At 69.7% G+C, this 115343-nt stretch carries 103 protein-coding genes and 1 tRNA gene (1 of these 104 running past the window's edge); 54 read left to right on the forward strand and 50 right to left on the reverse strand.

Annotated elements, in window-relative coordinates:
• The first annotated feature begins 63 nt into the window (after window positions 1–63).
• On the forward strand, window positions 64–588 hold the full coding sequence (locus tag ABN034_RS19780) for a tyrosine-type recombinase/integrase (protein WP_349692472.1): 525 nt from the start codon (window positions 64–66) through the stop codon (window positions 586–588).
• A gap of 151 nt (window positions 589–739) precedes the next feature.
• Here the strand turns inward: ABN034_RS19780 and ABN034_RS19785 are convergent.
• Window positions 740–813: transfer RNA gene (locus tag ABN034_RS19785), tRNA-Gly, on the reverse strand.
• Window positions 814–1114: 301 nt separating this feature from the next.
• Between ABN034_RS19785 and dcd the strand changes: the two genes are divergently transcribed.
• Window positions 1115–1690, forward strand: coding sequence for a dCTP deaminase (dcd, locus tag ABN034_RS19790; protein WP_349328252.1), 576 nt, complete (start codon window positions 1115–1117; stop codon window positions 1688–1690).
• Window positions 1691–1773: 83 nt separating this feature from the next.
• Here the strand turns inward: dcd and ABN034_RS19795 are convergent, their stop codons facing one another.
• Window positions 1774–2385 (reverse strand): DJ-1/PfpI family protein, encoded by a 612-nt coding sequence (locus tag ABN034_RS19795; RefSeq protein ID WP_349692473.1) that lies wholly within the window; start codon window positions 2383–2385, stop codon window positions 1774–1776.
• A 47-nt stretch (window positions 2386–2432) separates the two neighbouring features.
• Between ABN034_RS19795 and ABN034_RS19800 the strand changes: the two genes are divergently transcribed.
• The gene (locus ABN034_RS19800; protein ID WP_349692474.1) at window positions 2433–3107 is read left to right on the forward strand and encodes a class I SAM-dependent methyltransferase; all 675 of its coding nucleotides are present in this window, start codon (window positions 2433–2435) and stop codon (window positions 3105–3107) included.
• 44 nt (window positions 3108–3151) lie between these two features.
• Here ABN034_RS19800 and ABN034_RS19805 read toward each other — a convergent pair whose 3' ends face one another.
• Entirely contained in the window at window positions 3152–5098 is a 1947-nt protein-coding gene (locus tag ABN034_RS19805; RefSeq protein WP_349692475.1) for a heparinase II/III family protein, read from the reverse strand.
• 226 nt (window positions 5099–5324) lie between these two features.
• Between ABN034_RS19805 and ABN034_RS19810 the strand changes: the two genes are divergently transcribed.
• Window positions 5325–6212, forward strand: a complete 888-nt coding sequence (locus ABN034_RS19810; protein WP_349692476.1) for an endonuclease/exonuclease/phosphatase family protein — start codon at window positions 5325–5327, stop codon at window positions 6210–6212.
• Between the two features lie 135 nt (window positions 6213–6347).
• On the opposite strand, the gene ABN034_RS19815 is transcribed toward ABN034_RS19810, so the two are convergent.
• The 5 genes from ABN034_RS19815 to ABN034_RS19835 form a co-directional block, all read right to left on the reverse strand.
• Window positions 6348–6617, reverse strand: coding sequence for a hypothetical protein (locus ABN034_RS19815; RefSeq protein WP_349692477.1), 270 nt, complete (start codon window positions 6615–6617; stop codon window positions 6348–6350).
• 172 nt (window positions 6618–6789) lie between these two features.
• Window positions 6790–7629, reverse strand: a complete 840-nt coding sequence (locus tag ABN034_RS19820) for a DUF4097 family beta strand repeat-containing protein (protein WP_349692478.1) — start codon at window positions 7627–7629, stop codon at window positions 6790–6792.
• A gap of 163 nt (window positions 7630–7792) precedes the next feature.
• Window positions 7793–8344: a toxin-antitoxin system HicB family antitoxin gene (locus tag ABN034_RS19825; RefSeq protein ID WP_349692479.1), complete on the reverse strand. Its 552-nt coding sequence runs from the start codon at window positions 8342–8344 to the stop codon at window positions 7793–7795.
• 177 nt (window positions 8345–8521) lie between these two features.
• Window positions 8522–9082 carry a dihydrofolate reductase family protein gene (locus ABN034_RS19830; RefSeq protein ID WP_349692480.1) on the reverse strand — a complete coding sequence of 187 codons (561 nt, stop codon included), beginning with the start codon at window positions 9080–9082 and terminating at the stop codon, window positions 8522–8524.
• A gap of 60 nt (window positions 9083–9142) precedes the next feature.
• Window positions 9143–9826, reverse strand: a complete 684-nt coding sequence (locus ABN034_RS19835) for an alpha/beta fold hydrolase (protein ID WP_349692481.1) — start codon at window positions 9824–9826, stop codon at window positions 9143–9145.
• 120 nt (window positions 9827–9946) lie between these two features.
• On the opposite strand from ABN034_RS19835, the gene ABN034_RS19840 reads away from it, so the two are divergent.
• Window positions 9947–10498 (forward strand): winged helix-turn-helix transcriptional regulator, encoded by a 552-nt coding sequence (locus ABN034_RS19840; RefSeq protein ID WP_349692482.1) that lies wholly within the window; start codon window positions 9947–9949, stop codon window positions 10496–10498.
• Window positions 10499–10751: 253 nt separating this feature from the next.
• Here ABN034_RS19840 and ABN034_RS19845 read toward each other — a convergent pair whose 3' ends face one another.
• On the reverse strand, window positions 10752–12947 hold the full coding sequence (locus tag ABN034_RS19845) for a (Fe-S)-binding protein (RefSeq protein WP_349692483.1): 2196 nt from the start codon (window positions 12945–12947) through the stop codon (window positions 10752–10754).
• A 475-nt stretch (window positions 12948–13422) separates the two neighbouring features.
• On the opposite strand from ABN034_RS19845, the gene ABN034_RS19850 reads away from it, so the two are divergent.
• From ABN034_RS19850 to ABN034_RS19865, 4 genes are all read left to right on the forward strand, one after another.
• Window positions 13423–14616: an ABC transporter ATP-binding protein gene (locus tag ABN034_RS19850; protein WP_349692484.1), complete on the forward strand. Its 1194-nt coding sequence runs from the start codon at window positions 13423–13425 to the stop codon at window positions 14614–14616.
• Window positions 14613–15260 (forward strand): ABC transporter permease, encoded by a 648-nt coding sequence (locus ABN034_RS19855; protein ID WP_349328265.1) that lies wholly within the window; start codon window positions 14613–14615, stop codon window positions 15258–15260. The genes ABN034_RS19850 and ABN034_RS19855 overlap by 4 nt, the downstream gene beginning before the upstream one ends.
• Window positions 15257–16009, forward strand: coding sequence for an ABC transporter permease (locus ABN034_RS19860; RefSeq protein ID WP_349328266.1), 753 nt, complete (start codon window positions 15257–15259; stop codon window positions 16007–16009). Before ABN034_RS19855 ends, ABN034_RS19860 begins: the two co-directional genes overlap by 4 nt.
• Before the next feature lie 94 nt (window positions 16010–16103).
• On the forward strand, window positions 16104–17033 hold the full coding sequence (locus tag ABN034_RS19865) for an ABC transporter substrate-binding protein (protein WP_349692485.1): 930 nt from the start codon (window positions 16104–16106) through the stop codon (window positions 17031–17033).
• A 329-nt stretch (window positions 17034–17362) separates the two neighbouring features.
• Here ABN034_RS19865 and ABN034_RS19870 read toward each other — a convergent pair whose 3' ends face one another.
• From ABN034_RS19870 to ABN034_RS19880, 3 genes are all read right to left on the reverse strand, one after another.
• On the reverse strand, window positions 17363–18496 hold the full coding sequence (locus ABN034_RS19870; RefSeq protein ID WP_349692486.1) for a winged helix DNA-binding domain-containing protein: 1134 nt from the start codon (window positions 18494–18496) through the stop codon (window positions 17363–17365).
• A 7-nt stretch (window positions 18497–18503) separates the two neighbouring features.
• Complete coding sequence (locus ABN034_RS19875; RefSeq protein ID WP_349692487.1) at window positions 18504–19172, reverse strand: maleylpyruvate isomerase family mycothiol-dependent enzyme; 669 nt, start codon at window positions 19170–19172, stop codon at window positions 18504–18506.
• Window positions 19173–19277: 105 nt separating this feature from the next.
• Complete coding sequence (locus ABN034_RS19880; RefSeq protein ID WP_349328270.1) at window positions 19278–19700, reverse strand: DUF3224 domain-containing protein; 423 nt, start codon at window positions 19698–19700, stop codon at window positions 19278–19280.
• A 337-nt stretch (window positions 19701–20037) separates the two neighbouring features.
• Here ABN034_RS19880 and ABN034_RS19885 point away from each other — a divergent pair, with 337 nt between their 5' ends.
• Complete coding sequence (locus tag ABN034_RS19885; protein WP_349692488.1) at window positions 20038–21171, forward strand: helix-turn-helix transcriptional regulator; 1134 nt, start codon at window positions 20038–20040, stop codon at window positions 21169–21171.
• 167 nt (window positions 21172–21338) lie between these two features.
• Here the strand turns inward: ABN034_RS19885 and ABN034_RS19890 are convergent, their stop codons facing one another.
• Entirely contained in the window at window positions 21339–22508 is a 1170-nt protein-coding gene (locus tag ABN034_RS19890) for a pyridoxal phosphate-dependent aminotransferase (RefSeq protein ID WP_502879064.1), read from the reverse strand.
• 282 nt (window positions 22509–22790) lie between these two features.
• Here ABN034_RS19890 and ABN034_RS19895 point away from each other — a divergent pair, with 282 nt between their 5' ends.
• The 6 genes from ABN034_RS19895 to ABN034_RS19920 all read left to right on the forward strand — a co-directional run bounded on the left by ABN034_RS19895 (window position 22791) and on the right by ABN034_RS19920 (window position 28184).
• A complete protein-coding gene (locus ABN034_RS19895; RefSeq protein ID WP_349692489.1) occupies window positions 22791–23336 on the forward strand; it encodes a hypothetical protein in 546 nt (181 codons plus the stop codon).
• Window positions 23337–23421: 85 nt separating this feature from the next.
• Complete coding sequence (locus ABN034_RS19900; protein ID WP_349692490.1) at window positions 23422–24195, forward strand: SDR family NAD(P)-dependent oxidoreductase; 774 nt, start codon at window positions 23422–23424, stop codon at window positions 24193–24195.
• Window positions 24196–24482: 287 nt separating this feature from the next.
• Window positions 24483–25382 (forward strand): M23 family metallopeptidase, encoded by a 900-nt coding sequence (locus tag ABN034_RS19905; protein ID WP_349692491.1) that lies wholly within the window; start codon window positions 24483–24485, stop codon window positions 25380–25382.
• Between the two features lie 356 nt (window positions 25383–25738).
• Window positions 25739–26266, forward strand: coding sequence for an orotate phosphoribosyltransferase (pyrE, locus tag ABN034_RS19910; RefSeq protein WP_349692673.1), 528 nt, complete (start codon window positions 25739–25741; stop codon window positions 26264–26266).
• A gap of 158 nt (window positions 26267–26424) precedes the next feature.
• The gene (locus ABN034_RS19915; protein ID WP_349692492.1) at window positions 26425–27117 is read left to right on the forward strand and encodes a hypothetical protein; all 693 of its coding nucleotides are present in this window, start codon (window positions 26425–26427) and stop codon (window positions 27115–27117) included.
• A 281-nt stretch (window positions 27118–27398) separates the two neighbouring features.
• Window positions 27399–28184 carry a LemA family protein gene (locus tag ABN034_RS19920; protein ID WP_349692493.1) on the forward strand — a complete coding sequence of 262 codons (786 nt, stop codon included), beginning with the start codon at window positions 27399–27401 and terminating at the stop codon, window positions 28182–28184.
• Between the two features lie 150 nt (window positions 28185–28334).
• On the opposite strand, the gene ABN034_RS19925 is transcribed toward ABN034_RS19920, so the two are convergent.
• Complete coding sequence (locus tag ABN034_RS19925; protein WP_349328277.1) at window positions 28335–29033, reverse strand: DedA family protein; 699 nt, start codon at window positions 29031–29033, stop codon at window positions 28335–28337.
• Window positions 29034–29120: 87 nt separating this feature from the next.
• Between ABN034_RS19925 and ABN034_RS19930 the strand changes: the two genes are divergently transcribed.
• The gene (locus ABN034_RS19930; protein ID WP_349692494.1) at window positions 29121–29882 is read left to right on the forward strand and encodes a TrmH family RNA methyltransferase; all 762 of its coding nucleotides are present in this window, start codon (window positions 29121–29123) and stop codon (window positions 29880–29882) included.
• Between the two features lie 78 nt (window positions 29883–29960).
• On the opposite strand, the gene ABN034_RS19935 is transcribed toward ABN034_RS19930, so the two are convergent.
• From ABN034_RS19935 to ABN034_RS19945, 3 genes are all read right to left on the reverse strand, one after another.
• Window positions 29961–30701, reverse strand: a complete 741-nt coding sequence (locus ABN034_RS19935; RefSeq protein ID WP_349692674.1) for an HAD-IIA family hydrolase — start codon at window positions 30699–30701, stop codon at window positions 29961–29963.
• Window positions 30702–31415: 714 nt separating this feature from the next.
• Window positions 31416–32336 carry a ribosomal RNA small subunit methyltransferase A gene (locus ABN034_RS19940; protein WP_349692495.1) on the reverse strand — a complete coding sequence of 307 codons (921 nt, stop codon included), beginning with the start codon at window positions 32334–32336 and terminating at the stop codon, window positions 31416–31418.
• Window positions 32337–32649: 313 nt separating this feature from the next.
• Window positions 32650–33693 carry an SIS domain-containing protein gene (locus tag ABN034_RS19945; protein ID WP_349692496.1) on the reverse strand — a complete coding sequence of 348 codons (1044 nt, stop codon included), beginning with the start codon at window positions 33691–33693 and terminating at the stop codon, window positions 32650–32652.
• 245 nt (window positions 33694–33938) lie between these two features.
• Between ABN034_RS19945 and ABN034_RS19950 the strand changes: the two genes are divergently transcribed.
• The 3 genes from ABN034_RS19950 (at window position 33939) to ABN034_RS19960 (ending at window position 36880) form a co-directional block, all read left to right on the forward strand.
• A complete protein-coding gene (locus ABN034_RS19950; RefSeq protein WP_349692497.1) occupies window positions 33939–34706 on the forward strand; it encodes a GntR family transcriptional regulator in 768 nt (255 codons plus the stop codon).
• A 224-nt stretch (window positions 34707–34930) separates the two neighbouring features.
• The gene (gene fbaA, locus ABN034_RS19955) at window positions 34931–35959 is read left to right on the forward strand and encodes a class II fructose-bisphosphate aldolase (RefSeq protein ID WP_349692498.1); all 1029 of its coding nucleotides are present in this window, start codon (window positions 34931–34933) and stop codon (window positions 35957–35959) included.
• Window positions 35960–36460: 501 nt separating this feature from the next.
• Complete coding sequence (locus tag ABN034_RS19960; RefSeq protein WP_349692499.1) at window positions 36461–36880, forward strand: DUF5655 domain-containing protein; 420 nt, start codon at window positions 36461–36463, stop codon at window positions 36878–36880.
• A 19-nt stretch (window positions 36881–36899) separates the two neighbouring features.
• On the opposite strand, the gene ABN034_RS19965 is transcribed toward ABN034_RS19960, so the two are convergent.
• Window positions 36900–38717, reverse strand: coding sequence for a vWA domain-containing protein (locus ABN034_RS19965; RefSeq protein ID WP_349692500.1), 1818 nt, complete (start codon window positions 38715–38717; stop codon window positions 36900–36902).
• Between the two features lie 75 nt (window positions 38718–38792).
• Window positions 38793–40466, reverse strand: coding sequence for an ankyrin repeat domain-containing protein (locus tag ABN034_RS19970; RefSeq protein ID WP_349692501.1), 1674 nt, complete (start codon window positions 40464–40466; stop codon window positions 38793–38795).
• A gap of 229 nt (window positions 40467–40695) precedes the next feature.
• Between ABN034_RS19970 and ABN034_RS19975 the strand changes: the two genes are divergently transcribed.
• Entirely contained in the window at window positions 40696–41118 is a 423-nt protein-coding gene (locus tag ABN034_RS19975) for a DUF3151 domain-containing protein (RefSeq protein ID WP_349692502.1), read from the forward strand.
• Between the two features lie 138 nt (window positions 41119–41256).
• Here the strand turns inward: ABN034_RS19975 and ABN034_RS19980 are convergent, their stop codons facing one another.
• The 3 genes from ABN034_RS19980 to ABN034_RS19990 all read right to left on the reverse strand — a co-directional run bounded on the left by ABN034_RS19980 (window position 41257) and on the right by ABN034_RS19990 (window position 44959).
• A complete protein-coding gene (locus tag ABN034_RS19980) occupies window positions 41257–42117 on the reverse strand; it encodes an aldo/keto reductase (RefSeq protein WP_349692503.1) in 861 nt (286 codons plus the stop codon).
• 242 nt (window positions 42118–42359) lie between these two features.
• On the reverse strand, window positions 42360–43880 hold the full coding sequence (locus ABN034_RS19985; RefSeq protein WP_502879065.1) for an alpha-amylase family protein: 1521 nt from the start codon (window positions 43878–43880) through the stop codon (window positions 42360–42362).
• Window positions 43881–44023: 143 nt separating this feature from the next.
• Window positions 44024–44959 carry a diacylglycerol/lipid kinase family protein gene (locus ABN034_RS19990; protein WP_349692504.1) on the reverse strand — a complete coding sequence of 312 codons (936 nt, stop codon included), beginning with the start codon at window positions 44957–44959 and terminating at the stop codon, window positions 44024–44026.
• A 209-nt stretch (window positions 44960–45168) separates the two neighbouring features.
• Here ABN034_RS19990 and ABN034_RS19995 point away from each other — a divergent pair, with 209 nt between their 5' ends.
• The 3 genes from ABN034_RS19995 to purD all read left to right on the forward strand — a co-directional run bounded on the left by ABN034_RS19995 (window position 45169) and on the right by purD (window position 48477).
• On the forward strand, window positions 45169–46452 hold the full coding sequence (locus ABN034_RS19995) for an adenylosuccinate synthase (RefSeq protein ID WP_349692505.1): 1284 nt from the start codon (window positions 45169–45171) through the stop codon (window positions 46450–46452).
• Between the two features lie 262 nt (window positions 46453–46714).
• The gene (locus tag ABN034_RS20000; RefSeq protein WP_349328290.1) at window positions 46715–47116 is read left to right on the forward strand and encodes a PIN domain-containing protein; all 402 of its coding nucleotides are present in this window, start codon (window positions 46715–46717) and stop codon (window positions 47114–47116) included.
• Between the two features lie 92 nt (window positions 47117–47208).
• Window positions 47209–48477 carry a phosphoribosylamine--glycine ligase gene (gene purD, locus ABN034_RS20005; RefSeq protein WP_349692506.1) on the forward strand — a complete coding sequence of 423 codons (1269 nt, stop codon included), beginning with the start codon at window positions 47209–47211 and terminating at the stop codon, window positions 48475–48477.
• A gap of 110 nt (window positions 48478–48587) precedes the next feature.
• Here the strand turns inward: purD and ABN034_RS20010 are convergent, their stop codons facing one another.
• Complete coding sequence (locus ABN034_RS20010) at window positions 48588–48866, reverse strand: DUF1540 domain-containing protein (RefSeq protein ID WP_349692675.1); 279 nt, start codon at window positions 48864–48866, stop codon at window positions 48588–48590.
• Between the two features lie 281 nt (window positions 48867–49147).
• On the opposite strand from ABN034_RS20010, the gene ABN034_RS20015 reads away from it, so the two are divergent.
• Window positions 49148–49954: an SDR family NAD(P)-dependent oxidoreductase gene (locus tag ABN034_RS20015; protein ID WP_349692507.1), complete on the forward strand. Its 807-nt coding sequence runs from the start codon at window positions 49148–49150 to the stop codon at window positions 49952–49954.
• Between the two features lie 231 nt (window positions 49955–50185).
• Here ABN034_RS20015 and ABN034_RS20020 read toward each other — a convergent pair whose 3' ends face one another.
• Both ABN034_RS20020 and ABN034_RS20025 read right to left on the reverse strand, forming a co-directional pair.
• The gene (locus tag ABN034_RS20020; protein WP_349692508.1) at window positions 50186–50974 is read right to left on the reverse strand and encodes an LLM class F420-dependent oxidoreductase; all 789 of its coding nucleotides are present in this window, start codon (window positions 50972–50974) and stop codon (window positions 50186–50188) included.
• Window positions 50975–51023: 49 nt separating this feature from the next.
• Window positions 51024–52352: a sensor histidine kinase gene (locus tag ABN034_RS20025; protein WP_349692509.1), complete on the reverse strand. Its 1329-nt coding sequence runs from the start codon at window positions 52350–52352 to the stop codon at window positions 51024–51026.
• 69 nt (window positions 52353–52421) lie between these two features.
• Between ABN034_RS20025 and ABN034_RS20030 the strand changes: the two genes are divergently transcribed.
• Both ABN034_RS20030 and ABN034_RS20035 read left to right on the forward strand, forming a co-directional pair.
• A complete protein-coding gene (locus ABN034_RS20030) occupies window positions 52422–53348 on the forward strand; it encodes an ABC transporter ATP-binding protein (RefSeq protein WP_502879066.1) in 927 nt (308 codons plus the stop codon).
• Window positions 53345–54118, forward strand: a complete 774-nt coding sequence (locus ABN034_RS20035; RefSeq protein ID WP_349692510.1) for an ABC transporter permease — start codon at window positions 53345–53347, stop codon at window positions 54116–54118. Before ABN034_RS20030 ends, ABN034_RS20035 begins: the two co-directional genes overlap by 4 nt.
• 4 nt (window positions 54119–54122) lie before the next feature.
• On the opposite strand, the gene ABN034_RS20040 is transcribed toward ABN034_RS20035, so the two are convergent.
• Entirely contained in the window at window positions 54123–54788 is a 666-nt protein-coding gene (locus ABN034_RS20040; RefSeq protein ID WP_349692511.1) for a response regulator, read from the reverse strand.
• A gap of 288 nt (window positions 54789–55076) precedes the next feature.
• Between ABN034_RS20040 and purB the strand changes: the two genes are divergently transcribed.
• Window positions 55077–56516 (forward strand): adenylosuccinate lyase, encoded by a 1440-nt coding sequence (purB, locus tag ABN034_RS20045; protein WP_349692512.1) that lies wholly within the window; start codon window positions 55077–55079, stop codon window positions 56514–56516.
• 118 nt (window positions 56517–56634) lie between these two features.
• On the forward strand, window positions 56635–58065 hold the full coding sequence (locus ABN034_RS20050) for a sulfatase family protein (protein ID WP_349692513.1): 1431 nt from the start codon (window positions 56635–56637) through the stop codon (window positions 58063–58065).
• Between the two features lie 68 nt (window positions 58066–58133).
• Here the strand turns inward: ABN034_RS20050 and vanX are convergent, their stop codons facing one another.
• The 3 genes from vanX to vanH are packed head-to-tail and all read right to left on the reverse strand — an operon-like array spanning window position 58134 to window position 60803.
• Window positions 58134–58814: a D-Ala-D-Ala dipeptidase VanX gene (gene vanX / locus ABN034_RS20055; protein WP_349692514.1), complete on the reverse strand. Its 681-nt coding sequence runs from the start codon at window positions 58812–58814 to the stop codon at window positions 58134–58136.
• Window positions 58811–59851 carry a D-alanine--(R)-lactate ligase gene (vanA, locus tag ABN034_RS20060; RefSeq protein WP_349692515.1) on the reverse strand — a complete coding sequence of 347 codons (1041 nt, stop codon included), beginning with the start codon at window positions 59849–59851 and terminating at the stop codon, window positions 58811–58813. Before vanA ends, vanX begins: the two co-directional genes overlap by 4 nt.
• On the reverse strand, window positions 59844–60803 hold the full coding sequence (vanH, locus tag ABN034_RS20065) for a D-lactate dehydrogenase VanH (RefSeq protein WP_349692677.1): 960 nt from the start codon (window positions 60801–60803) through the stop codon (window positions 59844–59846). Before vanH ends, vanA begins: the two co-directional genes overlap by 8 nt.
• Before the next feature lie 285 nt (window positions 60804–61088).
• On the opposite strand from vanH, the gene ABN034_RS20070 reads away from it, so the two are divergent.
• Window positions 61089–62453, forward strand: a complete 1365-nt coding sequence (locus ABN034_RS20070; RefSeq protein WP_349692516.1) for a UDP-N-acetylmuramoyl-tripeptide--D-alanyl-D-alanine ligase — start codon at window positions 61089–61091, stop codon at window positions 62451–62453.
• A gap of 21 nt (window positions 62454–62474) precedes the next feature.
• Here the strand turns inward: ABN034_RS20070 and ABN034_RS20075 are convergent, their stop codons facing one another.
• From ABN034_RS20075 to ABN034_RS20085, 3 genes are all read right to left on the reverse strand, one after another.
• On the reverse strand, window positions 62475–63047 hold the full coding sequence (locus ABN034_RS20075) for a VanZ family protein (protein WP_349692517.1): 573 nt from the start codon (window positions 63045–63047) through the stop codon (window positions 62475–62477).
• A 72-nt stretch (window positions 63048–63119) separates the two neighbouring features.
• Window positions 63120–64265 (reverse strand): lipid II:glycine glycyltransferase FemX, encoded by a 1146-nt coding sequence (locus ABN034_RS20080; RefSeq protein ID WP_349692678.1) that lies wholly within the window; start codon window positions 64263–64265, stop codon window positions 63120–63122.
• A 32-nt stretch (window positions 64266–64297) separates the two neighbouring features.
• A complete protein-coding gene (locus tag ABN034_RS20085) occupies window positions 64298–64777 on the reverse strand; it encodes a M15 family metallopeptidase (protein WP_349692518.1) in 480 nt (159 codons plus the stop codon).
• Between the two features lie 289 nt (window positions 64778–65066).
• On the opposite strand from ABN034_RS20085, the gene ABN034_RS20090 reads away from it, so the two are divergent.
• Both ABN034_RS20090 and ABN034_RS20095 read left to right on the forward strand, forming a co-directional pair.
• A complete protein-coding gene (locus ABN034_RS20090; RefSeq protein WP_349692519.1) occupies window positions 65067–65948 on the forward strand; it encodes a phosphoribosylaminoimidazolesuccinocarboxamide synthase in 882 nt (293 codons plus the stop codon).
• A 142-nt stretch (window positions 65949–66090) separates the two neighbouring features.
• Entirely contained in the window at window positions 66091–66486 is a 396-nt protein-coding gene (locus ABN034_RS20095; RefSeq protein ID WP_349328306.1) for a RidA family protein, read from the forward strand.
• A gap of 48 nt (window positions 66487–66534) precedes the next feature.
• On the opposite strand, the gene ABN034_RS20100 is transcribed toward ABN034_RS20095, so the two are convergent.
• Window positions 66535–67011 (reverse strand): RrF2 family transcriptional regulator, encoded by a 477-nt coding sequence (locus ABN034_RS20100; RefSeq protein WP_349692520.1) that lies wholly within the window; start codon window positions 67009–67011, stop codon window positions 66535–66537.
• A 262-nt stretch (window positions 67012–67273) separates the two neighbouring features.
• Here ABN034_RS20100 and purS point away from each other — a divergent pair, with 262 nt between their 5' ends.
• The 4 genes from purS (at window position 67274) to ABN034_RS20120 (ending at window position 71312) form a co-directional block, all read left to right on the forward strand.
• Complete coding sequence (purS, locus tag ABN034_RS20105) at window positions 67274–67537, forward strand: phosphoribosylformylglycinamidine synthase subunit PurS (protein ID WP_349692679.1); 264 nt, start codon at window positions 67274–67276, stop codon at window positions 67535–67537.
• Window positions 67538–67801: 264 nt separating this feature from the next.
• Window positions 67802–68488 carry a phosphoribosylformylglycinamidine synthase subunit PurQ gene (gene purQ, locus ABN034_RS20110; RefSeq protein WP_349692521.1) on the forward strand — a complete coding sequence of 229 codons (687 nt, stop codon included), beginning with the start codon at window positions 67802–67804 and terminating at the stop codon, window positions 68486–68488.
• 316 nt (window positions 68489–68804) lie between these two features.
• A complete protein-coding gene (gene purL, locus ABN034_RS20115) occupies window positions 68805–71111 on the forward strand; it encodes a phosphoribosylformylglycinamidine synthase subunit PurL (protein WP_349692680.1) in 2307 nt (768 codons plus the stop codon).
• A 39-nt stretch (window positions 71112–71150) separates the two neighbouring features.
• On the forward strand, window positions 71151–71312 hold the full coding sequence (locus ABN034_RS20120) for a hypothetical protein (protein ID WP_349692522.1): 162 nt from the start codon (window positions 71151–71153) through the stop codon (window positions 71310–71312).
• 5 nt (window positions 71313–71317) lie between these two features.
• On the opposite strand, the gene ABN034_RS20125 is transcribed toward ABN034_RS20120, so the two are convergent.
• Window positions 71318–71716, reverse strand: a complete 399-nt coding sequence (locus ABN034_RS20125) for a hypothetical protein (RefSeq protein WP_349692523.1) — start codon at window positions 71714–71716, stop codon at window positions 71318–71320.
• Window positions 71717–71894: 178 nt separating this feature from the next.
• On the opposite strand from ABN034_RS20125, the gene ABN034_RS34480 reads away from it, so the two are divergent.
• Complete coding sequence (locus tag ABN034_RS34480; RefSeq protein WP_502879067.1) at window positions 71895–72101, forward strand: nucleotidyltransferase domain-containing protein; 207 nt, start codon at window positions 71895–71897, stop codon at window positions 72099–72101.
• A 7-nt stretch (window positions 72102–72108) separates the two neighbouring features.
• On the opposite strand, the gene ABN034_RS20130 is transcribed toward ABN034_RS34480, so the two are convergent.
• The 3 genes from ABN034_RS20130 to ABN034_RS20140 form a co-directional block, all read right to left on the reverse strand.
• Window positions 72109–72819 carry a class F sortase gene (locus ABN034_RS20130; RefSeq protein ID WP_349692524.1) on the reverse strand — a complete coding sequence of 237 codons (711 nt, stop codon included), beginning with the start codon at window positions 72817–72819 and terminating at the stop codon, window positions 72109–72111.
• Window positions 72820–72897: 78 nt separating this feature from the next.
• Window positions 72898–73710 (reverse strand): hypothetical protein, encoded by an 813-nt coding sequence (locus ABN034_RS20135; RefSeq protein WP_349692525.1) that lies wholly within the window; start codon window positions 73708–73710, stop codon window positions 72898–72900.
• Window positions 73711–74191: 481 nt separating this feature from the next.
• Window positions 74192–74644, reverse strand: coding sequence for a hypothetical protein (locus ABN034_RS20140; RefSeq protein ID WP_349692526.1), 453 nt, complete (start codon window positions 74642–74644; stop codon window positions 74192–74194).
• A 657-nt stretch (window positions 74645–75301) separates the two neighbouring features.
• Between ABN034_RS20140 and lon the strand changes: the two genes are divergently transcribed.
• Both lon and ABN034_RS20150 read left to right on the forward strand, forming a co-directional pair.
• Window positions 75302–77758, forward strand: coding sequence for an endopeptidase La (lon, locus tag ABN034_RS20145; RefSeq protein ID WP_349692527.1), 2457 nt, complete (start codon window positions 75302–75304; stop codon window positions 77756–77758).
• Between the two features lie 1134 nt (window positions 77759–78892).
• Entirely contained in the window at window positions 78893–80245 is a 1353-nt protein-coding gene (locus tag ABN034_RS20150) for a cytochrome P450 (protein ID WP_349692528.1), read from the forward strand.
• A gap of 118 nt (window positions 80246–80363) precedes the next feature.
• Here the strand turns inward: ABN034_RS20150 and ABN034_RS20155 are convergent, their stop codons facing one another.
• On the reverse strand, window positions 80364–81980 hold the full coding sequence (locus ABN034_RS20155) for an alkaline phosphatase D family protein (protein WP_349692529.1): 1617 nt from the start codon (window positions 81978–81980) through the stop codon (window positions 80364–80366).
• Between the two features lie 458 nt (window positions 81981–82438).
• Here ABN034_RS20155 and ABN034_RS20160 point away from each other — a divergent pair, with 458 nt between their 5' ends.
• Window positions 82439–82843, forward strand: coding sequence for a sterol carrier family protein (locus tag ABN034_RS20160; protein WP_349692530.1), 405 nt, complete (start codon window positions 82439–82441; stop codon window positions 82841–82843).
• Window positions 82844–83040: 197 nt separating this feature from the next.
• Window positions 83041–85305 carry a RecQ family ATP-dependent DNA helicase gene (locus tag ABN034_RS20165; protein WP_349692531.1) on the forward strand — a complete coding sequence of 755 codons (2265 nt, stop codon included), beginning with the start codon at window positions 83041–83043 and terminating at the stop codon, window positions 85303–85305.
• A gap of 33 nt (window positions 85306–85338) precedes the next feature.
• On the opposite strand, the gene ABN034_RS20170 is transcribed toward ABN034_RS20165, so the two are convergent.
• Window positions 85339–86232 carry a sulfite exporter TauE/SafE family protein gene (locus tag ABN034_RS20170; RefSeq protein ID WP_349692681.1) on the reverse strand — a complete coding sequence of 298 codons (894 nt, stop codon included), beginning with the start codon at window positions 86230–86232 and terminating at the stop codon, window positions 85339–85341.
• A gap of 252 nt (window positions 86233–86484) precedes the next feature.
• On the opposite strand from ABN034_RS20170, the gene ABN034_RS20175 reads away from it, so the two are divergent.
• From ABN034_RS20175 to ABN034_RS20190, 4 genes are all read left to right on the forward strand, one after another.
• Window positions 86485–87834 carry a dipeptidase gene (locus tag ABN034_RS20175; RefSeq protein ID WP_349692532.1) on the forward strand — a complete coding sequence of 450 codons (1350 nt, stop codon included), beginning with the start codon at window positions 86485–86487 and terminating at the stop codon, window positions 87832–87834.
• 282 nt (window positions 87835–88116) lie between these two features.
• Window positions 88117–89670, forward strand: coding sequence for a 3-hydroxyacyl-CoA dehydrogenase (locus tag ABN034_RS20180; RefSeq protein ID WP_349692533.1), 1554 nt, complete (start codon window positions 88117–88119; stop codon window positions 89668–89670).
• A gap of 247 nt (window positions 89671–89917) precedes the next feature.
• Window positions 89918–90589, forward strand: a complete 672-nt coding sequence (locus ABN034_RS20185) for an RNA polymerase sigma factor (protein ID WP_349328322.1) — start codon at window positions 89918–89920, stop codon at window positions 90587–90589.
• A complete protein-coding gene (locus ABN034_RS20190) occupies window positions 90586–91128 on the forward strand; it encodes a hypothetical protein (protein ID WP_349692534.1) in 543 nt (180 codons plus the stop codon). The genes ABN034_RS20185 and ABN034_RS20190 overlap by 4 nt, the downstream gene beginning before the upstream one ends.
• A 207-nt stretch (window positions 91129–91335) precedes the next feature.
• Here ABN034_RS20190 and ABN034_RS20195 read toward each other — a convergent pair whose 3' ends face one another.
• On the reverse strand, window positions 91336–91941 hold the full coding sequence (locus ABN034_RS20195) for a hypothetical protein (RefSeq protein ID WP_349692535.1): 606 nt from the start codon (window positions 91939–91941) through the stop codon (window positions 91336–91338).
• Between the two features lie 246 nt (window positions 91942–92187).
• Between ABN034_RS20195 and ABN034_RS20200 the strand changes: the two genes are divergently transcribed.
• The 3 genes from ABN034_RS20200 to ABN034_RS20210 all read left to right on the forward strand — a co-directional run bounded on the left by ABN034_RS20200 (window position 92188) and on the right by ABN034_RS20210 (window position 96251).
• Window positions 92188–93813 carry an alkaline phosphatase D family protein gene (locus ABN034_RS20200; RefSeq protein WP_349692536.1) on the forward strand — a complete coding sequence of 542 codons (1626 nt, stop codon included), beginning with the start codon at window positions 92188–92190 and terminating at the stop codon, window positions 93811–93813.
• A 301-nt stretch (window positions 93814–94114) separates the two neighbouring features.
• A complete protein-coding gene (locus tag ABN034_RS20205; protein WP_349692537.1) occupies window positions 94115–95092 on the forward strand; it encodes a hypothetical protein in 978 nt (325 codons plus the stop codon).
• Between the two features lie 610 nt (window positions 95093–95702).
• Window positions 95703–96251, forward strand: coding sequence for a dihydrofolate reductase family protein (locus ABN034_RS20210; RefSeq protein ID WP_349692538.1), 549 nt, complete (start codon window positions 95703–95705; stop codon window positions 96249–96251).
• A 175-nt stretch (window positions 96252–96426) separates the two neighbouring features.
• On the opposite strand, the gene ABN034_RS20215 is transcribed toward ABN034_RS20210, so the two are convergent.
• The 6 genes from ABN034_RS20215 to ABN034_RS20240 form a co-directional block, all read right to left on the reverse strand.
• Window positions 96427–97932, reverse strand: coding sequence for a dihydrolipoamide acetyltransferase family protein (locus ABN034_RS20215; protein WP_349692539.1), 1506 nt, complete (start codon window positions 97930–97932; stop codon window positions 96427–96429).
• 65 nt (window positions 97933–97997) lie between these two features.
• Window positions 97998–98978 (reverse strand): alpha-ketoacid dehydrogenase subunit beta, encoded by a 981-nt coding sequence (locus ABN034_RS20220; RefSeq protein WP_349692540.1) that lies wholly within the window; start codon window positions 98976–98978, stop codon window positions 97998–98000.
• Window positions 98978–100159, reverse strand: coding sequence for a pyruvate dehydrogenase (acetyl-transferring) E1 component subunit alpha (gene pdhA, locus ABN034_RS20225; RefSeq protein WP_349692541.1), 1182 nt, complete (start codon window positions 100157–100159; stop codon window positions 98978–98980). Before pdhA ends, ABN034_RS20220 begins: the two co-directional genes overlap by 1 nt.
• 597 nt (window positions 100160–100756) lie before the next feature.
• Window positions 100757–101935, reverse strand: a complete 1179-nt coding sequence (locus ABN034_RS20230) for a CaiB/BaiF CoA transferase family protein (RefSeq protein WP_349692542.1) — start codon at window positions 101933–101935, stop codon at window positions 100757–100759.
• Between the two features lie 163 nt (window positions 101936–102098).
• Entirely contained in the window at window positions 102099–103247 is a 1149-nt protein-coding gene (locus tag ABN034_RS20235; protein ID WP_349692543.1) for an acyl-CoA dehydrogenase family protein, read from the reverse strand.
• 124 nt (window positions 103248–103371) lie between these two features.
• Window positions 103372–104217 (reverse strand): alpha/beta fold hydrolase, encoded by an 846-nt coding sequence (locus tag ABN034_RS20240; protein ID WP_349692544.1) that lies wholly within the window; start codon window positions 104215–104217, stop codon window positions 103372–103374.
• 109 nt (window positions 104218–104326) lie between these two features.
• On the opposite strand from ABN034_RS20240, the gene ABN034_RS20245 reads away from it, so the two are divergent.
• The gene (locus ABN034_RS20245) at window positions 104327–105388 is read left to right on the forward strand and encodes a sigma-70 family RNA polymerase sigma factor (RefSeq protein WP_349692545.1); all 1062 of its coding nucleotides are present in this window, start codon (window positions 104327–104329) and stop codon (window positions 105386–105388) included.
• Window positions 105389–105489: 101 nt separating this feature from the next.
• Here ABN034_RS20245 and ABN034_RS20250 read toward each other — a convergent pair whose 3' ends face one another.
• The 3 genes from ABN034_RS20250 to ABN034_RS20260 form a co-directional block, all read right to left on the reverse strand.
• A complete protein-coding gene (locus tag ABN034_RS20250) occupies window positions 105490–106062 on the reverse strand; it encodes a hypothetical protein (protein ID WP_349692546.1) in 573 nt (190 codons plus the stop codon).
• Window positions 106059–106655: a SatD family protein gene (locus tag ABN034_RS20255; RefSeq protein ID WP_349692547.1), complete on the reverse strand. Its 597-nt coding sequence runs from the start codon at window positions 106653–106655 to the stop codon at window positions 106059–106061. Before ABN034_RS20255 ends, ABN034_RS20250 begins: the two co-directional genes overlap by 4 nt.
• A 359-nt stretch (window positions 106656–107014) precedes the next feature.
• Window positions 107015–109168, reverse strand: a complete 2154-nt coding sequence (locus tag ABN034_RS20260) for a 3-hydroxyacyl-CoA dehydrogenase NAD-binding domain-containing protein (protein WP_349692548.1) — start codon at window positions 109166–109168, stop codon at window positions 107015–107017.
• A 394-nt stretch (window positions 109169–109562) separates the two neighbouring features.
• On the opposite strand from ABN034_RS20260, the gene ABN034_RS20265 reads away from it, so the two are divergent.
• From ABN034_RS20265 to ABN034_RS20275, 3 genes are all read left to right on the forward strand, one after another.
• Window positions 109563–110444, forward strand: a complete 882-nt coding sequence (locus ABN034_RS20265; protein WP_349692549.1) for an EamA family transporter — start codon at window positions 109563–109565, stop codon at window positions 110442–110444.
• A 205-nt stretch (window positions 110445–110649) separates the two neighbouring features.
• Window positions 110650–112722, forward strand: coding sequence for an amylo-alpha-1,6-glucosidase (locus ABN034_RS20270; RefSeq protein ID WP_349692550.1), 2073 nt, complete (start codon window positions 110650–110652; stop codon window positions 112720–112722).
• Window positions 112723–112916: 194 nt separating this feature from the next.
• Window positions 112917–114335: a sulfatase family protein gene (locus ABN034_RS20275; protein WP_349692551.1), complete on the forward strand. Its 1419-nt coding sequence runs from the start codon at window positions 112917–112919 to the stop codon at window positions 114333–114335.
• 3 nt (window positions 114336–114338) lie between these two features.
• Here ABN034_RS20275 and ABN034_RS20280 read toward each other — a convergent pair whose 3' ends face one another.
• Window positions 114339–114698 (reverse strand): winged helix-turn-helix transcriptional regulator, encoded by a 360-nt coding sequence (locus ABN034_RS20280; protein ID WP_349692552.1) that lies wholly within the window; start codon window positions 114696–114698, stop codon window positions 114339–114341.
• A gap of 161 nt (window positions 114699–114859) precedes the next feature.
• Between ABN034_RS20280 and ABN034_RS20285 the strand changes: the two genes are divergently transcribed.
• Both ABN034_RS20285 and ABN034_RS20290 read left to right on the forward strand, forming a co-directional pair.
• Window positions 114860–115063: an NAD(P)-binding domain-containing protein gene (locus tag ABN034_RS20285; protein WP_349692553.1), complete on the forward strand. Its 204-nt coding sequence runs from the start codon at window positions 114860–114862 to the stop codon at window positions 115061–115063.
• On the forward strand, window positions 115060–115343 hold the 5' end (the start) of the coding sequence (locus tag ABN034_RS20290) for an NAD(P)-dependent oxidoreductase (protein ID WP_349692554.1). It continues 622 nt past the right edge of the window; only the first 284 of its 906 coding nucleotides appear in the window; the start codon lies at window positions 115060–115062; its stop codon lies beyond the right edge, outside the window. Before ABN034_RS20285 ends, ABN034_RS20290 begins: the two co-directional genes overlap by 4 nt.

Here is a 115343-nt window from a genome sequence, read left to right on the forward strand (position 1 = left end):
GTGCAAGGCTCGACATCGGAGACCCTTGCGGCTTGGCCTTGCACCCTTGTCCAGGTTCCGGGTATGCCTTCGGTGCTCGATCGACGAGAGAGAAACCCGACGACCCCTGACCCGAGCTTGATCGTGCGGGTACGCCAGGCGTACAACGAGGTGCGGGGGCAGGGGATGATCCTCGGTCCGCCAAAGTCCCGAGCCGGGATTCGCACTGTCACGATCCCGATGACAATCGTGCGCACCCTTCAGCATCACCTCGACTTGTACGTGAAGGCAGCGCCGGCTTCGTTCGTGTTCACGGGTCCCGCAGGCGCGGTGATCCGGCGAGGGAACTTCAACAAGATGGTGGAGTGGAAGAAGGTCGTTGAGAGCGTCGGCGCGCCGGGTCTGCACTTCCACGATCTTCGACACACCGGAAACACGCTGGCAGCTGCGACCAGGGTGAGCACCCGCGACCTGATGGCGCGGATGGGGCACGACTCGATGAGCGCCGCGATCATCTACCAACACGCCACGAGGGAAGCGGACCGAGCAGTGGCGGAGGCCCTGAATGCTCAGCTCGACGCCTGCCGACCCGAACGCCTCCGACCGTGACGGAGCCAACGATGGCCCGGACGATGACGGCACTGCGGGCATGCTGGCCCGCGTGGGCTAATGGCCCGCTAATGGCCCGCCGCTCGTTCTCAGGGCTTCACAACGACGACCCAGGCGAGCTGATCATGGCTCTGACCTAGGCCTTCAGGGTTGGAGCGGGTGAGGAGAATCGAACTCCCACTGTCAGCTTGGGAAGCTGATGTTCTGCCATTGAACTACACCCGCACGACGCCGCCCCACTCCGAGTCCGCATGGACCGGAACGGACGACGACCGGCTCAGGATACTACCCACCTCCGCCCGTTCGCGGACCGCCGACACCTTCGCTCCCAGCCGGCACCACCACCGCCTGCCGCCAGTCGCCACGCCCGCGCCGCGCACCTCCGCACCGCGCACCTCCGCGCCGCGCGCCCCCGCGGCGCGGACCCCCGCGGCGCGGACCCTGCGCTGCGGCCGCCACCCGCACCCGGCGCGCCGAGCGCCGCGCCGGGTCAACTCGGACGGTGTGCGTTCGGTAGGTTGCGAATGTGCTCCTCTCCGATCGTGATATCCGCCTCGAGCTCGACAAGGCCCGGGTGGTGCTCGACCCGTTCGACCCGACGCTGGTCCAGCCGTCCAGCGTGGACGTACGCATGGACCGGTTCTTCCGGGTCTTCGAGAACCACCGCTACCCCCACATCGACCCCGCCGAGGAGCAGCCCGACCTGACCAGGCTCGTCGAGTGCGAGAAGGGCGAGGCGTTCATCCTGCACCCGGGCGAGTTCGTCCTCGCCTCGACGTACGAGATCATCACGCTGCCCGACGACATCGCCGCCCGGCTGGAGGGCAAGTCGAGCCTCGGACGGCTGGGCCTGCTCACCCACTCGACGGCCGGCTGGATCGATCCCGGCTTCTCCGGCCACGTCACGCTCGAGCTGTCCAACGTTGCCACATTGCCGATCAAGCTCTGGCCGGGCATGAAGATCGGGCAGCTGTGCTTCTTCCGGCTTTCCTCACCGGCGGAGTACCCGTACGGATCAACCCAGCACGGGTCCCGCTACCAGGACCAGCGGGGGCCGACGCCGTCCAAGTCGTACCGCAATTTCTACCGCGCCGACATCTGACCCAGCCCGACATCTGACCCTCTGACCCGGCCCGACATCTGACCCTGGCCCGACATCTGACGCCCAGGGGCCGCGGCGGCACGTCAGACCGGAGGCGCCGGGTCGTACTGGATGCCGCGCCGGACCTGCCGGGCCCGCTCCACCCCGGCCAGCCGGGAGACCAGGTGGAGCGCCATGTCGATACCGGCGGAGACGCCCGCCGAGGTGATCATGTCGCCGTCGTCGACGAACCGTTCCTCAGCGCGAACCGTGACGCTCGGATCGAGCTCGGCGAGCTCGTCGACCGCGCCCCAGTGGGTGGTCGCCGGGCGCCCGGCGAGCAGTCCCGCGGCGGCGTAGACCAGCGAACCAGTACAGACACTCGTCATCAGCGCGACGTTCTCGCGCTGCCGCCGTACCCACGCCAGATGCGCCTCGTCCCGCACCAGCGGTCGGGTGCCGCGCCCGCCGGGGTGGAGCAGAACCTCGAATCCAGGAGCATCGGCGTACGAATGATGGGCGCGGACCGTCAGGCCCTTCGCACACTCGACTGGGCCGCCGTCGCGGGAGACGCAGGAGACGGCGAACCCGTCGTCGGGATATCGGCGGGCCCAGTGGGCGAGGACGTCCCACGGGCCGATGGCGTCGAGTTCCTCCACGCCGTCGAAGAGCACGATGCCGATCTGACGTGGTTCCACCGGGGCCATGGCGCCCATGACACCACACCTTTCGTCATCCGTACCCTGGCAGCCATGGAGTCAGCGTGACGACCCCGGATCCCGACGCCGAGGCGCGACGCCTGGCCAGGGAGTCCCTCGCGGCCGACGATCCGACGGGCTGGTTCGAACGCCTCTACGCGGCAGCCGAGGAGGGCGCAGCGGTGGTGCCGTGGGATCGCGGAACGCCGCACCCGATGCTCGTGGACTGGGCGCGGGCGCGTGGCCTCGACGGCAGGGGCGGGCGCGCGCTCGTCGTCGGCTTCGGCCCGGGCCACGACGCCGAGTTCGTCAGCAGCCTCGGCTTCACCACGACAGCTTTCGACATCGCGGAGTCCGCGGTGCGCGCCGCCCGGGAACGCTTCCCTGACTCAACCGTGCGCTACCTCACCGCCGACCTGCTGGCGCCGCCGCCGGAGTGGTACGGCGCGTACGACCTGGTGGTCGAGAGCCTGACCGTCCAGTCCCTGCCGGACGCGTTCCGCCCCGATGCGATCCGGCAGGTCGCGCGCCTCGTCGCTCCGGGCGGCACGCTGCTCGTGATCGCCGCCGCCCGCGAGGAGTCCGAACCCGCTGTCGGCCAGCCACCGTGGCCGCTGACGCGCGCCGAGGTGGAGGCGTTCGCCCACGACGGACTCGAGGTCGTACGCATCGACGACCTGTACGACGCTGATCGACAGGTTCGTCGCTGGCGGGCGGAGTTCAGCGGGACGGCGACCTGACGGCCCGGACCGTTCAGCGTCGGCGTCGGCGTCGGCGTGCGCTGCTACGCGGGATCGAGGACGAGACGCACTGCGCCTGACCTCTCGGGCGTTCGCACGACCAGGGCGAGCCGCCAGAGGTAAGGCCCGCCCCAGACCTGCTCGAGCCGCCGGTCGTCGAGCGCGATGCGTTCGGCCGAGACGTCAATGAGCGCAGGGTCGTAACCGATCGTCAGTCCACGCTTGACACCCGGTACGCGGACGACGCCGGATCCGGCCGTTGCGTCCGGTTCGCCCGAGGCGATGAAGTGAAGACGTACGTCGGACGGCGATCCGTCGAGCTCCCATGCGTCGGACAGGACGACCCGGCCGTCGCCGACCGACCGGTCCAGCGTGACCTCGCGTACCCATGCCCGGCAGCCCGCCTCGGCCGGATAGGCGCCGGCGAGATCCAACCGCAGGCCCACCCGGTCAACGCCGTCGCGAGTCAGTTCGACGTCCCGCGCGGCGAACTCCGCACCGGGCGGCTGGTCGTGGCCGTTGATGAGCGGCACGTTGTGGTGGGTGCTGCGCAGGCTCCAGATCTCGTAGCGGCGTGCGGAGAACGTCGTCGCGGTGTACTCCCCGACACCGGCGTCGACCAGCACCGGATGCCCGTCCACCGCGACGAGGACCGTGCCCACGTCGTTGTGGTTGTGGTCCTCGGCGTTGTGCCCGCCCTTGACCGAGAGCAGCAGGCCGTCGTCGCGTCGGGCGTACGTACGGGCGACGAGCAACTGGGTGTTCGGCCACCACGTCTCGGCTACCAGCGGCGCGGGACGCGCCGGCTCGGCCCGCCACTCGGCGTCGGCGAGGGCGAGCAGACAGCGGCCGAGCGGAGTTCCGGGTTCGACGACGGGGCCATCCGGCCCGCGCAGGGAACGCCCGTGCGCGACCACCTCGTCGTCGCCGATCCGTACGCCGTAGCGGTAGAGGACGTGCCCACACGCCGCCCGGCCATCGATGCTTGCCGGGCCGTCGGAGACGTTGACGTACCACCGGTCGGCGATGTGGACGCCGTGCGGATAGCGGCCGATCCTCTGGACGAGTGGTACGCCGAAACCATCGAGTGCACCGCCCGTCGCGGAGTACAGCGTCTCCAGGCACTCCGCGAGCGACGCACCCGCCCGCCACCAGTAACTGTGGCCCTCCGTGCACGCGCCGTCGGGGAGATAGCCGCCCACGAACACCTCGAGTCCTTCGACCGCGCGTTCCACGGTGAGCTGGATGTCGGCGGGATCGTCGTCGAGGAGCAGCGAACACGCGAGGACGTTGGAGTTGATCCACGGGTTCCAGTTGTTGACATGCGGGCGGACCCGGCCGAACCACACCCAGCTGTCAACCGTACGTTGCGGGACGAGGATGCGCGTGCGTACCTCGTCGACCAGGCGTTGCACCGCCGAGTGGGAACGTTCCCGCAACCGGTCGGCGAGCACGGCGTACGTCCATGCCAACAGCGAACCCGTCTCCGCCGCAAAGAGGTCCAACGTCGGGTTCCCCGGATCCGGCAGATCCTTGCCGCGATCGGCGCGCTCCGCATTGTCCCTACTGTGGGAGAGGTCGTGCGCCGGGATGCACCACGACGTCTCCTCGCAGAGCAGCCAGACACCGTCGAGGACCTCCTCGTGCCAGCGGTCCTCGTCGGTGAGGCAGGCGGCGATGACGGCGGCGGCGAGCCGCGAACGCCTCGCAAAGGCGGGGTCCTGGTAGCGGACCCGGTTCCCGGTACGCCGGAAGTCCAGCCACAGGGTCGCCGGCAGCTCGGGCCATGGACCCTGGCAGAGGTCCTCGGCAGCGGCGAGGTGTGCGCGCCGGGTCGTGTCATCGATGCCGGACCAGAAGGCGCGGTCGTCGACGTCGGGCACCGGACGCCATCCGCCCGGCTCCGGCAGGTGGGTCGCGAGCGCGTCACTCGTGAAGATCTCGGTGAGCATGTCGGTAAGGCCCTTCGGCCGGCGACGAGGCAGGTTCACTGTTGACCTTGCCCACATCCGCGGGTCGCCGTGGAGTGCGCTAACCGGTCTCGGCCAGCCTGCCCACAAACGCCCGACGGGTGTGCCGACCGCGAAGCCGGCTGGCGGGACACCGGCGGCCCGAAGGTGTCCAGTTCAGGCGTTCGACCGCGTCGAGTCCTCCTACGGTGTCCACTTGTCAGGCCTCGGCTGGCCGACAGTCGAACGACCTGGCTTGACTGGGATCGTGCCGAGACACCAGGAAACCACCCCGTCGACCGTCGACCCGGACCCCTCCACGGCGCCCGCCAACGGGCCAGGTCCCGAGCCCCTCATCGGGCCAAGCGAGGCACCCGCCGTGCACGTCATGTCGTTCAACGTGCGGGTGGGAAGCGACGGGCTCCACGATCCGTGGGCCGACCGCCGTGCCGCGACCGCCGCGGTGCTCCGGTCCCAAGCGCCGACCGTGATCGGTACGCAGGAAGGGCTCTATCACCAGCTGCGCGACATCAGCGCCGACCTGCCGACGCACTACGAGTGGATCGGCACCGGACGCGAAGGCGGCAGCCGTGGAGAGTTCATGGCCGTTTTCTTCGACGTCCGCCGGCTCGACCCACGGGAGTTCGACCACTTCTGGCTCTCCGACACTCCGGCGGAGATCGGGTCGTCGTCATGGGGCAACAAGGTGGTACGCATGGCGACCTGGATCCGGTTCCGCGACCGGGTGACCGGGCGGGACTTCGTGGTCCTCAACACCCATCTCGACCACGCGGTGGACAAGGCGCAGCGCCTGGGCGCGGAGCTGGTGGCCGAACGGCTCGCCGCCTTCGACCCCGCCCTGCCGGTCATCGTCACGGGCGACTTCAACGTCGCGGCCGAGGCGTCCACGCCGTATGACACGTTGACCACCGGCGCCGGGCTGGTCGACACCTGGTCGGCAGCGAACGACCGCCTGACACCCGCGTACGCGACCTACCACGGCTACGAGCCGGCGGTAGAAGGCGGCGACCGGATCGACTGGATCCTCGTCCGGCCGGATACGCGGGTGCAGGCGGCGGCGATCAACACCCGCACGGTCGACGGTCGGTGGGGGTCGGACCACTGGCCCGTGCAGGCGCTGCTCGCACTCGACTGACTGCGGCAGGTCGCACCCGCCGCGCGGGCCGATCACCCCCGACTGACTGCGGCAGGTCGCACCCGCCGCGTCGGCCGGCTGATCACGCCCCGGCTGAAGGCGGCAGGTCGCAACCCGCGAGACGGCGCCGGAGGCTCACGCCCGACTGACGACGGCCGGCCGGTCGCCACGCCGGCGCCGTTGTGCCGGCAAGGTGGCGCGCTGCGGCGGATGGGCGGGTTCGACCCGGTTGGCCAAGCGGCGGAGGGCCAGCGCGAACGTCCGTCTCAGGCCGCGCAGCACGCGTTCGTGGCGGGTGCGCCGGTGGAGGCGCGAGCGGCGTACGGACCGGCTCATGGTTGCTTCGGCGAGCAGGTCGGCCTGGCGGGACTTGGCGAGTTCGTAGATGGCGTGGTCGTTCATCATCGTGGGACAACTCCTTCTGGCGGAACGTGCGGTGGGAGGACAGGGCGCGGCTGTCCGGGTGGGCGGGCAGCGCCCGCCCACAGGACGGCGAAGGTCGATATGGGGTTCGGTGGGAAGGTCGGTGGCGTCGAGCCGGACGGGGCCCGGCGGTTGGGCAAGGAGCAGGCGCGGCTCAGCGGGCGCGCACGATCGAGATGTCTCCGCTGAGCGTACGAGCACGCACCGACACTGTGAGCTCGCTGTCATCGGGCTCGTCGGCCTGGTCGAGCGCCGAGCTCACGTCACCTGACAGGGAGGACAGGTCAAGCCAGGCGGCTGTACCCGCGGCGATGCCGACCTGGATGTCGCCCGAGGCCGCGTCGACGGACGCCTCGCCCTGGCGTACGGATCCGATGCGTACATCTCCTGAGGCGGTTTTCGCGTCGACCGACCCACCGATGGTGCCGACCTGGAGGTCGCCCGACGCGGCCTGTAGGCGGAGGTCTCCGCCTACGTCGTCGAGGCGTGCATCGCCAGATGCCGTGGACAGCTGCGCGCGTCCGGCCACCGTGGCGATCTGGAGGTCACCGGATGCCGTCTGGACCTTGGCGTCACCGTCGACCTGGCGGCAGAAGACGTCGCCACTCGCGGTCTGGATCGTCACGTCGCCGGCGTGATCGATGCGAAGGTCGCCGGACGCGGAGTGCAACTCCACAGCACCCAGCCGCCCGTCGGCGCCGACGTCGGCGGATGCCACCGACCCCCGTACCGCGGACCCGTCCGGGAGGGAGACCCGGACGGTGATCGAGCCGGTACGACCGAAGCTCCGGTCGTCAGGTGCCTCGACGACGACCACGCCGTCGCGGTGCTCGACCGCGGTGTGCTGGGCGGTTTCGACGTCGCGCGAGTCGCTCGGGTTGCTCGGGAGGACCTCGACCTCGGTCTCCGTACGGGGCCCCGCGCTGATGTGGGCCTCGCCGGAGTTCAGCTTGAGCCGCAGGGTGATGGGTTCAGGAGTGGGAAAAGTAGGCATGACGAACTCCGCTCTCGGCGTCGTGGTGTGGGGACGGGCGAACCTGCCGCGTGGTGCCGGCGGCTGTCGTGCGGGCGCTTGCGGTGCGGGGGTTGTGCTCGCCTGCTGCGCAGGCGCACACGGTGCGGGGCTGTGGTGCGGGCAGCTTGTGTGGCCGGTCCGGTCAGCGGGCCCAACCGGAGAAGTGTTGGCCGATCTGCGGGCCGCGACGTCCTCGCATGCGGTCGTCTCGGTCCCGTCGACCGCCCCGGCCGCCTCGGCTGTCGGCGGCCGACGCTTCCTCCAGTGCGACGCCCACCGCACGGACGAGCCAGGTGTTGACCGACACGCCCGCGCGGGCGGCGGCCTCCTCGGCCCGCGCCTTCAGTGACTCGGGGAGCCGGAGCGTCACGCGGGCGGTGCCCTGCTCGGCATCGGGGATGGGGGGTGGTCCGGGCGGCGGGCCGGGGGGACCCGGCGGTTCCGGAACGCTCGGGGGCATGGACACCACGAACTCCGGCTCGCGTCCGCGGAGCCTGACCTCCACCGAACCGGGGGCGAGTTCACGGGTGACCTCGTCTGCGGCAGTGGAGAGCGCATCCATGAGCGCGAGCCGTACGGCGGCGTCCAGCGCGGCGGTCAGTCGCTCCGCGGCGGCACGGGCATCCTGACCCGCCACCTCCGCGGCGACTGTCAGGTCGCGGCGAATGCTTTCGACGTACGGTGTAAGTTCCATGACGCCATGGTGGCGTCATAACGACGTCATGTCAAGCGTCGAGTGACGTCGGCGGGGCGGCGGGTCCGGATATGCGGCGTCGGCTTCCTGACCGCGCGGTGTCGGCGGATCCTCAGGAGGCCGGGCCTGATCCTCGGGAGGCGGGGCCGCGCCGATCCTCAGGGGGCCGGGCCGACCTCACGTCCCAGTGCGGTAGCGGAGGTACACCACGCCGTTGCCGAACCGGCGCTCGTCGAGCAGGTCGAGCTTCAGGCGTACGCCTTCGGGAAGAGACCGCTTCCCGCCTCCGACCATGATGGGCGAGACGAACAGATGACACTCGTCGACCAACCCGGCCTTGAACGCATGAGCGGCGAGTTCGGGGCCGGAGACGGCGAGATCCCGGGTGGCCGCCTGCTTCAACTGCCGGACCGCTTCGGGATCGAAGTCCCGCTCGATCCGCGTCCTGGCGGTGGAGACCTGCTCGAGCGTCCTGGAGTACACCACCTTGTCGGCGGCCTGCCAGAGGGTCGCGAAGTCCCGCATGAGCGGCGACTGTTCGGCGAGTGTGGCGTCGGTCTCCCAGCCGGCCATGGTCTCGTACATCCTGCGCCCGTAGAGATAGGTGCCGAGCGGCCCTTCATGCTCGTTGATGAAGGCGTGTACCTCCTCATCGGGCATGCTCCAGTCGAACGTGCCGTCCTCGTCCTCGATGTAGCCGTCGAGCGACATGATCGACGTGTAGATCAGCTTGGCCATGACGCGACCCCTCTCTCGGGTGCCGATTCTGTTCGTACGGGTGACTTGCTCGTACGGCGTCTATCGCGGCGCGACGTAGCTGGCCAGCATGTCGGCCAGTTCCTTCGGGCGGCTGAGCGCGACGCAGTGGCCGGCGGCGATCTCGTCGGGGGTGATGCCGAGTCGCTGGGCGGCGTGCCGGCGAAGGAACTCCGGCGGGAAGAAGCGATCCTCGGTGCACAGGACGAATCTCGTCGGTACGTCCGGCCACGCGTCCAAGGGCCACGGGGCGTCGCCAGGAGTCGTCGACTGCCGCCGCTCCCTGGACAACGCCTCCTCCGCCAGGCGACGCGGTACGTCGTGGTAGAAGCTGACGAACGGGTCCTCGTGACCAGTCCTGCCAGCGTCGCGCGCCGCCTGCTCCCGCACCGCCGGCCCGCACCCGGTGTTGTCCCACCAGTCGCGCGGTGGCTCGCCGGGAGCGGGGATCATCGCAGCCACCAGGACCAGCACCTCGACCGGAAGCCGATCGGCGACCAACGGCGCGGTGAACCCGCCGGCCGACTGCGCGACCACGACCAGATCCCTCCGGCCCTCGACGGCCGCGACCACTGCGTCGGCGTACTCCTCGAGACCTGCGGCGTCGTCGTCGATCGGCAGGTCGGGAGCAACGACATCGTGTCCCCGCGCGCGCAGCTCAGGCTCGAGCAGGTGCCAGTACCAGCCGGTGTCACCGGCGCCATGGATGAGTACGAACGTGGCCATGTCAGCGAACCTCCTGGTCGCTCGACCCCTTGGCGTCCAGAAACCGCTTGCACTTCGCAAGCAGTTGCGATCCTAGGTAAACTGCTCTCGAAATGCAACCAGTCGTGTGGAGGCCCTTGAATGACCGAGTCGCACCGGTCGGGATGCCCCATCAACCTGTCGCTCGAGATCCTCGGCGACAAGTGGAGCCTGCTCATCCTTCGCGACATGATCTTCGGCGGCCGCCGACACTTCCGCGAACTCCTGAACGGATCGCAGGAGAAGATCGCCTCCAACATCCTCGCCAACCGACTGAAGCGGCTGGTCGAGGTAGGCATGCTCACCAAGCGCGACGACCCCACCCACAAGCAGAAGGCGATCTACAGCCTCACCGAACCCGCGATCGAACTCGTACCGATCATGGCGGCGCTCGGCGCCTGGGGAAGCAAATGGCTGCCGGTCAGCGAGGAGCTGTCCGTGCGGGCACGCTTGTTGGACGAGGGCGGCTCCGAACTGTGGGACCGGTTCATGGCCGAGCTCCGCGAGGAACACCTGGACAGCCCGGTGGACAGCCCGGTGGACAGCCCGGTGGGCAGCCCGGAGCGTCCCGGCGGCACTCCGCCTGGCAAGACCGTTCGCCAGCACCTGCAGGAGGCCTACCTCGCGGTCGTCGCCAGCACTGAGGCGTCCTGATCCGTACCGGTTCGCCGTGCACCCTCGATCAGCTGAGCCGATCAGCCGACCGCTCCAGCCGAGCCGATCAGCCGACCGTTCCAGCCGAGCCAGTTGCCGAGCCGATGCCGATGAGCCGATGAGCCGATGAGCCGATGAGCCGATGAGCCGATGAGCCGACCGTTCCATGATCATGAAGGAAAAGCGACGTATACACCGGCAAAACATTCATGATCACGATCATGATCACGGGAGAGGGCGCGGGCGGCGCAGTTCAGTCGGTCGAGGCGGCGGCGTCCTGGTCTTCCCGGGGAGCAAGGGTTCCGCGGCGTACGGACTCCAGCAGCAGTTGCGCCACGTCGATCACCTCGACGTTGTCCCCCGCCGTACCGTCCGACTGCTTCTGTGTCAGCCCGTCACCCAGCATCACCGAACAGAAAGGGCAGCCGGTCGCGATGCGTTCGGCACCGGTGTCGACCGCTTCGGTCGTACGGGCGAGGTTGACCCGGGTGCCGATGTTCTCCTCCATCCACATCCGCGCACCGCCCGCACCACAGCAGAACGACCGACTCCCGCTGCGCGGCATCTCGCGGACCTCCACCCCGGGCAGGGCGCCGAGGAGTTCACGCGGTGGTTCGTACACCTGGTTGTGCCGGCCGAGGTAACACGGATCGTGATACGTGATCGGCTGGGACGCCGAGCCGTTGCCCGCGCCGGCCTCAGGCGCGACCGGCGTCAGCCGTCCCTCCCGGACAAGCCGGTTCAGCAGCTGCGTGTGGTGCACGACCTCGAGTTCCAGACCAAGCTGGCGATACTCGTTCTTGATCGCGTTGAAGCAGTGCGCACATGTCACGACCGCCTTCGTCGCGCCGGCCTCGCGGAGCGTCTCGACGTTCTGCTGCGCGAGCATCTGGTAGACGAACTCGTTGCCCGACCGGCGCGCCGGATCGCCCGTGCACGTCTCCGCCTCGCCCAGCACCGCGAACGACACGCCCGCCGTGTGCAACAGCTCGGCCACCGCGCGCGTGGTCCGCTTCGCGCGATCGTCGTACGCACCCGCGCACCCGACCCAGAACAGATACTCCACCTCGCCGAGCGACCCGACCTCACCACCCAGCACGGGCACCTCGAACGGCAGCCCTTTCGTCCAGTCAAGACGCGCCGACGGCGGCATGTTCCACGGATTCCCCTTGCTCTCCAGGCCGCGGAAGAGTTGGTTGAGCTCGCTCGGAAACTCCGACTCCACCAGTACCTGATGACGGCGCATGTCGGCGATGTGGTCGACGTGTTCGATGTCAACGGGGCATTGCTCCACGCAGGCACCGCACGTGGTGCACGACCACAACACGTCGGAGTCGATGACAAAACCCTCGTCGACCGAACCGACCAGGCCGCGGTCGGCCTCAGCCTTCACAGCATCGGGCAGCGCGGCCCGCGCCTCCTCCGAGGCCTGCAGGAAGGGCGCCTTCGCGTACGCGTGATTGCGCAGGTCCATCACGAAACCCTTGGGCGACAAGGGCTTTCCGGTGTTCCATGCCGGGCACACCGACTGGCAGCGCCCGCACTCGGTGCAGGTCGTGAAGTCGAGAAGCCCTTTCCAGGTGAAGTTTTCGACCGCGCCGGCGCCGAAGATGTCGTCCTCGCCGGGATCCTCGAAGTCGATCGGCTTCCCCGCCGAGTGCATCACCGGCAACGCACCAAGGGCATCCCGTCCGTCGGCGTTCCGTTTGAACCAGATGTTGAAGAACGCGGTGAACCGGTGCCACGCCACCCCCATCGTCGGGTTCACCGCGATCACGATGGCCCACGCCATCGACACCGCGATCTTGACGGTTGCGACGGCGATGATCGTGGTGGCCACTGCGTCCGGGCTCAGGCCCGCGAAAGCAATGGCCAGCGGATAGCTCACCACGTGATGTAGCGACCAGCCGCCACCTGCGAGCGCTCCCTCGAGGCCGCGCAACACCAGGATGCACGCGGCAATCGCGACGATCGTGTACTCGACGTAGTAGGCCTGCCAGAACGTCGATCCCGCGAACCTGCTGAGCCGCCCGAGCCGCCGCGGATGGACCAGCTGGCGGACCACGATGAGGAAGGCGATGCCGAGAAGTGTCAGGAGGGCAACGAGTTCGGCGACGATCTCGTACGGCCACCAGTGTCCGATCAGCGGCAACGCCCAGTCGGCTCCCGCATAGATCTGACCGTACGCCGTGACCAGGGTGAGGAACAGGAACCCGAACCCGACAAAGACGAACCAGTGGGCGGCCCCCACCAGCGACCACTTCCGCAGCCTCGTGTGGGCCAGCGTCTCGACCAGCATGGTCCGCCAGCGCTGTGCCGGTTCATTCGTACGACCGATCGCCGGCTGGCCGAGCCGGATCACGCCGACCATGGTGGCGACGGTTCGCGCGACGAGCGCGACCGCGACCAGGGTGAGCACCGTCGAGAACACGATCGCGGCGACTCGCATCGGGTCACTCCTCGCGGAAGACAGGCCAGGACAGCGCTGGTAACGCTGGTGTACCCGAGAGTAGGAGGTCCCGCCGTCTCCCGTCGTCGCCAGCCCGGCGTTTCGCGATCCTCGCGGGAAATGACCACAATGCCCATGCGGCCGGAGTCGTGACAGGGCGTCGGCACCCCGCCTGGCGTCAGTACGCATACCCAGCGTGGTCATTTCCTCGCCAACCGAAAGGTGAGAAGGGCGGGACCCGCTCCCTCGCCGACCTCGCGTGGTCCTTTCCCGTGCTGCCCGGTAGGTTCGACTGGCTGTTGCCGCTCCTGGGCGACCTTCGCGCAGACCGGTTTGTCCGTACGCACCGTTATGGTGGAGCGGGTGCACGTGATCCGGAGCCCATCCCGGCGCCGCGACCACGGTGGCTGTCAGGCACGGCGACCAGCGGCACAGTGCGGACCGCCAGTCCGCCCGTCGACCGAGGAGGGCCGACGTGATCGAGTTCGAGTCCGTCACCAAGCGCTACCCCGATGGGACCGTGGCGGTCGATGGCGTGGACCTGCGCGCCGAGTCAGGTGAGATCACCGTTCTGGTCGGACCGTCGGGCTGCGGCAAGACCACGTCACTTCGGATGATCAACCGCATGGTGGAGCCGACCGGCGGCCGGATCCTCGTCGACGGCGCCGACAACACCGCCACTGACGCGGCCAAGCTCCGGCGCGGCATGGGCTACGTGATCCAGCACGCGGGGCTCTTCCCGCACCGTACGGTGATCGACAACATCGCGACCGTTCCCTACCTGCTGGGCTGGAACCGCGCGAAGGCCCGCGCGCGGGCCATGGAACTCCTCGACCGGGTGGGCCTCGACGCCCAGCTCGCCAAGCGCTACCCCGCTCAGCTCTCCGGCGGCCAGCAGCAGCGGGTCGGAGTCGCCCGCGCACTCGCGGCCGACCCGCCGGTCATGCTGATGGACGAACCGTTCAGCGCGGTGGACCCGGTCGTACGCGAAGGCCTGCAGGACGAGTTCCTCCGCCTCCAGAACGAGCTCGACAAGACCATCGTGTTCGTCACCCACGACATCGACGAGGCGATCAAGCTCGGCGACAAGGTGGCCGTCCTCCGGACCGGCGGCACGCTGGCGCAGTTCGCCGCGCCCAAGGAGCTGCTCTCGCGACCGGTCGACGAGTTCGTCGCGGGCTTCGTCGGCAAGGATCGGGGCTATCGCGCGCTGTCGTTCACGCCCGCCGACGGCATCACCTACGACCCCGAACCCGCCGTCGCGCTGGGGGCGAGTGCCGAGCACGCCCGCGCCACGGCCCGCGACGGCTGGGTTCTCGTCGTCGACGACAGGCAACGCCCGCAAGGCTGGGTTGACGTCGGTCGGCTGACCAGTGAGGTGACGCCCGAACTCCTCCACCGCGGCGGCACAGTCGGCAGCGTCACCGGCTCGCTGCGCAGTGCCCTCGACGCCGCCCTGTCCTCACCGACAGGTCGCGGCGTGATGGCTGACGACGACGGGCGGTTGGTCGGCGCGGTCAGCACGGCGACCGTTCTGGCCCTCCTCGACCCGCCGACGTCCGATGCCGCGGGCGGCAACGGTGGTGGTACGACCGGCAACGGCAGGAGCAACGGAGGTTCCGGTCGCGGCGGGCACGACACCGGCTCCACGACAGGAGCCCCGCGGTGATCGAGTGGTTCACCAGCAACGCCGGTCAGGTGGGCGGCTACTTCGCCTGGCACGCCTGGCTGTCGGTGCTGCCTCTCCTTCTGGGGCTGGCGATCTCGATCCCGCTGGGCTGGCTGGCCCGGCGCCACCGCCACCTCTACCCGCCGATGATCGGCGTGACCGGCCTGCTCTACACCATCCCGTCGCTCGCGCTGTTCGTCGCGCTGCCCGTGATCCTGGGTACCAAGATCCTCGATCCGATCAACGTCGTCGCCGCGCTGACGGTCTACACCGTCGCTCTGCTCGTCCGCACGGTCGCCGACGGCCTCGCCACCGTCCCTGACGACGTACTCCAGGCGGCGACCGCGATGGGCTACCGCCGGCTGCGGCGGCTGGCGAGCGTCGAACTGCCGGTCGCGGTGCCGGTGATCGGCGCCGGGCTCCGGGTCGCCGCCGTGTCCAACGTCAGCCTGGTCGCCGTCTCCGCGATCATCGGCACCCCTGAACTCGGACTGCTGTTCACCGACGGCTTCTCGCGGAACTTCATGGCGCCGCTCATCGTCGGCATTCTCGGCTGCGTCGTGCTCGCGTTGGCTCTGGACGGCATCATTCTCGGGCTGATCAGGGCACTGACCCCGTGGCAACGGGCAGGGAGCGCAGCATGATCGCGGAACTCGCTGCCTGGCTCTCCGACCCCGCTCACTGGAGCGGCCCAGAAGGCATCACGCAGCGGCTGATCGAGCACACGGGCTACTCCCTGCTCGCCCTGACGCTCGCCGCCCTCATCGGCATTCCGCTCGGCATGTACATCGGGCACACCGGCCGCGGCACCTTCATGGTCGCCGGGCTCGCCAACGCGCTTCGCGCGCTTCCGACGTTCGGGCTGCTGATTCTCGTCACCCTGCCGCTGATCAGCCGGCTGCCCGGTGACCTCGGATTCCTGGTGCCGAGCATCGCCGTGCTCGTCGTCCTCGCCGTTCCACCGATCCTCACGAGCACGTACGCCGGTGTGCAGGGCGTCGACCTCGCCGCCCGGGACGCGGCGTACGGCATGGGCATGACCGGCCACGAGGTGCTCGCGAAGGTCGAGGCACCGTGCGCGCTGCCGCTGGTCTTCTCCGGCCTGCGCAGCGCGATGCTGCAGATCGTCGCCACGGCCACCATCGCGGCGTACGTCGGGCTGGGCGGGCTCGGCCAGTTCGTCATGGACGGGATCGCGATCCGCGACTATCCGCAGATGCTCGCGGGAGCGGTGCTGGTGGCGGCGCTCGCCGTCGTGGTCGAACTGGTGCTGGCGGCGGCGCAGTGGCTCGCGGTGCCGCGGGGGCTCCGCCGTCGCACGGCGCGCCGCCGAACGCAGGACGCAGGAAAGGTCGAGGCCGACCCGACCGAGCACGAACCCGTCGCGGCGTAGCGGCGGACGCGGGGGCAGCCGGAGTTCCGTACGACACCCATCCGAGTCCATCCATCCGATTGCGCAAGGTCCGTACCCGAACAGGAGACACCTGATGAAACCGACAAGGACGATCTTCGCGGCCCTCGCGGTCAGCGTCCTCGCACTCGCCGGGTGCGGTGGCGGCGGCGATCCGCTGGCGGAGGAGACGGCCGAGGCGCCCAACGGCTCCGATGCACCTGCCGACACGATCACCGTCGGCTCGGCCAACTTCCCCGAGGCGGTCCTGCTCGGCGAGATCTACGCCGGCGCCCTGGAAGCCAAGGACGTCAAGGTCGAGAAGAAGCTCAACATCGGCGCCCGCGAGGCCTACATCAAGGGCCTCGAGGACGGCTCGATCGACCTCGTGCCGGAATACACCGGCGTGCTGCTGCAGTACTTCGACGAGGAGGCGACGGCCGCCAAGCCGGACGAGGTCTACACCGCCCTGCAGTCTGCCGTGCCGAGCGATCTGACCGTCCTGGAGAAGTCGTCCGCGGAGGACAAGGACGCGGTGGTCGTCACACAGGAGACTGCCGACAAGTACAAGCTGAAGTCCATCGGCGACCTTGCGCCGCACTCCAAGGACCTGGTGCTCGGCGGGCCGCCGGAGTGGAAGACCAGGCCGACCGGCGTGTCCGGGTTGAAGGAGGTCTACGGCGTGGAGTTCAAGTCGTTCACGTCCCTCGACGTCGCGGGCCCGCTCACGATCGCGGCGCTCAAGGGCGGACGCGTCGACGCCGGCAACCTGTTCACCACCCAGTCGGCCATCGCGCAGAACGACTTCGTGGTCCTCGACGACCCGAAGCTGCTCTTCACCGCACAGAACGTCGTGCCGTTGATCGTCAAGGACAAGGCTTCCGACACGGTGACGGAGGCGCTGAACGGCGTCTCGGCCAACCTCGACACGCCGACGCTGCGCGACCTCGTGGCGAAGGTCGAGGTGGACAAGCAGAACCCCGCCGCCGTTGCCGAGGAGTGGCTCACCCAGAACGGCCTCTCGTAGGCGACACGCTCCGGGAGGTCTTCGCCTGGGCGGGGCCAGCGGTAAATGACCACGCTGCCCACCCGTGCCGGCGGCAAATGACCACGCTGCCCATGCCTTTGGTCGTTGGACAGGTACCGACACCTGTTCCGGCGGCTACAGGCATGGGCAGCGTGGTCATTTGCGGCTCAGCCCCGCACGGTTCCGTACCCGCACCGCTCGGTTCCCGCTTAGGGCCCGCTCACCGGCGCCCCGCTCACCCGCGCCCCGCTCACCCGCCGGCGCTCTCACCCGCCGGCGCTCTCACCCGCCGGCGCTCTCACCCGCCGGCGCGCTCGCCGGTGCCGCTCTCACCCAGAGCCGTACGACACCGCGACGTCGCTCGCTTCGCGGAGCTGAGCGATACGAGCCGCCTCGGCGTCGATGGCCGCCCGCACCTTCGCCGACAGCGTCCCGAACGCCTCGACCGTCACCGTCAACCTCTTCTTGCCCGTACCCCGGACCCGCCACGTCCCGGCAACCTCGCCGTCCACCAGCAGGGCCCCGGGGTTGCCGAGGATCTTCCACAACACCTTCTGCTGCCCAGGATCCGGCACGAGCAGATCCCGATCGCGCGACTGCAGGAACGGATCGAGCGCCGGCAACAGTCGGACGTAGGGGGCCCGCGAAGCCTTACGCAGCAAGAGCAGCTGCTCCTCCGGAAGCCAGCACCGACGCCCCTCGACGCTCACCTCGGCGAGGTCGTCGGGCCAGACCGTGCGGACCTTCGCCTGTGTCGTACCCAGGTAGCTCGCCGCCTCCGCCGCGGACGCCGGACCGTGCAGGCGCAGGTACGTACGTACGACATCCACCGTCCCAGCGGCCTTGGTCGGCACGCGCGAGCGCCCCTCCAGCGGTACCAACGTCAACGGAGCCCGGTCGGGTACGTGCCGCACCCCCGCCGGCAGCCCGACCAGCTGGAAGATCGACCCGTAGACATGCGTCGACGCGCATGACCGGCAGGCATAGGCGTACGCGTCCGACAGGGCCGCCGTCACCCCGGCGCTCACCTCGCCCTTCGGCAGGGCCTTGGTGACGACGGCACGCATCGCCTTGGCGGCGGCCGTGAACGCCTCCAGCCCGGAGATGCCCGCCTGCGCCATCGGCTTCCGGGCGGACGCGAGCCGGGTCATCGCGTCAGCGTCGTCGAGCGGCCAGAGGGCGGCGGTGAGCGCCGGCAGGTCCGTACGCCGATGCAGGTGCGGGGCGCCGCGGAACGACCACAGCAGGGCGTACGTCGTCTCGTCGCTCACCGGGTCGCCGGCGGCGGCCGTGGGTACGAACGGCAGCCGGGCGGCGAGCGCCAGCCGGGCCGTGCCGAACTGCGAGTCCTGGATGCCCAGGTCGAGCACCCCGAGGTCGCGCGGATCTTTGACGTCCCGGGCGAGTCCGTGCGCCGCGACGCGGTACGCCAGCACCTGCCGGCGGTCAACGGTCAGCACCATCGTGACCTCACTCCTCGAGCGGCGTGTCGCGGAACCCACCGAACATCGTCAGCGCATCAAGGTACGGCTCCGGATCGTCGCCGGACCAGTCGAGTTCCCGTGTCTGTGACCGGCTCCGCCGCCCGCCGACGATCCTCAGCAGGTCGAACGTCGACACCGTGAGGGTGGCACCGGGCTCGCCGACGCCGACCAGCCGGGGCTCACCGTCGACGACCAGCCGCACCGCCGGGCGGTTCGCCTCCCGAGCCTTACGCTCGATCTCCTGCAACGGGCGGACGAGAGCCTCCCGGAGAGCCTCGGCGTCGGGCACGCGGGACGCGCGGACCGCCTGCCGGACGTCCTGCTCGTGCGAGATGACCTCCGCGACGAGAACGCCACCCATCGGGCCGGCGAGGGCCTCGTCCGCGGTCGCCCGGTTCCGCTCCCATTCGGCGAGCGAGTCACCGATGGACTGGTGCCGGCGTTCGCGGACGGTGCGTTCGCCGAAGTCGTCTCCCTCGTCGACCGCGAACCTGCCGGCGAGGAAGTCGCCGAGGCACCCGGCGAGGTGCGCCACCAGGTCGCCGATCGTCCAACCCGGGCATGCGCCGACGGGGGTGGTGGGGTCAGCGTCTCGCACGAGGCCGGCGATCCGTGCGCGGCTGGCGTCGTAATGTGCGGCATTGTCCGTCGTCATCGCCTTCTCCTCGGCTCGGATCGACCCTCGCCGGCGGGGAGAGCCTCCCTCGACCGTGTCATCAGAGCGGATGTCATCCGTACCTGTGCTCATCCGTACCTGTGCTCATCCGGCGAAGGTGTACGCGAACGTGTAGGGCGTGCTCTGGTCGCCATGGGTGCTGGTGAAGCCGCCCACGCCGGAGATGCCGGCAAGCTCTCCGGTGCCGGAGTCGGTGACCACGGTCCACCGGCCGCCGACATTCGCGCCGTCGAACTCGCCGACGTGCCGAAGGACGAAGGTTCCCGTGCGGCCGGCGACGGTCCCGGTCACCTGCTCGTAGCCGGCGTAGGTCCCGGAACCCCAGCCCTCACCCTGGCCGGAGTAATACATCACGTAGTCGGACTCGCTGGTGCCCTCGATGACGCCCTCGAACGTGCTGGTCGTGTACGCATGGGCCAGGCGCGGCCCGGACCGGGCCTCGTCGGGCTGCTTCTCCTCCCAGCTGGTGGTGGTGAACCTGCCGGTACCGCTCGGCTGCGTCGTCATGGTGCGTACTCCGTTCCTCGTCATCTGTCTGCTGGTCCCGTCGGGACGCCGGCACGTGGGCGCTTCGGGCCCCGAGGGTTAGGCTCAGCCTCGCCGGTATACCTGTCAGTTCTTGTCAGATACCAGGGACGAAACTGTGGTTGATCCGGCGGTCAGGCACCCGGTCAGCGGGCCAGCCAGGCGGTGGGGGTTCAGCCAAGCCGTCAGGGTTCAGCCAGGCCCTCGGGGTTCAGGCGGCAAGGCTTCGGCCGGCGAGCCGGGCAGCGGTCAGACAGAGGGTCGCCCCGTCAGACAGAAGTCAACGTCACCGGCGATCTGATCCGGAGGGAGCAACGCGATGAGAGCGAGCCGGTTACTCTCCGTCCTGCTGCTGCTCCAGGGTCGCGGGCGGATGACAGCGCGTGAGCTGGCGAACGAGCTGGATGTGTCCGTCCGTACCGTCTACCGCGACGTCGAGTCCCTGTCCGCCGCGGGCGTCCCGGTGTACGCCGACCGCGGTCCGGCTGGCGGCTACCAACTGCTCGACGGCTACCGCACCCGGCTGACCGGACTCACCGGTGACGAGGCGGAGTCGCTGTTCGTGGCGGGGATCCCGGAGCCGGCCGCCGCGGAACTCGGCCTCGGCAGCGTCCTGGCGGCGGCCCAGCTCAAGATCATGGCCGCCCTGCCGCCGGAGCTGCGGACCCGCGCGGGTCGGATCCGCGAGCGGGTGCACCTCGACGCACCCGGATGGTTCCACGAGGTGGAGCGCCCCCGGCACCTCACCGGTGTGGCCGATGCGGTGTGGAACCAGCGGGTGATCGAGATCCGGTACGTACGCGCGGGATCGGCGCGCAGGGAGGTGTCCCGCACCCTCGAACCGCATGGTCTGGTCCTCAAGACCGGCGTGTGGTACCTCGCGGCCCGGCCCCACACCGCGCCGCTGGAGGAGGGGACCTCTCATCCACACGCACCGGCGCAGGGCACCCCCGCCCCGAACCCATCGGCGCAGGAGACCCCTCACGCGAACCCATTGGCGCAGGAGACCCCTCCCGCAGCTCGGCAGCCCAACCCGCCCGCTCGTGCCGCCGCGGCCATGCGTACGTACCGGATCTCGCGGATCGTCGCGCTCACCACCCGCGACGAGCACTTCGAGCGGGTGGACGACTTCGACCTCGCCGCGTACTGGCAGGACTGGTCGGACCAGTACCGCGAGCGGCTCTACCGGGGCGAGGCGGTCGTCCGGTTCTCGGAGCGTGGCCTGTTCCTGCTCGGCTACTACCTGGGCCCGGTGGCGGCACGGGCGGCGCGGGCGAATGCCGGACCGCCCGACGCCGAGGGATGGGTACGCACGGTGATCCCGATCGAGTCGCTCACCCACGCGCGACATGAGCTGCTGCAGTTCGGCATCGACGCCGAGGTCCTCGAGCCGGTCGAGCTGCGTACCCTCCTCGCCGAAACCGCCCAAGCAGTCGCCCGCCTCTACGCCTGATCCGATACCCGACCCGCCGGCAGCCGAGGGGTGGCGGGGAGCTGAAGGTTGTCCGTGAACTTGTCGGAGATATCTCGCCTTCCATGACGAGATACCTCCGACAAGGTCACGGACAACCTGCGCACGGGACTTTGCGCAACGGGGCAGTGCGCGGGATGCGGGAACCGCTAGCGCCGCAGACCGCGACCGAGGCGATCGACGGCCTCGACCAGTACCTCGTCCCGTTTGCAGAACGCCCACCGCACCAGGGGACGCCCGGCGGACTTGTCGTCGTAGAACACCTCGTGCGGGATCGCCACCACCCCGCACCGCTCGGGCAACATCCGGCAGAACTCGACCCCGTCGTCGTACCCGAACGACCGTACGTCGGTGGTCACGAAATATGTGCCCTGCGGTACGAACACCTCGAACCCCACCTCGGCCAGCCCAGCGCAAAGCAGGTTTCGCTTTGCCTGCAAGGAGTCTCGCAGTTCGACATAGTACGAATCGTCCAGCGCCAAGGCCGTCGCCACCGCCGGCTGGAACGGCCCACCCGACACGTAGGTGAGGAACTGCTTCGCCGTCTTGACCGCATCCACCAGCTCGGGCGTCGCGCACACCCAACCGATCTTCCATCCGGTGACGGCGAACGTCTTGCCCGCACTGGAGATCGTGACCGTCCGCTCGCGCATGCCAGGGTACGAAGCGAGCGGGACATGCGGAGCACCGTCGTACGCCAGATGTTCGTAGACCTCGTCGGTGATCACCAGCAGGTCGCGCTCACACGCCAGGGCCGCCACCGCCGAGAGCTCGTCCGGCGTGAGCACCGTGCCGGTCGGGTTGTGCGGCGTGTTGACGAGCAGCACCTTGGTCCGCGGGCCGACCGCCGCCCGCAGGGCGTCCAGGTCGAGCCGGAACTCCGGCGGCCGCAGCGTCACCGGCACCCGCTGCCCGCCGGCCATCGCGATGCAGGCGGCGTAGGAGTCGTAGTACGGCTCCATCGCGACGACCTCGTCACCCGGTTCGACGAGCGCCAGCAGCGCGGCCGCGATCGCCTCGGTCGCCCCAGCGGTGATGAGGACCTCGGTGTCCGGGTCGTACGACAGGTCGTAGAAACGATCCTGGTGATCGGTGACCGCCGTGCGGAGTGCGGGAATGCCGATGCCCGGCGGGTACTGGTTGTGCTGGCCCGACCGGATCGCCCCGACCGCCGCCTCCAGCATCGACGACGGCCCGTCGGTGTCGGGGAACCCCTGGCCGAGATTGATCGCGCCGGTACGTACGGCAAGAGCGGACATCTCAGCGAATATCGTCGTACCGAGGCCGTGCAGCCGGGCAGCCATGCGTGGATGGGTCACGTTCGCTCAGCCTAGGCTGTGTACGTAGCGGACGCGGTGCCGCGGCCGGGGCCGACCAGCGCCGGGCGGTCGGCGCGTCCGAGGTTGGCCGCCGCCGCACCTACCCGATGATGGCAAGGTTGCCCTGCACAGTGAGTGGATCAAGGGTGGATCGAGACCGGCGCGGACGTACGGCGGCGGAGCACATGCCCAGGAGGACATCATGAGCGAGTGGAGCGAGCGCCCCGGTGAGCGCGGCGCCCACCGGGCCTCATGCGGGTTCGCGGTGAAGCGAGGACGCGCATGAGTGAGTCGAAGCCACCGGAGGAGCAGCCGGAGCGCCGGGATCCGACGCCCCCGCCGCCGATGCCGTCCTGGCCGGTCAGCGAGAAGGATGCGGCGGCCAGTCCCGTCACCAAGCCGCGGGAGATCAGGATCGCCGTCATCCTGATGTACGTCGGTGCCGCGCTGTCCGTCGCCTCGCTCCTGTCGCTGTTCAGCTCAGGGACGCGACAGCAGATCCGCAGCGAGGCGGAGAAGGCGGTCGAACGGCAGAAGGGCACGCCCGAACAGGCCGAGGCGCTGGCCAACAACACGTTCACGTTCATCATCGTGCTCGGCATCATCATGATCGCGCTCTGGGTCTTCCTCGCGCTGATGAACGACCGGGGCAAGAACTGGGCGCGCCTGACCGCCAGCATCCTCGCCGTGGCCAACGTGTTCTTCAACCTGCAGGGGCTGTCCTTCGTCGGCTTGGCACTGGTCGTCGTCGGTATCGCGGCCGTCGTCCTGCTCTGGCTGCCGGCGTCCCGACCATGGTTCGACGGCTCCCGGAAGGTGTCGGCGTAGACGGTCAGGCGGTGCCGGTGAGTCGAGCGGACAACCCGCAGGGCAGGCGGCTCCTCCTGGAACTGGCCATCTAGGCTGCCTCGTCATGCCGACTGCCCTGATCACCGGACCCACCTCAGGTATCGGCCGAGCCTACGCAGAGGCCCTCGCCCGCCGCGGCTACGACCTCGTGCTGGTGGCTCGCGACGTCGCCCGGCTCGGCTCCGTCGCCGAGACGCTCAGCACCGCACACGGGATCAGCTGCGAGATCCTGCCCGCCGACCTCGCCGAGGCCACTGCTCTGCGTACCGTCGAGGAGCGCCTGTCCACTGGCGAGCCCGCCGTCGACCTGCTCGTCAACAATGCCGGCTTCACCCTCGCCAGCACCATCGTCGCCGGCCCGGTCGAAGACGAGGAGCGGCTGCTCGACGTCCACGTCCGGGCCGTGCTGCGGCTCACGATGGCGGCACTTCCGGGAATGGTCGAGCGGCGGACCGGCGCGGTGGTCAACATCTCCAGCATCGCCAGCTTCGTGCCGTACGGCACCTACGGCGCGGTGAAAGCGTGGGTGACGAGCTTCAGTGAAGGGCTCGCGGCTGAGCTCGTCGGCACCGGCGTCCGGGTGCTTGCGGTGTGTCCGGGCTACGTCCGTACGGAGTTCCATGACCGCTCCGGCGTGCGGGTGCACGGCCTGCCCAACTGGATGTGGCTCCAGCCGGAGGAGATCGTGGAGCCGACGCTGCGGCACCTGGAGGCTGGGCGTACGTCACCGGTGCTGATCCCGACGCTGCGCTACCGGGTGCTGGCGACGGCGAGCCGCCACAGCCCGCGGGTCCTGGTACGCCGGTTCGCTCGTGCACTGCGGATGCGCCGCCGGTAGAACCGCCCGGTGGGTGCGGCAGGCGGAGGCGGCGGGCGGAGGCGGCGGGCGGAGGCGGCGGGCGGAGGCGGCGGGCGGAGGCGGCGGGAACCCGCACGGGAACGCCGCCCGTACGAACCACAGAGGCGCGCGACACGTAGGAGCCTGTGAGAGGTGGGTGGCGAGAACCGTCCGGCAAGGTCGGGCGCGAAGACCGCCAGGGCGTGCTGCGGGAACGGGAAGCGCCACCTGGGTCGTTCCATCCATGATCATGGAAGGAAACTGGGCTATGGAGCCACGAATCCTTCATGATCACGAACATGATCATGGGCAGGCGCGAGTGGGAGCGGGGCTGGGGCGTGATGGGCGAACGCAGGCGGGACGCCCCGCACGATCGGCCGCCGGCTTTCAGACAAACCCATTACGCACCACCCAGGCAGAACCAGTACGACGCCGCAGGACCCAACGCCGTCACACAGCAACACCAGGTCGCACGGCAACGCCAGGTCGCACCGCAACGCCAGGTCGCGCGGGAATACCGGGGCGACGGCGTGCGCCAGTATGAGGGTCGAGCCATCTGGCAGGACCGGCGGAGCAGTGCGACCCGGCAGGGCCGGCGCGGGGCCGCGCTCGCGAGCGTTCTCGCAGTCCTCACCGGGATCGTCGCTTTCGCCTGGGCAGCTGATCGTTGGTTCGGTGTGAGTGGCGCCTTCGGGCCGATCCCCGGTCTGAGCGTCGACGAGCCGGGGCCCCGGCCGGGTTTCGCCCTCCCGTTCGCCTGCGGCCAGCGGTGGCGGCTCAGCACCTATCGCGGGCACAATCCCGACGACGCGAAGATCGACATGTTCCGCATGGACGGGACCACCCGGGGCGCCGTTGTCCGCGCCTCCGCCGCCGGCGAGGTGCGCCAGCTGGTCCGCCCGGGCGGAGTGAAGATCGACCATGGCGGCCGGTGGTACACGCTGTACCTGCACATGGACGACATCTCCGTCAGCCCCGGCGACGAGGTGAGCCGGGGGCAGCCGATCGGGCGAGTGGGTGCGGTGGGCACGCAGGCCGCACACCTGCACTACGAACAACTCTTCGACGAGAACGGCGACGGCAACGCGCGTCCGCCCGAGATCGTCCCGCCCGTCATCCAGGGCGCGGCTCGCCGACTCTCACCCGACGGACCGTTCCCGGTCGTACGCAGCACCAACGGCTGCTGACCACGCGGGCCATCACCCGTCTCGCACCGCACCGACGCGTCCCCCGGCACAGCTGCACTCGCACGACTCCCGGACGCCGCCGGGCCGCTCACCTGGCTCGCGCTGCGACGGCGGGCGACCATGATCATGCGCGGGAAGTCGGGGCGTTCTGCGGCAGAAAACACCCGAGACGCCGCGCATGATCATGGACGAGGCCCCGCGGCCCTCTAAGCTTCCTGGTCGTGTCCACTGCGCCCCGCCCCCACGCTTCCGAAGCCGTCCCTCACCACCCCGGCACCGGGTCCCCTCCTGGTACCGACCCCGACCAGCGCGCACCCGGCTCAGATCCCGACGGTGACCGCGACCGGCTCCTCGCACTGATCAAGGCACGCGCGATCGTCCACGAGCGGGTGGTCCTGTCCTCCGGTCGTACTGCCGACTACTACGTCGACCTCCGCCGGATCACCCTTGACGGCGCCGCCGCCCCGCTCGTCGGCCGGCAGATGCGCCACCTCACCGATGACCTCGACTATGACGCGGTAGGGGGCCTCACCCTGGGCGCGGACCCGGTGGCCACCGCCATGCTGCACGCCGCCGCAGCCGAGGATGGTCGGCTCGACGCATTCGTCGTACGCAAGTCCGAGAAGCAGCACGGCCTTCAGCGCCGGATCGAAGGCCCCGACGTCACCGGGCGGCGCGTCCTCGCGGTCGAGGACACGTCCACGACCGGCAACTCCGTCCTCACCGCCGTCGAGGCACTCCGAGAGGCCGGCGCCGAGGTGGTCGCGGTCGCCGTCATCGTCGACCGCGACACCGGCGCGCGCCAGCGGGTCGAGGAGGCCGGACTCGAGTACCGGTACCTCTATGGCCTCACCGACCTCGGCCTGGCCACCGACCGACGCTGACCACCCGCCTGCACGACCGGCCCACCAGCACCAACCGGCCCACCAGCACCGACCGGCCCACCAGCACCGACCGGCCCACCAGCACTGACCGGCCCACCAGCACTGACCGGCTCACCAGCGCGGATCGGCGATCGCCGGAACCGCAACGGGAGGCCCGCATGCAGATCGAGTCCGCCCTCATCGTCGTGCTGTTCGCCGCCGTTGCCGGCATCTTCTGGTACCTGTGCTGGAAGGCCGACCAGGAGCGCATGAGGGCCATGCAGAAGCTCGCCTCCGACCACGGCTGGACCTGGTACGAAGAGGACTCGCGGTTCGTCCGCGACGACAGCGGCACGCCGTTCGGGCAGGGCCGGTCGCGTCGGGCGGAGAACGTCCTCGTCGGCACCCATCGTGGCCGGCAGATCGTGGCGTACGACTACGAATACAAAACCGACTCAGGCAGCGGCAACAACCGGAGCACCAAGACCCACGAGTACGCCATCTGGCTGGTGACGCTGCCGCATCGGCTCCCCGACCTCGAGGTACGGCCGGAAGGCATCTTCGGCGGCCGCGTCGCCGGCGCGCTCGGGTTCGGCGACCTGGAGCTGGAGAGTGAGGCATTCAACCAGGCGTACCGGGTCGACTGCGACGACAACCGTTACGGCACGGCCATGCTCCATCCCAGGATGATGGAGCTCCTGCTCGCCGCTGCCGCGTCAGGCGGGGTCAGCTGGCGGATCGAGAGCGACGTCCTGGTCTGCTGGGAGCAGGATCGCGCCGATCCGGCGTCGATCGTGGCGCGCCTCGACCTGCTCGCCGACATCATCGAGCTGGTGCCCTCCTTCGTGTGGAAGGACTTCGGCTCCACCTGACCGGGCGCGGGTCCCTGGGGGCGTCGATCCCCTGCGACGCGGGTCCCTGGGGCGTCGATCCCTGGGGCGTCGATCCCTGGGGCGTCGATCCCTGGGGCGTCGATCCCTGGGGCGTCGATCCCTGGGGCGTCGATGCCTGGGGCGGGTCCCTGGGGCGTCGATCCCTGGGGCGGGTCCCTGGGGCGGGTCCCTGGGGCCGCGGGTCGGCAGGGGTGATGGCCTCGCGCGAGTGTGAGGGGCGGCGCTCGAAGCCGGACGCGCGAGGTCGACGCTCCATGGGAATGAACGGAACACAGCGTGACCGCACCACTGCCCGTACGCCACAGAACGTCCGCCAGCGGGCACTAGTATCCGCAGGTGCCAGCCAGTCGAGCAGCAGAGGATTCCTCGTGATCTGGATCATCGTCGCCGTCGCAGTGGTCGGGTTGCTCGTGATCAGCGGCATCGTTTCGTACAACCGCTTCATCAGCCAACGCAACCTCGTCCAGGAGTCGTGGCGACAGGTCGACGTCGAGCTGCACCGGCGCTACGACCTCGTTCCCAACCTCGTCGAGACCGTGAAGGCCTACGCCGCCCACGAGCGAGGGATCTTCGAGGAAGTGGCCCGGCTCCGCAATGCCGCCATCGCCGGGGATGCCGGTCTCGTCGACCGGGCCCAGCAGGAGTCGGCGCTGTCGGGCGCGTTGCGCCAACTGTTCGCCGTGGTCGAGAACTATCCGGTGCTCAAGGCCGACCAGAACTTCCTCGGCCTCCAGCAGCAGCTCGCCGAAACCGAGGACCGCATCGCGGCCGGCCGGCGGTTCTACAACGCCAACGTGCGGGGCTACAACACCCGGGTCGAGGCATTCCCGTCCAGCCTCGTCGCGGCGCAGTTCCGGTTCGCGAAGGCGGAGTACTTCGAGGTCGAGGAGGCACAGGTCCGAGCGGCACCCGCGATCGACTTCGGCGGCTCCGGGGGTGCGGCGGGGTCTGGCCAGACGGCCGTACCCGGAGCGCCGGGAACGACGCCGCCCCAGATGGGCCCGGGTCCCGGCTCCGGCGCCACACCAGGCGGCCAACCCACGTAGCCGGCGGCCAACCCACGTAGCCGGCGGCCAACCCTCGCAGCCCGGCGGGAATCCTCGCAGCCAGGCGGGAATCCTCGCAGCCAGGCGGCCAACCCTCGTCACGTACGGAGCGTACGGGGCGTACGGGAGCCAACCGCACCGACGAAGGCCTCAGCGGCGGTCGTGGAGCGAGGATGCCGGAGCCTCGCCGCTCTCCGATTTCGCGTTCTCTCGCCGGTTGTGGCTCCACGCCCGGAGGAACTCGACCCCGATCGGGATCACCGACACGAACACGATCAGGATCAGCATCGCCTCGATGTTGTCTCGTACGAACGCGATCTGGCCCAGGAAGTACCCGAGCACCGTCACCCCGGCCCCCCACAGGATCCCGCCCACCGTGGTGTAGATGGCGTACCTGCGGAAGTCCATCCGGCCCACGCCGGCAATGACAGTGATGAAGGTCCGCACGATGGGAACGAATCGCGCCAACACGATCGCCCGGGCGCCGTAGCGCTCGAAGAACGCGTGCGTCTTGTCGACGTACTCCCTCTTGAACAGTCGCGAGTCGGGCCGGTTGAAGATCGCCGGACCCGCGCGGTAGCCGATGCCGTAGCCGACCAGGTTGCCGGCGCAGGCGGAGATGACGATCAGGACGCACACCAGCCACAACGGTGCATCGATCGAGCCGGTGGCGACCAGCAGGCCCGCCGTGAACAGCAGGGAGTCACCGGGAAGGAAGAAGCCGATCAGCAGTCCGCACTCGGCGAACACGATGATCAGGACGCCGATCAGGGCGTAGGGCCCCAGCGAGTCGAGGATGTGTTGGGCATCGAGCCAGTCAGGGAGCAGGGCGAGATTCGTCGTCGACACCTGGCGAGCCTATCGGTGGCGCCTGTCCGGAGCCGCCCGCTCGGGGCATCTCGCCGCGTCGCGGCAGCCCTGGTCCAGGATGGGCAGGTGAGCTGTGAACACGACCCCGCTGCCGACGGCGGAGGACCGGCGGAGGCCCGTTCCATGATCATGAAGCCGTACGGGGCCATGGAGCCTCCCAGCCTTCATGATCACGATCATGATCACGGGGCTCAGCCGGGTGTGGAGGACGACCTCCGCCTCGAGGTGGGTGTGGGACCGTGGCAGGGGGAGCGGCCGAGTGACCCGCGCTACGACCCCGACCTGCTCACCCAGGGCGATCGGCGCAACGTCGTCGACCGGTACCGCTACTGGCGTCGGGAGGCCGTGGTCGCCGACCTCGACGCGCGCCGGCACGACTTCCACGTCGCGATCGAGAACTGGCAGCACGACCTCAACATCGGCTCGGTCGTACGTACGGCCAACGCATTCCTGGCGCGGGAAGTGCACATCGTGGGGCGGCGGCGGTGGAACCGCCGGGGAGCGATGGTGACCGATCGTTACCAGCATGTCCGCCACCACCCCGACCCGGCCACGCTGGCAGCCTGGGCGCACGCGCAGGACCTGAGCGTCCTGGGTGTCGACAACCTGCCGGGCGCTGTGCCGCTGGAGACGTACGACCTGCCGCGCGCCTCCGTCCTGCTCTTCGGCCAGGAAGGCCCAGGTCTCTCGCCCGATGCCCGGGCTGCCTGCGACGCCGTACTCTCCATCGCGCAGTACGGCTCGACCCGGTCCATCAACGCCGGTGCCGCAGCGGCGATCGCGATGCACGCATGGATCCGGCGTCATGCGTTCGACCAGAAACCGTGATCATGATCGTGATCGTGAAGGTTTCCGGCGTATGGGCGACTTCTCCTTCATGATCATGGAAGACGGAAGAGCCCGACGCTAGATCTCGTCGAGCAGGTCGGCGACGGAGTCGACCACCCGCGAGGGGCGGTACGGAAAGCGCTCGATCTCCTCGCGCCGCGTCACCCCGCTGAGGACGAGCACGGTACGCAGGCCCGCCTCGACCCCCGAGATGACGTCGGTGTCCATCCGGTCACCGATCATCGCCGTCGTCTCCGAGTGCGCCTCGAGCCGGTTGAGCGCGCTGCGCATCATCAGCGGGTTGGGCTTGCCGACGAAGTACGGATCGGCACCGGTGGCCTTCGTCATGAGTGCCGCCACCGCGCCGCAGGCCGGCAGCACGCCGGCCGGTGACGGTCCCACCGGGTCGGGGTTGGTGGCGATGAACCGCGCTCCATCCTTGATCAGCCGGATGGCCGTCGTGATGGTCGAGAAACTGTAGGTCCGGGTCTCGCCGAGCACGACGTAGTCGGGGTTGCGATCGGTCAGCACGTAGCCGATCCCGTGCAGGGCGGTGGTGAGTCCCGCCTCGCCGATGACGAACGCCGTACCTCCCGGCGACTGGTCCTCGAGAAACCTCGCTGTCGCCAGCGCGGAGGTCCAGATCGCCTCTTCGGGAACGTCCAAACCAGCCGTGCTCAGCCGGGCGCGCAGATCGCGCGGGGTGTAGATGGAGTTGTTGGTGAGGACCAGAAACTTCTTGTCCGACTCCCGTAGCCGCCGGACGAACTCGGCGGCGCCGGGGACCGGTTGACCCTCGTGGACGAGTACGCCGTCCATGTCGGCCAGCCAGCACTCGATCGCCCTGCGTTCCGACACCCGCCAACCTCCGTACCGTGGCCGCGCCGCGCAGTGTCAACTCGGCAACCACCGTGCCGCACAACGCCCAGGGCTGCCACCGTAGCCGTTCGCCTCGGCCGGCACCCTGGCGGCGCCGTACGCCAGCGGCGGCGGCGCCAACCTCAGCGGCTGGCACGAGCGGATCCGCCTCCGAATTCGCTCGTGCCAGCCCACCGGGCCGGCGGACGTCCCCCGAGTGTCGACCAGGCGGGCCGGAAAGCTGACGCGGCAACCAACCTCGCGATCAGCGGTCACCCCCCTCCTGCGACCGCTGACCCGTGAGGTCGTGCCGGGTGCATTCCGGCGCCGTGGACGCCTGGCGCACATGCCCGCCGCTCTACCCGGGTACTGCGACCGTCGGTGGAACGCCAAGGGCGCAAGGGTGTTTCGGGCCGAGGAAAGCCCGCCTTGACACCCACCTCTGGACGCAGCCGGGTGGCTGTGGTTCACCGGCCCGCCGGGACGGACCGTTGCAGGGATGAGACTAACGCGCACAGTAGTCATATCGAAACCCAGGGTGTCTGAATTCTTCGACAGCAGCCCGGCGGGCCCGCGAAGCCTCGATCGGCCAGAACGCACCAGCGGCGCGAATCCTCCATGGCGGCGGCGACTACCCGCAGGCCGCGGCCGCGCGGGCCTGCGGGTAGTCGGATGTCACCACCTCCGCCGGGCGTTCAAGGAAGGTCCCCGCTCGAGGGACCGTGGAAGCGGCGGGTTCGGCAGAGTCGGGTCGGCGGCGATACGGCGGGCGACGTCGGCCCACTGTGCAACGTCGATCTGCCCCGCCGCGGCCGTCGGCGGGAGCGAGGCGAGGGAGAGCAGACCGTTCACCCGCTTCTTCGGGACGACCGTGGCCAGGACCTCCCGGGTCGTACGACGAGGCTCCCTGTAGGCGGCCGCCAGCACACCGTGCAAGGCGCCGGCGACCGGTCGTCGCGCCATGCCCGGCCGCCTGCGTACCTCGAGATGCGCGCCGTCCACCGCCGGCGCGGGTGAGAAGGCCGCCGTCGGGACCTTGCGGACGATCCGGAGCTCGAACCGCCCACCCCACCAGGCCGTCTCGAGATCACGCGGAATCCGCCTGGTCATGCGCTTCGCGAACCCCCACTCCACCACCAGGTCCGCCGCGTCGATGGCGGTCTGAGCGGGATCGAGAAGTCGGCGGAACAAGCCGGTCGACAGTGCGTACGGGATCGAGGCCACCACCTGGAAGGCCTTCCTGGGAAGGGGGACCACCCGCAGGTCCGCTTCGACGACGCGGACGTTCGGGCAGTCGCCGAATCTCTTGTGGAGGCGGGCCACGAAGCCGGCCTCGCGTTCGATGGCGAGCACCCGGGCTCCCGTCTCGGCCAACGGAGCGGTGAGCGTGCCCGGGCCGGCGCCGAGGTCGAGCACCAGGTGGTCGGGACCCAACGCCGCCGATGACACCACGCCATCGATGATCGAGCCCGAACGCAGCAGATGGATACCGTGCCAGTTGCCGCCACGCGAACCCGCGTGTCGGCGGGCGCCGGTGGTGCGACTACTCGGCGGGACCCGGTGGGAGCGGCCGGTGTGGTAGGGGCGGGCAGGCATGAAGGCCTCCACGAGTGGCATGCGGACAGGGCATGAAAAGCCCCACCGAGATCACTCGGGAAGGTCGTACGGCTGCACTGCTCAATGGTTCAGGGGATGTGCGTCAGTCGCGGCGCTCAGCGCGGCGGAGGAATATCACGCACTCCGCGCGGCGTCCTGGACGGCAGCGCGGAAGCAGGGTCCGGTCAGACCCTCACCGGGCGTCGGTGAGGCGTTCTGACCGCAGACGAATGAAGAAAGCGCACATCACGCTTTATCGTAACCGGCCCGCGCGTCAGGATCCCCACACCCCAAGCCACCGCGAAGAGGAACGTCAGGTGGCGTCGGTCTGGGTGATCTTGGACAGGCCACGCGGCGAGTCAGGATCGAGCCCGAGCTGGCGGGCGAGCGCCTCGACGATGAGCTGCCCGGGTACGACGGTGGCGAGCGGGGCCACCGGCTCCGGCAGGTCCGGCCCGGGTACCCACAGCGCGCAGGACTCGGCGAAGGCCGCGTTCCCGCCGATCCCGATGGTGCGGGCCCCACGCTCCCGCAGGTCGACGGCGACCTCGGTGAGCCCGCCCACGACCGGACCGTCAGGTGCCGCCACCACGATCGCGGCCACATCCGCGTCGACGACCGCGATCGGGCCGTGCCGGAGGTCGGCGTACGACAGTCCACGCACCGGCCGCAGGCAGGTCTCCTCCAGTTTGAGCGCGACCTCGAGCGCGGTGCCGAAGAGCAGGCCGCGACCGGAGACCAACGTCTCCGCGGACGAGACCAGCGACTTGGCGGCCTCGTCGACGCCGGTACGCAGCTCGACCAGTCGGGCCATCTCGTCCGGCACTCGTGCCAGATGTGCGTCGAGCTCCGTGGGATCGGGCGCGAGCGCGGTCGCGAGCACCGCCATCGCGGCGAGCTGCGTCGTGTAGGTCTTGGTCGCCGGGACGGCGCGTTCCTCGCCGGCGTGTGTCTCGAGGGTCAGGTCTGCAGCTCGCCCGAGAGCACTTCCACCCTCGTTCGTCACCGCCACGGTCCGGGCGCCGCGGGAGGTCGCCCATTCCAGGGTCTCGACGATCTCCCGGGTCTCGCCCGACTGGGAGACGCACACGACGAGGGCGTCGGTGAGGTCGACCTCGGCGTGGTAGTGGGTGGCGACACTCGGCGCCGCGAGGCCGGCCATCCGGTGGGCGTGGATCTCGACGAGGTACCGCCCGTAGACACAGGCGTTGTCCGACGAACCACGCGCGACGAACAGGATGTGCCGCGTTCCCGCGGCGAGCCGGGCCAGGTCGTGCCGAAGCGGACGCAGGACGTCCAGGGTCCGCGCGACGGCGTCCGGCTGCTCGCCGATCTCCCGGGCCATCTGGGTGGTCATACAGCGCCTTTCGAGTGGGTCCGGCATCCCTCGCGTGACAAGATGCGTCCGTACATGCCTGGGCGGACCATAACCGGGCACACTTCTCGGAGCGAGGACGCCCCGGCGACAGCGGACTGCCGGCAGCTGCCGGCGACCAGTGCCGGCCGGCAGGGCCGGCTGGCAGCCTCGGGTGGCAGGGCCGGCTGGCGACGCCGGGTGGCGCCCTGATCGGCGAGCCGGGCAGCCGGCAGGAGGAGTCAACCGTGGGCGAACGGCCGCGGGTCGTCACCGACGGGCCCGTGCCCAAACATCTCCAGCTCCGGCACATCCTCGAAACGCTCATCACCGAAGACCTCACCTCCGACGCACCGATCCCGTCCGAGCGTGAGCTGATGGCCAGCTACCACGTCTCCCGGCTGACGGTGCGCGAAGCGATCGGGCAGCTGGTGGCGGAGGGTCGGCTCTATCGCGTACGCGGGAAGGGGACGTTCGTCGCGGCACCCCGGGTCGACTCCATGCTGGAGCTCACGTCGTTCACCGAGGACATGCGCCGACGCGGCCATGAACCCTCGACGGTGGTGCTCCGCTCGGTCGAGCTCGTCCCGCCGGTCGCGATCCGCCAGGCGCTCGGGCTGTCGGCGAGCCAGCAGGCGTACCGGATCGAGCGGCTGCGGATCGCCGACGGCATCCCGATGGCCCTGGAGAACGGGTGGTACGTCGCGGAACCGGCACCCGGGTTGCTCGACCGGGACCTGTCGGAGTCGCTGTACGGCATCCTGGCTCGTTCGTACGGCGTGGTGATCGACGCGGCCAAGCAGACCCTGCGGTCGGAGATCGCCGACGCCCAGACCGCACGGATCCTGGGGGTGGCGGCCGGGTCGCCGCTGCTGGTGCTGGATCGTACGTCGACCGCCGGCGGGCGACCGGTCGAGCGGATCACGTCGTGGTACCGCGGTGATCGCTACCAGGTCCACATCGACCTCGCCCGGGCGAGTGACGCCGGCCAGGTGCCCTGGCTGCGCCCGCGCTGACCGCACCCGGGTCTCCCGTGATCATGATCGTGATCACGAAGATTTCGCGGCCCACAGCCGACTTTGCCTCCATGATCATGGCCAGGTTGCCTGAGCTACACCACCTGCCCCCGGGCAGTCAGTCGGCAGTCATCTGTCAGGGCGCGGCCCGAGAAACAGCTGATTGGTGACGTCCGGGATACTGAGAACGACGCGAGGATCGATGAACCATCCGAGGAGCGCTCATGCCTATCGCCACTCCCGAGGTCTACGCCGAGATGCTCGACCGCGCCAAGGACGGCGCGTTCGCATATCCGGCTATCAACGTGACCTCCTCGCAGACTCTCAACGCCGCGCTCCGTGGGTTCGCCGAAGCCGAGAGCGACGGGATCGTCCAGGTCTCGACGGGCGGAGCGGAGTTCCTGTCCGGCGCCACGATCAAGGACATGGTGACGGGCTCCGCGGCCTTTGCCGCGTACGCCCGCGAAGTCGCCAAGAACTACCCCGTCAACATCGCCTTGCACACCGACCACTGCCCCAAGAACAAGCTCGACGGCTTCGTCCGGCCACTGCTCGAGATCTCGGCGGAGCGGGTCGCCCGTGGCGAGGACCCGCTGTTCCAGTCGCACATGTGGGACGGATCGGCCGTGCCCCTGGAGGAGAACCTCGAGATCGCGAAGGACCTGCTGGCGAAGGCGGCCGCAGCCAAGATCATCCTCGAGATCGAGGTCGGTGTCGTCGGCGGCGAGGAGGACGGCATCGTCGGCGCGATCGACGAGAAGCTCTACACCACGCCCGGCGACGGTCTGCGTACCGCCGAGGTGCTCGGTCTCGGTGAGCAGGGCCGCTACATCACGGCGCTGACATTCGGCAACGTGCACGGTGTCTACAAGCCGGGCAACGTCAAGCTGCGTCCGGAGATCCTGAAGGACATCCAGGACGAGGTGGGGGCGAAGTTCGGCAGGGAGAAGCCGTTCTCCCTGGTCTTCCACGGCGGGTCCGGGTCGCTGCTGTCGGAGATCCGGTCCGCGCTCGACTACGGCGTGGTCAAGATGAACATCGACACCGACACGCAGTACGCCTTCACCCGCGCCGTCGCCGACCACATGTTCAAGAACTACGACGGCGTGCTCAAGGTCGACGGCGAGGTCGGCGACAAGAAGGTGTACGACCCGCGCTCCTACGGCAAGGCCGCCGAAGCGTCGATGGCGAAGCGGGTCGCGGACGCCTGCGAGGCCCTGCGTTCGACGGGTACGACCCTGGCGAAGAACTAGGACTCCGCCCGAGCGCGGGGTTCGCCCGAGCGCGGGGTTCGCCCGAGCGCAGGTTCGCCCGAGCGCAGGTTCGCCCTGAGCGCGGGTTGGCCCCACGGGCTCGCCGCCCTGGCAGGCGGTTCGCTTGGGTGAATGACCACGCTGCCCATGCCTGTGATCTCCGGACAGGCGCCGATGCCTGTTCCAGGTGCCAGAAGCCTGCTCAGCGTGGTCATTCACCGACGAGACGGGCCCCGGATGCCCGATTCACGGAAAATCGTGACTGTTCGTACACGGCAAGCGCTTGCCGCTACCAAGGGTGGTGTCCGAATCTGGCCTCGATTACCTGGAACTCCCGCTGAGACACGTATTGCGAGGCCGTCCGGCCTGCCACAAAACTTGCTCCAGCGGCGGCGCTCCGGACGAACCGTTCCACGGGACTCGATGAGGGGCGCTGCCGCGACCACTTTCTGGATCTCCTTGCCCGTGCCCGATGCCGCGCAGCCGGGCCATGATGTGGCCATGGCTGCTGGTTGGACCTGCCCGGAGTGCGAGCGCCGCTTCGGACGCCGCAACCAGTCACACGAGTGCGCGCCGGCGATGTCACTGGAGGAGTACTTCTCCACCGGCCCTGACCGTGAACGTCCGATCTTCGAGGCCGTACGCCACCACGTCGAGTCCCTCGGACCGGTCCACGTCGAGCCCGTGTCGGTCGGGATCTTCCTCAAACGCACCCGGACCTTCGCCGAGCTGCGTCCGATGACACGGTGGATTGCACTGTCGTTCACGCTCTCGCACACCGTCGACCATCCCCGGATCTCGCGCACGATCCGCGGCACGGGCAGCCGTACGTTCCACGTCGTCAGGCTCCACCAACCTGAAGACGTCGACGATGACGTACGCGGCTGGCTCACCGAGGCCTACTTCGCCTCACCCACCTGATCGGCCGGCGCCTCCAGGGCTAGATCAGTTCGCCCGCGCGACGGATGAGGCCGGCGAGGGTCGCGGCGTCCGGATCCTCGGTCGCCGCCGCCAGAGCGTCGGCCTCAGCCGCGAGCTGCTGCCACGACACCAGTTCGGGTACGGACGGACCCGGCAGCGGGTGACCCGGCGGGACCTCGCCTCCCAACCCGCCATCGCCCAACCCGTCACCGCGACCGTCGAACCCGGCCCCGCCGCCATCCAGCGCGCCGTCCGGCTCCACGTCGCCACGGTCGTACACCACACCTCCACCGCAGCCGTAGACGTACTCCCTGCCCGACCCGACCACTCCGTAGCCGGCACCGCGCAGACACACCGCGAACGTCGCGGCTACGTAGTCGAGCCGGAGTCGGGGGGACGCGGCGGCGTACGGCAGGTCCAGGTCGGCGACGGACACCACCGACCGCGCCTCGTCGGCGGCACCGGTCCGCGGCGAAAGCCACCGCGCGGTGGCGGTCGCGACCTCCCCGTACGCACCGGGCCGGAGGTTCACGACGTAGAGCGCGGTCACGCTGTGCCCCGGACCCACCTCGCCCCCGTCAACGGCGTCGTTGCGGAAGTCCTGGTCGGCGACCGCGCGGTTCTCGAAGCCGATGAGCTGGTAGCCGGCAACGTTCTCCGGGTTGAACGCCACCTGCGCCTTCGCATCGCGGGCGCGCACCGAGAGGGTCCCGGGCAGCCGGTCGACGAAGAGCCGCCGGGCCTGCTCCACCTGCGAGACGTAGACCGCGAACCCCTCGCCGTTGTCGGCGAGCTGCTCCATCAGCTGGTCGCCGTACTCCCGGCCCACGCCGACGCAGAGCAGCGCGATGTCCTTGCCGGCGCTCTCGCGTACCTGCGCCAGGATCCCGTCGTGAGTGACGTTCCCGGTGTTGGCGAGGCCGTCGGACAGCAGGATCACCCGGTTGGCGACGCCCTCTCCGAACCCGTCGCGCGCCACCCGGTAGCCCGCGACGAGTCCGGCCTCGAGGTTCGTGCTGTCCTCCGGCGCGAGCTGGTCGACGGCCTGGTGCAGGTCGGCCCGCTCCCACACCGGCGTCATCTCCTGGATCACCCGGGCATGCGTCGAGTAGGCGACGATGGCTACGGCGTCCGACGGCCGGAGCTGGTCGATGAGCGTGTGCAGGGCGTCCTGGACGAGGTCGAGCCGCCCGGGTTCGCGCATCGATCCGGAGACGTCGACGACAAAGGTGAGGTGGGCGTTCGGCCGCGTTCCGTACCGTTCCGCGCGGGTCTGCAGCCCCACCCGCAGCAGCCGGGTGTCGGTCGCGACGATGCCGCCGTTGTCGACCTTCGGGCCACCCCACGCCGGCAGTCGGAACCCGTCGGTGTGGACGCCGATGCCGTCGCCCGTGGGCTGCGGATAGTCCTGGGCGAACGCGTTGATGAACTCCTCCGGCCGTACCTGCGCCGGATCGGGGAGCGACCCGTCCGAGAGCACCCGGCGGGCGTAGTCGTAGGACGCGGTGTCGACGTCGAGCCCGAACGTCGACAGGTTGTCGTCGTACGGACGGAGAGCGCGGGAGTCGACGCCGGCGTCGCCGTCGGCACGGAGCCCGCTCTCGGGTGCGGCGCCACCCTGCGGCGCCATGGGGGCGGCGCCGGAGTTTCCGTCGTACGCGGAACCACCGCCGGGCGCGCTCTTGCCCGCCTCGCCTGGTGCCGCCCGCTCCTGCCCCTCGCTTCCGGCGGCGCCAGGCGCGGCATCACCGGAGCAACCGGCGAGCAGCAGCAGGGCGGCACTGGCGATGACGGCGATCGCGGTACGTAGCTGGGTCACGGCGGGATGTCCCTTCACGCGGGAATGCGATGTGCCGAGGGACGCGCTACCCCTGCCGGACGTTGCCCGCAAGTCCGATTCGCTTCACCGTCGTCAGTCGGCGGCGGCCCCGCGCGCGACCAGAACCGCGCGTACGGCGTCCGAACCCAGGGCCTGTTCGGGCACCGGCGCGCCCGCGTCGAGCAACAGCTCCACGGTGCGCGGGTAGTCGCCGTGGCGTACCTCCTCCACCGTGCGCATCGAGGGTCCGCCGTGCGGGTCGTGGCAGTTCTCGGACCCGTGGCAGGCCATCTGCACGGAGTTGGAGTGGTACGTCGAATCCACCGCCGCAGGATCCGCGCCTGCCGCCAACAGCAGCTCGACCGCATCGGCCTGGCCACACCACGCGGCCCGTTGCAGCGCCGTCATGACGCCGTCCGGGGCGGCGTCGACGTGAGCTCCCGCAGCCAGTAGTTGCCGCAACAGCGAGACGTTGTTCGCCTGTGCGGCGTTCCGCAACACGTCTGGATGCGGTTGTACGCCGGCCTCCGGCGCTCTCTCACCCGACAGCAACGCCGCGACGGCGCGGTCGTCGTCGCTGACCAGGGTCTCGTCGGCACCGTGGGCGAGCAACAGGTCTACCTGGTCCATCCGCCCGTTGCGGAGTGCCTTGCGAAGGTGCGCGCCGGACCCGTGGTTCGGGTCGGCGCCGTGGGTGAGGAAGAGCTCCACCATGGCAAGGTTGTCGAAGTCCAGTGCCCTGCCCAGGCAGTACGACACCTTCTCCGGGTCCGGTCCGGCATCCAGGAGCAGCCTGGCGCAGGTGATGTCGGTGAACTCCGCCGCGTGGTAGACGGCCTCGTTGCCGCCGTTCTCGTCCGGGTCCGCTCCGGCATCGAGCAGCATCGCCGTGAGTTCGGCGTTGTTGGCGATCCCGGTGGCGGCGTAGAGCGGTACCTGCAGGTGCCCGTGGTCATCGGTGTAGCCGGCGTCCGGATCGGCACCGGCGTCGAGCAGGAGCCGGGCGACGGCGACGATCCGGGCCGCGCGGTCAGGATCTGCGTGGCCTGAGTCGGCGTGGCGTGAATCGGCGTGGCGTGAGTCGGCGTGGCGTGAGTCGGTGCGGCGTGAGTCGGTGCGGCGTGAGTCGGTGCGGAGGAAACGGGAGAAGCAGGCGTACGTCAGGGGCGGCCAGTCCGACGGCGCAGTCCTGCGGGTGGCGGCTCCAGGGTCGCGGTCAAGCCGCCGGCGTACCTCGTCGACCTCGCCTGTGACGCACGCGGCCGCGAGATCGTGGCGGGCGAGCTCGGGCTCGGCGTCGAGCAGGGTACGGGCCGTGCGGATGTCCGAGGAGCACGCTGACCGCACGAGCATCGCGGCACGCTGGTCGAGATCGAGCGCGCGGGTCTCCACGTAGGTCTTGAGGCGCGGCCAGGACGCGAACCCGTGCTCACGCGCAACGGCCAGCTGGGCCTCGGCGAGCTGGGCGAACTCGCCGTCTCGCCGGCGCTTCTTGGCCTCGTCACGCAGCCTGCGCAGGTCCGGCCGCGGAGGCAGCGTACGAAGAGGCCGCGGCGCGGCGGAGGCCGGCTGCGACGAGTGGTCGGAGCCGTGGTCAGGGCCCCGGCGGCCACGGCGATCGGGGCGAGGGCCATCAGGGCCAGGGTGATCGGAGTCAGGGTGATCGGAGTCAGGGTGAACGGAGTCAGGGTGAACGGAGTCAGGGTGAACGGAGTCAGGGTGAACGGAGTCAGGGTGAACGGAGTCAGGGTGAACGGGGTCAGACACGACGTGCTCCTTCACCGGCTCCGGGGTCCGCACACCGAAACCGAGAAGCGTCGTGGGTCGAGAACCGCTCGGTCACCGCTGCACCACTCAGGTGGGCTGTGAGCCCTGTCCGCGGACCGGTCGCGCCCTGCGCGCGGCCGCCAGGATAGGCCGCCGCAACCTCGCTCGTCCACGGCCGCCCCGGCAGGCGGGAAGCGGCACCCACCCGACTCCGGGCAGGATGGTGGGCATGAGCACACCGCACAACTTGCTGGGCGAACCGCCCGCGACCCGGCTGCCCGAAGACACCGAGGCGCGCGCAGCCCTCGACGGCGGCGCTGATCCCGCGGAGGTCGCCCGCGCCCACCCGACGTACTCCCTCGCCTGGGCGCTCCTCGCGGAGCGCGCACTCGCCGAAGGCCGGGACATCGAGGGCTATGCGTACGCCCGGGTCGGCTACCACCGCGCCCTTGACGCCCTACGACGGAACGGCTGGCGCGGCCATGGCCCGGTGCCGTGGGAACACGAACCCAACCGCGGCTTCCTGCGGGCGCTGGGCTCGCTGGCCAAGGCGGCGGACTCGATCGGCGAGGACGACGAGGCCGAGCGCTGCACGACGTTCCTCTTCGAGTCGAGCAGCACGGCCGCCAAGGAGCTCGGCCTGCACGCCTGAGTCGAAGCGGATCAACGGCGGCGGACCCGGACAGCCCGGCGGCGGATCCGGACAGCCCGGCTCCGGCTGTCCAGTTCGGCCGCCGTCGATCGTCTCTTCTCCGCGGCGACGCAGCGACGCGGCGACGCGCCTCCGCGGCTACGCGGCGTCGAGGGTGGCGAGCTCGTCGGCGGACAGGGAGAGCTCGGGCGCCTGGGCGGAGTCGCGAATCGACTCCGGCCGACTCGCGCCAGGAATCGGGATCACCACCGGCGACTTCGCCAGCATCCAGGCCAGGCAGACCCGCTGCGGGCTGACCCCGTGCGCCTTCGCGATCTCCGCGAACGCCGCATGCCGGGAGCCGAGTTCACCCGCCCGGGATATCCCGCCGAGCGGGCTCCACGGCAGGAACGCGATCCCCATCTCGTGGCACAGCTCGAGTTCTGGCTCGCTGCTCCGGAACGCCGGGGAGTACTGGTTCTGCACCGAGACCAGCCGCCCGCCGAGCACCTCGTTCGCCTCGCGGATCTGCGCGACCGTGGCGTTCGAGATTCCGGCGCGTAGGATCTTGCCCTCGTCGAGCAGGTCGCGGAGCGCGCCGACCGACTCGGCGTACGGAACATTGGGGTCCGGCCGGTGGAACTGGTAGAGCCCGATCGCCTCGACCCCGAGCCGCTTCCGCGAAGCCTCGCACGCGGACTTGAGATAGGCCGGCGAACCGTTGGCCGTCCACGAACCGTCGCCCGGTCGCAGGTGGCCGCCCTTGGTGGCGACGATGACGTGCGAGGTGTCACCGCCGTAGCTCGCCAGACACTTGGCGATGAGCGACTCGTTGTGGCCGACCTCTCCCGCGTACAGGTGGTAGGCGTCGGCGGTGTCGATGAGGGTGACGCCGGCGTCGAGCGCGGCGTGAATCGTGGCGAGGCTGCGCGCCTCGTCGGGGCGACCTTCGATGGACATGGGCATCGCGCCCAGCCCGATCGCGCCGACCTGCACATCGCCGAGCTGGCGGAGTTTCATGGACGGTCCCCTTCTACGGTGGTCAACGGCTCGCGGGAGTATGCACGTACCCGTTCCGGGCGTCGCCCGGCGGTTGAGCGCCGGCGTTGCCTCGCCAGGATCGGACCCTCGGTCGCCATCTGTCCAACAGCAGGACGTTCTGGGATTCAGCACGCGAGCTGATGGAAAGCGCAGGTCAGGAACACCTTGTCCGCCCGTGGCAGCCACCAGGGTCCCGGACGACGCCGATCAGGAGACGGGCCCTATGTCCCGGGAGGGGAGGTCGGATGGGTGGGGACGAAGACCCGCCATCCGTACGCGGGAACGTCGAGCGGATCGGCAATGTCCTCCGGTTCGCCCGGCTCCACCCCCGGACCCGAACTCGCGCCGATCACCATCCGGGCGAGCGAGTCAGCCAGCTCATCAGGGAAGCGGTACGCCTCGTCGGCGACGTTCATCAGCACCACCACCTCGCTGCGTGGTCCGCCCGGCACGCCCGGCCCAGCCGACGCGGCGCCACCCGGCACCCCCGGACCTCCCGGCACCCCCGGACCTCCCGGCACCCCCGGACCTCCCGGCACCCCCGGACCTCCCGGCACCCCCGGACCACCCCGAGCCCCCGGACCACCCGGCGCACGTGCGGCGTCCGGCGACGTCACCCGGTAGGCGAATGCCCGGTTGGTGAGGTGCTCGACCGTGGTACGCCCGTGGACCAGCCACGGATGGCGCCGGCGGAGGCCGATCAGCCGCTGATGCAGGCGGTACACCGGCCACCCGGACTCCGACAGCCCGGCAGGTGAGTCCGGGAACACCGGCCGGATCGCGTCGTCACCACCCTCGCGTTCCTCCTTGATCCCCCGGAACCCCTGCTCGTCCCCGGCGTACACACTCGGTATCCCGCCCACGGTGAACAGGACCACGAGCGCATGTCCGACCAACTCGGCACGGTCGAGCCTGCTCGCCAGCCGTGTCACGTCGTGATTGCCGACGAACGTCATCGGGCCGAACGCCTCGAGGAAGCCGTCGTGCCGCTCCAGCGACCAGGCCAGTTCGAAGAAGTTCCGGTCGCGGAGTGAGCTCCAGATCGCCTTCCACAGTTCGTACTGCGTCACCGAGTCCAACCCGCTCTCGGCGACGTACCCGGCATAGTCCCCGTGGATCATCTCCCCGACGAACCACGCCTCCGGATGCCGCCGCCGCACCTCCGGCAGGACGCGGCTCCAGAACGTCGGCGCCACCGCGTACGCGGCGTCCAGCCGCCACCCGTCGGCGCCCCGAGCGAGCCAGTGGTTCATGACGTCGGTGACGTACGCCGCGACCGCGGGCTGGTCGTGGTCGAGGGCGGCGAGACGGTCGTGCCCCTCGAAGGTGACGTGGCGGCCGTCCGGCCCGCGCCGGAGCCACGCGGCCCGGGTCGACTCCTCGTCCGGCGCCCGCCCACCGCTCGGGAACCCCCGCCCCACATGGTTGAACACGCCGTCCAGCAGGATCCGCAGCCCGCGCCGACGGGCCGCCGCCACCAGCCCGTCGAAGTCGGCGGCGTCGCCGAGTCGCGGGTCGATCCGGAGATGATCCACCGTGTCGTAGCCGTGGGTCTCGGACGCGAAGATCGGCCCGAGCACCAGCCCGGAGCAGCCGAGCTCCACGGCATGGTCGAACCAGGGTTCCAGCCGGCTCAGACGATGCCGGACCTCGGCCCCCGGCGGCAGCGCGACCGGCTCGGCACCGAGAAAGGGCAGCGGAAGGAGGTGCCACCAGATCGCGTGGTCCACCCAACCGCCCATCGACGCTCCTCGCCTCGGATCACTTCCGCCGCGCCGTCGGACACATACCCCGTCGCCGGAGACGCGCACCAGGGCGTACGGCGAAAACACCACCCCGGCCCAGGCCGGCATGAGCGCCCTGGCGGTGCGCTCCCGAGCCGGGTTCAGGCGGCCGGCACGACCATCCGCAGGCTCTGGGGTACGACCTTCCAGGTACACCGCTGCTCGGTGCCGCTGTCCTGGCCGTCACAGGTCATCCAGAACCGCTGGCCGCAGACCTTGATCTCCCGCGCCCGGACCGTCTGGATATCCGTACGAACGATCGGGTGCGGACGGCGGAGCCAGTGCCGTGCCGCGGACACAGGGTCGACGGCGAAGCCCACGACCAGCTCCGCGTGACCGTCCGCACTCGCCGCGCACGAGGCGACCGTGGACCCGGCACCCGGCCGCGGCGACGAGGCCGACGACATCGCGGACCTGCCGTTGGTGACCGCGACCGACCACACCGGCCGGTCGAAGTCGGTCACCACCTCGTCATCGGCCTCGATGCGTACGTGGAGGGCTCGCGGCCGCACCGACCCACGGCGACGGGCGGGACGACCGAACGCGGACAGGGGCCCGTGGTCGCCGAAGCCGTCCCGGCCACCGCCCAACCCCCACCATCCCGGCGTGTCACGCGCGGGGCAGCGGCCCAGGTGTACGGCATTGACGACTACCGAACCCCGGCAGTCGACGATCAGATCGAACCGGCGCTCGACGCCGGCGAGCACCGTCTTGGCGGCGACGTCCGGGTCGGGCGGAACCCCCGCCCCGCAGGCGAAGCCGCGGCCGGAACCGTCCGGCAGAACGGCGAGCAACGCGTCGTTCAGCTCGTTGCGCCGGTGCAGGGCGGCGACCACCGAATGGAGGTGCCGGTCACCGCCGGCCACCACCACCGTGCGCCCGCCGCGCCGGTGCAGGGCGCCGTCGAGCTCCCCAGGCAGCCGTACCCGAACCGCCTGGACGTCGGCCTCCGCGCGCAGGGTGTCGATGGCGGCCTGGACCTTGTGCTCGTCCACACCGTCGGCGTCGGGAGGGATCACCACGAGCAGGGACTCCACGCACGGCACCCTACCGCCTGCTCCACTGCCCATGGCGCGCCGAAAGTGGCCCGGACGGGGGTGGACTATCCTGGGCCCGCAAGAGCCGGCTGCCCCAGGTTCGCTGCGACGATCCGGGATCCGCGACCCGGCAGCGGAGCGAGCCACCTCACTCCTGGCGCTCGTTCCGCAGGTGGCGGCCGGACGTCCGCCATTCGGAAGGACCCCTGATGCCCGCGATAGTGCTCGTCGGTGCCCAGTGGGGCGATGAGGGCAAGGGCAAGGTCACCGACCTGCTCGGCAGCTCGGTCGACTACTGCGTCCGCTACCAGGGCGGCAACAACGCCGGCCACACGGTGGTCGTCGACGGCGAGTCCTACGCCGTGCACCTGCTGCCCTCCGGCGCCATCACGCCCGGCTGCGTACCCGTGATCGGCAACGGCGTCGTCGTCGACCCGGCCGTGCTGCTGGACGAGATCAGCATGCTCGAGGGCCGCGGCGTGAGCTGCGCGAGTTTGCTGATCTCGGCCAACGCGCACCTCATCGCGCCGTACAACACCGTCATCGACAAGGTGACCGAACGCTTCCTCGGCCACAACCGGATCGGCACCACCGGACGCGGCATCGGACCGACGTACGCCGACAAGGTCAACCGGCTCGGCGTCCGCGTCCAGGACCTCTTCGACCCCGGCATCCTGCGCCAGAAGGTCGAAGGCGCCCTGCTCCAGAAGAACAACCTGCTCGTCAAGGCGTACAACCGGCGCGCCATCGGTGTCGACGAGATCGTCGACGGGTTCCTGCGCTACGTCGACCCGCTGCGTGGCTACGTCACCGACACGTCCGCAGTGCTCAACACGGCCCTGGACGGCGGCAAGGTCGTCCTGCTCGAGGGTGCCCAGGCGACGATGCTCGACGTCGACCACGGGACGTATCCGTTCGTCACGTCCTCGAACCCGACCGCGGGCGGGGCGTGCATCGGCGCCGGAATCGGCCCGACCCGGATCGACAAGGTGATCGGGGTGCTCAAGGCCTACACCACGCGGGTCGGTGCGGGCCCCTTCCCCAGCGAGCTGTTCGACGCCGACGGCGAGCATCTTCGCAAGGTCGGTGGGGAGTACGGCGTGACGACGGGACGGGCGCGCCGGTGTGGCTGGTTCGACGCGGTGATCGCGCGCTACGCCACCCGGGTCAACGCGTTCACCGACTACTTCCTCACCAAGCTCGACGTGCTGTCCGGCTTCGAGCGGGTGCCCGTGTGTGTGGGCTACGACGTCGACGGCACAAGGTATGACGAGATGCCGATGACGCAGACCGACTTCCACCACGCCCGGCCGATCTACGAGTACCTCGACGGCTGGTGGGAGGACATCTCCGGCTGCCGGTCGTTCGAGGACCTGCCGAAGGCGGCACAGGCGTACGTCAAGGCACTCGAAGAGCTCATCGGCGCTCCTGTCGCCGGCATCGGCGTCGGACCCGGGCGGGACGAGGTCATCGCCCTGCGGCCACTGCTTTGACCGTACGAAGCGCGGCGCTGGCGGGTGCGGCGTCAACGGCACGGAGCAGCCGGACGGGTGCGGCGCCGACCGTACGGAGCTACCGGCCCGGGACCTTTCGCGTGCCGGCGCCGGTTGCCCTCGCCCGTGGCGGCGCGAATGACCACGCTGAGCATGCCTGTGCAACCTCACCAGGCGTCGACGCCTGTTCCGGGTGCCACAGGCATGCTCAGCGTGGTCATTCGCCGGGCCGGCTCGCGCGTGACGTGGAACGGTGGTCCCTGTGAACGGCACCGCCAAGACTCTGCTCATCGTCGATGCGGCGAACGTCGTCGGCTCCGTACCCGACGGCTGGTGGCGGGACCGGCTCGGCGCGACGATCCGGCTCCGCGACACCCTCGCCCCCCTCGCGTCCCGTGGAGTCGACGCGATCGCCGAGCCGCCGCTGGAGGTCGTCCTCGTGGTGGAGGGCGCCGCACGGAAGGTGCCGGCGACGCCGGAGGTACGCGTGATCCCCGCATCCGGCTCGGCGGACGACACGATCGTGGAGTTGGTCGCGGCCGAGGACGCCCAGGACTCCCGCCGGGTCGTGGTGGTGACCGCCGATCGCGGCCTGCGGGACCGGGTGCTGGCGTTCGGCGCCGAAGTCGCCGGCCCGCGGACCGTCTACCCCGCCCCCGACTGACTCCCAGACGTCACCGGCCGAAGGCCAACCGTCTGCGCGGCTGAGCGAGTCCGGCGGCCGCGGTCGGGAGGGGTCGTCTAGGGTCGCTTGCCATGGACGTACTCGTCGTGGGCGCCGGCGGCCGCGAACACGCCCTCGCCCTAGCCCTGCGCCGCGATCCCACCGTCGACACCGTGCACGCCGCCCCCACCAACCCCGGCATCGCCGAGGTGGCCGAGGCCCATCCACTGGACATCTCCGACAACGACGCCATCGCCGACCTGGCCGAGAAGCTGGGCGTGGACCTGGTCATCATCGGACCCGAGGCGCCGCTCGTGGCCGGGGCCGCTGATGCCGTACGCAGCAGAGGGATCGCCTGCTTCGGCCCTTCGCGACAGGCGGCGCGGATCGAGGGATCGAAGGCGTTCGCCAAGGAGGTCATGGCGGCTGCCGGTGTACCCACCGCGATGGCGCACGTGTGCGAAAAACCCGCCGAGGTGGCCACCGCCCTCGACGCCTTCGGTCCGCCGTACGTCGTCAAGGCCGACGGGCTCGCCGCCGGTAAGGGCGTCGTGGTCACCGTCGACCGTGACGCCGCCCTCGCCCATGCCGAAGGATGCGACCGGGTCGTCGTCGAGGAGTTTCTCGACGGCCCGGAGGTGACGCTGTTCGCGCTGACCGACGGCACCACCGTCATCCCGATGCTGCCCGCCCAGGACTTCAAGCGCGTCGGCGACAACGACGAGGGGCCCAACACAGGTGGGATGGGTGCGTACGCCCCGCTGCCCTGGGCGCCGCCCGGCCTCGTCGACGACATCGTCGCCCGGGTCGTGCAACCCACGGTTGACGAACTCCGCCGGCGCGGGACGCCGTTCGCGGGGCTCCTCTACGCGGGCCTCGCGCTCACCTCGCGCGGCCTCAGGGTAGTGGAGTTCAACGCCCGCTTCGGCGACCCCGAGACGCAGGTGCTGCTCCCCTTGCTGCGTACCCCCCTCGCCCCCGTCCTCCTCGCCGCGGCCACCGGCACACTGAGCGAGGTCGAGCCGCTGCGCTGGCACGCCGGCGCGGCCGTCACGGTCGTCATCTCGGTGGCTGGCTACCCGGACGCGCCACGGACGGGCGACGTGATCGGGGGGCTCGACGACGCCGCCGCGTTGGACGGCGTGGAGATCCTGCACGCGGGAACGACGCAGGACGCCGCCGGGTGCCTCAGCACGTCCGGTGGGCGGGTGCTGGCCGTCACCGCGCAGGGCAGCGACCTGGCGAGCGCCCGCGACCGGGCCTACGCTGCCGTCTCCCGGATCCGCATCGCCGGATCCCACCACCGGTGCGACATCGCGGCCAAGGCGGTTCAGGGCGACGTACAAACGCCCGGTATGTGACGTCTCCCCGAGCAGAGGGCTTCTCGTGTCAGCGGTCCCCGCACGCACGTCGGGATCGCAGGAAGGCACGCCCGTCGACGTCACGTTCGGGCGGCGGGACCCTTACGCAGTCAGGCCGGCTGGTAGGTCAGGCAGTCCACCTCGTTGTGCTGGTAACCGACGACGATGCCGGCGGCCTGGCACTCGAGGTTGACGTTGTGCTGGCACTCGGCCATCTTGCAGGCACCGACGTGGCCGACGGACGCGGGATCTCCTCCCTTGAACGCCACGTCGTAGAACGTGTCGCACTGGGCGCTACGGGCGTCGCCGACCGTGATGGCGAGAGCGTGGCAGGCCTGATCGCGGTTGTACGCACACGACTCCGCTGCACACCGGTTCACTACGGGCATATCCATACCGGCGCCCTTCCCAGATCTTGACGTTTTGTAACGCCCATCCGAGCGGGCGCAGCCACGGGCCCGAGGCGAGACCTGGCAGGACGACCTCACCATCGGTCAGGTCGTACGGACGTCGACGCACCGTCCCCGGGCTGGACGAGTCGCGAAGGCGTGGGTGAACAAACCGGCTTCGGGCGAACCGCCGGGTCCGAATCCCGCCGGCCCGCCACGCCTGCCCTGGTTAGCGTTCGAAGCCGACGATGTCAGCACAGTAGGGAAGGAACCCCGCCTCCATGGACCTGCACCTGTCAGATCGCGTGGCCGTTGTCACCGGCGCCTCGAAGGGCATCGGACTGGCGATTACCCGGACCCTGGTCATTGAGGGCGCGCGTGTGGTCGCCACGTCCCGCAAGAGCACACCGGACCTCGATGCCTTGCTCGGGCCGGCCGTCCTTCATGTCGCCGCTGACCTGATGGACCCGGATGCGCCGGCGATGGTCCTGGCGCGCGCTGAAGAGGCGTTCGGGGGTGTGGACATCCTGGTGAACAACGCGGGTGGGCCACCTCCGGGAGTCACCTTCCCCCGTGGCTCTTTCCTGGACGCGACCGATGACGACTGGCGGGCGACCGTCGAGTTCAACCTGTTCTCGGCGGTCCGCGCGGTGCGTGCCGCCATCCCGCTGATGCTGAAGCGGGGCGGCGGTTCGATCATCAACGTCTCCTCCATGATGGCCTGGCAGCCGTCACCGACCAACCTCGACTACTGCGCGGCCAAGGCGGCGATGACCAGTGCCGCGAAGGGTTTGTCGGAGGAGTTCGCACCCCGCGGTATCCGGGTGAACACGGTCTCCCCGGGGCCGGTGCGTACGCCTTGGTGGACCGACGCCGGTGGTGTCGCCGACATGTTCGCTGCTCAGGCCAGCGCTGATCGGGACACCGTGCTGGACACGATCGTCCCGGAGTCGATGCGGTTGTCGACCGGCCGCATGGTCGACCCACAGGAGGTCGCCGACGCGGTCGCCCTGCTCGCCTCGCCGCGTTCTGCCAGCACGACGGGTGCCGACTTCATCGTCGATGCGGGATGTCTCAAGTCCGTGTGACCGCATTCGTTCGCGCCGGGTGCCCGCGTTCGTTCGCGCCGGGTGCCCGCGTTCGTTCGCGCCGACATGCGCCACGTCGACACGTCGACGGCTACGAACCCCCACCTCCACAACCGACGATGGCGCCGCGATGAGCGTCATCTCCCGAAGGGGAGCCAAGAGCGGCGAACCCCTGACTTCCCCTTCGCCTGTGTCACCGCGGAAGCGTGGAGCTTGCGGGGCATGAACGCGTCAGGAACCGGAGGAGTTGTACTGATCCCGCCAAGCGATCCACTTCTCGACCGTGCTCAGGTCGTAGTCGGGTCCGTTGACGCCGAGGGTGAACTGCGTGATCCCGGCGTCGAGCAGCGGCTTGGCGACGTCCTCCGGCGTACCCTCCGGCGCGCCGGCGGACCGCTCGATCTCGGCCGGGTCGCGGCCGACGTCGGCGCACCAGTCGTCGAGGACCTTGCGCTTGCGTTCGAGGGTCGAGGCGTCGCCGAACCCGTGCCAGATGTGGGCGTACTGCGCGGTGTAGCGGAGGGTCTTGCGTTCGCCGCCACCGCCGATGAGCACCGGGATGTCCCGCGTCGGCGCCGGGTTCAGCTTGCCCCAGCGGGCGGTGATCCGCGGCAGGGCCTCGGACAGGTTGTCGAGCCGGCCGCCGGCGGTCCCGAAGTCGTAGCCGTACTCGGTGTAGTCGCGTTCGAACCAACCGGAACCGATACCGAAGATCAACCGGCCATCGCTCATGTGGTCGACCGTGCGGGCCATGTCGGCGAGGAGCTCGGGGTTGCGGTAGCTGTTGCAGGTCACCAACGCGCCGATCTCGACCCGGGACGTCTGCTCCGCCCAGGCACCCAGCATGGTCCAACACTCGAAGTGCTTGCCGTCGGGTTCGCCGTAGAGCGGGAAGAAGTGGTCCCAGTTGTAGATGATGTCGACACCGGCCTCCTCGGCGCGCGCGACGGCATCGCGGATCTGGGAGTAGTCGGCATGCTGGGGCTGGATCTGAACGCCAATCCGTACTGGTCTCGTCATGATGTGAACCTAACGGACCGCCGCAACCCCGCTCCCGACGATCACCGGGTCAGAGCCGATCAGCGTTCAGGACGTAGAAAAGGACGAGTACGACGGCCATGGCAGCGGGGGCGAGGAATGTCTCGATCATGCTGCGGTGCAGCCGGCGGCGCGCGGCGGACAGCGCGTGGCTCGATGTCGGTGCGGCGACTGGCGCGGCGGCCGATGTCATGGGCGTGAGCGGGAGCCACGCGGTGACTGTGAAGCCACCGTCGGTGGGGCGTGCGTCCAGGGTGCCGCCGACGAGCCGGACCCGCTCGTCCAGGCCGATGAGACCGTAGCCCTGGAGGCCGTCGGTCTGTGGTGGGGCCATCGGCGGAGCACCGTTGACGACGGTGACGACGATTCCCTGCTCGCCCTCGTCGTGTCCTCGCACGATCACCGCCACGGCCGCGCCGGGTGCGTGCTTGATCGCGTTGGTGAGGGCTTCCTGGACCACCCGGTAGGCGGCGCGTGCCGTGACGTCCGGCACGGGTGTGTCGAAGTCGGCAGTGGCGTCCTCGAGGGTCACGGCAACTCCCGACGCCGCCGCCTGCGTCACGAGCGACTGCACCGTGCCTCCCGCGGGAACGACGGGCGGGGTCTCGCCGTCGTCCCTCAGCATCCCGATGATCTCGCGCAGCCGATCGGTGGCCAAAGCCGCCGCCTGCCGCAGCTCCCCGGCCGCCTGCCGCCCTTGCGGACCGATCCCCGTGGTCACCTCGAAGCCCGCCGCCCGCACGGCGATCAGGCTCAGCTCGTGGCCGAGGGAGTCGTGCATGTCGCGGGCGATCCTGGCCCGCTCCCGCAACCGGACCTGGTTCGCCACCAGACCCTGCTCCCGCTCGAGCCGCTCGGCGAGTTCCCAGCCGGCGCGGAGCAGTTCGGCACGCTGCAGGACGTACTGGCCGGCGGTCCACGGGAGGGCGACCTGGAGGACTGTCGTGCTCGCGAGGGTGAACCAGTCCTGGGCCGTACCCTCCTGATTCACCACGGCGAAGGCCAGGACCACTGCGCACAGGGCGGCCAACAGCTGCACCACCGACCGTCCCCCGGCCGTCCGGCGGCCGAGCAGGAATGCCAACGTCACCTGGGCAAGGGTCAACTGCTCGCAGTAGATCTCCCCGGTCACTGCCACCGCGAAGACGGTGGGAAGCACCACCGCGACGAGCGGGACGCTTCGGGACAGGAGCACTGCGACGGCCAGCAACGCCACCGCAACGCCCTGGAACGTCGGCATGGACAAAACGGACCCCGGCGGCAGGCCGTCGTCGCCGAGGAACACCGGGGCCGTGATGGCGGCCCAGATCAGGAAGTCGACAGCGCGACGACTGCCCAACATCCTCCAGATCCGCTCCACGGCCGACAGGCTACGCGGCGCGACCCGGCCGAAAGACCTGACGAACGACAGTACGGCTCACTGACGATCGTGCGCAGTTGGCAGCGGCCGACGATCCGTAGGTTCACGATCGTGATAAGCCTGAGAGACCTCACCAAGCGCTACGGCCCCAAAACTGCCGTCGACGGACTGACGCTCGAGCTCACACCCGGGACGGTCACGGGGTTCCTCGGCCCCAACGGCGCCGGCAAGTCCACCACGATGCGCTTGATCCTCGGCCTCGACGCTCCGACGTCCGGGACGGCACTGATCTGTGGACGCCGGTACGCCGAACTCGACCAGCCCCTGCGTACCGTCGGCGCATTGCTGGACGCCAAGGCCGTCCATCCCGCCCGCTCCGGCCGCGACCATCTTCGGGCGATGGCCCGGAGCCAGCGCATCCCCGCGTCCCGGGTGGACGAGGTGCTGGCCCTGACCGGGATGACGGAAGCCGGCCGGCGGCGCGCCGGCACCTACTCGCTGGGGATGAGTCACCGGCTCGGTATCGCGGGCGCCCTCCTCGGCGATCCGCAGATCCTCATGCTCGACGAGCCCGTCAACGGCCTTGACCCCGACGGCGTGCGCTGGATCCGGACTCTGCTGAGGTCGCTGGCGGCCGAAGGGCGCACCGTCTTCATCTCCTCGCACCTGATGAGCGAGGTGGAGCAGACGGCCGACCGGCTTGTCGTGCTCGGCAAGGGCCGCCTCATCGCGGACGAGCCGATGGCGAACCTGCTCACGGGCACCGGAACGAAGGTGCGGGGACCGCAGCTGCATGCCCTCGCGGACGCGCTGGCCGACGCCCACTGGTCAGGACCCGACGAGCTCACCGTCACCGGTGTCCTTCCCGAGCAGGTCGGTGCGCTGGCTCACGAGCTCGGGCTCATGCTCTACGAGCTCAGCCCGCTCGAGCCGACGCTCGAGGAGTCCTACATGAACCTGACCGCCGACAGCATCGAGTACGGAGCCGAAGCATGACGACCACGTCCCTTCCGCCGGCCGCCACCACGTCCCGTCCACCGGCCGCCACCGTGGCCTCGACCGCGGCCGCCGAGTGGATCAAGCTGCGCTCACTGCGTTCCACGTGGTGGTACGTGGGCGGCTCCGCCGCCATCATGGCGCTCGTCGCCATGCTGGAATCCGACGACGGTGATCCCGAAACCGTCCTCGCGGTCTCCGTGGCCACGGCGGCCCTCTCCAACTTCCTGCAGTACACGCTCGCGGCGTTCGCGATGCTCGCCATCACCGGGGAGTTCGCCACGCGGAGCATCACCGTCACGTTCGCGTGTACGCCCTCGCGCACCAGGGTCATGCTGGCCAAGGCCCTCGTCGTGGGGTCCACGGTCCTGCTCGTCGGCACCGGTGTCGCGGTCCTGGGTGTCGGTGTCGCCGCCATTCGGTTCGGCGAGCTGGGCGCGCTCGACTCGACCCACGTCGCCGACATCCTGGCCATGGGTCTCTACCTGTCCCTGCTCGCCGTGCTCGCGCTCGGTATCGGCACCCTCGTCCGCCGGACGGCCGGCGGTCTGGCGATCCTCGTCCTCCTGCTCCTCGTCGTCCCCGAGATGCTGCGGCTCGTGTCCGAGCGGCTCGGCGCCCCGGTCATCAACACGATCGCGGACTACACGCCCGCGGCCGCGGGGTGGCGGCTCATGTCCGGGGACTGGGAGTACGGGCTGGTCCTCGCGGCCTGGGCGACGCTCACGATCGCGGCGGGTATCTGGGCCCTGCGAACCCGGGACGTCTGAGCCGCTACTCGCCCTCGGAGTCCCCTACGAGGCCACCCTCATGGGCCAGCACCGCCGCCTGGACCCGGTTCTTCAGCTCCAGGCGGGCCAGCAACGTGCTGACATAGGCCTTGACCGTCCCCTCGGTCAGGAACAGCCGCTGACCGATCTCGGCGTTCGACAGTCCTGCGCCCAGGAGGGCCAACACCTCGCGCTCACGTGGCGTCAGCCTGTCGAGGCGTTCCTTCGCCGCCGTACGCCGGGTCACCTGGCCGTCGTTGATCAGCTGGATGACCCGGTGCGCGACCTTCGGCGAGAGGTACGACGCACCGCCGTATGCCGCCCGCACCGCGGCCATGAGTTCGTACGGATCACCCGCCTTCAGCAGGAATCCGCTCACGCCGCTCTCGAGCGCCGCCCCGATGTACTCGTCCTCGGAGAAGGTGGTCAGCATGATCACCGCGGTGTCCGGGACGACCCTGCGCAACTCTGCCGCCGCACTGAGCCCGTCGAGCACGGGCATTCGGATGTCCAGCAGGGCGACGTCGGGCCGGTGCACCCGAGCGGCCTCGACGGCCTCGCGCCCGTTGCCGGCGTCGGCGACCACGTCGATGTCAGGTGCGGCGGCCAGGATGGCCCTGACGCCGGCCCGCATCATCGCCTCGTCGTCCGCCAGCAGCACCCGGATCACGCCCCGACCGTACTACCAGGCACACACGCTTGGCGGCGGCCAGCGAAGCGTCCGACCTCTGCGCGGCGGTTTCCCATCGACCAGCACTCCCGCGCGCCAGCGGCCAGCGGCCAGCGAAGCGGCCGAGCTCTGCGCGACGGTTTCCATGATCATGAAGGAAAGGGCGGCTTATACGCCCGCAAACCTTCATGATCACGATCATGATCACGGGGTCGACGCCATCGGGCCACCAAGGGCGCGGTGGGTCATCCGGGGCGGGACCGCGACCGACGGGCGGCCTGCGGGAGAATGGGGTACGTGCCGCCACCGGTGATCCCTGACGTCCTCGCCGCCCGCTACGCCTCCGCCCCCCTGGTGGAGCTGTGGTCGCCGGCCCACAAGGTGATTCTCGAACGCCGACTCTGGATCGCCGTGCTCCGGGCGCAACGCGACCTCGGTGTCCAGGTGGCCGACGGCGTGATCGAGTCGTACGAACGAGTAGCCAGCCAGGTCGATCTCGACTCGATCCGCGAGCGGGAGCGCCGCACCCGCCACGACGTCAAGGCACGCATCGAGGAGTTCTGCGCCCTCGCAGGTCACGAGCACATCCACAAGGGCATGACCAGTCGCGACCTCACCGAGAACGTCGAGCAGCTCCAGGTCCGCGCCTCCCTCGAGCTCGTCCGCGACCGCATTGTCGCCGCGCTGGCACGGCTCGCCGCGCGGGCCGCCGAACACGCCGAACTGGTGATCGCCGGCCGCAGCCACAACGTCGCCGCCCAGGCCACGACACTGGGCAAGAGGTTCGCCTCGATCGCCGACGAGCTGCTCGTCGCCCTCGAACGCATCGAGGACCTGCTGGCGCGCTATCCGCTGCGTGGCATCAAGGGCCCGGTCGGCACCGCCCAGGACCAGCTCGACCTGCTGGACGGGTCGCCGGAGAAGCTCGCCGATCTCGAAGACCGCGTCGCCGCACACCTGGGCTTCACCCGTGTTCTCACCAGCGTCGGCCAGGTCTACCCGCGCTCGCTCGACTTCGACGTCCTGTCCGCCCTTGTCCAGGCGACGGCCGCCCCCTCCAACCTGGCGACCACGGTGCGGTTGATGGCCGGCAACGAACTCGTCACCGAAGGATTCCAGCCCGGCCAGGTCGGTTCGTCCGCCATGCCGCACAAGATGAACACCCGTTCGGCCGAACGCATCAACGGCCTCGCGGTCGTCGTTCGCGGCTACCTGTCGATGGTCGGCGAGCTGGCCGGCGACCAGTGGAACGAAGGCGACGTCTCGTGTTCGGTGGTCCGCCGGGTCGCCCTGCCGGACGCGTTCTTCGCCACCGACGGGCTGTTCCAGACGTTCCTCACGGTGCTGGAGGAGTTCGGTGCGTTCCCCGCGGTGGCGCAACGCGAGCTTGACAGATACCTCCCGTTCCTCGCGACGACCAAGGTGCTGATGGCGGCGGTCCGGCGCGGCGTCGGGCGTGAGACCGCACACGAGGTCATCAAGGAACACGCTGTCGCCGTCGCGCTGGCGATGCGGGAGAAGGGCGCCGAACGCAACGACCTGCTCGACCGGCTCGCCGCCGACGAACGCCTGGGCCTCAGCCGGGACGAGCTGGGCGGCCTTGTCAACGATCCCCTGACGTTCACCGGGGCGGCTCTGGCGCAGGTGAGTGAGGTCGTGCGGCGGGTGCGGAGCGTGGTCGAGCGCTATCCGGAGGCCTCGTCGTACACCCCGGACTCCATCCTCTGAGAGCCCGTCGCCACCCCGTCCCACTCTCCTGCGGCGTGGCCGGATCATCGGCCAGGAGCGGTCACGTGCGCGGAGGTACCCCTGTCCTCGCGGTCGATCGGCGACCAGGATGGCTGGTATGGCAGCGACCCCACGGAAGCCGAACATCGTCCTGATCGTCTCCGACGACCACGGGTACGCCGACCGTGGCGCGCTCGGTATCGACCCCGACGTGCGTACGCCCTCCCTCGATCGGCTGGCCGCCGACGGTGTCTCGTGCACGCAGGCGTACGTCACGGCACCGATCTGCAGCCCGTCCCGCGCCGGCCTGATCGGCGGGCAGTACCAGCAGCGGTGGGGGGCCCAGTGGTTCGACTCCAGTGCGTTTCCCGACCACCTGCCCTCGCTCGCCGAGCGCCTCCGTGACGCCGGCTACGCGACCGGCTACCTCGGCAAGGTCCACTACGGGCGCGAGGACAAGGGCGACCGCGCATGTCCGCCACACCATGGGTTCGCCGAGAGCTACTACGGCCTTGCTGGCAAGCAGGTGGGCCGGCTCAACTACCTGCGCCATTCCCGCGCAGCCGTGGAGAGCTACGGCCCGGAAGCGTCCCGCACCATGGCGGTGCAACCCCTTCTTGACGGTGACGAGGAGTGCGAGCTGGAGGGCTTCCTCACCGCGGAGCTCGGCCGCCGGGCACGGGACTTCGTCACCAGGCACGAGGATGAGCCGTTCTTCCTGATGCTGGCGTTCAACGCCGTGCACAACTTCTGCTTCCAGCTGCCGGACGACGAGCTGGCCCGGCGCGGCCTGGCGAAGTTCCCGGACTGGGATCCGGCGATCTCGTCGTACGTGGACTGGTACGACGGTGCGATCTCGCCCTACCTCCCGGACGGTCGGGCGTACTACCTCGCCCAGCTCGACCTCATGGACGCCCAGATCGGGCTGCTGCTCGACGAGCTCAGCAAGCGCGGACTCGCCGACGACACCCTCGTCGTCTACACCACCGACAACGGCGGTTCGATGTGCAACTTCGGTGTCAACACGCCTTTGCGCGGTACGAAGTACACGTTGTGGGAAGGCGGTATCCGCGTTCCCTACCTCGTGCGGTGGCCCGAGGGCGGCATCACGGGCGGGCGTACGAACGACGCACTGACCAGCACCCTCGATCTCTATCCCACGTTGCTGTCCGCGGCCGGCGCAACCCCGGAAGGTTGGGCGCACACCGACGGACTCGACCAGCTGCCGGCGCTGCGCGGCGACACAACCAAGTCGTCAGGCGACACCGGGGCAGCTGGGCACGAGGCGCTGCACTGGGACTGCGGCTTCCAGTGGGCCGTACGCCTCGGCGACTGGAAGCTCCACCACGCCTCGGCCGGACCGCACGCCGACGCTCTGCGGCGCGGCGAGCACACCGACATCGGTGTCGGCCAGCGGCTCACCCACCTGGGCGACGACATCGGCGAGACCACCGACCTCTCCGCCGAGCATCCGGAGATCGTCGAACGCCTCCGTGCCCGCCACGCGGCCTGGCGTACCGAGGTCGGGCTGGCCTCACCACCCACGTGAGGACGACGACCGAGTGATCGCGAGATAGCTGACTCTGGTACTCAGGGGAACGGCAGCCACGCTCCTGCTCAGGCTTGGTCGGCCGTGGTTCTCATGGGTGTGCCAGCCGACTCTGCATGCCTTCCCTTGTCGACGAGATCAGGAGTGATGGGAAAGTCGAAATAGGTGTCCGGATATGGTTCATCCTTCAGTTCGTAGTGCCACCACTCGCGATCGTAGGAATCGAATCCGCAGGCGCACATGATCGATCGAAGGTATTGACGATTTCTCGCCTCGGCCGGTGTGATCCCCGCTGCCCCGTGATGCGAGATCGAATCCATCAGATCGTGATCACCACCCATGGGGACGAGGGTTCCGGTGGCGAGCCCAAAGAGCGTCAGGTCGACGGCGCCGCCGCGACTGTGACCCGACCTGGCGGCGACATATCCATGGTCGAACAGCTCGGATCTGTCGAGGTTCGGATGGTGCCTCGGTTTCGCCCGGCTGTCCTCCGGTTGCTTCGCCCACCGCAGAAAGCAGTCCACGGCACGCTGTGGACGGTAACCATCCCAGAGAAGCAGGCCGAATCCGAGAGAGGCAGCCTTGTCTCGCGCTGCCTCCAGGGCCGCACACAGGGCCCTTGTGCCGACGATTCGATTCGCCAGGTAACCGTCCACCGGCCTGCGGGTGAAGTTGTCCCAGGTAGCGTACTTGGCATCCCAGCGAATGCCGGATACGACCTCGTCGACGAAGACAAAGTCGTCCTTCATCGCCCGGTTCCCGCCAAGGCCAACGCCACCAGCCGGTCGATCACGTCGGAAAGCGGCAACCCCGCGGCGGCCATCATCCTCGGATAACGACTGTAGGAGGTCATGCCCGGCAGCGTGTTGACCTCGTTGAGGACGACCTTCCCATCCCCTGTGAGGAACATGTCCACCCGCGCCAGTCCCCGGCAACCCAACGCGCGATAGATGGCCTTGGCCGTCTCCCGAACGCGCTCGCGCACCTCGGCCGGAATATCCGCGGGAACGATGAAGGTCGCGTTCTCGGATCCGCTTTCGGGATCATCCTCCTGATGGATCTTGAAGAAGCCATGGGAGAGCGAGACTCGGTCCACCTCACCTGTCACCAGCTCCGAGTCGTTCCCCAGGACGGCACATCCGACCTCGCTGCCGACGACCGCCTCCTCGATCAACACCTTCGAGTCAAACTGTCGTGCGGTTTCCAGCGCACTCGGCAGTTCTTCCTTCCCCGCGACCTTGCTGACCCCGAAGGATGATCCCGAACGGGCCGGCTTCACGAAGACGGGATAGCTGAGCCGGTCGGCATCGAGGTCGTCGTTCGACGTGACGGTCCAGAACTTCGGCGTGGCGATTCCCGCGCTGCCGGCGACGATGTAGGCGAGGGACTTGTCCATGCAGACGGCAGAGCTCTGGACATCGCAGCCCACGTAGGGGATGCCGGAGAGCTCCAGCAAGCCTTGGATCGCACCGTCTTCGCCGAGCTTGCCGTGTAGGACGGGCAGCACGACGTCCAGGCTGATCGTGGCGTACCGCCCCTGCTCCAGCACGAGCAGTCCGGGGACGCTCCGGTCCGGTGACAGCACAACCGAACGACAGTTGCCGTCCTCCCAGCCGCCGTCGGGGCCGTCGCAGAGCATCCAGGCACCGCGCTTCGTGATCCCGATGTAGAACGGTTCATACTTTGCGAGATCGAGGTTCTTGGCGACTTCTCGCGCAGACTTGACGGAGATGGGATGCTCCTCGAAACCGCCCCCGAAGATGATTCCGAGCTTCAACCTATCCATGCTGATTCCTGCTTTCGAATGTGAGGCAGTTGGTGAGGGAGTTTTCCACGGTGTCCCTCAGAGCGTGGTCGGTGTAATAGGCGGTGTGCGGACTGATGAGCACGTTCGGCAACTCCTGGAGCCGCAACAACGCCTTGCTCTCGATGGGTTTGCCTCGGCAGTCTGCGTAGAAGATTCCTTCCTCTCCTTCGAGCACATCCAACCCCGCACCGCCAAGTCGACCGCTTTCCAAGGCTTGAACCAGGGCCTCGGTGTCAAGAAGTGCTCCGCGTCCGGTATTGATGATGAACGCGCCGTGCTTCATCTGCTCGATACGTCGACGATCCAGGAGGTGGTGTGTTTCCGCAGTGAGCGGCGTATGGAGCGTCACCAGGTCGCTCAGCCGCAGCAGTTCATCGAGCGGTACGTAGTCGGCAGCGGTCTCGGGATGAGTGTCATAGGCCAGTATCCGACAGCCAAAGCCCCGCAGCCTGTCCATGACCGCCGCGCCGATGCGTCCTGTTCCGATGACGCCGATCCTCAGATCGCGTAGTTCTCTCCCGCGTACACCGTTCAATCGGTAGTCATGCGTATCCGTGCGGCGGACCATGGACTTTGCATGTCGCACCGCCATCAGCATCAGCATCAGCGTGTAGTCGGCCACACTGTCGGGCGAGTAGGTGACGTTTTCCACGGAGATGCCGACGCTCGCCGCGTAGCCCACATCGATGTGGTTGTAGCCAATGCTTCGTGTCGAGATGTAGGTGACGCCGACTCGGCTGAGTGCGAGAAGGGTGGAGTCCGTGACGTGAGTCTTGTGATCCACGCTGACGCACCGGTTTCCCAATGCCAGATCAATATTGGCCTCGGATACCGCTGCCTCGGTGATCTTCGGCATGACGCCGAGACGATGTGCCAACTCTCGGAACAGTACGGCCTCGTCCTGACCACATGCATAGATGGTGATCCCCATCTTCTGGCCGGCTGAGGAGGACGTAGACGCCAGCGATCGGGTGCGGCGGGCCGCTGTTCGTACTGGTTCGCTGTAGGTCATGCCAGCCAGTCAAGGCAGCGCGGTGTTGCCAGCACGTATCGAGTTTTCGATATGCCGACGATATGCCGCACCGCCTTGACTGGAGGGCATGACCCACAGCGAACCAACCTCTTCCCACCGCTACCTCGTCAGACTGCTCCCGATCTGCGCGATCTCGATCGGCTGGCTGTCGCTGCGCATCGCCGGCCCCCGCGCCGTCCGGGCATGATCCCGCTCAGCCTCGGCGAGATCGCCGCGGTCGTCGGCGGGACGGTCGAGGGCGACGAGGCCGTGACGGTGACCGCGCCGGCCGTGCTCGACGGCAGGCAGGCCGAGCCCGGCAGCCTCTTCGTCGCCTTCGCCGGCGAGTACGTCGACGGCCACGACTACGCCGGTCAGGCCGGCCGGGCGGGCGCGGTGGCCGTGCTCGGCTCCCGGACAACGTCCCTGCCCACGGTCGTCGTCGCGGACACCCAGGCCGCGCTGCAGGCGCTCGCCGCCCACGTCGTGGCCCGGCTGCGCGACGGGCTGACCGTCGTCGGGGTGACCGGCTCCCAGGGCAAGACCAGCACGAAGGACCTCCTGGCGGCCGTACTGTCGAGCGCAGGGACGACGATCGCCACGATCGGCTCGCTCAACAACGAGCTCGGCATGCCACTCACCATGCTGCGCGCCGACGCGGCCACCCGGTTCCTCGTCCTCGAGATGGGAGCCCGCCACATCGGCCAGATCGCCGCGCTCACAGGGCTGGTCTCGCCTGACATCGCCGTCGTCCTCAACGTCGGTCGGGCCCACGTCGGCAAGTTCGGGTCGCGCGCGGCCATCGCCAGGGCCAAGGGCGAGCTTGTGCAGGGGCTGGCGCCCGGCGGCACCGCCGTCCTCAACGCCGACGATCCTCGGGTGGTCGCGATGTGCGCACTCACCGACGGCCCGGTGCTGACCTTCGGCCGGGCGGAGCACGCCGACGTGCGAGTGCTCGACCTGGCGATGGACCGGCTCGCCCGGCCGTCCTTCGTGCTGCGGACCGCCGACACCTCGGCTCCCGTCGCGCTGCCGCTCGTGGGCGCCCACCAGGCACTCAACGCGTCGGCTGCCGCTGCGGCGGGACAGGCGGCCGGCGTACCCCTCGGCATGGCCGCGGCGGCGCTGGCCACCGTCTCGCTGTCGAAATGGCGTCTGGAGCTACGCGACCTCCCGGGCGGCGCGACCCTGCTCAACGACTCCTTCAACGCCCACCCCGAATCGACCCTCGCTGGCCTGGACGCGCTGGCGGCGATCGAGGGCGGGCGCCGCATCGCCGTCCTCGGCGAGATGCTCGAGCTCGGCGACGACAGCGAGGCCGAGCACCGCGCCGTCGGGGAGTACGCCGCCTCCCGGGCGGACGTGGTGGTCGCGGTCGGCGAGGGCGCCCGGTCGATCGCCGACGGCGCGGGAGAGCGGGCGGTGGCGCTGGCCGGCAACGACGCGGCCGTCGACTGGCTGCGCGGCCACCTCGCCGCCGGCGATGTGGTGCTCGTCAAGGCGTCCCGCGGGGCGCGTCTCGACGAGGTCGCCGCCGCGCTCGCGGAGTTCGGCGGGGTGCGCAACTGACCCTGGGAGCGCGCCGACGGCTCAGGACCTCGGTACCGGAGCGGATCGAGGCCGGTCTGACGGCATTCGCGCTGAGGCGAGCCACCAGCGGCGCGATGCCAGTGCGGCCAGCCCGGCGCCGGCCGCGTTGAGCAGCACATCGTCCACCGAGGACACGCGGTCCAGCAGCAGGACGTACTGAGCGGTCTCGACCAGGACCGAGCAGCCCGCCGCGAACGCCAGGATCCGCGGCACCGACGTCAGTGCTGCGAACCGCAGGGGCGCGAAGAACCCCAGCGCGGCGAACACCAGCACGTTGCCGACGACCTGGCCGGTCGACATCGTGAGCAGGTCCCGCAGCGGTACCAGGCTCACCCGACCAGGGATGGCGCCGGCCCGGCTGCCCGGCAACATGGTCATCCATACCCACGGCACAGTCCCGTAGACGATGCCGACCTCGGCCAACGACGTGCGCCAGGCCGCCGCCGACGTAGCGCCGCTGGCACTCCGCCGGCGTGCCAGAGCCCACACCGCCAGCGCGGCCATCGGCAGTACGAGCACCGTCAGGAAGGCCACGCCGGTGAACGTACCGACCCAGCTGTTCCACCCATGCATGGTCACGTTTCCTCCGCTTGCCTGACCGCGAAATCTGTCCGGGCCGGAACGATGTGGGTGAGGAGATTCAGCTCATCGCCCGCGCCGCCTCAAGGACCCGCGCCGCCTCATGTAGAGGTCGAAGGCCCGGTAGACCATCGGCCGCAGCGGCAGGTCCCACTCGCCGACGTACCTCACCGCCTGACCGCCGGTGCCGACCTTGAACTGGATCAGCCCGACGTGCGGGTCGTCTGCGTCGAGGGTGGGCGTGATGCCGCGCAGGTCATAGACGTCGCAGCCAGCCGCCAACGAGTCGCGGATCATCGCCCACTGGCAGGCGTTGGAGCCGCGCACCTCGCGCTTCTCGGTGGAGGAGGCGCCGTAGGTGTACCACGCGTGGGCGCCGACGCGGACCAGGATGGCGGCGGCCACCAGGTCTCCCTGGTGGCGGGCCAGGTAGAGCGCGATCCGCTCGGGGTCCTCGGCGCTCATCGCCGCGAACATGGCCTCGAAGTAGCGCAGCGGCCGGGGCGTGAAGCGGTCGCGCTCGGCGGTGTGGACGTAGAGGTCGTGGAACGCCTTCAGGTCCTCGCCGACCGTCACCTCGACGCCCTCCTTGGCCGCCTTCTTGATGTTGCGGCGCCACAGCTGGTTCATGCCCGCGAGCAGGTCGTCCTCGGTCCTGCTCTGCCCGTCGGGATGGCGCAGTGGAAGCTCATACGTGAACTGCGGCTGCCCGGCCCCGAATCCGTCCTCCGGGTACTGCGGCAGCCAGCCGGCGTCCCTGAGCTGGCTGGTCACGCGAGCGCCGAGCGGGTCGGTCTGCTGACTGGGCAGGTCGGTGAGCCGCTCGATGCCCGGGTCGGCGATGCCCTCCTTGACCTGGGCCGCGCTCCAGGTGTTCGTACGCACCGGCGGGCCGAGCCGGATCGCGAACGCGCCGTCTGCCTCGAGATGTGCCGTCAGCGGGTCGAGCCACGCGTCGATCTCGCCGGGCGAGTCGATGGCCGGGCCCTGGGGCAGGTAGGCCAGCGTGAAGCGCTCGAGCCGTGGCACTGGGCGGTGCAGGACGAGCCCTGCGCCGACCAACGTCCGGCCGGCGTACCAGCCGAGGGACTCGCTGCGCCACTCGGTCTTGACGCGGCCCCAGGCGGGGGTCTGCAGGAAGCTGACCGACCGCTGTTTCCGCACGAACGCCACATGCTCGGCGGCGCTGATCGGCACGACGGTCAGTCCCACGCCCGACACCGGCTCGATGCCGTGCGTGCTGGTCACTGCTGCATCCTTGGATCGTGCGTGGGGTCGGCGTACATGGGCGGGCAGCCGTGATCGATCGCTTCAGGGCGCAGTTCGTAGTGCCAGGGCTCGTTGCGGTAGATCTGGCACAGTCCGTACCCGGCGCCGTGCTTGGACAGCCACACCGTGGCGTCGGGGGGCCCGATGTCGACCGCGTCCCCGGACACGTGAGCAGACGTCTCGGGGGTGGCCACCCATCGAGCGGCTTCCTCCTCGGAGCCGTACTTGAGGACCGCCTCACGAAACAGCTGCTTCTGGTACGCAGGGGAACGCCAGCCGCTGTTGACGTAGAACGTGACGCCGTCGTCCGCGGCATCCGTCGCGGCTTGGCGGAGGGCACCGAGAAGATCCGAAGCCAGGTTGGCTACGCAGGAATACTCGTCATCAAACACTGTCACGCCGTCGGGGACGGCACGGTCATCCTCTGGTGGCGTACCACGTGCGGCTCGAGTCATACGGCCAGTCAAGGCAGCGTGGTGTTGTCGGCACGTATGTGGTTTTCGATATGCCGGCGATATGGTCCGGCTCGTAGCATCGAGTGTTGCCAGGGGACGTGTCGCGCGTGATCGGCGTGGCACTGCCGGTTACCGGGGCGCGGCCGTTGACCGGGCCGCCGCATTCGCCGGCCCCGAGGGGATCGGCGTCGTCCTCGTAGGACCTGCCCCGGCCACCTGGCTGAGCTGGTCCTGGCGCAGTCGCGGACACAGGCGTCGGGTGGCCGGCGCGCTCTGCAAGGATCGGCGTATGAGCAAATCGGTGCCGGCCTTCGGCCTCCCGCACGTCTATTCGGGCAAGGTCCGCGACATCTACGAGGACCGCGGCGACCTGATCCTCGTCGCCTCCGACCGGATCTCGGTCTTCGACACCGTGCTGCCGACCCCGATCCCGGACAAGGGGCGGATCCTCACCGCTCTCTCGCTGTGGTGGTTCGAGCGTTTGGCAGACCTCGTACCCAACCACGTCATCTCCGCGACCGACGTCCCGTCCGCGTTCGCGGGCCGGGCGATCCGGTGCCGCCGCCTGGAGATGGTGCCGGTCGAGTGCGTCGCCCGCGGCTACCTCACCGGTTCAGGCCTGGCGGAGTACGAAAAGTCCGGCACGGTCTGCGGCGTCTCCCTCCCAGCCGGCCTCGTCAACGGATCCCAGCTGCCCGAGCCGATCTTCACTCCGACGACGAAGGCGCCCGTGGGTGAGCACGACACCGCCATGACGTACGACGAGGTGGTGGCCAAGGTCGGTGCCGACACCGCGGAGGATTTGCGCCGGCTCACGGTCGAGGTCTACCGGCGGGGCGCCGCCCTCGCCGCCGAGCGGGGCATCATCATCGCCGACACCAAGATCGAGCTCGGGTTCGCCGGCCCCGACCGCAACCTTGTCCTCGCCGACGAGGTGCTGACGCCGGACTCGTCGCGGTTCTGGCCGGCGGAGACGTGGCAGCCGGGGCGCGCGCAGTTCGCGTTCGACAAGCAGTACGTGCGGGACTGGGCGGCTTCAAGTGGTTGGAACAAGGAACCCCCCGCTCCGGAGATCCCTCCCCAGGTCGTCGAGGCGACCCGGGACCGCTACGTCGAGGCCTACGAACGACTTACCGGCGAAACCTGGAGCGGCGGCAGCCCTGCTGGATGAGGGGACCCGTCATCCGCTGCTGGCTGATCCGGTCCGCACGCCGATCTATTCTGGATATCTATACTCCAGAATAGGTCCGGCCCACCCCGCCGGAGGGCACCAGGCCACCGACACTCACACCTGAGAGAGGAACCCACAGCCGATGTCGCACACCCTGGTCAACCCTCCCGCCCTGCACGACCCGGTGCCGTTCGGCTACAGCCACGTGGCCAGCGTGTCCGGTCCCCTGGTCGTCGTCGCGGGGCAGTACGCATCGGACGCCGACGGGCACGTCGTGTCGGACGACTTCGGCACTCAGGTGGACCGGTCGCTCGCCAACCTGGGCACCGCTCTCGACGCGGTCGACCTCGACTTCCGCCACGTCGTCCAGTTGCGGACCTACGTCGTGGATCTCGACGCCGACAAGCTCGGGATCCTGGTCGAGCGGCTCGAACGGATCTGGGGTGGGAACCCGCCCACGCAGACCCTCCTCGGCGTGGCTGGCCTCGCCCTTCCCGGCATGGCTTTCGAGGTCGACGCCCTCGCAGCCGGGACGTGAGTGTGCGCCGCTGACGGGAGCGTGGCGGGCGCTCAGACCTTCAAGCGTTCAGGCGTTCAGCAACCGCCTGGTGCGATCACGGACCGCGGGCGCCTTCCGCTCCACGTCGGCCTGTACGTCGGCAAGGGTCTGCCGGGCAAGTTCGCGACGCCAGGCGAGCTCCGCGGTCCCCACCGCGTGGGCTATCACGCACGTGTCCGTGTAGTCGTCGGTGGGATCGCTTCCCGGCCCGCGACGACGGATCTCGGTACACCGGAAGGCCGGGTCGCGCCCCTCGATCGCGACCACCACATCGAGCAGGGTGATCGCGTCGAGGTCGCGGGCCAGCTGGAAACCACCTCGGGGCCCGGACGTCGAGACCACGATCCCTGCCCGGGCCAGGGCCTGCAGCTGCTTGTTGAGGTACGCCGTCGGCAGTTCGTAGAACTCGGCCAGCCTCGCGGCAGTCACCCGGTGCTCAGGCCCGACCCAGGCCAGGTTCAAGCAGCTGTGGAGCGCCCACTCGACGCCCTCGCTCATCCGCATATCTGGAGCTTACGTATCCAGGACATGTGGCTCGCCGACACCGGGCCGCCGGCGGGCGCCGGCGGGCGCCGGCGGGGCGCCGGACGGGTGGCGCGGCAGCGGCGGCGGCGCGGCCGGGCCACCTGTGACCGGCTACCGACTCTTCCGGCCGCGGGAACCCAGACGTTCGCCCGGGTGGCGCCGCACGGACCATCGGCCACCGCTCGATACGCTGGCGGCACGTCGTCTTGTCATGAGATCTGCAGGTGAGGAGCGTGCGACTGTGGCCAGGGTCGTCGTCGATGTGATGCCGAAACGGGCGATCCTCGACCCGCAGGGTCGGGCCGTCGTCGGAGCACTGGGCCGGCTGGGCTTCGCCGGCATCTCCGACGTACGCCAGGGCAAGCGGTTCGAACTCGAGGTGGAGGGCGATCTGACCGAGGAGCGCCTTGCGGAGCTTCGGCGGGCCGCCGAGACGCTGCTCGCCAACACCGTGATCGAGGACTTCACGGTCCGGGTCGAGACCGTCGGTGCGGAACCCGCATGAGCGCGAGGAGCCCCCACGGAGGTACGCCGAGGTACGAGGTGTGCCGGAGTGAGGCACCGCAGCGGCCATGCAAAGGGGGCACGGCATGAGCGCGAGGAGCCCCCACGCAGGTACGCCGAGGTACGAGGTGTGCCGGAGTGAGGCACCGCAGCGGTCATGCGAAAAGGGGAACGGCATGAGCGCGAGGAGCCCCCACGCAGGAACGCCGAGGTACGAGGTGTGCCGGAGTGAGGCACCGCAGCGGTCATGCAAAAGGGGAAGAGCATGAGCACTCGGATCGGCGTCGTCACGTTCCCCGGTTCGCTCGACGACCGGGATGCCCGGCGGGCGGTGGAGATCGCGGGCGGCGAGGCCGTCGCGCTCTGGCACGCCGACACCGACCTCGGCGGCGTCGACGCGGTGGTGCTGCCGGGCGGCTTCTCCTACGGCGACTACCTGCGGTGCGGTGCGATCGCCCGCTTCGCCCCGATCATGACGCCGGTCATCGAGGCCGCCCGGGACGGGCTGCCGGTGCTCGGCATCTGCAACGGCTTCCAGGTCCTGTGCGAGTCCCACCTGCTGCCGGGGGCGCTCGTCCGCAACGATCGCCGCAAGTTCGTCTGCCGCGACCAGCCGCTGCGGATCGAGAACGCCGGCACCGCGTGGACGTCGGCGTACTCCGCCGGCCAGGAGATCGTCATCCCGATCAAGAACGGCGAAGGTGGCTTCGTCGCCGACGAGGCGACGCTGGACCGAATCGAGGCCGGCGGCCAGGTCGTCGTCCGCTATGCCGGTGACAACCCGAACGGCTCCTACCGCGACATCGCCGGCATCTGCAACGAGGCGGGCAACGTCGTGGGCCTGATGCCGCATCCCGAGCACGCGGTCGAAGAGCTGTGTGGACCTACGACCGACGGCCTCGGGTTCTTCGCCTCGCTCCTGCGCCAGTTCGTCCCCGCGACGTCTCCGTGACGGCGATCGCGCGCCACAGCGCCGACAAGCGCTCGATCGGCAACCCCCTGCTCCAGCCCCCTCCCCGTGATCATGATCGTGATCGTGAAGCGTTTCGGGGCGTATGGACCCGTTTTCTTTCATGATCAGGAAGAACCCTCCTCGACACCATGCCAGCCAGAACCCGCGGGACACCGAGGCGGTCGAAACAGTCACTCTCCGCAGGAAGGCGAGCCGGTACGGGACGCCCCGAGGCGGGAGGAGCGGTTCTGGATAGCGTGGGGCCTGTCGTACGCGCCCCATCGCCCCTCGTCCGGACGGAGTGCCCCAGGTGACTGTGACCGTCGACACCGTGAAGTACGCCGCGGACAACCCGGACCTCGAACAGCCGTATCGCGAGCTCGGTCTGAAGGACGAGGAGTACGCACGGATCCGCGAGATCCTCGGCCGCCGCCCGACGAGCTGCGAGCTGGCGATGTACTCCGTCATGTGGAGCGAGCACTGCTCCTACAAGTCGAGCAAGGTGCACCTGCGCAAGTTCGGCGATCTGCCTACCGAGACGAGCCTCGGCAAGCTTCTCGCCGGCATCGGGGAGCAGGCCGGTGTCGTCGACGTCGGGCAAGGCTACGCGGTGACGTTCAAGATCGAGTCGCACAACCACCCGAGCTACGTCGAGCCCTACCAGGGTGCGGCCACCGGCGTCGGCGGGATCGTCCGCGACATTCTCGCGATGGGCGCGCGCCCGGTCGCGGTGATGGACAGCCTGCGCTTCGGCCCCGCGGAGGCGCCCGACACCCACCGCGTCCTGCCCGGCGTGGTCGCGGGCGTCGGTGGTTACGGCAACTGCCTTGGCCTGCCCAACGTGGGTGGCGAGGTGGTCTTCGATCCGTCGTACGCCGGAAATCCGCTCGTCAACGCGCTCTGCGTCGGGGTGCTGAGGCACGAGGACCTGCACCTCGCCAAGGCTTCCGGCGTCGGTAACCAGGTGATCCTCTACGGCGCCAAGACCGGCGGCGACGGCATCGGTGGGGTGTCGGTGCTCGCGAGCGAGACGTTCGACGCGGCCTCGGGCGACGGCACCAGCGGCCCGGCCAAGCGCCCGAGCGTCCAGGTCGGCGACCCGTTCATGGAGAAGCTGCTGATCGAGTGCACGCTCGAACTCTTCGCCGAGGACGTCGTCGTCGGCATCCAGGACCTCGGTGGTGCCGGCCTCTCCTGCGCGACGTCCGAGCTGGCGTCGGCCGGTGAGGGCGGGATGCGGGTCTGGCTCGACCGCGTACCCCTCCGCGACTCCTCGCTCGCGCCCGAGGAGATCCTCATGAGCGAGTCGCAGGAACGCATGATGGCCGTGGTGGCGCCCGGCGACGTCGAGAAGTTCCTCGCGATCTGCGCCAAGTGGGACGTGCCCGCCACGGTGATCGGCGAGGTCGAGGACACCGGCCGGCTGACCGTCGAATGGCAGGGCCACACGGTCGTCGACGTACCCCCACGGACGGTCGCGCACGAGGGTCCCGTCTACGAACGCCCGGTACTCCGCCCGCTCTGGCAGGACGACCTGCAGGCCGACGGCCCCGACGTCCTCGCCCGGCCGGTCCTCGAGGAGGACATCCGCGCGGTCCTGCTCCAACTGGTGGCCTCGGCCAACCTCAGTGACCGGTCGTGGGTCACCGACCAGTACGACCGCTACGTCCTCGGCAACACCGTCCTCGCCCAGCCCGAGGATGCCGGCATGATCCGGGTCAGCGAGGACACCTCCCTCGGGGTCGCGCTCGCCACCGACTGCAACGGGCGCTACGCCAAGCTCGACCCCTACGCAGGTACGCAGCTCGCGCTCGCGGAGGCCTACCGCAACGTCGCCGCCACTGGCGCCCGGCCCCTTGCGGTGACCGACTGCCTCAACTTCGGCTCGCCGGAGGACCCGGGCGTCATGTGGCAGTTCGGGCAGGCGACGGAGGGTCTCGCCGACGGCTGCCGCACGCTCGGGCTGCCCGTCACCGGCGGCAACGTGAGCTTCTACAACCAGACCGGCGAGCAGGCGATCCTGCCGACCCCGGTGGTCGGGGTGCTCGGCGTGATCGACGACGTGGCCACGCGCGTGCGGCACGGCTGGCGCACGCCCGGCGCCGAGATCTACCTGCTGGGCACGACGCGGGAGGAGTTCGGCGGGTCCGAATGGGCCCACGTCGTCCACGGGCATCTCGGCGGCACACCGCCGACGGTGGACCTCGACGCCGAACGCGCCCTCGCCGACGTCCTCATCGAGGCCGGCCGGGCCGGTGTCGTCGAGGCGGCGCACGACCTGTCCGACGGCGGGCTCGCCCAGGCGGTCGTGGAGTCCTGCCTGTCCTCGGGCCTCGGCGCGCGACTCACGCTTCCGGCGGAGCTGGGTCCGTTCGTGGCGTTGTTCAGCGAGTCCTCGGCCCGCGCGGTTGTCGCCGTACGTACGCAGGACAAGCAACGGTTCGCCGACCTGTGCGCGGCCCGGGGCGTGCCGTCGACCCTGATCGGGGTCGTGGAGGCGGGCGGTGACGATGCCGCGCTCGTGGTCGGCGACGGCGGGACCGGCGCGCGGTTCCATGTCTCGCTGGCCGAGCTGCGGGCGGCGTGGTCCGGGACGCTACCCGCGCTCTACGAGCAGAGCTGAACCGCCTGCCTTCTTCCCGTTCGGGCCGATGCCCGCCGAGTGGCGGCCGCCAAGCGGGCGGCGGCTGGCGGTTGGCCGCCAAGCGGGCGGATGTTGGTGGCTGGCGGGCGGATGCTGGCGGTGGGCGGGCGGATGCTGGCGGTGGGCGGGCGGATGCTGGCGAGCCGCCACCCCGGACCTGGGTCGATCCAGAAGGCGTAACGGGCTCAGCCGAGGTCAGGGCCGGAGAAGAGCCAGCGGACGAGGAGTAGCAGCAGGCCGACGACGATCACGACGGCCGGGAGCGCCTGGAGGAGACCCGGCCACCGCCGAGCACCACAGGCGCGCATGATGGCAACGACCCCGCAGCTCATGACGAACACGGTGACGGCGGCAGGAAAGATGATCATCAACGAGATCATGAAGTACCAGCTGCCGGCCCGCACGGGGTCGACACCGGGCACGCTGAAGAAGTCGAAACCGACGGCGCCGAGGGTGACGGCGAGGAGCGCACCGACGAGAATCATGGCCCACAGGTAGCCGCGCCCGCCCTTCGGAATGGGCGGCGGCAGCGGACTGAGAGTGCCGGCGCTGTGACTTGACGATGAGGTGGCATTGCCTGGCATGGAGTTCCTTCCCCGGTTCGGCACTTAGATGGTAATGCCGAACATGGACAGTGGACCGGATCAGTCGCCGGTGGATCACGGCGGCCGACCTTCTGGAGGCGTACGAGACGCCATGGCGGTCAGGCGGCAGCCCGAGACGCTGAGAAACCTGCGCAGACGCGATGCCCTGGCGTCGCGCATGTGCGCCTTGCTGCGGCGGGACCAGCGGGTCGTTGCTGTCGAAGCGTACGGAAGTCTGGCAGCTGGCCGCGCCGACCGCTACTCAGATATCGACCTCGTAGTCCCGGTCGACGGCGCCGGCGGCGCGGTTGGGGCAGATGCTGGACCTGTGTGTGGCGCGGGCAGCGTGGGGCGCCCTGCGAGGCGGTGTACGAGCGCTGCGTGAAGCACCGCTAGCTTGGCGGAGCGTAGTCACGCAGGAGGCGTTCCCACCCGGTGGCCGGTGTGCGGTGCCAGGAGATCATGTGGGCGTACACGATGATGTTGTCTGACCAGCCGGTCTTCTTGTCGAAGCTGCCACCGCAGGTGATCAGCCGGAGTTCGGATCGGCTACTGGGCGCGTATATCTGATCCGCCGGGAACTGGTCCTTGGGCTGGATCGACGCCCCGTCGACGCGGTAGACGACCGCGATGCCATCGCGGCGGGTGACCGTGACGGTCTCGCCGCGACGCAGGGCCCCGAGATCGTAGAAGACAGCGGCGCCGCTGTACCTGGAGTCCAGGTGGCCCACGATCACGGTGCGGCCAGGTTGACCGGGGGTCGCGCCAGGGGTGTACCAGCCGGCGAGATGCGGCTTGTTCGCTGGCGGTACGTCGATGGCACCGTTGCTCGCATTGCCGACCCCACCGAGCGGCGCCGAGACGCCGATCGAGGGAATGTCCAGGCGTGTCGGCGCTGATCGTGAGTCCAGCAGTGACGGCGACGGACTGGACGCAGGAGCCTGCGCCCGCGCCTGGGACGCGGCCGACGTCGGCCGGTCGCGCTTAGGTACTGCGGACGCCGCCTCCGGCTGCGGTGGCGGTGTGGTCGTGACCGGCATGGGCGGTGGCGCAGGTCGCCCGAGAGTGTCCGCCGCAACCATGCCGAAGCCACTGATCGCCATGAGCACGAGCAAAACCATGGCGGTCCCCCGCCCCCAATGCTGGGGGCGGAGGACCAGCCGCAGATTCGACCGCACTTGTTACGCCTCGGCCGTGCCGTGGCCACGCCGGCGAAGCAGCATGACGGTTCCGGCGGTCAACGCCAGACCGAGCATCCCAGCGCCGGCCATTGCCGTCGGACCCACACCGGCGGAAGCCGACGCTGACGCGCCGTCTCCGGTATTGGGCCCAGTGCTGGACAGCGACGGGCTCACCTCACGAGGCTCGTTAGCGGCCTCGTTGCTTTCCGGCAGCGGCGTGAGCTCATCGAACTCCTCGCAGCGTGGATCGCCGTTCGGCAGCTCGCCATTCGGGTCGAACGGGAACTCTTCGTTATCCGGGTTCACGGTGCAGACCGTCTGCCAAACCCTTTGTGCTGCGTTGTTCACGGCGTCCTTCACCGAGTGACCATCGGTGACGATCGTGACGTGGAGAGAGTTACCCTGAACCGCGACCGTCGCGCAGATCACGTTCTCGGGAATAGGTGTGGGCTCGGTGTCTGCCGTTTCGACAAACTGAATCCACGGGTCGACAGTCCCTGCTCCTCGGTTTTCCTTCCATATCCACAGCTGTCCCTTCTCAGGGACGTAGGCCAGGATTTTGTCGTTGCCTTGAAAGGTGGAGTCGATACAGAGAGCCTTCTTCTTGTGGTCCTTCCCGCCATTATGCGGTGTACCATCCGCGGCGTACGACTGAGTGGCGGTGCCCAGTCCGATGGCGGTCGCAGCGCTCGCCGATGCTGGCGACGACAGCGCCACCAACCCGCCGAGTACCAGAGCCGCGCCGATGCGAGCACCAGAGGTCCTGCGGTTGATCAGGCCGCGCAGCAACCTGCCCAACGGTAACGTCTTCACCCGACTTCCCCCCATGTGAGACTTGTTGTGCCTTCACCACAATGACGCAATCCGTTCGTTTGCCAGGTCGGAAGGTCTGGCAATTTGGATTTACATCGCAATGGTGTCCGCCTTGAAGTACCCAGCCCTTGCCGAACATCACTTGCGGGCAAAATCGGCAAAGAGCACAAAGAGCATTGGGCGACGAGCAAAGCGGCCACGAACCAGCTGGGCACAATGCCGCATTTCCAGGAGGTGCGACCAATTCGCCTTCTTGAATCCCTCGCATATCCGGCGGAGGTAAAGGCGCATTTTTGGCGCTCTTGAGGACCATTCAGGCGCCCACCAACCGGTCAGGCACACGGCATTGGGTATCACGGAACGACTGTCGCCGGAATCAAGCGGGCCTGGGGCCAGTCACCGATTCCTGACGGTTCCGAGGAATCCAGAGTCGCCGATCGTGACACCACGACAATCGGAACGATCCACCCCAAAAGCACTACTAGAGGCCGACCACGGCGATCGTGCCCGAAGCGGCCAGGACGGTGGCCGCCGCCAGCGCACCCTGAGCTGCGCCGGCCCAGCGCCTGGCCGGACTGAGCTGCAGGAGCAGGACGACCAGCCAGGCGACACCGGTCGCGAGCGCCGCGAACGGCGCCGACATGAACGCGAGCAGCACGGCCCCGTCGCGCTGGGTGAGCGTGCAGCCGAATCCGAGGCCTTCGCACTGGCCGCCCCCCACCTGATCTCTCGGCCAGGACCACGCGAGCAGGGCGAGGATCGCCAGAACATACGGACCGAGGGTGAAGACGGTGGACCACGCCAGACCGCCGCCGGCGGCCGCTCCGGCGTTCGACCCCTGAACGGACGGACGCTGAGCGGACGGGCGCTGCACGGTCGAGCCCCTGTCGCTCCCCTCGAGACCCGCCGGGACCGGCCGCTGTTCGATGTCCATCGGGCAAGAGTGGCGGAGGACCAGTCGAGGGACATCCGTACGGATACTCAGGTCGTACTCAGCACTACTGCGCAAAGAGGACCCCGGGCCGCGCGGGTCAGCACGGGGAGCGGCCGCGAGGCGCCGACGCTAGGAGCCCTCCGTCGCCACATTTCGGTCGGGTCCGACATGGGTCTCATCGGCCAGGGCCGGCGAACTGATCAGGAGGGTTGCCACAACGGCGATTGCGACAAGGCCGGAGCGCCACACCTGGCGGCAGGCGGCGAGTCGGGCCGGGTGGCCTTCACCCTTTCCCGGGGCAGCGATGTGCAGGTGGTTCATCGTGGACCTCCAGATCCCTTCGTTGGCACGTGGCAATGCACCAGGGGGAAGGGCCGAGGCCGGGGCCCTTCCCCCGTCGTGGCTGCACACGGGGCGCGAACGGGTGGGGGACCCGTGGCCACCGCGGCAGAACGTCAGTGGTCGCCGGAGGGACAGGAGGCGGCGACCACCCGACATCGGTCACCAGGCTTGTGCGGAGCGGGTGACCAGGAATGACGCTAGTGGTCGGAGGGGTTGCCCCGTGGAGACGCGGCCAGCATCTGTGGACAACGTTCGCATCTCATTTCTTCGAAGCATCCGGGAATGCATGTAAGCGTGTAATCGGTTGTGGTGGGCATGACCACGCTGACACTCCCACTGCTCTTCCTGGCCGACACCGTCGTCCTTCCCGGCATGGTCGTGCCCGTGGAGCTCGACGGTGACCGCCAGGCCGCCGTCGACGCGGCCCGGCTCGCCGCCCGTGGCACCACGCCGGCCGGTGCCTCACGTCCAGACTCTTCGTACGAATCCGGCAGGTCGTACGAATCCAACGGATCCGGCAAGCGCGACACGACCGATGAGACGCCCAGGGTCCTCGTCGTACCCCGCCTCGACGGGAAGTACGGCGCAGTCGGCGCCATCGCCGAGATCGCCCAGGTCGGCCGCCTTCCCACCGGCGAACCGGCCGTCGCCCTCCGCGCCACCGGGCGCGCGAAGGTCGGCGTCGGCGTCAACGGACCCGGCGCGGCCCTGTGGGTCGAGGCCGAGGTCCTCGACGTCCCCGCGCCAGATGACGCGACCCGCGAGCTGGCCCGGGAGTACAAGTCCGTCCTGGTCTCGATCCTCACCGCCCGCGACGCCTGGCAGGTCGTCGACGCCGTCCAGCGGATGAACGACCCGAGCGAGCTCGCCGACGCGGCCGGCTACGCCTCGTGGCTCGAGACCGACAAGAAGGTCCGGCTTCTCGAGACCCCCGACACCCGCGAGCGCCTCACGCTTCTCCTCGAATGGACCCGCGCCCATCTGGCCGAGCTGGAAGTCACGGAGAAGATCCGCGACGAGGTGCGGGACACGATGGACAAGACCCAGCGGGAGTACGTCCTGCGCCAGCAGCTCGCGGCCATCCGCAAAGAGCTCGGTGAGGACGACCCCGAGGGCGCCGACGACTACCGGTCCCGCGTCGAGGCCGCCGATCTGCCGGAGAAGGTCCGCGAGGCCGCTCTCCGCGAGGTCGACAAGCTCGAACGCACCTCCGAGCAGTCACCGGAGGTCGGCTGGATCCGTACCTGGCTCGACACGATCCTCGACCTTCCCTGGAACGTACGGACGGACGACACCACGGACATCACCGGCGCCCGTGAGGTCCTCGACGCCGACCACGCCGGGCTCGACGACGTGAAGGACCGGATCGTGGAGTACCTCGCGGTGCGTTCGCGGCGGGCGACCCGAGGCCTGCAGGCCGTCGGCGGCCGGGGCTCCGGTGCCGTCCTGGCGCTGGTCGGCCCACCCGGCGTCGGCAAGACCTCGCTGGGCGAGTCGGTGGCGCACGCGCTCGGCCGGAAGTTCGTCCGGGTGGCGCTCGGCGGTGTCCGCGACGAGGCCGAGATCCGCGGTCACCGGCGTACGTACGTCGGCGCGATGGCCGGACGTATCGTCCGCGCCATCAAGGAGGCCGGTTCGATGAACCCGGTCGTCCTGCTCGACGAGGTGGACAAGGTCGGCTCCGACTTCCGAGGCGACCCCGCGGCCGCCCTCCTCGAGGTGCTCGACCCGGCGCAGAACCACACGTTCCGTGACCACTACCTCGAGGTGGAGCTGGACCTGTCCGACGTCCTGTTCCTCGCCACCGCGAACGTTGCCGACACCATCCCGCCGGCGCTGCTGGACCGGATGGAGCTCGTCGCGCTCGACGGGTACACCGAGGACGAGAAGGTCGCCATCGCGCGGGACCACCTGCTGCCGCAGGCACTCGACCGGGCCGCGCTGTCTGCCGACGACGTGGCAGTGGAGGACTCCGCCCTTCGTACGGTAGCGGCCGACTACACCCGGGAGGCAGGGGTCCGCGGGCTCGAACGCGCGATCGCGAAGATCCTCCGCAAGGTCGCGACCGCGCTGGCCACCGACCGCGCGAGCGCTCCGGTCCGCGTGGCCGCCGACGACGTGAAGGTCTACCTCGGCAAGCCGAGGTTCCTGCCCGAGTCGGCCCGCGACGGCTCGACCCCGGGTGTCGCGACCGGGCTCGCGGTGACGGGTGCCGGCGGTGACGTGCTGTACGTCGAGGCCGCCACGATGGCGGGCGAGCCGGGTCTCACATTGACCGGCCAGCTCGGCGACGTGATGAAGGAGTCGGCCCAGATCGCCGTGTCGTACCTGCGGGCGCAGGGCGCCGGACTCGGCGTACCGACCGACGCGCTCGCCGACCACCGCGTCCACGTGCACGTGCCCGCGGGTGCTGTACCCAAGGACGGCCCGTCGGCCGGCGTGACGATGACGGCGGCGCTGGCGTCGATGTTGTCCGGACGGCCGGTACGCCCGGAGGTCGGTATGACCGGCGAGGTCTCGCTGACCGGACGGGTGCTACCGATCGGCGGCGTCAAGCAGAAGTTGCTGGCCGCGCACCGGGCGGGACTCACCGAGGTGATCCTGCCGCGGAAGAACGAGCCCGACCTCGACGATCTGCCTGCGGGAGTCCTCGCCGACCTCACCGTGCATCTCGTCGACGACGCCGCCGAAGTCGTCCGGCTCGCGCTCCGGGACAGCTCCGAGCTGGCGCCGGGGACGGACGAACAGGTCGGGACCGGCAAGGCGGCTTAGGCCCCTGCCCACCGGGCCGGAGGCCGCCCAGGCCCTGCCGCCGGGTCAACGAGAGCCGTCGCCACCTTGCCTGTGTGCCGGGGTGGCGACGGCTCTCCCGCACGCTGTCGTTCACCGCCGACGGCCCGGGGACCTTCGCACGAGGCGAAGCCGACCCCGGGCCGAAACGAGTACCCACATCCAGCCCCCCGGCCGTACGTCCGGACGCGGAACCCGGCCGAGGTGATGGAGGGACGCTTACCACCACGGCACGGCGGCCACCGGATTCCCTTTGGCCTGGGTGGCCGTCGGGCGACCAGGAACCGGTGGACCTGTGATGAGCGACGCGCCGCCCCCTCAGGTGACGGCAGCAGGCCGCCGGTGGGTGCCGGCGGCGGGCTGCTGCTTCGTCCGCCGCGTCGCTCATGTCAGCGAGTTTCGCGTCCATCGCGGTGCGCCCGAATCCGCTGGCGTACTCAACATCGACACCGCACGCGTACTCGGTTGGCCGCGAGCGCGACCGCCGACTCCGACAGGCCCTCTCGCCGTCGCCGAGGACACAGCCGCCCCGCCTTGGCCTACGCACTTGAGAGATTGGCGGCACCTGCCGCGTGGGACCGCCGTCGGCCCGGGCGAGCACGCGCGAGGCGAAGCCCGGCCCGGGCCGAACTCGGATCCGTACGCCCGCAAACCCCCGTCGTCTTCCAGCGCGGGCGGACCCGGCCGCGGTGGTGGAGGAAGAAGGAACCACCCCGGCTTGGCGGCCACCGGTTCCGTCGGCCTGTATGGCCGTAGGGCAACCTGGAACCGGCGGTCTTGGCGAGCGGTACCGAGCAGCACCACTCGAGAACCCGAGCCTCGCGGCTCGGCCGCCGACGATCACCCGTCGGCGTACTCAATCCGGACTGGGCCACTCCCACCAGCGTCGTGAGTGTTCCGGCTCATCGGCGCTCGACGCGTACGTAGCCCACCGGCGTGGCAGCTTCCTGCCTCCGGCCACGGCTCGGAGCACGGCGTGCGGCCCGATCGTTACCGGGATGGCGTGCGGTCCGGAGGTCGTCGACACCGGCCGGGCGACACCGGACGGGCGCAGCCGGCGGACGGATCGGTCCCATGCGCTGGCCGGACCGACCGTCAGCAGGAGGTGGGTAGCTCATGACAGTGGCCAACGGCGACACCGAGACGGCGGCGGCCCGTGCGAAGGCCGCGCTCGCACTGACCGGCCGGCTGTGGAGGCAGCGGTTCGGCGTGTGGTGGCTCGGCCGCGTCAGGGGCGACACGCTCAGCCGGGTCTGGCTTCCGGCCGGAATCCTCGATCCGTACCCCCTCTACGCGCGGCTACGTGCCGAGGGTCCGCTGCCGCGCAGCCGGACCGGGGCCTGGGTCGCTGCCCGACACCAGGTGGCCAACCAGGTCCTGCGTGACCGTAGGTTCGGCGTCCGGGAGAAGTGCGCCCCCTACCCGCCGGCGGACGACGCCAGGGGGCCGACCTCGGGCAACACAGCTCTCGACGAGTCAAGGCCCGAGTGGGACATGTCGTTCCTCGAGCTCGATCCGCCCCACCATTCCCGGCTACGGCGGCTCGTCGCGCCGGCGTTCGGTCCTCGCATGATCGCGGGCTACCGCGAACGCATCGAGCGTACGACCCACGAGCTCCTCGACAAGGCGCTCGCGAACGGTGAGTTCGACCTGATCAGGGACTTCGCTACTCCGCTGCCGATCGCGGTGATCAGCGACCTGCTGGGGATCCCGGACGTCGACGTGGACCGATTCTCGCGGTACGGCAACATCGTCGGGGCGTCCCTCGACGGCGTCCGCTCCGTTCGGCACGCCCGCGAGCTGCACGAGGCGAAAGCCGACCTCAACGCACTCTTCAGCCGCCTCGTCGAGCAACGCCGCACCGAACCCGGCGACGACGTGATCAGTCGCCTCACCGGGCCACTGGACGAGGAGACACTCAACGGCCGGGAGCTGCTCAACACAGCGCGGCTGCTCCTGGTCGCCGGGTTCGAGACGACCGTCAACCTGATCGGCAACGGCATGCTGGCCCTCCTCGCGCACCCCGACCAGTGGGAACGCCTCCGCGCTGACCCCTCGCTGGCGCCGGGCGTGGTCGAGGAGGTGCTGCGGTACGACCCGCCCGTCCAGGGCACCACCCGGATCGCCCACGAGGAGATCGAGCTGGCGGGGCGCACGGTCCGGCCCGGCCAGTGGGTCGTCGTCCTCCTCGGCGCGGCCGGCCGGGACGCCGAGGTCTACGACGGCCCGGACCGGTTCGACATCGCGCGCCAGACCGGCGTCGAGCATCTGGCGTTCTCGAGTGGGATCCACTACTGCGTGGGCGCGCCGCTGGCCAGGCTGGAGGGTGAGATCGCCTTCCGGGTCCTGGCCGAGCGCCTTCCCGAGCGGGTCCGTGCGGGTCCGGTTCACCGGCGTACGTCGTTCACGATCCGGGGCTTGTCCCGGTTTCCCCTTCAGCTCCGCCACCCCGCCTCGACCACCCCGTGATCATGATCGTGATCATGAAGGTCGTCGGCGTATCCGCCGCGCTTCCTTCACGATCATGGGGCACTCCATGACCACGGGGCACGTTCACCGCTACGGCAAGGGACGCGCCGATCCTGGCTCAAGAAAGCTCGACGCCCCGACGGCCAGCCTCGACCACGAAACGCTTGGCCGCCGACACCGACCCGTCCTCCACGGCCACCGCGGACGCGACTCGCAACGTCGCCACGATCGCCTCGCGGTCGACGTCGCACACCACGTAGCCACGCCGACCGTCGCCGTACTTCCAGTAGGGCGACTCCGCGATGATCTGGTCCCAGGTCCCGTGCCAGTCCGCGGGAGCCAGGTCCCCGCCGGACGAGATCGAGGTCCCCACGATCTCCGCGCCGACCACGCGCGCCTCGGGATCGTCGAAGTCGGTGGTCAGGTCGCAGGCCATCGTGAAGTGCCGGTCACCGGTCAGCACCACCGGGTTGGCGACTCGCGACGAGCCGAGGACCTCGAAGAGCCGCCTTCGCTGGGCGCGGTAGCCGTCCCACGGGTCCGTCCACAGCACCTGCTCCGGTCCGGCCTTCCGGTCGGTCTGTGCCATCGGCGCCTGGTTGGCGAGGAGGTTCCAGCGTTGCCGACCGCTGGTCAGCCCGCCGACGAGCCAGGCCTCCTGGTCCGAACCCGTCATGGTGCGCGCCGGGTCGTCGGCCTCGTCCGGCGTGGTGGGCTGGTCGCTTCGGTACTGCCGAGTGTCGAGCACGTGGATCCGCGCGAGGTCGCCCCAGCTGAACCGGCGGTACGCCTGGATGCTGGCGCCCTCCGGCGCGACGGACCTGCGTACCGGCATGTGTTCGTACCACGCCTGGAACGCCGCCGCCCGGCGCTCCCGGAACTCCTCGGGCGCCTGTTGGTCAGGGTCCTGCGGCACCGGTCCGGCCCAGTCGTTGTCGACCTCGTGGTCGTCGAACGTCACGATCCACGGGCAGGCGGCGTGCGCCGCGCGGAGGTCGGCGTCGGTCTTGTAGCGGGCGTAGCGGTTGCGGTACTCGACCAGCGAGAACGGCTCGCCTTCGCCCTCGTGCCGGCGTACGCCCGTGTCCGACGGCGGCGACTCGTAGATGTAGTCGCCGAGGAACGCCACCAGGTCGAGGTCCTGTTCGGCGAGGTCGCGATGGGCGACGTAGAAGCCCTGCTGGTAGTTCTGGCAGGAGGCGTACGCAAGCCGCAGCCGGCGGGGCGACGTTCCGGCGGCCGGCGCCGTACGGGTCCGCCCGACCGACGAGACCTCCGTGCCGGCACGGAAGCGGTAGAAGTACTCACTTCCCGCCCGCAGGCCGCCGGGCTCCACGTGAACGCTGTGGCCGAACTCCGGACGTGCGTGCGCTGTGCCCCGGCGCACGGACCGACGGAAGCGCTCGTCGGTGGCGATCTCCCACTCCACCGGTATCGCCCGGTCCGGCATGCCGCCGCCTTCCAGCGGGTCGGGCGCGAGGCGGGTCCAGAGCACGACGGAGTCCGGCCAGGGGTCTCCGGAGGCCACGCCGAGCCCGAAGAGGTCGGTGGGCAGGCTGCGGGTGACGGCGCCGGGTGCGGCGAAGCGCGAAGGTGTGGTGGCGGCGATGCGGCCGGCGGACTGCCGGACGGGAGCGGCGCTCGCCGTGCCGAACGCCGGCACGACGCCGGTGAGTGCGGCTCCGACGGACACGCCGCCCAGGGTCAGTAGACGTCGACGGGACAGCTCAGACATGGGTGTCTCCGCGGGAAGAAGGGGTGGTCAGGCGTCGCGTGCGGCGGTGCACGGCAGGACGAGCGGGACAAGCGAGACCAGACGGGACCAGCGAGACCAGACGGGACCAGCGAGACCAGACGGACCAGCGGGACCAGGCGGACCAGCGGGATCAGACACCTCAGAGGCTGACGAACAGGACCGAACGTCATCGGGACCGCAGATGGCGCCACAACGGGCACCTGGTGAACGCTTGGTCGCTCTCCGTCGCAGGCGTGACGCGCACGAGACCGGCGGCGAACGAGTGGTGAAATCCCGGGGTGTCCCCAGCCGCCGGAGACCTGTCCGAAGGTCGCGAGCGTGGGACGGGATCCGTTCGTACGGGACAACTCCCGATCGACGAGTACCCGGCCAGTCGGGAGACGGGGAGCCGCGAGCCAGGCGACTCCCCGTGGAGTTGGTCATCTAGGCTCCGGCAGGTGCCTTCCCGCCTCCGGCCGGCAGACCCGGACGAAGCCGCCGCCGCACTGAGCCGGGTCCTCGGGGCGCTCGACGCCCTCGACGCCCAGACCGAGCCGGACCGCGATGACCTACGTCTGCTGGTCCGCCACTTCCTCGCGCTGCTCGCCGGCAAGGCGCCGGGCAGGTCGGTGGAGGTGCGGGTTCCGCCGTACGCCGCGATCCAGTGCGTCCCCGGCCCGCGACACACCCGCGGTACGCCACCCGGCGTTGTGGAGATGGATCCGGTGACGTGGATCCTGCTCTGCGCCGGAAGGCGTACATGGCATGACGCCGTGCACGAGGGCGCCGTTCATGCCAGCGGCGAGCGCACCGACCTCTCCGGGTACCTCCCGCTGTCCGTCCCGCGGAGCGGGAACAGCTAAATCGGAGAAAATTCTTGCCGAACCACGGAACCGTTCGAGGATCGACGCCGTCTGATCGCCGGTGGTCCGAAGCCATCTGGAGAAGCCCCTCGCGACACCCCCCGACGTGAGGGGCTTTTCTATGCCCGGAGCCCCACGCCACCGATTCACCTCACGCCGCCGATGCCCTGTCGGACCGGGGGGCTAGCGTCGGCGGAGTGACCGACGAACTCACGGCCTCGCCCGACCAGCTCCGCCAGGACGCCGACGACCTGCTGCGGCGGCTCGTCGGTACGCCCGAGGCGACGTTCCGCGACGGGCAGTGGGAAGCGATCGAGGCACTGGTCGCGCAGCGCAGGAGGGTCCTCGTCGTCCAGCGCACCGGCTGGGGCAAGTCGGCGGTCTACTTCGTCGCCACCGCGCTCCGCAGGAGCCAGGGCGCCGGTCCGACGCTGATCGTGTCGCCGCTCCTCGCCCTGATGCGCGACCAGGTAGCAGCCGCCGAGCGTGCTGGCATCCGTGCGTTGACCATCAACTCCGCCAATGCCGAGGAGTGGACCGACATCGCCAAGGCGCTGGCCGTCGACGAGGTCGACGTCCTGCTGGTGTCGCCCGAACGCCTCAACAATCCCCGGTTCCGCGAGGAGCAGCTGCCCGACCTCGCCGCCCGCGCCGGACTCCTCGTCGTCGACGAGGCCCACTGCGTCTCCGACTGGGGACACGACTTCCGCCCCGACTACCGCCGCATCCGCGACCTGCTCGGCGACCTGCCGGACGACACCCCTGTCCTCGGCACGACCGCCACCGCCAACGCACGGGTCGTCGCCGACGTCGCCGAGCAGCTCGGCGGTGGCGAGGTCCTCACCCTGCGCGGCCCGCTCGCCCGTGACAGCCTGCGGCTCGGCGTACTCCGGCTCCCCACCGCACAGATGCGACTCGCGTGGCTGGTCTCGCACCTCGACGAGCTGACGGGCAGCGGCATCATCTACACCCTCACGGTGAGCGCCGCCGACGACATCGCCGCGCTGCTGCGCGACGCCGGTCATGTCGTCCGCGCCTATACCGGACGTACGGATGACGCCGAACGCCGAGCGGCCGAGGAAGCGCTGCGCGACAACCAGGTGAAGGCACTCGTCGCGACGTCCGCACTCGGGATGGGGTTCGACAAGCCCGACCTCGGGTTCGTCGTCCACGTGGGGGCGCCCGCGTCCCCGATCGCCTACTACCAGCAGGTGGGCCGCGCGGGCCGGGCGACCGAACGGGCCGACGTGCTGCTCCTGCCCGGCATCGAGGACGTCGACATCTGGCGCTACTTCGCCACCGCGTCCATGCCGCGACAGGTCCAGGCCGACGCCGTCCTCACCGCCCTCGCCGAGGCGGGGCGACCAATGTCCGCGGCAGCGCTCGAGGCGGTCGTCGACATCCGGCGTACCCGGTTGGAGCTCCTGCTCAAGGTCCTCGACGTCGACGGCGCGGTGCGGCGGGTCTCCGGTGGCTGGACGGCGACCGGCGAGCCGTGGACCTACGACGCGGAGCGCTACGCACGAGTGACGGCGGCCCGCGAGGCCGAAGCCCAGTCGATGCTGGACTACATCGCCAGCGAGGACTGCCGGATGGCCTATCTCCAGCGGGTCCTCGACGACCCCACCCTGGATGGCTACGCTCCCGGTAGCTCCCCTCTCGACGACCGCGACCGCTCCGTCGGCGGTGCGTCGTACGTCGTCGGCGACCACGCAGCCGCGGATCCCGGTCATGCCGAGCAGAGGACCGGCCGGTGTGGACGCTGCGACCGGTGCGCCGAACCCTGGTACCCCAGTGACGTCTCGACCGAGGCCCAGCAGGCGGCGACCGGCCAGCTGGCGCGGGTCGGCGTGGCGATCGAGCCGCGCGCGATGTGGCCGGGCGGCATGGACCGGCTCGGTGTCGACGTCCGCGGCAAGATCCCGGTCGACGAGCGGGCCACGTCGGGCCGTGCCGTCGCTCGACTCACCGACCTCGGTTGGGGTCAGCGGCTCCGCGAGATCCTGGCGCCCCATGCGGCCGACGAGCCGGTGCCGGACGCCGTCCTCACCGCGTGCGTCGACGTCCTGCGTACCTGGGGATGGGAGCGCCGGCCCACCGGCATCGTCGCGGTCGGGTCGCGGCGGCGGCCAGCGCTCGTGGGTTCGCTCGCAGCGGGTCTCGCCCGGATCGGCCGGCTGCCCCTGCTCGGAACGCTCACCCCCGTCGACGGCGGCCCGACCGGGGAACCCGGCGGCAACAGCGCGTTCCGGTTGGCGGGTGTGTGGGACCGGCTCGCCGTCCCGCCGGATGTCCGCGATGGTCTGGCATCGGTGGCGGGGGACACCGCGGGTTCCGGGCCGACCATCCTGTTGGTCGACGATCTCGTCGACTCACGATGGACGTTGACCGTGGCCGCGAGGGCCCTCCGCCACGCCGGGGCGGGCGAAGTCCTCCCCTTCGCCCTCGCCGTCGTCGCCTGACCAGAGGGACCGACCGGGTCCGGGTCGTCCGCGCTAGGCGGGGACGACTTCCTCCGCCTCGCCGGCGAGCGTGGCGCGCTCGGCCCGGTGGCTGCGCACCGACCACAGGACCGCCGCGACCCACAGCGCCGCGATGAGGATGTACGCCGTCGCCTGCGTCGGAGTCGGAGCGGCTACCCAGTCCGACTGCAGGATGGTGCGTACGTTGGTCAGGACGATCACGCCACCCACGAGCGAACCGAGGATCCGGCCCGGGATGTGGCGAACCAGCCAGGCCGCGATCGGCGCGGCGATGAGACCGCCGATCAGCAGGGCGGCGACAGCGCTCAGTGGAATGCCCTCGGCACCGAGCCCGATCAGGAAACCGATGCTGGCGGCCACCGAGACGACGAACTCACTGGTGTCGACCGACCCGACGACCTTCCGTGGCTCCATGCGTCCGCTGGCGAGCAGGGCCGGCGTCGCGACCGGGCCCCAGCCGCCACCACCGGTGGAGTCGACGAATCCCGCGAAGATGCCGAGCGGGGCCAGGAACCGCTTGCGTACGGGCTTGCCCAGTTGACCACGCGGGGTGCCCCACGCGGTGAACCGGATCAGGATGTAGACGCCGAGCGCGAGGAGGATGCCCGACATGATCGGCGCGGCGGTCTCGGTCGAGAGCGCGCTCAGGAACGTGGCTCCGGCGAACGCCCCGACACCGCCGGGGATCGCGATGCGCAGCACGACGCGCCAGTCGACGTTGCCGAACCGCCAGTGCGAAGCACCCGACGCCAGCGTGGTGCCGATCTCAGCGAGGTGGACGGTGGCCGAGGCGGCGGCGGGCGCGGCGCCAGTGGCGAGGAGGAGCGTCGTCGACGTGACGCCGTACGCCATGCCGAGACTGCCGTCGACCAGTTGCGCGGCGAGCCCGACGAGGCTCAAGAGCACGAGTTTGCGCACGAGTGCGACCCCACTTCTCCGACAGTTCCTATACGAATGGTAGGCATTAGATTAGGGGACGGTTCGGCGAACACCTATCGGGCGTCCAGATGCAAAGACGAAACCCCACAAGGGGTGGCGTTTCATGCGTTCGGCGTAACGGGACAGCGACATCGAAAAGGGACGGAGGACTCCCCGGACGGTGCCAGCTCCGGGCCGCTGGGGCAGGTTCCTGCCGATCGAGGCGTACGCTGCGTGATCGTGATCGAAACCGACTCCCAGCGTGCCGTCAGCCGGGTCCTCCCGGGCGTCCGCGAGGTGCTCGAGCACCTGGTCAGGATCCCGTCGGTGAGTGCCAACCCCGCCGCGGCCGACGACGTACGACGCACCGCCGACGCGACCGCGCAACTCTTCCGTGACGAGGGCGCGGAGGTCGACATCCTCGAGGTCGAGGGCGGCCAGCCGGCCGTGCTCGCCCGCTTCCCCGCGCCGCCGGGCAAACCGACCGTCCTGCTGTACGCCCACCATGACGTCCAGCCGACGGGCGACCCTGCACTGTGGACGAGCCCGCCGTTCGAACCGACCGAACGCGACGGCCGGCTCTACGGCCGCGGCGCCTCCGACGACAAGGCCGGGATCGCGATGCATCTTGCCGCCATCCGGGCGTACGACGGAGCACCACCGGTCGGCGTCACCGTCTTCGTCGAGGGTGAGGAGGAGATCGGCTCGCCCACGTTGTCGGCGTTCCTCGAGACCTACCACGACCAACTCGCGGCCGACGTCATCGTCCTCGCCGACTCGGCCAACTTCGACATCGGCGTACCCGCTCTCACCACCACGCTGCGAGGCCTCGCGGACTGTGTCGTGGAGGTGCGCGCGCTCGACCACGGGGTGCACTCGGGGCAGTACGGCGGCGCCGCACCTGATGCTCTCACCGCTCTCTGCCGGCTCCTCGCGACCCTGCACGACGACGCGGGCAACGTCGCGATCAAGGGGCTGGCCACCGCGGAGCCGCCAGACGTCGACTATCCGGAGGACCGGTTCCGCGCCGAGGCGAGCGTCCTGCCCGGCGTCGAACTGCTCGGCACCGGCAGCATCGCCGAACGGATCTGGGCCAAGCCGTCCGCGACTGTCCTCGCGATCGACGCGCCCCGGGTCGCCGACGCGTCCAACACGCTGCACCCTGTCGCCCGGGCGAAGGTGAGCATCCGGCTGGCGCCGGGCGACGACGCCGTACGCGCCCGTACCGCGCTGGTTGACCACCTGCGCGCCAACGCGCCGTGGGGGTGTGAGGTCGAGGTCAGCGTCGGCGACGTCGGTGAGCCGTACTCCGCCAACGCAGAAGGCCCGGCCTATGACGCCGCGCGGGAGGCGTTCCGCGAGTCCTGGGGACGCGAGCCGGTCGACATCGGTATCGGCGGCACCATTCCGTTCATCGCGGAGTTCGCCCAGGCCTTCCCGGCGGCGGCGATTCTCGTCACCGGCGCGGCCGATCCGCACTCCCGGGCGCACGGCGCCGACGAGAGCCTGCACCTGGGCGAGTTCGGGCGGGCGTGCCTCGCGGAGGTCCTGTTGCTGTCCAAGCTCGCGAAGGCCACCAGCTCTCCCTGACGTGTCGTCGGCGCTCGCGACGTTGCGACGTAGCGGCGTTCCGACCGCACGGGCGCTCGCCCCCGCTCATGGCCATGGCGTTCCGACGTAGGAGTTCGCCCGCCCATGGCGTTCTGACTGACTCGACTCTCGCCGTGCCGGCCCGGCAAATGACCACGCTGAGCAGGACTGCGGTCTCCGGACAGGCGTCGACACCTGTCCAAGGTTCCACAGGCATGCTCAGCGTGGTCATTTCGGCCGGGTCAGGTGGCGATCATCACGACGTCCGACAGGATGGGCGGCATGGCGGAACTCCCTCGTTCAACCCCGGTCGGTGTCGTCGGTGCGGGCACGATGGGCGCCGGCATCGCACAGGTCGCGGTCGTCGCCGGCCACCGCGTCCGGTTGTACGACGCCCTCGACGGCGCGGCGGCCCGTGGCGTCGCACAGATCCACGCCCGCCTGGACCGGCTGGTCGAGAAGGAACGCATGACCGCCGCCGCGGCGGCCGACGCCAAGGCCCGGCTGGAGGCGGTCGACGCCCTCGACGCGCTGGCCACGTGCGGACTCGTCGTCGAAGCGATCGTCGAGCAACTTCCCGCGAAACGCGAACTCTTCGCCGCCTTGGAGAAGGTCTGCGCCGACACCGCCATTCTCGCCACCAACACGTCCACCCTGTCGGTGACCGCGATCGCCTCCGGCCTCCAGCATCCCGGACGTGTCACCGGCATGCACTTCTTCAACCCGGCTCCGCTGATGGCACTGGTCGAGGTCCCAGCGGGCGCCACCACCGACCCGGAGGTCGCGGCGACCGTTGCGGCGACCGCCACCGCCTGGGGCAAGACCCCGGTGCGCTGCGCGTCGACTCCGGGGTTCGTCGCCAACCGGGTCGCACGACCCTTCTACGGCGAGGCCATGGAGGTACTCGAGCAGGGCGGCGCCGACTGCGCCACGATCGACGTCGTACTCAGGGAGGCGGGCGGGTTCCCGATGGGTGCGTTCGAACTCGCCGACCTGGTGGGCAACGACGTCAACCTCGCCGTCGGCCGTTCGGTCTGGGAGCAAACGTTCGGCGACCCACGTTATGCGCCGTTCGTCGCACAGCAGCAGGTGGTCGACGCAGGCTGGTTGGGCCGCAAGACCGGCCGCGGCTGGTACGCCTACGACGGCTCCGAACGACCGCGGCCCCAGACCGCCGAGGCCCGGCCGGCACCCGAGCGGGTCACCTATCACGGCGGGTTCGCCGCCTGCTACGGACTGCTCGACCGGATCGCGGACTCCGGCGTGAGCGTGGAGCGGTACGACACAGGTCCGGCCGGAACACGCGCGGGATCAGGGGAGTTCGAACCCGGAGAGTCGGCGTACGGCATCGAACTCCCCAGCGGCGGCCTGGTCCTCGAAACGCTCGGCGAGCCGGCCACCGTCGACGGCGACGCGGTGGCCCTTGACTGGGTGGAGGACGCCGCCACGGCCAGCCGGGTCTGCCTCGCGCCCAGCGACACCTGCGAGGCAGCGACGCTCGACGAGGCCGTCGGGATGTTCCAGGCCGCGGGCCTCACCGTCAGCGTGATCGACGACGTACCCGCCCTCATCGTCGCCCGCACGATCAGCATGCTGGTCAACGAGGCCGTCGACCTGGTTGCCCGGCGCGAGGCGGCGGCCGAGGACGTCGATACCGCGATGCGCCTCGGCACCGGCTACCCCCAGGGTCCACTGGCGTGGGGTGACCGGATCGGCCCCGGCGTCGTCGCCGAGGTCCTCACCACGCTGGCGCGGGCGTGCCCTGGCGGGCGCTACCGACCGAGCCCGCTTCTGGTCCGAGCCGCCCACACCGGGCGTCCCCTCCGCGCCCTCTGAGCCGCGCGCCCCCTGAGCCGCGCGCCCGCTGCGGCGGCCCGCAGCCCCCGAGCTCGCCGCACCGCCGCAGCGCCGCACCGCCATGATCACCGGCGTTTCGGGGCGGTCGGGTGGCGCGAACATGACGAGTGACGACAAGAGCGGCGTGACGGACACTGGGGGCCGACCACCACGAAGGTTTCCCATGCCGAGAAGACGCTCAGCAAAAAGTTCGGAACCGCCCCCGACGTGTGGACATAGACCGGGTGTGGATCAGCTCGAGACCGGCGATGTCGCCGACGGAGAGCTCTGGCGCAGTGCCGCCAAGGGCGACCCGTCGGCGTTCGGTGCCCTTTTCGAGCGGCACGCCGACGCGGTCTACAACCACTGCTTTCGTCGTACCGGATCGTGGGAGGCGGCCGAGGATCTCGCCTCGGTGGTCTTCCTCGAAGCCTGGCGGCGGCGCCGTGACGTGTCCCTCAGCGGCGAGTCGATCCTCCCTTGGCTGCTCGCGGTTGCCAACAACGTCGTACGCAACCGCGACCGTAGCCTGCGGCGGCACCGTCGCCTCCTCGCGAAGCTTCCTCCCGCCGTGGTGGCGCCCGACCCGGCGGAAGAGGCCGCCTCGCGAGTGGACGACGAGCGTGCCATGCGGCGGGTGCTCCAGGTGTTCACCCGCCTACTGCCCGATGAGCAGGATGTGCTCGCGTTGTGCGTATGGGCGGGACTCAGCTACTCCGATGCCGCGGTGGCCCTCGGGATACCGGTCGGCACGGTGCGCTCCCGCCTCTCCCGCGCTCGCGAACACCTCCGGCGGCTCGCCGGGCTCGAGGTGGACGCGGGACATACGGGGGGTCCCGCGCCCACCCCGCGCCCGGCGGGTGCTCTCCCGACCCATCCGTCGTCGGCCAAATGTGGTGAACGGGGACTAATGACATGACCGACATCGACCGGATCCCGCCGCCACGCGCGATGCCGCGCGGGCGCCGTGACGCCATCAGGGAGGCGCTCGAAGCGGAGGTGAGCGGGACCCGCCGCCCATGGTGGCGGCGCTCCTGGCAGGGCGTGGCCGTGGGTGGCGGCGCACTCGCTCTGGTAGTCGCCGGCGGAGCCGCCACGGCCTACGTCGCGTTCAAGCCCGCCGAGGACAGGGCCAGCGTCCTCTGCTACGCCCAACCAGACCTGGATTCCGACAACGTCGCCGGAGCGCGGGTCGCGGTCGGCCGCAACATGCCGGCCGGCGCGAAGGAATCCGACAGCGGCACCGTCGCCATCGCCGATCCGGTGGAGGCGTGTGCACAAGCCTGGCAGGACGGCCAGATCAGTACCGACGGCGCCAGTGAGGTGCCGGAGGACTCGACGGCCAGGTACCAGGTCCCCAACCTCGTGGCCTGCACCCTCGAAGAGGGTGTTGCCGGGGTGTTCCCAGGTTCCCCCTCCACCTGTGAACGCCTCGGTCTCCCCCAGACCACGAGGTAAACCAGCGCAGGGATGGCCGCGCTGCCCCCGGGCGGCAGCGCGGCCATGGGGACCAACCACACTCAGCGGGTACGCCAGGCTCCTCAGCGAGAGCGGGTAGCCGGATCAGCGAGCGGAAGCTCGACCGGGCGAATTCCTCCGGACGGCACTCGTCCGTACGACCTACGCCGGGTGTCCACCGCTCTCGTTGTGAACGGGTGGTCGTCGTCAGATGAACTTGATCGACGACGTACGGTCGTTCATCGAACCCAGGGACGGGCAGTTCGCGTCACAGTAGGTGTAACTGCCGGTGTAACTCGTGCCGTCGTGATGCTTTCCGAGGCAGTTGGAGTACATCTTCGCCGAGGAGATCCGGTTGTTGAATCCCAGGTCAGCCATGCTGGGGAAGCCGTACCAGTCACCCGAGTAGCATCCGGTCCCGCTGGATCCGTAGAGCACGAGCGAACTGCCGCCGTAGCTACCGTTCTGGTACTCGACGCCGAGCAGCGGTCGTGCCACCTGACTCACTTCCGAAGAGACGGCGCCCGCGGACATGAGTTGCTTCTCACTGACACTGGTCGCGTCCGCGTCGAGCGCGACGCGTCCGCCGGTCGCGAAGTCGATCGCGGCGGCGAAGGTGTCGAAGCACGTCGGGGCGCTCGCCGACTCGGGTGCTGCCGTGGTGTCGTCGACCGAGGTGGCGTCAAGCGCGACGACGCAGTGGTCACCCGCTGCGTCGGCCGGACCGGTCGCCGCATGTGCGACCTGGCCCTGCCAGAAAACGAGAACCAGTGCTCCAAGCGCTGCCCACCACACACTTCGTTGGCGTCGCACGGCGGCCACCTCCTGCAGGGTCGGAAACGTACGCCAAGGACGCATGATGACATGTCGGGAGAAAAATTGTCGTGACGTGTGTCCTCAATCACCGTACGTATGGGACCTGTATCGGCCAGCATTCCCGCCATAGGGGACATGTCGCCTGATCACTGGAAACGTCCGACACCACCCGGTCAAGCATTGGCCACTCGCGCGCCGAACGTCGTTGGTGGGACGCTCATGGGTCTGCCCTAGACAGGGGCCATGTCCCGACACTCCTCTGCCCGCCCGAGCCGCCGTGCCCTTCTCGGAACCGGTCTCGCGGCCGGAATCACCGTGCTCAGCAATGCTCCGGCGCTCGCCGCCGATCGTTCGTACGCTTCGGTCGGCACCCACGAGCGGTCGCTCGCCCGGCGTACGGCTCCGGCGTTCCTGAGGAGTGGCCGGCCCTCCCTCAGCCATGGCATCGCCAGCGGTGACCCGACCGGTGACGGGGCGGTCGTCTGGGCGCGATCGGACCAGGTGGCGCGGATGACCGTCGACCTCAGCCGTACGCCGGACTTCGCTCGGGTCACGACCGTCGCTGGCCCGGTGCTCACGGAGGCGACGAACTTCACCGGCAAAGTCGACCTGCGCGGGCTTCCGGCGGGGCGGGAACTCTTCTATCGCGTGACTCTCGAGGATCCGGACCGCCACGGGGTGGGCGGCGAACCGCTCGCCGGGCGCCTGGTCACCGCACCTCGATCCAGGCGTACGGGCGTGTCGTTCCTCTGGTCCGGCGACATGGTGGGACAGGGGTGGGGCATCAACCCGGACCTCGGCGGCATCACCATCTTCGACCGCATGCGCGCGCTGCGACCGGACTTCTACCTCAACTCCGGCGACACGGTCTACGCCGACGGCATCCTCTCCGAGACCGTCACGCTGCCCGACGGCCGGATCTGGCGCAACGTCACCACCGAGGAGAAGAGCAAGGTCGCGGAGACACTGGCCGAGTATCGCGGACAGTGGGCGTACAACCTGCTCGACGAGCACGTACGGGCCTTCGCAGCCGACGTACCACAGATCGCCCAGTGGGACGACCACGAGGTCACCAACAACTGGTATCCGGGCGAGGTTCTCGACGACGCCCGGTACGCCGAGAAGCGTGTGGACGTGCTCGCGGCACGGGCGCGACAGGCGTTCTTCGAGTGGATGCCGATCCGGCCGGTACGCAGGGACCCGGACGGCCGCGTCTACCGGAAGATCGCGTACGGCCCGCTGCTCGACCTGTTCGTCCTCGACATGCGTACGTACAAGGACGCCAACACCGACGGGCTCGAGACCGTGCCGGACGGTGGTGTGCTCGGCCGGCGGCAGCAGTCCTGGCTGACCAGGGAACTGCTCGCCTCCCGCGCCACGTGGAAGGTGATCGCGAACGACCTGCCGCTCGGCCTGGTCGTGCCGGACGGCGACACGGCGATCGAAGGTGTGGCGCAGGGCGATCCGGGGCGCCCACGCGGCCGCGAGTTGGAGTTCGCCGGCCTGTTGTCGACACTGCGCCGCCACCGCGTGCGCAACGTCGTCTGGCTCACGGCGGATGTGCACTACGCGGCGGCACATGCGTACTCGCCGGAGCGGGCGAGCTTCACCGACTTCGATCCGTTCTGGGAGTTTGTGTCGGGGCCGGTGAACGCGGGTGGGTTCGGACCCAACGTGCTCGATCCGACGTTCGGGCCGGAAGCCGTCTTCGTTCATGCGCCGCCGGTGGCGAACGCCTCGCCGCTGGACGGGTACCAGCACTTCGGCGAGGTGTCGATCGCGGGCGACAGCGGTGAGCTGACGGTCCGGATGCGCGACCAGGACGCGAACGTGTTGTACGCCAAGACCCTGCAGCCCGCGAAGGCCTAGCGCCCTAGACCCCGGGCGACTCGAACTCGACAGGTTGGTCGAGTGGTCACACACCCCCGGCCAGCCCTCGAGCGACCTCGCCATCGACTTCGTCGGCGTCGCCATGGCTCCTCCTGGCGACCGCAGCGATGCGTGTGTGGCTGGTCACCCCTCTCGGCCGCGCAGGCCGGCCACGACCTGAATCTGCCATTCGGCGGATACACGGCCGGACCCTCGCCGGCCATCCTCGGTCGGGGAGGTCGTCCGTGGCCGGACTCCCACCCAACCCTGAGAGGGCTCGAACGACAGGAAGTGAGATCCGATGACTGCCAGTCCATCCTCGGACGGCCCCGGGTCTGGAGAGCGCGACGCACGATGGTGGCCGGCCGTCGGTGTGTCGACCGCCGCGCTTCTTGACGCCGCCGCGCACCTCGTCGGTTACCACGAGGTCTCCGGCATGCCGACGTTTCCATGGTGGACCAGCCTCGGCGCTGCGGCACTCGCCCTGGTTGCGGCGGGTCTTCCGGCGCCCGCGGTGCGCGCCGCTGTGCTGTGGCTCGGGTCCGGCAGCATCCTGGCACTTTCCAGCCTGCCCGTCTTACCGCACGACCTGCTGGTCGTTGTGTCTCATCTGATCGTGCAAGTGAGCGGAGGCAAGGACCTCTTCGCGGTGGATACGCCCTGGCTGGCAGTGATACGCCACCTGGTGGTGTTGACCGCCGCGGGCGCGGCGTGGCGTGCCGGTGTCCGGGCCCGGCGCAGGGCGCGCGGCGTATGCCCTGGCTGCGGGCGGATCGAATCGCGCGAGGCGGCGGTTGGTCGCCGCCTCGCTCGGGTGGGTGGCCTGCTAGCCATCGTGGCACCTCTGCCCTACGTCTGGCTCAAGCTGGAATGGGCCACCGGATCCACTGTCGGTTTGGCTGATCCTGACTACTTCGACGGTGTGACCTTCTTCACGCCGGGCTTCGGTGACACTGCGCTGTTGGGTGGACTCGGAGTGGTGGTCGCGTTGGCCATGATGACCGTGCCGCGTCAGCGGTTGGTCCGAGCCACGCTGGTCGGCATCGGGGCGATCGGTTCGGTGATGCTTGTCCCGGTCGGCGTACTTGGCGCACTGCTCCTGGGAGCAACCCTCCTCACGGTGATGCCGATGGACGAGGACCTCGCCATCCGGCCCTGGGTATTCACCATGGTGTATCCCAGCTTCCTGCTCTGGGGGGTGGGCCTCGCCCTGGCGACATGGCAGTACTGGAAGGGCACCAAACCCGCCTGCGCCTATCACCGCGGTCCTGTGCCATGAGCTCCCGGACCGCCGGGGCCATCAGAAACCGAGCGGTCAGGTTGCCGGGAAGGACCAGCGTCAAGAACGTGCAAACTGCCCAGCCCCAAGCCAGCAACAGAGGGCGCCAGCGACCGGCGGCCTCGAGTTGCATGGCGGCTATGGCTGCGAGCGTTAGCACTTCCATCCCGAGCGCCGACCAGTTCGTTTGCGCCACGGTGAGGTCGGCCAGCCAGTGCTCGCGAAACATGCTGTCGGGATCGACACCGCGATCGAAGGAAGTGATTCCCTCTTTCAAACCAACGACCGCCAACAACACGTGAGTGGCAACTACTGCCGTGGCGAAAACGACCGCAACGCGCCAGATGCTCTGGTTCGTCCACCAGTTCGTACGTTCTGTTGACTTCACACCAAAGGATGCTGCTCTGAGCCTCCGAGGTCCGCACTCTGCCATATGGCAGATGTGCCGAGTGGCTCAGCTGCGTCAACATGTGTACGTGCATGAGGAGGCAGCCTCTGCACACCGTGCGGCAAGCAGCATCACAGGGCGATATCCAGACGAGGATGAATCATGACAGGTACAGTCCAGCAGAGCGACACCTCGAATCGACAGGACTTCCGCAAGGTCGTCGTGTACTCGCTCATCTCCCTCGATGGCGTAGCAGAGGAGCCCGGCGATTGGATGTTCGCGGTCGACGAGGATGTCTTCTCGTTCCTCGGAAACGTGATCAACCGACAGGACGACGTGCTCCTTGGCCGGGGTACGTACGAATACTGGGTCGACTACTGGCCCACGTCGGACGTCGAGCCGTTCGCAAGCTTCATCAACAACACAACCAAGCATGTCTTCAGCTCCTCTCCTTTGAACGGGAGCTGGGCGAACGCACGCTGGGTACAGTCACCGTTGGAGGACTACGTCCGGCAGTTGAAGAACGGTCGTGGTCGAGACATCGGCGTGCACGGCAGTATCTCTGTTGCGCAAGCTCTCCTTGCGGCAGACCTCGTGGACGAGGTTCACCTGGTCGTCGCACCAACCTTGGCGGGTGATGGCTCCCGGCTCTTCCCGACGTTGGCTGGTGGACCGCGGCGGCTTGAATGCGTCAGCCAGGTTCGAACCCCCAGCGGGGCCATACTTCTGTCGTACCGCCTCGGCGAGCAAGCTGACCTCGCCGGTTCATGAGTGCGGCGGCACGAGGGTCGAACTGAGCGAGGCGCTTTGCCTGTAAAGAAGAATCGGTGCTGCGGTCACGCCGATCTTCTGACCGGAAGGCGCGGGCGTGGCGCGATGAGACGCCCCCGAGCTGACCTCTCACCGCCATTGCCGGGCTCTCGCGGAGCCGGACCGCTTGGTTGAGTCAGGCGAGGAGGAGAGCATTCGCCGGGTCCTCGACGATGCGGGCGACGTCGGTGAGGAACCGCGAGCCCTGTTCGCCGTCCACGACCCGGTGGTCGAACGACAACGACAACGTCGTCACCCAGCGCGGCACCACCTGGTCGTCGACGACCCACGGCTGTTTGCGGATCGCACCGAACGCGAGGATGCCGGACTCGCCCGGGTTCATGATCGGAGTTCCGCCGTCCACGCCGAAGACCCCGACGTTGGTGATGGTGAACGTCGTTCCCAGCATGTCCTCGGGTGCTGTCCTGCCCTCGCGCGCGGTCTGGGTCAACGCGTTGAGGGACCGCGCGAGATCGGGTAACGGCAACTGCTCGGCGTCCTTGATGTGCGGCACGGTCAGCCCTCGCGGCGTGGCGGCCGCGATGCCCAGGTTGACGTAGTCCTTGAGCACGATCTCGCTGGCGGCATCGTCCCAGGTGGAGTTGAGTTCGGGGGTACGCCGGAGGGCCAGCAGGCACGCCTTCGCGACCACGACGAGCGGGGTGAGCTTGACGTCGGCGAGCTCCCGGCGTCCCTTGAGGCGTGCCAACAGGTCCATGGTGTTGGTCGCGTCGACCCTCATCCACTCCGTGACATGAGGTGCGGTGAACGCGCTCTGCGTGACGGCCTGGGCCATGGCCCGGCGTACTCCACGGACCGGCACCCGCGTCTCCCGGACGCCCGGAGCCCGCGTTGCCGGCGCCAGGCCTTCTGCCGGAGCAGCCGGGGCGGCCGGGGCGGCCGCCTGGGTCGCGAAGGACTCCACGTCCGACCGGCTGATCGTGCCGTCCGGGCCGGTCGGTGGGACGGTACGCAGGTCGACCCCGAGATCCTTGGCCAGCTTGCGTACAGGCGGCTTCGCGCGGGCGGGTGCGGTCGAGACGACGGATGGCGCAGGCGCGGGTTCAGGTGCCGGTGCGGGCGTCGCCGCAGGTTGCGCTGGCGCGGTGGCGGCGGGTGCCCCTCCCGCCGGCGCGGGCGGAGCAGCGACCTCTGTGGGCGCTCCCTGCACGGGAACGGTTGCACCCTTGCGGGGACGGCGTCGTGCTGCTCCGGCCCGAGGACCGTAGCCGACAAGGTTGCTGGTTCGTCCTTCGCCGTTCGCCTCCCCGCCGGCAGCGGCAGGCGCTCCGGCCGCGGCGGGAGGCGCTTCCCCAGGTCCAGCAGCAGGCGCTTCCCCAGGTCCGGCGGCAGGCACGGACCCTCCACCGGGCCGAGCAGCCTCGTCAGGCGTGACACCCTCACCAGCGACCCGGATGAGCGGCGTACCGACCGGCACCACCTGCCCCTCAGGCACCAGCAGCTCCGCGATCGTTCCTGCGTACGGGCAGGGGAGTTCGACCAGCGACTTCGCGGTCTCGATCTCGACAACGATGTCGTTGACCTTCACCGTGTCGCCCGGCTTCACCTTCCAGGTGACGACCTCGGCCTCCACCAGGCCCTCGCCGACGTCCGGCAGCTTGAACTCGCGTACGTTCGCCATCCGCGCCCCATCCCCTCAGTAAGTCAGGCCCTCAGTACGCCATTCCGCTCAGTACGCCATTCCGCTCAGTACTCCAGGACCCGGTCGACGGCATCGAGCACCCGGTCGAGGTCGGGCAGATAGTCCTCCTCGGCACGTGCCACCGGATAGGGGGTGTCGAAACCCGCGACCCGCTGTACCGGTGCCTCGAGGGAGTAGAAGCACTCCTGCGCGATCCGGGTGGCGAGCTCCGCACCCAGCCCACCCGTCACGGGCGCCTCGTGGACGGTGACGACCCGCCCGGTCCGGCGTACCAGCTCATAGACCGGTGAGAGGTCGAGCGGCGAGAGGGTCCGCAGGTCCACGACCGCGAGGCTCCGGCCCTCCTCGGCGGCCGCCGTCGCGGCGTCGAGGCAGGTCTTCACCATCGGCCCGTAGCAGAGCAGGACCGCATCGGTGCCGTCCTGGACGACTCGCGACCGGTGCAGCGGGTACGGCGGCACGGCGAGGTCGGTGTCGACCTCCGCGCGCTCGTAGTAGCGCCGCTTCGGCTCCAGGAAGATGATCGGGTCGTCGCTGGCGATGCACTGCTGGATCATCCAGTACGCATCACCGGGGTTGGCGCAGGCGACCACCTTGAGCCCGGCGGTGTGGGCGAAGTACGCCTCGGGCGACTCCGAGTGGTGCTCCACCGCCCCGATCCCGCCACCGAACGGGATCCGGATCACGACGGGCAGGGTGAGCTTGCCCTGCGACCGCAGGTGCATCTTCGCGACCTGGCTGACGATCTGGTCGTACGCCGGGTAGACGAAGCCGTCGAACTGGATCTCGCACACCGGCCGGTAGCCCCGCAGCGCAAGACCGATCGCCGTCCCGACGATCCCGGACTCCGCGAGCGGCGTGTCGATGACGCGGTCCTCGCCGAAGTCCTTCTGCAGGCCGTCGGTCACCCGGAAGACGCCGCCGAGCTTCCCGACGTCCTCGCCCATGACGATGACCTTGGGGTTGTCCTCCATGGCGCGGCGAAGGCCGGAGTTGAGCCCTTTGGCGAGAGTGAGCTGGGTCATCAGATCACCCCCTCCGCGAACTCGGCATCCGCACCTGATGTGGCATCGGCATCAGCGAACGACGCTTGATAGTCGCGGAGCCACTGTTGCTGCGCTGCCAGCTCCTCGGTCTGCTCGGCGTAGACGAGATCGAAGCTGTGGGCGTAGTCCGGTTCGGGCATCGCGTGGGTCCCTTCGCGCACATGCTGGGCGAGGGCGTCGGCCTCGGCTTCGATGCGGACGAAGAAGTCGTCATCGGTGACACCGTTGCGGGTGAGATAGGCCTTGACCCGGGCGAGCGGGTCCTTGAGCTTCCAGTGTTCGAGCTCGTCCTTGAGGCGGTAGCGCGTCGGGTCATCGGTGGTCGTGTGCGCGCCCATCCGGTACGTGAACGCCTCGACGAGTGTCGGACCGCCCCCGTCACGGGCCTGCTGCAGCGCGGCCTTCGCCACGGCGTAGCAGGCGAGGACGTCGTTGCCGTCGACGCGTACGCCCGGAAAGCCGAAGCCGGCCGCCCGCCGGTAGAGCGGGATCCGGGACTGCTTCTCCATCGGCGCCGAGATCGCCCACTGGTTGTTCTGCAGGAAGAACACGATCGGCGCGTTGAACACCGACGCCCAGATGAACGCCTCGTTGACGTCTCCTTGGGCGCTCGCGCCATCGCCGAAGTAGCCGAGGACCGCCATGTCGCGCTCGGGGTCCCCGGTGCCGACGAGGCCGTCGCGCTGGACCCCCATGGCGTAGCCGGTCGCGTGCAGCGTCTGGGCGCCGATCACGATCGTGTAGAGGTGGAAGTTGGTGGTCCTGGGATCCCAGCCGCCGTGGTCCACCCCGCGGAACAGGCTGATGATCGCCAGCGGATCGATGTCACGGCACCATGCGACGCCGTGCTCGCGGTAGGTCGGGAAGATGAAGTCCTGCGCGCGGACCGCCCGGCCGGAGCCGATCTGCGCGGCCTCCTGACCCAGGAGCGAGGCCCAGATCCCGAGCTCACCCTGCCGCTGGAGGGCGATCGCCTCCGCGTCGATCCGCCTGGTCAGCGCCATGTCGCGGTAGAAACCCTTGATCGCCTCGTCGTCGAGGTCGAACGCATAGTCGGGGTGCTCGCAGCGTTCACCTTCGGGGGTGAGCAGCTGTACGAACTCGGGGCCACCTTCCGCCGGGTCCTCGTTCGGGGACCACAACGCGCCATCCGTCGTCACCGTGCACTCCTTCTCCTCCATCGGTCGGCGGGATCACCGCCTCACCGGGCCGGAGCTCGGCGCGTCGGCACTCACCGTCACCTGTGGGCGCAGATGAGTCCTACGACGCGCACGACTGTGGCACCTTGCCCAGCCGTGGCACCAACGTACCCATCGTGCCCCGTCAGTGCATCCGTTCCGCGGCGTGCGTTCGTCCAGTCCGGCTCCGGCGTACTGCAGTGGTGTCCGCGGCCATCGAGGTGCGCTCGTCGCTCCCCGCGGATCTGCCCGACCTCTGCCGTGCCCCCGGCCCCCGCGATCGGTACCGCGAGGCCACGTGATTCAGGATCGTTCGGGCAGGTGGGGTGACACCATGTCGGAACCCACCGTTCGGTGGTGCGGTTTGGTGTACGCCTTCCACAGTTAGTCGTACGCCCGATTTCTTGGTCGTACGCCCGACTTTTCTTGCCCGTCGTACGCCCGACTCTTCTTGCCGGTCGTCCGCCCGACATTCCTTGCCGTCGTACGCCCGGATTCCGATCCCTCCGGCAGCCGTATCCATGATCATGAAAGTTTGCGGCGAACACGCCCCGCTCTTCCTCATGATCACGATCATGATCACGGAGAGGTGGCGACGGCGCCGGAGTGGAGGAGGGCGGTCACGTCGGCATCGGTGAAGCCCCAGTCGCGTAGGGCTTCGCGGGTGTGTTCGCCAGGGTGCGGGGCGGGGCCCTGGACGGCACCCGGCGTGCGTGACAGTTTCGGCGCCGGGCCGGGCTGCAGAAGCGCTCCCACCTCGACGAACGTCCGCCGGCTGGCGAGGTGTGGATGCTCGGGCGCCTCGCGCTGGTCGAGCACCGGGGCGACGCAGGCGTCGGTGTCGGCGAACTGCCGGGCCCACTCGTCACGGGTCCTGGTCGCGAACACCTCGGCGAAGCGCTGGTGCAGGACCGGCCAACCGCCGCGTTCGTACTGGTCAGGCAGGTCGTCGCCGTCGGGGCCGGCATCGGTCAGACCGAGGCCCTTCAGCAGTTCGGCGTAGAACCGCGGCTCCAGCGCCCCGACGGCGACGAAGCGACCGTCGGCGCAGGCGTACGTCCGGTAGAACGGCGCGCCACCGTCGAGCAGGTTCCCACCGCGCGGAGCGGGCCACCCGCCGGCCGCGCGCAGACCGTGCAGGTGCGTCGACAAGAGCGCCGCGCCCTCGACCATCGCCGCGTCGACGACCTGGCCGCGGCCGGAGCGGTCGCGTTCCCAGAGCGCTGCGAGGATCCCGATCACCGCGAGCATGCCGCCGCCGGCGAAGTCGCCGACATAGTTGAGCGGTGGTACCGGCGGCGCGTCGCCCGGTCCGATCGGGTCAAGGGCACCCGACACCGCCAGATAGTCGATGTCATGTCCCGCCGTGTGCGCGAGCGGGCCGTCCTGTCCCCAGCCGGTGACCCGGGCGTAGACGAGACCGTCGTTGCGGGCGAGGCAGGCTGCCGGGCCGATACCGAGACGTTCGCAGACACCCGGCCGGAACCCCTCGAGGACGACGTCGGCAACGGCCGCCAGGTGCAGGAAGGTGGCGGCCCCGTCGGAGTGCTTGAGGTCGATCGCGACCGAACGCCGACCGCGCGCGAGCGGATCGTCCGGGAGCCCGGCGGCCGGGAGCGCGGACACCGGCTCGGCCGCCACCACCCGGTCGACCCGGAGCACCTCCGCGCCCAGGTCGGACAGCATCATCGCGGCGAACGGCCCCGGTGCCAGGCTCGCCAGCTCCACCACCCGTAGGCCAGTCAGCGGACCAGTCATCACCCCATCATCGAGCCTCGCCTGCGCGGACGCGAACACGCCGCACAGCCGAGGTCGTCCACCAGTCACCGCGGCACCCCGACCCTGCCAGACCGGCCAGACCTCAGCGAGGACGTCCAGGCCCAGCCAGACCCGCTTGGGACTCGGCGGGGCCCGGTCTGGTTCAGCTGGAGTCGCCGAGCATGGCGCGGCTGATGATGTCCTTCATGATCTCCGACGTACCCGCGTAGATCCGCTGCACCCGCGCATCGGCGTACGCACGGCAGATCGGGTACTCCCACATGTATCCGTACCCACCATGCATCTGCACGCAGTCGTCCACGACCCGGCCGAGCATCTCGGTGGCGAAGAGCTTCGCGGACGCGGCTGAGGCGGCGTCCAGCTCGCCCGCTCCCGCCGCGAGGACGCAGCGGTCGACGTAGGCCTGCGCCACCTCGATCTCCGTCCGCATCTGCGCCAGCCGGAACCGGGTGTCCTGGAATCCCGCCAGAGCGCGCCCGAACGCCTGCCGCTCCTGCACGTACGTCAGCGTGTCCCGCAACGCCACCTCCGCACCGGCGACCGCGCTCATCGCGACGACCAGACGTTCCTGGGCGAAGAGCCGGATGATCTGTGCGAACCCCTCTGCCGGGTTGCCCAGCACGTTGTCCTTGGGGATCCGGCAGTTGTCGAAGAACAGCTCGGCGGTGTCCTGGGTACGCAGGCCGAGCTTGTCGAGCTTGCGGCCGCGGCTGAACCCGGGCGTGCCCGTCTCGACGAGGAAGAGCCCGATCCCGTGCCGGCGGTCGGGTTGGGTCCGCGCCGCGACCAGGACGACGTCGGCGCAGATGCCGTTGGAGACGAACGTCTTGGCACCGTCGAGGACCCAGTGATCCCCGTCGTCGGCGGCCTTCGTCCGCATCGCCGCCGCGTCGGAACCCGCCTCCGGCTCGGTGATCGCGATCGCGAGAACCGCCTCGCCGGTCACGGCCCGGGTGAGGAAGCGGCGCTTCTGCTGACGGGTACCGGCGTGGATGAGATAAGGAGCGACGATCGCGTTGTGCAGCGCCAGCCCGAACCCCGACTCGTGGACCCGGGCCAGCTCCTCCATCATGATCTGCTCGTACCGGAGGTCGGAGATGCCGAGTCCGCCGTACGCCGGATCGGCCGCCGGTACGACGAAACCCTGCTGGCCGGCGACTCGCCAGATCTCCTTGTCGACCAGCCCGGCCTTGTCCCACCCCGGCTGCCGAGGAACGACCTCACGTTCGCAGAACGTCCGAAACGACTCGCGGAACGACTCGTGGTCGGCGTCGTAGTATCCAGCCCGCATGGGCCCGATCCTGCCAGGAACGGCCGGCGGGCGGCCGTGCCGCAGGGAATGATCACATATGCGTGATCATTCCCCACGATGCAGGACGAATTCCGCGCGCATCGTGGGGAATCGACGCGCATCGTCACCGCCCCGGTCCTCCCTCGCTCAGGACCGTACGCAGCCGAACCGAGAACGCGTCGGGGTCCTCGGCGAATCCGATGTGGCCACCGGGGAACATCGTCGGTTCGATCCCGAGCGCAGCGGACAGCGCCCTCGACGAACGGTCGCAGAGCTGGCCTGACGAGTCCTCGCCGATCCCGATCAGCACGCGGGTCGCCGTCGAACGCAGGTGAGCGATGTCAGGCACCCAACGGACCGTCGAACGGATCATGTGCGCGTACTGGAAGTCGTCGTCCGCGGCCTCCTGCTTTGTGCGATCTCCGGCGAACATCAGCTGGAACACCTCCTCAGGCATCTCGATGTTGGCGATGGCCAGGAACTTCCGCCAGGCGCCCACGACGTCACCGGAGAGGTGGGTGGCGATCAGGTCCTCGGTCCGCTCGCGAAGCTCCTCGTTGTCGTCGAGCCCGTGGTGCAGCGGGGGTTCGTGGGCGATGGCCGTGTGAACCAGCCCGGGGTGGGCCTGGGCAAGGGCCAGGACGCTGACGGCTCCGCCGCTGGACCCGAGGACCGCTGCCGGGCCGGCGTCGAGGTGGGTGATGAGCCGGGCGAGGTCGTCCGCGCGCAGCTCCGGGGTCGAGTCCCGGTCGCGGTCGTCGACCGTGCTGCGGTTGATGCCCCGTGGGTCGGTGGTGAGGACCGTGTGGTCGGCGGCCAGCAGGTCAGCCAGCGGTTCGAAGGACCTCGCGTCCATCGGGGCCCCGACGAGCACGACGAGCGGGCCGGCCCCCCGTACCTCGTAGTGCAGTGTGGCATCGGGGACCCGGAGAGTCTCGACGGTGACGGGAACGGTCGACGTGTGGTTCATCGGATCCTCCTGATATGGCCGGTACGACGGCTGTCCGAGGCCCGTACGGCGGCTCGAACATGCCTGCTCGGAGGTAAGTGACTCCCGCCCTGAGGCAGAATCGTCGCTCGTGAGTGACGCATCTTCCGGGTGGTCGGCGGACACGACGGCCGAGCCTGCCGCCGAGGATCTGGCTCGGGCCCGCGGCGGGGACGATGAGGCGTTCACCCGCCTCGTCGAGCCGTTACGTCGCGAGCTGCACGCCCACTGCTACCGCATGCTCGGGTCGACCCACGACGCCGACGACGCCCTGCAGGACGCCTTGCTCCGAGCCTGGCGCGGGCTCCCGCGCTTCGAGGGCCGCAGCTCGCTGCGCTCGTGGCTCTACACCGTGGTGACGCGTACCTGCCTCGACAGCGTCGCCATGCGCGGGAAGCGGGCGCTGCCGGTCGACCTCAGCCCGTCCAGCGACCATCCGGTGATCGGTGACGCCCCGTTGAGCGAGATCGCCTGGTTGGGGCCCTATCCCGACGCAGGTCTCGATGGCGGTGCGGGCGGACCGGCCGGACCGGACGCGCACTACGAACAGCGCGAAGCGGTCGAACTCGCTTTCGTCGCGGCCCTGCAGCACCTGCCGGGCAACCAGCGCGCGGCCCTGCTGCTCTTCGAGGTCCTCGGCTTCTCCGCCGCCGAGATCGCCACCATCATGGACACGTCGACCACCTCGGTGAACTCCGCCCTGGCGCGGGCCCGCAGGATCGTCACCGAGAAGATCCCCTCCGCCACCCAGCAGCAGACGTTGCGGGAGATCGGCGACGCCCGCCTGCGGGAGATCGTCACCGGCTACTCCACCGCGCTCGAGCGCGGCGACGCCGACGCCCTGGTCGCGCTGCTCACCGAGGACGTCACCTGGTCGATGCCGCCGATGCCGCACTGGTACCACGGGCTCGCGGCGGTCACCGACTTCGCCGTCCAGGTCCCGTTGACCGGGTGTGGCTCCTGGCGACACCTTCCGACCAGCGCGAACGGCCAGCCGGCGTTGGGTTCGTACCTCTGGAACGACGAAGCGGGCGCGCACGTCAGCTGGGCCATCGACGTCCTGACCCTGCGGGGCGACCGGATCGCGGAGATCACGACGTTCATCGGGCCGGACCATGCTGCTGCGTTCGGCCTGCCCGCGTCGCTCCCCTGACATATCGCTCGCCGCGAATCGGGAGGCACCCAGGTCACGGGAGGTCGGTCAGGTCAGGGGAGGTCGAGCGTACGCGTGGCCGATCCGCGGAGACGAAGTGGTCAGCGGAAGAGGAGCGCGACCCCGGCGGCGCCCGCCGCCCAGAGCAGGCTCGTGAACGTCCCGATGATGAACCGCTCGGCGGCCCCGGGAGCCCGGAGTTCCGGGTAACGGCCGAGGCTCTTCACCGCCAGCACCAGCGCGACGCCTTCCGCGAGTCCGGTGAGCAGGCAACTGGCGATCGCGGCCCGTTCGAGGGCGCCGATCCACAGACCTCCGCGCAGGACCGGCCTCGCGGGCACAGGCGACGGACCACCGGCGACGGTCGGCTCGGCGGGTTCGGCAGGGTGGGTGATCTGCGGCATTCCCGCCAGCTCCGCGCCGCGCAACATCGCCGTGGTGACCGGTCCCCCGCCCGCGACAGCGATCACGACGCCGAGGACCGCCGCGAGGCCACGTGGGAGGCCGGCGTCGGCTGCAGCGAGAAGCGCCGCCAGACCGAGGACTGCTGCGGGCGCGGTGACGACGAGCCACCACGGCAGGCGGGCGAGTCGGGCCGACACCGCGTCATGCCATGCCGCGACGCTGGCGACGGCGAGAAGCAGCAGGAGGACGAGCAGCGCGATCGTGGTCACGAGCGGTCCGCCTCTCTCAGGAGTCGGCTCGCGATGGGGCGAACCCGGCGTTCTTCGTTCCACAGTGCCGCGCGAAGCCGTTGGCTCACGGCCTGCGGGCTGATCCCGAGGCGCTGGGCGACTTCCTTCTGGGCGAGTCCCTCTGCCATCAGATCGACGACCTCCCATCCCTGCCGGCTCCGGCGGTGTACGACCGCGCCTAAGAGTGCCAGCAATGCCTGCGCATCCTCGGCCGTGTCGGGGTCGGGTCCGATCACGGCCAGCCGGGCGACCGTCGACTTCGCCCGCTCCACCGCCGTCCGCGCATTGACGAACGCCGGACCGCTCGCCGCCCGCACACTGGCTGGGATGGGTGTACGGACCTGCCCGACGCCGACGCCGACGTACCAATGGCCCTCGCGTACGAGAGCGAGGGCGAGGTTCACCGCGTCGTCCGGGTGGTCCAACAGTCCCTGGACCTCGTCGCCGGCGGTGCGCTCGAATCCGCGTACGAGCCGGGTCGCTTCCGGCCGCGTTGCCAGACGGGCGAGCAGATCCTCGATCCGGTCCGCCTCGCGGCGGCTGGCGCGCTGGTCGATCGTGAGGACCAGCATGGGCAGCCTCCCTTCAGCGGGCTTGCCGCGTTTGCGCGCCTACAGCGGCCGGCAGCGCCTTGATCCAGGCCCATCAAGCTTCTACGCTTGCGTGAGCCTAGTCAAGGTTAAGACCTTGACTTCGGGATCCGGCGCCTTTCAGGAGGAATTCCTCACCAAGTGACCAATGTGGCAGAGGGGCACCCTCCATTAACCGGCTGCCGCATGAGGGCACCCTGCACCCATAGGTTCGCGTGAGCACCCTCATCCAACCGGCCATTGGCGCAGGGCCGCCGTCACCCAACCGGACATTGGCGCAGGGGCGCCCTCATCCAACCGGCCATTGGCGCAGAGACGGCCTCATCCGGCGGCTCGTGGACTCAGGGGAGACGGGGTGGGTGGAAGCGATCCCCGTACCGGCTCGCCAGTTCCTCTGCCCGCGCCTCGAACGCCTTCGCCCCGCCGTACGCATCGACGAACTGCGCCGCGCCACCGGTCCACGCCGGAAACCCGATCCCGAAGATGCTGCCCACGTTGGCGTCCCTCGCGGTCGTGACGACCCCCTCTGCCATGCAGCGCAGCGTCTCGATCGACTGGACGAACAGCAGTCGGTCGCGGACATCCTCCTCCGGCACGTCACCCGGCCCGGTCGCGAAATGCCGGGCGAGCTCGGGCCACAGCCGCTTCTTGCCGATGTCGCGGGCGTCGAAGGCGTTCCCACCGTTCGTCACCGGGTAGTCGTAGAAGCCCGCCCCCGCCGCCTTGCCCGGCCGCCCCAGCTCGCTGACCATGCGGTCGACGACCGCGAACGCCGGATGGTCCACCGGTTCCCGTCCCTGCGCGGCGAGATCGGCGACCTCCTCGGACCGGATCCGGGCCACGAGCGCGAGGCTCACCTCGTCGGCGACGGCCAGCGGGCCCACCGGGAGGCCGGCCTTGCGGGCGACGTTCTCGACGACCGCCGGGGGTACGCCTTCGACCACCATGTCGATGCCCTCGGTGACGTACGTACCGAAGACTCGCGAGGTGAAGAACCCTCGGCTGTCGTTGACCATCACCGGGAGCTTGCCGATCTGACGGACGAAATCGAATGCCCGCGCGAGCGTCCCGTCCGAGGTCTGGGCACCACGGATGATCTCCACTAGCGGCATCCGGTGGACCGGCGAGAAGAAGTGCAGTCCGACGAACCGCTCCGGCCGCTTGATGGCCGACGCGAGCCCCGTGATGGGAAGTGTCGAGGTGTTGGAGGCGATCATCGCATCGGGCGCGGCGGCCCCTTCGGCCGCGGCGAGGACGACGTTCTTCAGGCCGCGGTCCTCGAAGACCGCCTCGATCACGAGGTCACAACCGTCGAGGTCGGCGTCGGTGTCGGTGGGCGTCACCCGGTCGAGCACGCCGTCCCGCCGGTCGGCTGTCAACCTGCCCTTGCTGACGCGTTCGTCAAGCAGGGAAGCGATCCGGTGCTTTCCGGCCTCCGCCGCGCCGACGGAGACGTCCTTCAGAACGACCGGAATTCCGGCGTACGCACTGACGTAGGCGATGCCGGCCCCCATCATGCCGGCGCCGACCACGCCGAGCCGCTGCACCGGCCGCTGGTCGTAGCCGGTGGGCCGCGACGCGCCACGGAGGATCTCGTTCCGGTCGAACCACAAGGTGCCGATCATGTTCTTGGCGACCTGGCTCGTCACCAGCTCCAGGAAGTACCTGCTCTCGATCGCCAACGCCGTGTCCACGTCGACGCAGGCGCCTTCCACCGCGGCCGCGAGGATCCGTTCCGGCGCGGGATAGGCACCGTGCGTCCGCTTCGCGAGCATCGCGGGCGCGACCGACAGCGCGCCGTAACTCTTGGCGTCGTTCGGGTCGAGTCCCGGGATCACATGACCTGGCCGGTCCCAAGGCTGTGTCACCTCGGGTTGGTCGGATTGGTTCTGCGTACGGATCCAGTTCTTTGCCGCCGGCAGCAGCTCGTCCGGCCGTTCCACCACCTGGTGCACGAGGCCGCTGTCGAGCGCCTCCTTCGGGCGCACCTGCGTACCTTCGACGAGGAACGGAAGGGCCGCCTGGAGCCCGAGCAGTCGGACGGTACGCACGATCCCGCCGGCACCCGGCAGCAGCCCCAGGGTCACTTCCGGGAAGCCGATCCTGATCTCCGGATCGGCGAGGACGACGCGATGGTGACAGGCGAGGGCGATCTCGAGGCCGGCGCCGAGGGCCGATCCGTTGAGGGCGGCGACGACCGGGCGGCCCAGGCGTTCGAGCCGGCGGAGCTGGCTCTTGGCCTGGCCGAGGAACCCGGCGAAGTCGCTGAGATTGTCCCGGGTGACCCCGCGCAACAGGTCGAGATCGCCGCCGGCGAAGAAGGTGCGCTTCGCCGAGGTCACGACGACACCGGTGATCTCGTCCCGCTCCCGTTCCAGCCGGTCGACGGCAGTACCCATGGCGGCGAGATAGTCGGCGTTCAGGACGTTGGTGGAGTGTCCGGGTTGGTCCAGGGTCAGCGTCACCAGGCCGTCGGCGTCCCGGTCGTACCGCACCGCGCCTGTCCTAGCGGTGCCTGTCCTAGCGGTGTCTGTCATAACGGTCCTCACCCGCACTCGGTCGGCCTCGGGCACCAGGGCTGACTGCCGCTCCATGCGCGGCCCTCGTTCATCCGCCCGCCGTTGACAGTCCCACCGCATCAGCCACTCGTGCGGGGAAACGTACCCATGCCCAGGCGCGTTCAGTCCAGCCCTATCCGTAAGGAGAATCATGCCCACGTTGAAGAGGACGCGGCGGTCAGCGCGGCGGGAGAATGACCACGCTGAGCATGTCTGTGGAGCATCAACAGGCGTCGGCGCCTGTCCCGGGTGCCACAAGCATGCTCAGCGTGGTCATTTGCTGCTCTCCTGCGTCATTTGCCGTCACTGACGCGCTGCTAGTGTCCGGGCAGTGAACGTGCTCGCCGCCGCGGCCTCGCCCGACGCCGCGATGCCGGTGGTGGTGACCGTCGTCGTCCTCGTCGCGGCCGTTCTGCATGCCACCTGGAACGCGGTCGCGCACACCCTCACCGACAAGCTGGTCGCCGTCACGGCACTGTCGGCGGCGTTCGTCGTGGGCGGGATCATGGCGCTGCCCTGGGTCGGCTGGCCCGCCGCGGAAAGCTGGCCGGCGCTGCTCGCCTCGGTCGGGGTCCACATCCTCTACAACCTGTCGCTGATGCGGTCGTACCGGCTCGGCGCGTTCAACCAGGTCTATCCGCTCGCGCGCGGCATGTCGCCGTGGTTGGTGGCGATCCTCGCGCTGGTCCTGGTCGACGAGTCGCTGAGCCCCCTGCGCATGCTGGGCGTCGTGGTCGTCTCGATCGGGCTGGGCTGCCTCGTCTTCGCCAACGGGCGGCCGCGGCCGGAGGAGTTCCCCGCCATCCTCGCGGCCTGCCTGACCGGTCTGCTGATCGCGACCTACACCGTGATCGACGGGATCGGCGTACGACGGTCGGGCACGCCGCTGGGCTATGCCGCCTGGCTGTTCATCCTGCACGGCCTGTCGCTGATCATCTTCGCGGTCGCCCGGCGAGGGCCGGGACTCTTCCGGCAGGTGGCGGGCAACCTGCGCCTCGGCGCCCTGGCCGGTGTCTGTGCCGTGGTGGCGTACGGACTCGTGCTCTGGGCACAGGCCCGGGGCTCGCTCGCGGCCGTCGCGGCGCTACGGGAGACCAGCGTGATCGTGGGGGCGATGATCGGGGCGGTGGCGTTCCGCGAACCGTTCGGTCGATGGCGTACGGTCGCGACCGTCGTCGTCGTGACCGGGATCGCGCTCCTCAACTTCGGCTGAGCGGGGCTGGCGGACCATACGGCGCTCGGAGGGCCCCGCCGACTGGCGGGACGGCGGCCAGGGTGGATCTGGTAGGAAGGCTGCCAGGCTGCCGGACAGTGCCGTCCGGTCCCTCGGTGGTCCAGCAGGCGTCCCACCGCTCGCAGCCGCACTCCGGTTCCGACTGCACCGCCGACACTCTGACGGACTGACGGAGGAGAATCCGGTGGCTCAACCCTTCCTGCACGAGCTGGTGAGCTGCGTGTGCGCCCCCAGCGTCGCTCTGTCCGGGCCCGACGGGCAGATCCGCGCGGGCGGCGTTCAGGGAGTGATCCGGCACGACCGGAGAATCCTGTCCGAACTCGTCGTCGACGTCGACGGGCACGAGCCGGCCCCGGTCGGTCACAGTCTCGCCGGCGCGGGACTCGCCCGCTTCACCGGCGTCATCCGACACCTCGGCGACGATGGAGCCGATCCGACCGTACGCCTGGAACGGCAGCGGCGGCTCCGGCCCGACGGGATCGACGAGGTACTGACCCTGGCCAACAACGCCCGCGTCCCGGTCGACGCCACCGTCCGCGTGACGGCCGCGGTCGACCTCGCCCCGATGAACGTCGTACGCCGCGGCGACACGCCCGCTCTCCGCTCACCCTCCGAGGTCCGCGACGACGCAGTGGTCTGGTCGGACAGCATGGGCGAGGTAACTCTGCGCGCCGAGGGCGGCGAAACCGCGCACGCCGGCGTCGCGCCGGTGGGGGACGTACGGCCGGTCTGGAGTTGGCGGGTGACGGTGCCGGCCCGGTCCACGTGGTCGGTGACGTACTCCCTGACCGCGACCGAGGACGCCCTCCCGGCGAACACCTTCGGGCCCGGCACTCCCGGCTGGGAGCCGCTCAGCGTCTCCGGTCCGGCCGCCCTCACCCGGTTGGTCGACCAGAGCGTCGCCGATCTCGCTGGCCTCGCCCTTGCCGACCCGGAGGCGCCAGGCGATGCGTTCCTGGCGGCTGGGAGCCCGTGGTTCTTCACGTTGTTCGGGCGGGACTCGCTCTGGGCCGCCCGCCTCACGCTGCCGCTCGGCACCGACCTCGCCCGCGGCACCCTGCGTACGTTGGCCCGCCGCCAGGGCACCCGCCACGACGTCGAGACGGCTGAGGCGCCGGGCAAGATCCTCCATGAGGTACGCATGGAGCAGGCCAGCGTCGGCAGCCTCCCTCCCGTGTACTTCGGCACCGTCGACGCCACCCCCTTGTGGATCTGCCTGCTCCACGACGCCTGGCGCTGGGGTCTCGACGACGGCGCCGTCACCGACCTGCTCGACCCGCTGGAGGCCGCACTCGGCTGGTTGCGTACCGACGCCGACGCCGACGGCGACGGATTCTGTGAGTACGTCGACGAGAGCGGTCACGGCCTCGCCAACCAGGGCTGGAAGGACTCCGGCGACTCGATCCAGTTCCCGGACGGCACGATCGCCGAGCCGTCGATCGCGCTGTGTGAAGCCCAGGCGTACGCCTACGAGGCGGCGATCGCGGGGGCCCACCTGCTGGAGGCGTTCGGCCGTCCGGGCGGTGACCGGATGCGGGAGTGGGCGGCGGCGCTGCGGGAGCGTTTTCGTACCACCTTCTGGGTGTCGGACCCGCGCGGCACCTTCCCCGCGCTCGCCCTGGACGGCGCGAAGCGCCCGGTCGCGACGGCGACGTCCAACCTCGGTCACCTGCTCGGCACCGGCATCCTCGACGCCGGCGAGGCCGCGAGCGTGGCGGCGCGGATGCGTACGGACGATCTCGACTGCGGCTACGGGCTGCGGACGATGACCGCCGACGCCGCCGGCTTCAACCCGCTCGGCTACCACGCCGGCACGGTCTGGCCGCACGACACCGCTATCGCCATCCTGGGCCTGGCGAGAGACGGCCACGCCCGGGCCTCAGCGTCGCTGGCGGCGGGTCTCGTCCGGGCCGCACCGGACTTCGCGTACCGCCTGCCGGAGCTCTTCGCGGGTACGAACGCCCGCCGCGAGGAGCCGGTGCTCGCCTATCCGGCCGCGTGCCGTCCCCAGGCCTGGTCGGCGGCCGCGGCGATCGCGATGCTCCAGGCGGCACTCGGTCTGGAGGCCGACGTCCCACGCGGAGTGCTCCGGGTCGCACCGTCTGCCGAGTTCGCCGACTGGTTCCCGCTGCGGGTGGAGGGCCTGCGAGTGGCGGGGCACGCGCTGACGGTCGACGTCGACGCGACGGGCGCCGCCCGGGTCGAGACCCGCGCGCCTCTGACCGTCGAGACCCCTCCGCCTCCCGGCCGCGAATGACCACGCTGAGCATGCCAGCGGCGTCCGGCGAGGTGTCGACGCCTCGCCCGGGTCCCGCACGCATGCTCAGCGTGGTCATTCGCAGGCACCACTTGCCAGCACCACTTGCCAGCACCATTTGCAAGCACCACTTCCCAGCACCACTCCGAGACTGACCCGCGCCCGCGCCCCGCAACCTCAGCAAGGGAGAGCCAGTGACCGACGACCGGCCGAACATCGTGTTCATCGTGACCGACGACCACGCCGCCCACGCCATTTCGGCGTACGGCAGTGAGTTCCTCCAGACGCCGAGCATGGACCGGATCGCGGCGGAGGGCATGCGGTTCGACGCGATGTACTGCACGAACGCGCTGTGCGCGCCGAGCCGGGCGTCGATCCTGACCGGGACCTACAGCCACGTCAACGGCGTCAGCACGTTGTCGACCCACTTCGACGCACGCCAGCCGACGTTCGTGTCGATGCTGCGCGACGCCGGCTACCAGACGTGGCTCGTCGGAAAGTGGCATCTCGGCCATGGCGGCATCCACGACCCGCGGGGTTTCGACTACTGGGAGGTGCTGGAGGACCAGGGTCCGTACTGGGATCCCGAGCTGCTGTCGGAAGGTGGCCGCCGGCGCCAGGTGCCGGGCTACACGACGACGGTCCTCACCGACCTGGCGCTGGGACGCCTGACCGAGCGGGACCGCGACCGGCCGTTCTGCCTCCTGCTGCACCACAAGGCGCCCCACCGCAGCTGGGATCCGGACATCAAGCACGCGGAGTTGTTCAAGGAAGGGGTCCCCGAGCCGCCGACCCTGTGGGACGACCACGCCGGCCACAGCAGGGCCGCCCGCGAGGCGAAGATGCGCATCAGCCATGACCTCAACGAACGCGACGTCAAGCAGCCCTATCCGCCCGGGCTGGAGGGCCGCGAGCGCACGAAGTGGGCGTACCAGCGCTACATGCAGGACTACCTGCGGTGTGTGGTGTCGGTCGACGAGAACATCGGCAGGGTGCTGGACGCGCTCGACGAGGAGGGCCTCGCCGAGAACACCCTCGTCGTCTACACCTCCGACCAGGGGTTCTTCCTCGGCGACCACGGGTGGTACGACAAACGCTTCATGTACGACGAGTCGCTGCTGATGCCGCTGATGATCCGTTACCCGCGCGAGATCCCGGCCGCGTCGACCACGGACGCGATGGCACTCAACATCGACTTCGCGCAGACGTTCCTCGACTATGCCGGCCTGGATCCGCTCCCGCGCATGCAGGGGCGGAGCCTGCGCCCGCTGCTACGCGGTGAGCAGCCCGCCGACTGGCGGCAGTCCGTCTACTACCGCTACTGGGAACACGACGACGGAGCGCATCACGTGGTCGCGCACTATGGCGTACGCACCCAGCGGTACAAGCTCATCTACTACTACGGCGACGGACTCGGTCTGGCCGGCACGTCTGACCGGCGTACGGCTCCTGAGTGGGAGTTGTTCGACCTCGAGAAGGATCCGGCCGAGCTGCGGAGCGTCCACGACGATCCGGCGTACGCCGACGTGCGGCGCGAGCTCGAGGCCGAGCTGGCCCGGCTGCTGGCGGAGTTCGGCGACAAGCCCGTGCCCGCCCGTGGTGGGTCCCGGTGACGGTTACGCCGGTGCCGGTGATGAGTCCGCGGCGAGGCGCTTGACTCGTGCGGAGCCCCAGACGCCCAGGGGGCCAAGGGCGTCGTTGAGGGAGCTGCCGTGCTCGGTGAGGGAGTACTCCACCCTCGGCGGGACCTCACGATAGACCTCGCGGTGGATCAGCCCGTCCTCCTCCATCTCGCGGAGGTGCTGGATGAGCATCTTCTCGCTGACACCTGGCAGGCCACGCTTGAGCTCGCCGAACCGGCGGGTGCCGTAGTTGTTCAACTCCCACAGGATCAGCGACTTCCACTTTCCCGACACCACGTCCATCGCGGCATCGATTCCGCAGACGTACGGGCCACGTCGCGCCCTCGACGTCATCAGATCCCTCCTGCCTCACCACGCCTGTTTCCACGGCGGGCTTCAATACTTACGAAACAGTAAGTATTGAACAAATTAGTGAGTACTTGTCAAGCGGAATGTAGCGACGAAGGATGACGCCAGGCGTACCGATCCGAACCAAGCAGTCCGAAGGAAAACCGATGACAACCAGAACCACGTTCCTGGGATTGGGAGCGATGGGCAGCGCGCTCGTGAGGGCCGTGCTCGACTCCGGGCGGCCCGCGGTGGTGTGGAACCGTACGCCGCAGCGGGCGCAGGCCCTCCGCGACCGTCGGCAGATCGACACTGGATTCGGCGAGCAGGGATTCGCACGCACTTTCGAGGAGCTGAGGAGCACCGCATGAGCACCGACACGCCCTCAACGGTGACCGTCATTGGGCTCGGCCCGATGGGGCGGGCGATGGCCGGCGCGCTGCTCGAGGCTGGGCACCGGGTCACGTTGTGGAACCGCACTCCGAGCCGTGCCGACGCACTCGTCGCGGCGGGTGCCGTGCTGGCGCTCACTCCGGCAGCGGCCGTCGCGGCCAGCGAGTTGACCATCCTCAGCCTCACCGACTACCAGGCGATGTACGACATCCTCGGCCCGGCCGTCGACGATCAGGAGTACGCCGGCGTGCTGGCCGG

The sequence above is a fragment of the Actinopolymorpha sp. B11F2 genome (assembly GCF_040195635.1).
Classification (GTDB): Bacteria; Actinomycetota; Actinomycetes; order Propionibacteriales; family Actinopolymorphaceae; genus Thermasporomyces.

Bases quoted from the DNA above. Each gene is read 5' to 3' on its own strand.
- ABN034_RS20150 (WP_349692528.1), top strand. From the start codon at position 78,893: ATGACAGTGGCCAACGGCGACACCGAGACGGCGGCGGCCCGTGCGAAG.
- purB (WP_349692512.1), top strand. From the start codon at position 55,077: ATGGGGTACGTGCCGCCACCGGTGATCCCTGACGTCCTCGCCGCCCGC.
- ABN034_RS20035 (WP_349692510.1), top strand. From the start codon at position 53,345: ATGACGACCACGTCCCTTCCGCCGGCCGCCACCACGTCCCGTCCACCG.
- ABN034_RS20020 (WP_349692508.1), bottom strand. From the start codon at position 50,974: ATGACGAGACCAGTACGGATTGGCGTTCAGATCCAGCCCCAGCATGCC.
- ABN034_RS20090 (WP_349692519.1), top strand. From the start codon at position 65,067: ATGAGCAAATCGGTGCCGGCCTTCGGCCTCCCGCACGTCTATTCGGGC.
- ABN034_RS20140 (WP_349692526.1), bottom strand. From the start codon at position 74,644: ATGGACATCGAACAGCGGCCGGTCCCGGCGGGTCTCGAGGGGAGCGAC.
- purQ (WP_349692521.1), top strand. From the start codon at position 67,802: ATGAGCACTCGGATCGGCGTCGTCACGTTCCCCGGTTCGCTCGACGAC.
- ABN034_RS20010 (WP_349692675.1), bottom strand. From the start codon at position 48,866: ATGCCCGTAGTGAACCGGTGTGCAGCGGAGTCGTGTGCGTACAACCGC.
- ABN034_RS19980 (WP_349692503.1), bottom strand. From the start codon at position 42,117: ATGAAACTCCGCCAGCTCGGCGATGTGCAGGTCGGCGCGATCGGGCTG.
- ABN034_RS19830 (WP_349692480.1), bottom strand. From the start codon at position 9,082: ATGGCCAAGCTGATCTACACGTCGATCATGTCGCTCGACGGCTACATC.
- ABN034_RS19935 (WP_349692674.1), bottom strand. From the start codon at position 30,701: ATGGACGGCGTACTCGTCCACGAGGGTCAACCGGTCCCCGGCGCCGCC.
- ABN034_RS19960 (WP_349692499.1), top strand. From the start codon at position 36,461: ATGGCTGCTGGTTGGACCTGCCCGGAGTGCGAGCGCCGCTTCGGACGC.
- ABN034_RS20050 (WP_349692513.1), top strand. From the start codon at position 56,635: ATGGCAGCGACCCCACGGAAGCCGAACATCGTCCTGATCGTCTCCGAC.
- ABN034_RS19880 (WP_349328270.1), bottom strand. From the start codon at position 19,700: ATGACGACGCAGCCGAGCGGTACCGGCAGGTTCACCACCACCAGCTGG.
- ABN034_RS19840 (WP_349692482.1), top strand. From the start codon at position 9,947: ATGACCGAGTCGCACCGGTCGGGATGCCCCATCAACCTGTCGCTCGAG.
- ABN034_RS19875 (WP_349692487.1), bottom strand. From the start codon at position 19,172: ATGACGACGGACAATGCCGCACATTACGACGCCAGCCGCGCACGGATC.
- ABN034_RS19845 (WP_349692483.1), bottom strand. From the start codon at position 12,947: ATGCGAGTCGCCGCGATCGTGTTCTCGACGGTGCTCACCCTGGTCGCG.
- ABN034_RS20125 (WP_349692523.1), bottom strand. From the start codon at position 71,716: ATGCCAGGCAATGCCACCTCATCGTCAAGTCACAGCGCCGGCACTCTC.
- ABN034_RS20205 (WP_349692537.1), top strand. From the start codon at position 94,115: ATGACTGCCAGTCCATCCTCGGACGGCCCCGGGTCTGGAGAGCGCGAC.
- ABN034_RS19995 (WP_349692505.1), top strand. From the start codon at position 45,169: ATGCCCGCGATAGTGCTCGTCGGTGCCCAGTGGGGCGATGAGGGCAAG.
- ABN034_RS20085 (WP_349692518.1), bottom strand. From the start codon at position 64,777: ATGACTCGAGCCGCACGTGGTACGCCACCAGAGGATGACCGTGCCGTC.
- ABN034_RS20100 (WP_349692520.1), bottom strand. From the start codon at position 67,011: ATGCGGATGAGCGAGGGCGTCGAGTGGGCGCTCCACAGCTGCTTGAAC.
- ABN034_RS20015 (WP_349692507.1), top strand. From the start codon at position 49,148: ATGGACCTGCACCTGTCAGATCGCGTGGCCGTTGTCACCGGCGCCTCG.
- ABN034_RS20255 (WP_349692547.1), bottom strand. From the start codon at position 106,655: ATGCTGGTCCTCACGATCGACCAGCGCGCCAGCCGCCGCGAGGCGGAC.
- ABN034_RS34480 (WP_502879067.1), top strand. From the start codon at position 71,895: ATGTGCGCCTTGCTGCGGCGGGACCAGCGGGTCGTTGCTGTCGAAGCG.
- ABN034_RS19825 (WP_349692479.1), bottom strand. From the start codon at position 8,344: ATGGAACTTACACCGTACGTCGAAAGCATTCGCCGCGACCTGACAGTC.
- ABN034_RS20155 (WP_349692529.1), bottom strand. From the start codon at position 81,980: ATGTCTGAGCTGTCCCGTCGACGTCTACTGACCCTGGGCGGCGTGTCC.
- ABN034_RS20285 (WP_349692553.1), top strand. From the start codon at position 114,860: ATGACAACCAGAACCACGTTCCTGGGATTGGGAGCGATGGGCAGCGCG.
- ABN034_RS19920 (WP_349692493.1), top strand. From the start codon at position 27,399: ATGAACGGAACACAGCGTGACCGCACCACTGCCCGTACGCCACAGAAC.
- ABN034_RS19780 (WP_349692472.1), top strand. From the start codon at position 64: ATGCCTTCGGTGCTCGATCGACGAGAGAGAAACCCGACGACCCCTGAC.
- ABN034_RS20200 (WP_349692536.1), top strand. From the start codon at position 92,188: ATGTCCCGACACTCCTCTGCCCGCCCGAGCCGCCGTGCCCTTCTCGGA.
- ABN034_RS19860 (WP_349328266.1), top strand. From the start codon at position 15,257: ATGATCGCGGAACTCGCTGCCTGGCTCTCCGACCCCGCTCACTGGAGC.
- ABN034_RS20070 (WP_349692516.1), top strand. From the start codon at position 61,089: ATGATCCCGCTCAGCCTCGGCGAGATCGCCGCGGTCGTCGGCGGGACG.
- ABN034_RS19945 (WP_349692496.1), bottom strand. From the start codon at position 33,693: ATGACCACCCAGATGGCCCGGGAGATCGGCGAGCAGCCGGACGCCGTC.
- ABN034_RS19905 (WP_349692491.1), top strand. From the start codon at position 24,483: ATGATCACGAACATGATCATGGGCAGGCGCGAGTGGGAGCGGGGCTGG.
- vanH (WP_349692677.1), bottom strand. From the start codon at position 60,803: ATGGGGATCACCATCTATGCATGTGGTCAGGACGAGGCCGTACTGTTC.
- ABN034_RS20240 (WP_349692544.1), bottom strand. From the start codon at position 104,217: ATGAACCACACGTCGACCGTTCCCGTCACCGTCGAGACTCTCCGGGTC.
- ABN034_RS19820 (WP_349692478.1), bottom strand. From the start codon at position 7,629: ATGCCTACTTTTCCCACTCCTGAACCCATCACCCTGCGGCTCAAGCTG.
- ABN034_RS19940 (WP_349692495.1), bottom strand. From the start codon at position 32,336: ATGCCTGCCCGCCCCTACCACACCGGCCGCTCCCACCGGGTCCCGCCG.
- ABN034_RS19885 (WP_349692488.1), top strand. From the start codon at position 20,038: ATGAGAGCGAGCCGGTTACTCTCCGTCCTGCTGCTGCTCCAGGGTCGC.
- ABN034_RS20280 (WP_349692552.1), bottom strand. From the start codon at position 114,698: ATGACGTCGAGGGCGCGACGTGGCCCGTACGTCTGCGGAATCGATGCC.
- ABN034_RS19915 (WP_349692492.1), top strand. From the start codon at position 26,425: ATGCAGATCGAGTCCGCCCTCATCGTCGTGCTGTTCGCCGCCGTTGCC.
- ABN034_RS20190 (WP_349692534.1), top strand. From the start codon at position 90,586: ATGACCGACATCGACCGGATCCCGCCGCCACGCGCGATGCCGCGCGGG.
- ABN034_RS19835 (WP_349692481.1), bottom strand. From the start codon at position 9,826: ATGGCCACGTTCGTACTCATCCATGGCGCCGGTGACACCGGCTGGTAC.
- fbaA (WP_349692498.1), top strand. From the start codon at position 34,931: ATGCCTATCGCCACTCCCGAGGTCTACGCCGAGATGCTCGACCGCGCC.
- ABN034_RS19870 (WP_349692486.1), bottom strand. From the start codon at position 18,496: ATGGTGCTGACCGTTGACCGCCGGCAGGTGCTGGCGTACCGCGTCGCG.
- ABN034_RS19985 (WP_502879065.1), bottom strand. From the start codon at position 43,880: ATGGGCGGTTGGGTGGACCACGCGATCTGGTGGCACCTCCTTCCGCTG.
- ABN034_RS19815 (WP_349692477.1), bottom strand. From the start codon at position 6,617: ATGATGAACGACCACGCCATCTACGAACTCGCCAAGTCCCGCCAGGCC.
- vanX (WP_349692514.1), bottom strand. From the start codon at position 58,814: ATGAAGGACGACTTTGTCTTCGTCGACGAGGTCGTATCCGGCATTCGC.
- ABN034_RS20230 (WP_349692542.1), bottom strand. From the start codon at position 101,935: ATGACTGGTCCGCTGACTGGCCTACGGGTGGTGGAGCTGGCGAGCCTG.
- ABN034_RS19795 (WP_349692473.1), bottom strand. From the start codon at position 2,385: ATGGGCGCCATGGCCCCGGTGGAACCACGTCAGATCGGCATCGTGCTC.
- ABN034_RS20180 (WP_349692533.1), top strand. From the start codon at position 88,117: ATGGCGGAACTCCCTCGTTCAACCCCGGTCGGTGTCGTCGGTGCGGGC.
- ABN034_RS20095 (WP_349328306.1), top strand. From the start codon at position 66,091: ATGTCGCACACCCTGGTCAACCCTCCCGCCCTGCACGACCCGGTGCCG.
- lon (WP_349692527.1), top strand. From the start codon at position 75,302: ATGACCACGCTGACACTCCCACTGCTCTTCCTGGCCGACACCGTCGTC.
- ABN034_RS19975 (WP_349692502.1), top strand. From the start codon at position 40,696: ATGAGCACACCGCACAACTTGCTGGGCGAACCGCCCGCGACCCGGCTG.
- ABN034_RS20220 (WP_349692540.1), bottom strand. From the start codon at position 98,978: ATGACCCAGCTCACTCTCGCCAAAGGGCTCAACTCCGGCCTTCGCCGC.
- ABN034_RS20130 (WP_349692524.1), bottom strand. From the start codon at position 72,819: ATGGCGATCAGTGGCTTCGGCATGGTTGCGGCGGACACTCTCGGGCGA.
- ABN034_RS19900 (WP_349692490.1), top strand. From the start codon at position 23,422: ATGCCGACTGCCCTGATCACCGGACCCACCTCAGGTATCGGCCGAGCC.
- ABN034_RS19865 (WP_349692485.1), top strand. From the start codon at position 16,104: ATGAAACCGACAAGGACGATCTTCGCGGCCCTCGCGGTCAGCGTCCTC.
- ABN034_RS20215 (WP_349692539.1), bottom strand. From the start codon at position 97,932: ATGGCGAACGTACGCGAGTTCAAGCTGCCGGACGTCGGCGAGGGCCTG.
- vanA (WP_349692515.1), bottom strand. From the start codon at position 59,851: ATGGATAGGTTGAAGCTCGGAATCATCTTCGGGGGCGGTTTCGAGGAG.
- ABN034_RS20235 (WP_349692543.1), bottom strand. From the start codon at position 103,247: ATGCGGGCTGGATACTACGACGCCGACCACGAGTCGTTCCGCGAGTCG.
- purD (WP_349692506.1), top strand. From the start codon at position 47,209: ATGGACGTACTCGTCGTGGGCGCCGGCGGCCGCGAACACGCCCTCGCC.
- ABN034_RS19895 (WP_349692489.1), top strand. From the start codon at position 22,791: ATGAGTGAGTCGAAGCCACCGGAGGAGCAGCCGGAGCGCCGGGATCCG.
- ABN034_RS20075 (WP_349692517.1), bottom strand. From the start codon at position 63,047: ATGCATGGGTGGAACAGCTGGGTCGGTACGTTCACCGGCGTGGCCTTC.